At 66.4% G+C, this 111,283-nt stretch carries 109 protein-coding genes, 2 tRNA genes and 1 other RNA gene; 69 read left to right on the forward strand and 43 right to left on the reverse strand.

Translation table 11 applies throughout. The features are described from left to right. On the forward strand, window positions 1-1,011 hold a 1,011-nt coding region (locus BDO18943_RS15380), incomplete at its 5' end, for a gamma-glutamyl-gamma-aminobutyrate hydrolase family protein (RefSeq protein WP_175023098.1). Window positions 1,012-1,126: 115 nt separating this feature from the next. After that, the gene (locus tag BDO18943_RS15385; protein WP_175023100.1) at window positions 1,127-1,819 is read left to right on the forward strand and encodes a DUF2968 domain-containing protein; all 693 of its coding nucleotides are present in this window, start codon (window positions 1,127-1,129) and stop codon (window positions 1,817-1,819) included. A gap of 78 nt (window positions 1,820-1,897) precedes the next feature. Here the strand turns inward: BDO18943_RS15385 and BDO18943_RS15390 are convergent, their stop codons facing one another. Beyond that, window positions 1,898-2,842 carry a hypothetical protein gene (locus tag BDO18943_RS15390; RefSeq protein WP_175023102.1) on the reverse strand — a complete coding sequence of 315 codons (945 nt, stop codon included), beginning with the start codon at window positions 2,840-2,842 and terminating at the stop codon, window positions 1,898-1,900. 350 nt (window positions 2,843-3,192) lie between these two features. Here BDO18943_RS15390 and tcuC point away from each other — a divergent pair, with 350 nt between their 5' ends. Beyond that, a complete protein-coding gene (gene tcuC, locus BDO18943_RS15395) occupies window positions 3,193-4,488 on the forward strand; it encodes an MFS transporter (protein WP_175023104.1) in 1,296 nt (431 codons plus the stop codon). Between the two features lie 84 nt (window positions 4,489-4,572). Here tcuC and BDO18943_RS15400 read toward each other — a convergent pair whose 3' ends face one another. Continuing rightward, entirely contained in the window at window positions 4,573-6,411 is a 1,839-nt protein-coding gene (locus tag BDO18943_RS15400; RefSeq protein ID WP_407649826.1) for a tetratricopeptide repeat protein, read from the reverse strand. Window positions 6,412-6,541: 130 nt separating this feature from the next. Here BDO18943_RS15400 and BDO18943_RS15405 point away from each other — a divergent pair, with 130 nt between their 5' ends. Beyond that, window positions 6,542-8,185, forward strand: coding sequence for an FAD-dependent monooxygenase (locus BDO18943_RS15405; RefSeq protein WP_175023108.1), 1,644 nt, complete (start codon window positions 6,542-6,544; stop codon window positions 8,183-8,185). An 8-nt stretch (window positions 8,186-8,193) separates the two neighbouring features. Here BDO18943_RS15405 and BDO18943_RS15410 read toward each other — a convergent pair whose 3' ends face one another. Genes BDO18943_RS15410 through BDO18943_RS15425 form a run of 4 tightly spaced genes read right to left on the reverse strand, consistent with a single transcriptional unit; the run spans window position 8,194 to window position 13,499 of the window. Continuing rightward, the gene (locus tag BDO18943_RS15410; protein ID WP_175023110.1) at window positions 8,194-8,445 is read right to left on the reverse strand and encodes a formate dehydrogenase subunit delta; all 252 of its coding nucleotides are present in this window, start codon (window positions 8,443-8,445) and stop codon (window positions 8,194-8,196) included. A gap of 7 nt (window positions 8,446-8,452) precedes the next feature. Continuing rightward, window positions 8,453-11,404: a formate dehydrogenase subunit alpha gene (gene fdhF, locus BDO18943_RS15415; RefSeq protein ID WP_175023112.1), complete on the reverse strand. Its 2,952-nt coding sequence runs from the start codon at window positions 11,402-11,404 to the stop codon at window positions 8,453-8,455. A 17-nt stretch (window positions 11,405-11,421) separates the two neighbouring features. Beyond that, the gene (locus BDO18943_RS15420) at window positions 11,422-13,002 is read right to left on the reverse strand and encodes a formate dehydrogenase beta subunit (protein ID WP_175023114.1); all 1,581 of its coding nucleotides are present in this window, start codon (window positions 13,000-13,002) and stop codon (window positions 11,422-11,424) included. Beyond that, window positions 12,999-13,499: an NAD(P)H-dependent oxidoreductase subunit E gene (locus BDO18943_RS15425; RefSeq protein WP_043181841.1), complete on the reverse strand. Its 501-nt coding sequence runs from the start codon at window positions 13,497-13,499 to the stop codon at window positions 12,999-13,001. Before BDO18943_RS15425 ends, BDO18943_RS15420 begins: the two co-directional genes overlap by 4 nt. A gap of 131 nt (window positions 13,500-13,630) precedes the next feature. Here BDO18943_RS15425 and BDO18943_RS15430 point away from each other — a divergent pair, with 131 nt between their 5' ends. The 3 genes from BDO18943_RS15430 (at window position 13,631) to BDO18943_RS15440 (ending at window position 15,839) form a co-directional block, all read left to right on the forward strand. After that, window positions 13,631-14,737: a substrate-binding domain-containing protein gene (locus BDO18943_RS15430; protein WP_175023116.1), complete on the forward strand. Its 1,107-nt coding sequence runs from the start codon at window positions 13,631-13,633 to the stop codon at window positions 14,735-14,737. A gap of 101 nt (window positions 14,738-14,838) precedes the next feature. Continuing rightward, on the forward strand, window positions 14,839-15,108 hold the full coding sequence (locus BDO18943_RS15435) for a hypothetical protein (RefSeq protein ID WP_043181843.1): 270 nt from the start codon (window positions 14,839-14,841) through the stop codon (window positions 15,106-15,108). 377 nt (window positions 15,109-15,485) lie between these two features. Continuing rightward, complete coding sequence (locus BDO18943_RS15440; RefSeq protein ID WP_043181844.1) at window positions 15,486-15,839, forward strand: DUF4148 domain-containing protein; 354 nt, start codon at window positions 15,486-15,488, stop codon at window positions 15,837-15,839. A gap of 275 nt (window positions 15,840-16,114) precedes the next feature. Here the strand turns inward: BDO18943_RS15440 and ssrA are convergent. From ssrA to ompA, 4 genes are all read right to left on the reverse strand, one after another. After that, window positions 16,115-16,484: a transfer-messenger RNA gene (gene ssrA / locus BDO18943_RS15445) on the reverse strand. Between the two features lie 17 nt (window positions 16,485-16,501). Then, entirely contained in the window at window positions 16,502-17,218 is a 717-nt protein-coding gene (gene gph / locus BDO18943_RS15450) for a phosphoglycolate phosphatase (protein WP_043181845.1), read from the reverse strand. A 13-nt stretch (window positions 17,219-17,231) separates the two neighbouring features. Then, window positions 17,232-17,930 (reverse strand): bifunctional 2-polyprenyl-6-hydroxyphenol methylase/3-demethylubiquinol 3-O-methyltransferase UbiG, encoded by a 699-nt coding sequence (gene ubiG / locus BDO18943_RS15455; RefSeq protein WP_175023118.1) that lies wholly within the window; start codon window positions 17,928-17,930, stop codon window positions 17,232-17,234. A 154-nt stretch (window positions 17,931-18,084) separates the two neighbouring features. After that, window positions 18,085-18,753, reverse strand: a complete 669-nt coding sequence (gene ompA / locus BDO18943_RS15460; RefSeq protein WP_006476579.1) for an outer membrane protein OmpA — start codon at window positions 18,751-18,753, stop codon at window positions 18,085-18,087. A 542-nt stretch (window positions 18,754-19,295) separates the two neighbouring features. Here ompA and gyrA point away from each other — a divergent pair. The 16 genes from gyrA to cysM all read left to right on the forward strand — a co-directional run bounded on the left by gyrA (window position 19,296) and on the right by cysM (window position 37,040). Then, on the forward strand, window positions 19,296-21,899 hold the full coding sequence (gene gyrA, locus BDO18943_RS15465; protein WP_089450129.1) for a DNA gyrase subunit A: 2,604 nt from the start codon (window positions 19,296-19,298) through the stop codon (window positions 21,897-21,899). A gap of 83 nt (window positions 21,900-21,982) precedes the next feature. Then, on the forward strand, window positions 21,983-22,582 hold the full coding sequence (locus BDO18943_RS15470) for a DUF2059 domain-containing protein (protein WP_011351329.1): 600 nt from the start codon (window positions 21,983-21,985) through the stop codon (window positions 22,580-22,582). A gap of 155 nt (window positions 22,583-22,737) precedes the next feature. Continuing rightward, a complete protein-coding gene (gene serC, locus BDO18943_RS15475) occupies window positions 22,738-23,820 on the forward strand; it encodes a 3-phosphoserine/phosphohydroxythreonine transaminase (protein ID WP_043181853.1) in 1,083 nt (360 codons plus the stop codon). 33 nt (window positions 23,821-23,853) lie between these two features. Beyond that, window positions 23,854-24,936, forward strand: a complete 1,083-nt coding sequence (pheA, locus tag BDO18943_RS15480; RefSeq protein ID WP_043181854.1) for a prephenate dehydratase — start codon at window positions 23,854-23,856, stop codon at window positions 24,934-24,936. Between the two features lie 186 nt (window positions 24,937-25,122). Then, window positions 25,123-26,049 carry a prephenate dehydrogenase gene (locus tag BDO18943_RS15485; protein ID WP_175023120.1) on the forward strand — a complete coding sequence of 309 codons (927 nt, stop codon included), beginning with the start codon at window positions 25,123-25,125 and terminating at the stop codon, window positions 26,047-26,049. A 13-nt stretch (window positions 26,050-26,062) separates the two neighbouring features. After that, a complete protein-coding gene (aroA, locus tag BDO18943_RS15490) occupies window positions 26,063-27,367 on the forward strand; it encodes a 3-phosphoshikimate 1-carboxyvinyltransferase (protein ID WP_043181857.1) in 1,305 nt (434 codons plus the stop codon). A gap of 13 nt (window positions 27,368-27,380) precedes the next feature. Then, window positions 27,381-28,067, forward strand: coding sequence for a (d)CMP kinase (gene cmk / locus BDO18943_RS15495; protein ID WP_043181860.1), 687 nt, complete (start codon window positions 27,381-27,383; stop codon window positions 28,065-28,067). A gap of 141 nt (window positions 28,068-28,208) precedes the next feature. Beyond that, a complete protein-coding gene (rpsA, locus tag BDO18943_RS15500) occupies window positions 28,209-29,921 on the forward strand; it encodes a 30S ribosomal protein S1 (protein WP_175023122.1) in 1,713 nt (570 codons plus the stop codon). Window positions 29,922-29,943: 22 nt separating this feature from the next. After that, window positions 29,944-30,267: an integration host factor subunit beta gene (locus BDO18943_RS15505; protein WP_006486894.1), complete on the forward strand. Its 324-nt coding sequence runs from the start codon at window positions 29,944-29,946 to the stop codon at window positions 30,265-30,267. 210 nt (window positions 30,268-30,477) lie between these two features. Next, complete coding sequence (locus tag BDO18943_RS15510; protein ID WP_175023124.1) at window positions 30,478-30,771, forward strand: LapA family protein; 294 nt, start codon at window positions 30,478-30,480, stop codon at window positions 30,769-30,771. A 53-nt stretch (window positions 30,772-30,824) separates the two neighbouring features. After that, the gene (gene lapB / locus BDO18943_RS15515) at window positions 30,825-31,997 is read left to right on the forward strand and encodes a lipopolysaccharide assembly protein LapB (protein WP_089450132.1); all 1,173 of its coding nucleotides are present in this window, start codon (window positions 30,825-30,827) and stop codon (window positions 31,995-31,997) included. 90 nt (window positions 31,998-32,087) lie between these two features. Continuing rightward, window positions 32,088-33,488 carry a UDP-glucose dehydrogenase family protein gene (locus tag BDO18943_RS15520; protein WP_175023126.1) on the forward strand — a complete coding sequence of 467 codons (1,401 nt, stop codon included), beginning with the start codon at window positions 32,088-32,090 and terminating at the stop codon, window positions 33,486-33,488. Window positions 33,489-33,495: 7 nt separating this feature from the next. Beyond that, window positions 33,496-34,446, forward strand: coding sequence for a D-glycero-beta-D-manno-heptose-7-phosphate kinase (gene rfaE1 / locus BDO18943_RS15525; RefSeq protein WP_175023128.1), 951 nt, complete (start codon window positions 33,496-33,498; stop codon window positions 34,444-34,446). A gap of 63 nt (window positions 34,447-34,509) precedes the next feature. After that, window positions 34,510-35,502 carry an ADP-glyceromanno-heptose 6-epimerase gene (gene rfaD, locus BDO18943_RS15530; RefSeq protein ID WP_043181867.1) on the forward strand — a complete coding sequence of 331 codons (993 nt, stop codon included), beginning with the start codon at window positions 34,510-34,512 and terminating at the stop codon, window positions 35,500-35,502. Between the two features lie 73 nt (window positions 35,503-35,575). After that, window positions 35,576-35,920: a ComEA family DNA-binding protein gene (locus BDO18943_RS15535; RefSeq protein WP_043181868.1), complete on the forward strand. Its 345-nt coding sequence runs from the start codon at window positions 35,576-35,578 to the stop codon at window positions 35,918-35,920. Between the two features lie 217 nt (window positions 35,921-36,137). Beyond that, window positions 36,138-37,040 carry a cysteine synthase CysM gene (cysM, locus tag BDO18943_RS15540; RefSeq protein WP_011351342.1) on the forward strand — a complete coding sequence of 301 codons (903 nt, stop codon included), beginning with the start codon at window positions 36,138-36,140 and terminating at the stop codon, window positions 37,038-37,040. A 78-nt stretch (window positions 37,041-37,118) separates the two neighbouring features. Here cysM and mltB read toward each other — a convergent pair whose 3' ends face one another. Further along, the gene (gene mltB, locus BDO18943_RS15545; protein WP_175023129.1) at window positions 37,119-38,450 is read right to left on the reverse strand and encodes a lytic murein transglycosylase B; all 1,332 of its coding nucleotides are present in this window, start codon (window positions 38,448-38,450) and stop codon (window positions 37,119-37,121) included. A gap of 43 nt (window positions 38,451-38,493) precedes the next feature. Here mltB and BDO18943_RS15550 point away from each other — a divergent pair, with 43 nt between their 5' ends. After that, window positions 38,494-39,417, forward strand: coding sequence for a histone deacetylase family protein (locus BDO18943_RS15550; RefSeq protein ID WP_043181873.1), 924 nt, complete (start codon window positions 38,494-38,496; stop codon window positions 39,415-39,417). 21 nt (window positions 39,418-39,438) lie between these two features. Here BDO18943_RS15550 and BDO18943_RS15555 read toward each other — a convergent pair whose 3' ends face one another. After that, complete coding sequence (locus BDO18943_RS15555) at window positions 39,439-40,359, reverse strand: alpha/beta hydrolase (protein ID WP_175023131.1); 921 nt, start codon at window positions 40,357-40,359, stop codon at window positions 39,439-39,441. Window positions 40,360-40,576: 217 nt separating this feature from the next. Here BDO18943_RS15555 and BDO18943_RS15560 point away from each other — a divergent pair, with 217 nt between their 5' ends. The 5 genes from BDO18943_RS15560 (at window position 40,577) to BDO18943_RS15580 (ending at window position 45,008) form a co-directional block, all read left to right on the forward strand. Further along, a complete protein-coding gene (locus BDO18943_RS15560) occupies window positions 40,577-41,611 on the forward strand; it encodes a methionine ABC transporter ATP-binding protein (RefSeq protein ID WP_089439505.1) in 1,035 nt (344 codons plus the stop codon). Continuing rightward, the gene (locus BDO18943_RS15565; RefSeq protein WP_043181878.1) at window positions 41,601-42,254 is read left to right on the forward strand and encodes a methionine ABC transporter permease; all 654 of its coding nucleotides are present in this window, start codon (window positions 41,601-41,603) and stop codon (window positions 42,252-42,254) included. Before BDO18943_RS15560 ends, BDO18943_RS15565 begins: the two co-directional genes overlap by 11 nt. Before the next feature lie 29 nt (window positions 42,255-42,283). Continuing rightward, entirely contained in the window at window positions 42,284-43,078 is a 795-nt protein-coding gene (locus tag BDO18943_RS15570) for a MetQ/NlpA family ABC transporter substrate-binding protein (RefSeq protein WP_175023133.1), read from the forward strand. Between the two features lie 228 nt (window positions 43,079-43,306). Further along, complete coding sequence (locus BDO18943_RS15575; RefSeq protein WP_175023135.1) at window positions 43,307-44,056, forward strand: electron transfer flavoprotein subunit beta/FixA family protein; 750 nt, start codon at window positions 43,307-43,309, stop codon at window positions 44,054-44,056. A 16-nt stretch (window positions 44,057-44,072) separates the two neighbouring features. After that, window positions 44,073-45,008: an electron transfer flavoprotein subunit alpha/FixB family protein gene (locus BDO18943_RS15580; protein WP_175023137.1), complete on the forward strand. Its 936-nt coding sequence runs from the start codon at window positions 44,073-44,075 to the stop codon at window positions 45,006-45,008. Between the two features lie 272 nt (window positions 45,009-45,280). On the opposite strand, the gene BDO18943_RS15585 is transcribed toward BDO18943_RS15580, so the two are convergent. Further along, a complete protein-coding gene (locus BDO18943_RS15585; protein ID WP_043181884.1) occupies window positions 45,281-46,567 on the reverse strand; it encodes a D-amino acid dehydrogenase in 1,287 nt (428 codons plus the stop codon). Between the two features lie 145 nt (window positions 46,568-46,712). Here BDO18943_RS15585 and BDO18943_RS15590 point away from each other — a divergent pair, with 145 nt between their 5' ends. Both BDO18943_RS15590 and BDO18943_RS15595 read left to right on the forward strand, forming a co-directional pair. After that, complete coding sequence (locus BDO18943_RS15590) at window positions 46,713-47,201, forward strand: Lrp/AsnC ligand binding domain-containing protein (RefSeq protein ID WP_011351353.1); 489 nt, start codon at window positions 46,713-46,715, stop codon at window positions 47,199-47,201. 90 nt (window positions 47,202-47,291) lie between these two features. Then, complete coding sequence (locus tag BDO18943_RS15595; protein WP_175023138.1) at window positions 47,292-48,479, forward strand: PA0069 family radical SAM protein; 1,188 nt, start codon at window positions 47,292-47,294, stop codon at window positions 48,477-48,479. A 29-nt stretch (window positions 48,480-48,508) separates the two neighbouring features. On the opposite strand, the gene BDO18943_RS15600 is transcribed toward BDO18943_RS15595, so the two are convergent. Both BDO18943_RS15600 and BDO18943_RS15605 read right to left on the reverse strand, forming a co-directional pair. Then, a complete protein-coding gene (locus tag BDO18943_RS15600) occupies window positions 48,509-48,976 on the reverse strand; it encodes an NINE protein (RefSeq protein ID WP_089450672.1) in 468 nt (155 codons plus the stop codon). Window positions 48,977-49,085: 109 nt separating this feature from the next. Further along, window positions 49,086-50,225, reverse strand: coding sequence for a PQQ-dependent sugar dehydrogenase (locus tag BDO18943_RS15605; RefSeq protein ID WP_175023140.1), 1,140 nt, complete (start codon window positions 50,223-50,225; stop codon window positions 49,086-49,088). Window positions 50,226-50,378: 153 nt separating this feature from the next. On the opposite strand from BDO18943_RS15605, the gene rpsP reads away from it, so the two are divergent. The 6 genes from rpsP (at window position 50,379) to BDO18943_RS15635 (ending at window position 54,507) form a co-directional block, all read left to right on the forward strand. Then, window positions 50,379-50,633, forward strand: coding sequence for a 30S ribosomal protein S16 (gene rpsP, locus BDO18943_RS15610; protein ID WP_006476550.1), 255 nt, complete (start codon window positions 50,379-50,381; stop codon window positions 50,631-50,633). Window positions 50,634-50,675: 42 nt separating this feature from the next. Next, window positions 50,676-51,353 carry a ribosome maturation factor RimM gene (gene rimM / locus BDO18943_RS15615; RefSeq protein WP_043181889.1) on the forward strand — a complete coding sequence of 226 codons (678 nt, stop codon included), beginning with the start codon at window positions 50,676-50,678 and terminating at the stop codon, window positions 51,351-51,353. Between the two features lies 1 nt (window position 51,354). Beyond that, the gene (gene trmD / locus BDO18943_RS15620; RefSeq protein ID WP_043181891.1) at window positions 51,355-52,149 is read left to right on the forward strand and encodes a tRNA (guanosine(37)-N1)-methyltransferase TrmD; all 795 of its coding nucleotides are present in this window, start codon (window positions 51,355-51,357) and stop codon (window positions 52,147-52,149) included. 133 nt (window positions 52,150-52,282) lie between these two features. Further along, window positions 52,283-52,675: a 50S ribosomal protein L19 gene (gene rplS, locus BDO18943_RS15625; protein ID WP_089450137.1), complete on the forward strand. Its 393-nt coding sequence runs from the start codon at window positions 52,283-52,285 to the stop codon at window positions 52,673-52,675. An 87-nt stretch (window positions 52,676-52,762) separates the two neighbouring features. Further along, complete coding sequence (locus BDO18943_RS15630) at window positions 52,763-53,449, forward strand: CoA pyrophosphatase (RefSeq protein WP_175023142.1); 687 nt, start codon at window positions 52,763-52,765, stop codon at window positions 53,447-53,449. Window positions 53,450-53,568: 119 nt separating this feature from the next. Then, window positions 53,569-54,507, forward strand: a complete 939-nt coding sequence (locus tag BDO18943_RS15635) for a CobD/CbiB family protein (protein ID WP_043181898.1) — start codon at window positions 53,569-53,571, stop codon at window positions 54,505-54,507. Between the two features lie 63 nt (window positions 54,508-54,570). On the opposite strand, the gene BDO18943_RS15640 is transcribed toward BDO18943_RS15635, so the two are convergent. From BDO18943_RS15640 to BDO18943_RS15650, 3 genes are all read right to left on the reverse strand, one after another. After that, window positions 54,571-54,888, reverse strand: a complete 318-nt coding sequence (locus BDO18943_RS15640; RefSeq protein ID WP_021159739.1) for a putative signal transducing protein — start codon at window positions 54,886-54,888, stop codon at window positions 54,571-54,573. 66 nt (window positions 54,889-54,954) lie between these two features. Continuing rightward, window positions 54,955-55,896: a ribosome small subunit-dependent GTPase A gene (gene rsgA / locus BDO18943_RS15645; protein WP_175023144.1), complete on the reverse strand. Its 942-nt coding sequence runs from the start codon at window positions 55,894-55,896 to the stop codon at window positions 54,955-54,957. After that, window positions 55,893-57,152 carry a M48 family metallopeptidase gene (locus tag BDO18943_RS15650; protein ID WP_175023146.1) on the reverse strand — a complete coding sequence of 420 codons (1,260 nt, stop codon included), beginning with the start codon at window positions 57,150-57,152 and terminating at the stop codon, window positions 55,893-55,895. Before BDO18943_RS15650 ends, rsgA begins: the two co-directional genes overlap by 4 nt. 117 nt (window positions 57,153-57,269) lie before the next feature. Here BDO18943_RS15650 and orn point away from each other — a divergent pair, with 117 nt between their 5' ends. Further along, window positions 57,270-57,890: an oligoribonuclease gene (gene orn / locus BDO18943_RS15655; protein WP_031399981.1), complete on the forward strand. Its 621-nt coding sequence runs from the start codon at window positions 57,270-57,272 to the stop codon at window positions 57,888-57,890. 16 nt (window positions 57,891-57,906) lie between these two features. Here the strand turns inward: orn and mog are convergent, their stop codons facing one another. Then, a complete protein-coding gene (gene mog / locus BDO18943_RS15660) occupies window positions 57,907-58,527 on the reverse strand; it encodes a molybdopterin adenylyltransferase (RefSeq protein ID WP_051889796.1) in 621 nt (206 codons plus the stop codon). After that, window positions 58,508-59,113: a ribosome biogenesis factor YjgA gene (gene yjgA / locus BDO18943_RS15665; protein ID WP_275891897.1), complete on the reverse strand. Its 606-nt coding sequence runs from the start codon at window positions 59,111-59,113 to the stop codon at window positions 58,508-58,510. The genes mog and yjgA overlap by 20 nt, the downstream gene beginning before the upstream one ends. 127 nt (window positions 59,114-59,240) lie before the next feature. On the opposite strand from yjgA, the gene pmbA reads away from it, so the two are divergent. Beyond that, entirely contained in the window at window positions 59,241-60,611 is a 1,371-nt protein-coding gene (gene pmbA / locus BDO18943_RS15670) for a metalloprotease PmbA (RefSeq protein WP_011351368.1), read from the forward strand. An 83-nt stretch (window positions 60,612-60,694) separates the two neighbouring features. On the opposite strand, the gene BDO18943_RS15675 is transcribed toward pmbA, so the two are convergent. Both BDO18943_RS15675 and BDO18943_RS15680 read right to left on the reverse strand, forming a co-directional pair. Continuing rightward, window positions 60,695-61,195, reverse strand: a complete 501-nt coding sequence (locus BDO18943_RS15675; protein ID WP_043181911.1) for a dihydrofolate reductase — start codon at window positions 61,193-61,195, stop codon at window positions 60,695-60,697. 272 nt (window positions 61,196-61,467) lie between these two features. After that, complete coding sequence (locus BDO18943_RS15680; protein WP_089450143.1) at window positions 61,468-61,794, reverse strand: hypothetical protein; 327 nt, start codon at window positions 61,792-61,794, stop codon at window positions 61,468-61,470. Window positions 61,795-62,298: 504 nt separating this feature from the next. Between BDO18943_RS15680 and BDO18943_RS15685 the strand changes: the two genes are divergently transcribed. Both BDO18943_RS15685 and BDO18943_RS15690 read left to right on the forward strand, forming a co-directional pair. Then, a complete protein-coding gene (locus BDO18943_RS15685) occupies window positions 62,299-63,696 on the forward strand; it encodes a sigma-54 dependent transcriptional regulator (RefSeq protein WP_175023150.1) in 1,398 nt (465 codons plus the stop codon). A gap of 41 nt (window positions 63,697-63,737) precedes the next feature. Continuing rightward, on the forward strand, window positions 63,738-64,709 hold the full coding sequence (locus BDO18943_RS15690; protein ID WP_175023152.1) for a thymidylate synthase: 972 nt from the start codon (window positions 63,738-63,740) through the stop codon (window positions 64,707-64,709). 102 nt (window positions 64,710-64,811) lie between these two features. Here the strand turns inward: BDO18943_RS15690 and BDO18943_RS15695 are convergent, their stop codons facing one another. Beyond that, window positions 64,812-67,400 (reverse strand): DUF6600 domain-containing protein, encoded by a 2,589-nt coding sequence (locus BDO18943_RS15695; protein ID WP_175023196.1) that lies wholly within the window; start codon window positions 67,398-67,400, stop codon window positions 64,812-64,814. 162 nt (window positions 67,401-67,562) lie between these two features. Further along, window positions 67,563-68,270: an ArsR/SmtB family transcription factor gene (locus tag BDO18943_RS15700; RefSeq protein ID WP_175023154.1), complete on the reverse strand. Its 708-nt coding sequence runs from the start codon at window positions 68,268-68,270 to the stop codon at window positions 67,563-67,565. A 195-nt stretch (window positions 68,271-68,465) separates the two neighbouring features. Here BDO18943_RS15700 and BDO18943_RS15705 point away from each other — a divergent pair, with 195 nt between their 5' ends. Beyond that, window positions 68,466-68,603 (forward strand): hypothetical protein, encoded by a 138-nt coding sequence (locus BDO18943_RS15705; protein WP_175023156.1) that lies wholly within the window; start codon window positions 68,466-68,468, stop codon window positions 68,601-68,603. Between the two features lie 130 nt (window positions 68,604-68,733). Next, a complete protein-coding gene (locus BDO18943_RS15710; RefSeq protein WP_039370920.1) occupies window positions 68,734-69,246 on the forward strand; it encodes an acyl-CoA thioesterase in 513 nt (170 codons plus the stop codon). Window positions 69,247-69,300: 54 nt separating this feature from the next. Here BDO18943_RS15710 and fumC read toward each other — a convergent pair whose 3' ends face one another. The 3 genes from fumC to BDO18943_RS15725 all read right to left on the reverse strand — a co-directional run bounded on the left by fumC (window position 69,301) and on the right by BDO18943_RS15725 (window position 72,585). Next, window positions 69,301-70,695: a class II fumarate hydratase gene (gene fumC / locus BDO18943_RS15715; RefSeq protein WP_043181919.1), complete on the reverse strand. Its 1,395-nt coding sequence runs from the start codon at window positions 70,693-70,695 to the stop codon at window positions 69,301-69,303. A 155-nt stretch (window positions 70,696-70,850) separates the two neighbouring features. Further along, a complete protein-coding gene (gene norM / locus BDO18943_RS15720) occupies window positions 70,851-72,239 on the reverse strand; it encodes a multidrug efflux MATE transporter NorM (protein ID WP_043181920.1) in 1,389 nt (462 codons plus the stop codon). Window positions 72,240-72,366: 127 nt separating this feature from the next. Beyond that, window positions 72,367-72,585 carry an RNA-binding S4 domain-containing protein gene (locus BDO18943_RS15725; RefSeq protein WP_006486208.1) on the reverse strand — a complete coding sequence of 73 codons (219 nt, stop codon included), beginning with the start codon at window positions 72,583-72,585 and terminating at the stop codon, window positions 72,367-72,369. Between the two features lie 270 nt (window positions 72,586-72,855). On the opposite strand from BDO18943_RS15725, the gene BDO18943_RS15730 reads away from it, so the two are divergent. Next, complete coding sequence (locus tag BDO18943_RS15730; RefSeq protein WP_043181923.1) at window positions 72,856-73,257, forward strand: hypothetical protein; 402 nt, start codon at window positions 72,856-72,858, stop codon at window positions 73,255-73,257. A 123-nt stretch (window positions 73,258-73,380) separates the two neighbouring features. On the opposite strand, the gene BDO18943_RS15735 is transcribed toward BDO18943_RS15730, so the two are convergent. The 8 genes from BDO18943_RS15735 to fdxA all read right to left on the reverse strand — a co-directional run bounded on the left by BDO18943_RS15735 (window position 73,381) and on the right by fdxA (window position 77,774). Further along, window positions 73,381-74,163, reverse strand: coding sequence for a DUF4088 family protein (locus BDO18943_RS15735; protein WP_175023158.1), 783 nt, complete (start codon window positions 74,161-74,163; stop codon window positions 73,381-73,383). A 161-nt stretch (window positions 74,164-74,324) separates the two neighbouring features. Then, window positions 74,325-74,663 (reverse strand): AzlD domain-containing protein, encoded by a 339-nt coding sequence (locus BDO18943_RS15740; RefSeq protein WP_043181927.1) that lies wholly within the window; start codon window positions 74,661-74,663, stop codon window positions 74,325-74,327. Beyond that, window positions 74,660-75,427, reverse strand: coding sequence for an AzlC family ABC transporter permease (locus BDO18943_RS15745; RefSeq protein ID WP_122944819.1), 768 nt, complete (start codon window positions 75,425-75,427; stop codon window positions 74,660-74,662). The genes BDO18943_RS15740 and BDO18943_RS15745 overlap by 4 nt, the downstream gene beginning before the upstream one ends. 126 nt (window positions 75,428-75,553) lie before the next feature. Beyond that, a complete protein-coding gene (locus BDO18943_RS15750) occupies window positions 75,554-76,453 on the reverse strand; it encodes an AraC family transcriptional regulator (RefSeq protein WP_175023160.1) in 900 nt (299 codons plus the stop codon). A 62-nt stretch (window positions 76,454-76,515) separates the two neighbouring features. Beyond that, window positions 76,516-77,001: a CreA family protein gene (locus BDO18943_RS15755; RefSeq protein WP_011351383.1), complete on the reverse strand. Its 486-nt coding sequence runs from the start codon at window positions 76,999-77,001 to the stop codon at window positions 76,516-76,518. A 119-nt stretch (window positions 77,002-77,120) separates the two neighbouring features. Next, a tRNA-Asn gene (locus BDO18943_RS15760) sits at window positions 77,121-77,196 on the reverse strand. Between the two features lie 75 nt (window positions 77,197-77,271). After that, window positions 77,272-77,347, reverse strand: a tRNA-Asn gene (locus BDO18943_RS15765). 103 nt (window positions 77,348-77,450) lie between these two features. Continuing rightward, a complete protein-coding gene (gene fdxA, locus BDO18943_RS15770; RefSeq protein WP_011351384.1) occupies window positions 77,451-77,774 on the reverse strand; it encodes a ferredoxin FdxA in 324 nt (107 codons plus the stop codon). Between the two features lie 313 nt (window positions 77,775-78,087). Here fdxA and pncB point away from each other — a divergent pair, with 313 nt between their 5' ends. From pncB to rmuC, 5 genes are all read left to right on the forward strand, one after another. Then, window positions 78,088-79,287, forward strand: coding sequence for a nicotinate phosphoribosyltransferase (gene pncB, locus BDO18943_RS15775; RefSeq protein ID WP_175023161.1), 1,200 nt, complete (start codon window positions 78,088-78,090; stop codon window positions 79,285-79,287). Between the two features lie 88 nt (window positions 79,288-79,375). Further along, window positions 79,376-80,038 (forward strand): LutC/YkgG family protein, encoded by a 663-nt coding sequence (locus tag BDO18943_RS15780; protein ID WP_175023163.1) that lies wholly within the window; start codon window positions 79,376-79,378, stop codon window positions 80,036-80,038. 43 nt (window positions 80,039-80,081) lie between these two features. Next, a complete protein-coding gene (locus BDO18943_RS15785; protein WP_175023165.1) occupies window positions 80,082-81,512 on the forward strand; it encodes a sodium:proton antiporter in 1,431 nt (476 codons plus the stop codon). Between the two features lie 81 nt (window positions 81,513-81,593). After that, window positions 81,594-82,583, forward strand: coding sequence for a 2-hydroxyacid dehydrogenase (locus tag BDO18943_RS15790; protein ID WP_175023167.1), 990 nt, complete (start codon window positions 81,594-81,596; stop codon window positions 82,581-82,583). Beyond that, window positions 82,580-84,058: a DNA recombination protein RmuC gene (gene rmuC / locus BDO18943_RS15795; protein ID WP_175023169.1), complete on the forward strand. Its 1,479-nt coding sequence runs from the start codon at window positions 82,580-82,582 to the stop codon at window positions 84,056-84,058. The genes BDO18943_RS15790 and rmuC overlap by 4 nt, the downstream gene beginning before the upstream one ends. Window positions 84,059-84,148: 90 nt before the next feature. Here rmuC and BDO18943_RS15800 read toward each other — a convergent pair whose 3' ends face one another. The 6 genes from BDO18943_RS15800 to BDO18943_RS15825 all read right to left on the reverse strand — a co-directional run bounded on the left by BDO18943_RS15800 (window position 84,149) and on the right by BDO18943_RS15825 (window position 91,392). Then, entirely contained in the window at window positions 84,149-84,634 is a 486-nt protein-coding gene (locus tag BDO18943_RS15800) for a GNAT family N-acetyltransferase (RefSeq protein ID WP_043181945.1), read from the reverse strand. Beyond that, a complete protein-coding gene (locus tag BDO18943_RS15805; RefSeq protein WP_006476519.1) occupies window positions 84,631-84,906 on the reverse strand; it encodes a hypothetical protein in 276 nt (91 codons plus the stop codon). The genes BDO18943_RS15800 and BDO18943_RS15805 overlap by 4 nt, the downstream gene beginning before the upstream one ends. 38 nt (window positions 84,907-84,944) lie before the next feature. Then, on the reverse strand, window positions 84,945-86,243 hold the full coding sequence (moeA, locus tag BDO18943_RS15810; protein WP_175023171.1) for a molybdopterin molybdotransferase MoeA: 1,299 nt from the start codon (window positions 86,241-86,243) through the stop codon (window positions 84,945-84,947). 112 nt (window positions 86,244-86,355) lie between these two features. Then, the gene (mobA, locus tag BDO18943_RS15815; protein ID WP_089450148.1) at window positions 86,356-86,973 is read right to left on the reverse strand and encodes a molybdenum cofactor guanylyltransferase MobA; all 618 of its coding nucleotides are present in this window, start codon (window positions 86,971-86,973) and stop codon (window positions 86,356-86,358) included. Window positions 86,974-87,001: 28 nt separating this feature from the next. Continuing rightward, window positions 87,002-88,114: a GTP 3',8-cyclase MoaA gene (gene moaA, locus BDO18943_RS15820; RefSeq protein ID WP_175023172.1), complete on the reverse strand. Its 1,113-nt coding sequence runs from the start codon at window positions 88,112-88,114 to the stop codon at window positions 87,002-87,004. 131 nt (window positions 88,115-88,245) lie between these two features. After that, window positions 88,246-91,392, reverse strand: a complete 3,147-nt coding sequence (locus BDO18943_RS15825) for an Rne/Rng family ribonuclease (protein WP_175023173.1) — start codon at window positions 91,390-91,392, stop codon at window positions 88,246-88,248. 721 nt (window positions 91,393-92,113) lie between these two features. On the opposite strand from BDO18943_RS15825, the gene BDO18943_RS15835 reads away from it, so the two are divergent. The 4 genes from BDO18943_RS15835 to BDO18943_RS15850 are packed head-to-tail and all read left to right on the forward strand — an operon-like array spanning window position 92,114 to window position 95,186. Continuing rightward, complete coding sequence (locus BDO18943_RS15835) at window positions 92,114-93,118, forward strand: RluA family pseudouridine synthase (protein WP_175023198.1); 1,005 nt, start codon at window positions 92,114-92,116, stop codon at window positions 93,116-93,118. Between the two features lie 5 nt (window positions 93,119-93,123). Then, the gene (locus BDO18943_RS15840) at window positions 93,124-93,783 is read left to right on the forward strand and encodes an HAD-IA family hydrolase (RefSeq protein ID WP_175023174.1); all 660 of its coding nucleotides are present in this window, start codon (window positions 93,124-93,126) and stop codon (window positions 93,781-93,783) included. Further along, window positions 93,780-94,181, forward strand: coding sequence for a Rieske (2Fe-2S) protein (locus tag BDO18943_RS15845; RefSeq protein ID WP_175023176.1), 402 nt, complete (start codon window positions 93,780-93,782; stop codon window positions 94,179-94,181). The genes BDO18943_RS15840 and BDO18943_RS15845 overlap by 4 nt, the downstream gene beginning before the upstream one ends. 12 nt (window positions 94,182-94,193) lie before the next feature. Beyond that, window positions 94,194-95,186 carry a S49 family peptidase gene (locus BDO18943_RS15850; RefSeq protein WP_043181957.1) on the forward strand — a complete coding sequence of 331 codons (993 nt, stop codon included), beginning with the start codon at window positions 94,194-94,196 and terminating at the stop codon, window positions 95,184-95,186. 59 nt (window positions 95,187-95,245) lie between these two features. Here BDO18943_RS15850 and BDO18943_RS15855 read toward each other — a convergent pair whose 3' ends face one another. Together BDO18943_RS15855 and BDO18943_RS15860 are read right to left on the reverse strand one after the other, a co-directional pair. Then, window positions 95,246-95,968, reverse strand: coding sequence for an SAM-dependent methyltransferase (locus tag BDO18943_RS15855; RefSeq protein WP_043181959.1), 723 nt, complete (start codon window positions 95,966-95,968; stop codon window positions 95,246-95,248). Continuing rightward, on the reverse strand, window positions 95,965-96,597 hold the full coding sequence (locus tag BDO18943_RS15860) for a Maf-like protein (protein ID WP_175023178.1): 633 nt from the start codon (window positions 96,595-96,597) through the stop codon (window positions 95,965-95,967). The genes BDO18943_RS15855 and BDO18943_RS15860 overlap by 4 nt, the downstream gene beginning before the upstream one ends. Window positions 96,598-96,827: 230 nt before the next feature. On the opposite strand from BDO18943_RS15860, the gene BDO18943_RS15865 reads away from it, so the two are divergent. The 16 genes from BDO18943_RS15865 (at window position 96,828) to lepB (ending at window position 111,147) form a co-directional block, all read left to right on the forward strand. Continuing rightward, window positions 96,828-97,463 carry a DUF177 domain-containing protein gene (locus BDO18943_RS15865; RefSeq protein WP_175023180.1) on the forward strand — a complete coding sequence of 212 codons (636 nt, stop codon included), beginning with the start codon at window positions 96,828-96,830 and terminating at the stop codon, window positions 97,461-97,463. A gap of 98 nt (window positions 97,464-97,561) precedes the next feature. Further along, a complete protein-coding gene (gene rpmF / locus BDO18943_RS15870; protein ID WP_006051932.1) occupies window positions 97,562-97,741 on the forward strand; it encodes a 50S ribosomal protein L32 in 180 nt (59 codons plus the stop codon). A gap of 129 nt (window positions 97,742-97,870) precedes the next feature. Next, window positions 97,871-98,977, forward strand: a complete 1,107-nt coding sequence (gene plsX, locus BDO18943_RS15875) for a phosphate acyltransferase PlsX (protein ID WP_175023182.1) — start codon at window positions 97,871-97,873, stop codon at window positions 98,975-98,977. Continuing rightward, window positions 98,978-99,967 (forward strand): beta-ketoacyl-ACP synthase III, encoded by a 990-nt coding sequence (locus BDO18943_RS15880; protein WP_043181967.1) that lies wholly within the window; start codon window positions 98,978-98,980, stop codon window positions 99,965-99,967. Between the two features lie 83 nt (window positions 99,968-100,050). Continuing rightward, window positions 100,051-100,983, forward strand: coding sequence for an ACP S-malonyltransferase (gene fabD, locus BDO18943_RS15885; RefSeq protein ID WP_175023184.1), 933 nt, complete (start codon window positions 100,051-100,053; stop codon window positions 100,981-100,983). 36 nt (window positions 100,984-101,019) lie between these two features. After that, window positions 101,020-101,769 (forward strand): 3-oxoacyl-ACP reductase FabG, encoded by a 750-nt coding sequence (gene fabG, locus BDO18943_RS15890; RefSeq protein ID WP_006476504.1) that lies wholly within the window; start codon window positions 101,020-101,022, stop codon window positions 101,767-101,769. 144 nt (window positions 101,770-101,913) lie between these two features. After that, complete coding sequence (acpP, locus tag BDO18943_RS15895) at window positions 101,914-102,153, forward strand: acyl carrier protein (RefSeq protein WP_004197638.1); 240 nt, start codon at window positions 101,914-101,916, stop codon at window positions 102,151-102,153. A gap of 167 nt (window positions 102,154-102,320) precedes the next feature. Further along, window positions 102,321-103,553, forward strand: coding sequence for a beta-ketoacyl-ACP synthase II (gene fabF / locus BDO18943_RS15900; protein ID WP_175023186.1), 1,233 nt, complete (start codon window positions 102,321-102,323; stop codon window positions 103,551-103,553). Window positions 103,554-103,565: 12 nt separating this feature from the next. After that, complete coding sequence (locus BDO18943_RS15905) at window positions 103,566-104,030, forward strand: protein YgfX (RefSeq protein ID WP_043181982.1); 465 nt, start codon at window positions 103,566-103,568, stop codon at window positions 104,028-104,030. Window positions 104,031-104,121: 91 nt separating this feature from the next. Next, window positions 104,122-104,721 (forward strand): RNA polymerase sigma factor RpoE, encoded by a 600-nt coding sequence (rpoE, locus tag BDO18943_RS15910; RefSeq protein ID WP_006490873.1) that lies wholly within the window; start codon window positions 104,122-104,124, stop codon window positions 104,719-104,721. An 86-nt stretch (window positions 104,722-104,807) separates the two neighbouring features. Further along, window positions 104,808-105,425 carry a sigma-E factor negative regulatory protein gene (locus BDO18943_RS15915; RefSeq protein ID WP_089450677.1) on the forward strand — a complete coding sequence of 206 codons (618 nt, stop codon included), beginning with the start codon at window positions 104,808-104,810 and terminating at the stop codon, window positions 105,423-105,425. Window positions 105,426-105,430: 5 nt separating this feature from the next. Continuing rightward, window positions 105,431-106,483, forward strand: a complete 1,053-nt coding sequence (locus BDO18943_RS15920; protein WP_089450154.1) for a MucB/RseB C-terminal domain-containing protein — start codon at window positions 105,431-105,433, stop codon at window positions 106,481-106,483. Window positions 106,484-106,499: 16 nt separating this feature from the next. Further along, entirely contained in the window at window positions 106,500-107,999 is a 1,500-nt protein-coding gene (locus tag BDO18943_RS15925; protein WP_043181986.1) for a DegQ family serine endoprotease, read from the forward strand. Between the two features lie 7 nt (window positions 108,000-108,006). After that, window positions 108,007-108,249, forward strand: coding sequence for a glutaredoxin family protein (locus BDO18943_RS15930; protein ID WP_175023188.1), 243 nt, complete (start codon window positions 108,007-108,009; stop codon window positions 108,247-108,249). A 194-nt stretch (window positions 108,250-108,443) separates the two neighbouring features. Further along, a complete protein-coding gene (lepA, locus tag BDO18943_RS15935) occupies window positions 108,444-110,237 on the forward strand; it encodes a translation elongation factor 4 (protein ID WP_043181988.1) in 1,794 nt (597 codons plus the stop codon). A gap of 16 nt (window positions 110,238-110,253) precedes the next feature. After that, entirely contained in the window at window positions 110,254-111,147 is an 894-nt protein-coding gene (gene lepB, locus BDO18943_RS15940; RefSeq protein WP_043181990.1) for a signal peptidase I, read from the forward strand. The last annotated feature ends 136 nt before the right edge of the window (window positions 111,148-111,283 follow it).

The raw sequence follows: 111,283 nt of genomic DNA on the forward strand, positions 1-111,283 counted from the left end.
GCCAGGGGCGCCGCCGTCGATGGCGCTGCCGCTGCCGCGCCGCCGAAGCATGGCGCGCCGCCGCCGGGTTTCGGCGCACAGCCTGACTTCGACACGCCGCGCCCGCCGCCCGCGAGCGCGCAGAATGCGCCACCGGCCTATCTGAAGCAGAGCGACACGCCGTGGTCGGTCTTCGGCCGGATCGTGGTCGCGCGTGCGCGCCGGCTGTTCGACCGTGCCGGCCAGCGCATCACGCAGCGCACGCTGCGCATCGGCGTGTCGGCGCGGATCTTCCATCCGGAACCAGGCGCGAAGGGGCTGCGCGGCAAGACGCTGCAGTATCTCGAGGAATCGATCGCCCACTGGGTGATGTCGCGCGACGTGCTCGTGTTCATGATTCCGACCGTCGGCCACCAGGGCATGATTCACCCGAGCAACATCCGCCTGCGCGATTACGCGAAGCATCTCGACGGCCTGCTGCTGCAGGGTGGCGCGGACGTATCCCCGCAAACCTACGCCGCATCCGACGCACGCCCTGAATGGCCGGGCGATCGCGTGCGCGACATGTACGAACTCGAGCTGCTGCACGAGTTCGTCGAATCCGGCAAACCTGTCCTCGGCGTGTGCCGCGGCTGCCAACTGATCAACGTCGCGTTCGGCGGCTCGCTGTATCAGGACATCGCCACCGATGTGCCGACCGCGAATGCGCACGTGAGCGAGCATTACGACCAGCATCGTCACGCGATCCGCTTCCCGGATTCGTCGACGCTCGCGAGCATGTTCCCCGGGCGCAGCGAAGCGATCGTCAACTCGATCCACCATCAGGCGATTCGCGATCTCGGCCGCGATCTGAACATCGAGGCCGTGTCGGCCGGCGACGGGATCATTGAAGGCATTCGCCATCGCCGTTCGCCGTTCGTCGTCGGCGTACAGTGGCACCCCGAGTTCCATCGGGCCGGCGGCTCGGAGCTGCTCGACTGCACGCCGCTGCTCGATGCGTTCCTGCGCGCGGCGCGTGAAACCCGCCTGTAGCAAGCGACATTCTCCGCGTCGCAAGAGGACCGGCCGCATCCCGATAAATTCGAGATGCGGCCGTTTCGTTTTGAACGATAATCGCGAGTTCCGATTCGTTCGCCGGAGTCTGACGTTGGCTTTCCGAAATTTTTCCCCTGCACGATGCGCAACGTGGATCGTTGCGCTGGCTGCCTGCGCGCAAGCGGGCATGGCCTGGTCCGCCGACGCGACTGCGCCTGCCGCCGGCACGCGTCCGGCGGTCACGAGCCTGCGCGGCGACCCGGCGGCAACCAGCGTGGCTGCGATGGATGCGTCCGCACAAGGCAATGTCGCCGAGCTGACGCAGATGCTGCACGATGGCCGGATCGTCGAGATGCGCACGACGTACAACGGTAGCTACGGCGCGAGCCTGATGTTCGACCCGCGCGAGATGACGTACTACGTCGCGCTGTTCCAGGACAAGCACCTGTGGCGTGTGATCCGGTCGCAGGAGAAGAGCCGTGCGGAGATGGTGTACGCGAACTTCGTTCAGCAGACCGTACAACTTGCCGACATCGAGATCCGTCGAACCGAGCTGGAGGCACAGAAGGCGTTTCTCGAGCGCGTGATCGCGCTGCAGGCGAATCGTGCGCAGCAGTTGCAGGCTGACCTGAGCGTTGCGCGCAGCCAGCAGGCCGAAGTTGCGCAGCGGCAGCGGTCGGCGCAGGAGCAGGCACAGGCGCTGCAGGTCGAGAAGCGGGCCGCGCAGCTGCAGCTGCGCGATCTGCAGGAGCAGGTGCGACAGCTCGAGAAGCAGACCGAGACGGGGCTGCCCGCGCACAAGTAACGATTCGTCAGAAGGTCGCAGAGAGACGAGCAAAACCCGGCGAAGCGAGCTTCGCCGGGTTTTTTTATGGTGCGGCTGTCAGCGTGCGAACGCGTCCGGTGTATCGGTCAAGCGGCGGTGGGACAGTTGCGTCGTCCAGTCGAAATTGACGAGAGGGGGCGTGCGTTGCGCGGGCTGGCTGCGTAGCGCGCTTGCCATCGCGATCAGCGTGAGCGGATCGTCGAGCGTGTCAGGTGAATTGGCGATTGCGCGCGGCGCGGTCGCGAGCCGATCGCGTGCCCGGGTGTCGACCGTGTTGCTTCGGATCGGTGGACGCGCAGTCAGTCGCGGCATGGTCGCGGGCCGGGCCGGTGCCGCCGTCTCGCGCTTGCCGTTCGAACGGGGCAGCGATGCAGTGGTCGTGTGCGGTACGCCGGACGTTGCCTTCGGACGAAGCGATGCCGGACGACGCGTGACGGGGTGCGAGGCCGGCGGCGATTCGGCCGTTGTCGCGACTGGCGCGGCCATCTTGCGCTGCGGTGGCGTGCCCGTCGACGGACGCGGCTGAACCGTGGCGATCTGCACGGTGCCGGACGACGACGTGGCGTGATCCGGTACGCCGCCCGCCGTTTGAATCGCGTAGGCAGGCCCGAACTCCACAGGCGGTTCATGTGCGGCAATCAGCCAGCAGATGATGCCGAGCGCGCCGATGCTCCAGCAGATCGCGTACCGCGCACGCCGGTCGCGAAAGCCGCCGGCGGTATGGCGGGAACGCCGTCCCGCAGCGGCAGACAGTACAACGGACGGCCCGATATGAGTCGGGGCCGACGCGGCTACGGGCAGCGGCTGCCAGTGGCACGCGCGGTGCGGCCGGCTGACGTCGATGCAGGACGTCGCCAGTGTCGCGACGCAGTGCTTGCCGGGCTGCGCACCGGGTGCGTCGCGAAAGATCCAGTCGCGGCCGAACGACGGCACGTGATCGAGCGGCGCGACGCGTGGGCGGGCGAGCGCGCCTGCAACGGGGACGAGGTGCGATGGGGTCATAGGGCGATGCGCCACGCGATACGGGCAACCGTGCCGGTGCGGCGCGGAACTGTCGTTGCAAATCTAGACATTGTGGTCAGCCGGCGAAGGCCGGTCGATCAGATCAATCTGATTTTTGCTTCCGTTTCGGGGTGACTCGTACGAGGAGAATGCCGCGACGGCAACCGCAGGGGCGACACAAGGCAAATGTCGGGTTGGCGTGGCATGATGCGCGAACCATGCCGGTGCGCGCGTCGCTGCGCGGCGCGCCGCCGGCGGGCAGCGATGCCCGCGGGCGGCGGCCCGGCGCCGCTTGCGTCGGCGGATCCATGCGGCGCGGATTCGCGCCATCCGAGCTGAGCGAGAAACACATGTCCACTGCGTCACACGCCATCGCGCAGGAATCGAAATTCCGCACCGTGTTCCGGGTCGTCAGCGGCAACTTCCTGGAAATGTACGACTTCATGGTCTACGGCTATTACGCGTCGGCCATCGCGAAAACCTACTTTCCGAGCGGTAATGCATTCGCGTCGCTGATGCTGTCGCTGTCGGTGTTCGGCGCGGGTTTCCTGATGCGGCCGGTCGGCGCCATCGTGCTCGGTGCGTACATCGACCACCATGGCCGCCGCAAGGGGCTGATCCTGACGCTCGGGCTGATGGCGCTCGGCACGCTCACGGTGGCCGTGATACCCGGCTATGCGACGATCGGCGTGCTCGCGCCGGCGCTCGTGCTGCTCGGCCGGCTGCTGCAGGGCTTTTCGGCGGGCGTCGAACTCGGCGGCGTGTCGGTCTATCTGTCGGAGATCGCGACGAAGGGCCACAAGGGGTTCTATACGTCGTGGCAGTCGGGCAGCCAGCAGGTGGCCGTCGTGTTCGCCGCGTTCGTCGGCGTGCTGCTGAACCGCCTGCTGCCGGCCGAGGAGATGACCGCGTGGGGCTGGCGCATTCCGTTCCTGATCGGCTGCCTGATCGTGCCGTTCCTGTTCCTGATTCGTCGTTCGCTGAAGGAGACCGACGAGTTCCTCGCGAAGCGTCATCGTCCGACGATGGGCGAGATCATGCGTTCGATGCTCGACAACTGGGGCGTCGTGGTTGCAGGCATGGGGATGGTGATCATGACGACGGTGTCGTTCTACATGATCACCGCCTATACGCCGACGTTCGGCAAGGAGGTGCTGCACCTGTCGTCGCTCGACGCGCTTGTCGTGACCGTCTGCGTGGGGATTTCCAATCTCGTGTGGCTGCCGCTGTCCGGCGCGTTGTCCGACCGTATCGGTCGCCGCCCGGTGCTGATCACGTTCACCGTGCTGACGCTGCTGACGGCTTACCCGGCCGTGCTGTGGCTCGTCGGCGATCCGTCGTTCCTGCGGCTGCTCGCGGTCGAGCTGTGGCTGTCGTTCCTGTACGCGTCGTATAACGGGGCGATGGTCGTCGCGCTGACCGAAGTGATGCCGGCCGACGTGCGCACGGCCGGTTTCTCGCTCGCATACAGCCTGGCGACGACGATCGGCGGCTTCACGCCCGCGATCTCGACGCTGCTGATTCATCAGACCGGGAACAAGGCGGCGCCGGGGCTGTGGTTGAGCGTCGCCGCGATTTGCGGGCTGATCGCGACGCTCGTGCTGTATCGCACGTCGGAGGCGCGCAACCAGTACAAGGCGGCCTGAGCGCCACCCGTCTATCGCGCGGCGCTGCCCGTACGCATCGCATTGAAAAAGGGAGCGCGCCGCGCTCCCTTTTTTCGTTTGCGTTCAGGCTTCGCGCAGCATGCCGGCAACTGCGGCCGCCACATCGAGCCATTGTCCAGGCGCGGGCTGGCGGGCGAGCCGGGCCTGCGGATACCACGGGCAGTCGTCGCCGGTGAACCAGCGCCAGTCCGGCGCGAACGGCAGCATGACCCACAGCGGCTTGCCGAGCGCGCCGGCGAGGTGCGCGACTGCCGTATCAATCGTGACGACACCGTCGAGCCGCTCAACCAGCGCAGCCGTGTCGGCAAAGTCGTTCAGCCGGCCGTCGAGCCGATGCACGCGCGGATGTGCGTCGACGCGCGCGCGTTCGTCGTCGTCGAGTGCGGGCTGCAGCACGATCCAGTCGATGTCCGGCAGCGCGAGCAGCGGTGCAAGCGCGTCGAACGGCATCGAGCGGTTTTCCTGCGCCTGCCGGCGCCCCGACCATGCGAGGCCGAACTTGCGTTTCGACTGCCCGCCGAGCGAGCCGCGAAAGCGCCTGCCGGCGCCGTCGGGGGTATCGAGGTAGCGCGAGCCCGCGACGATGTCCTCCGTCTGAAGCCCGAGCAGGAACGGCAGGCTCATCAGCGTGCATGCGATATCCGCGGCAGGTGCTTTCGCGCTGCCCTGTGCGACGAGCGTCACGCGCCAGCGCGACGCGGCCGGCGCCAGCAGCGTAACGAGTTCCGGCTGGATTTCGAGCACGACGCGCGCGCAGCGTGCGCGCGCGAGCGGCACGAAGCGGATGAACTGCAGCGTGTCGCCGAAGCCCTGTTCCGCGCGGATCAGCAGCGTGCGCGACGCAATCGGCTCGCCCTGCCAGCGCGGCAGCGTGCCGAGCGGCGTCGCGCCCGGCGTGTCATGGCGCGCTTCATAGGCAGGCAGCCCGCGCGTGAAGTCGCCGAGCGTGAGCAGCGTGACCGCGCGGTGCAGCCGGGCCAGCGTGAGATCGGGCGCGACGCGCAGCGCCTGGTCGAATGCGCGCAGCGCCATCTCGTGCGCACCGAGCGCGTGATGTGCGTTGCCGAGGTTCAGCCAGGCCAGGCTGAACGATGGATCGAGACCGACCGCACGCTCGTAGTAGGGCAGCGCGTCGCGGTGGCGGGCCTGCGCGCTCAGTGCGTTCGCGAGCCCGAACAGCGCGAGCGGAAACGGCGGATGCAGCGCGAGCGCGGCTTCGAACGCGGCGGCCGCCTCGGCATGCCGGCCGACCGCATCGAACGTGTTGCCGAGATTGAAGTGTGCGGCGACGAAGCGCGGCTGCGCGGCGATCGCGGCCTGGAAGTGCGCGATCGCGTCGTCGGCGCGGCCCATCGCGTTCAGCGCCATCGCGAGGTTGTTGTGCGCCCCCGCATGCCCGGGCCGCAGCTCGAGCGCGCGATGGAACGCGGCGAGCGCGTCGTCGTGGCGGCCGAGCGCGTTCAGCGCGTTGCCGAGATTGTTGTGGATCGACGCATCGTCGGGCGTGAGCCGGAGCGCGCGGCCGAACGCATCGATCGCATCGTCGTGGCGCTGCAGTGCCGCATACGCGTTGCCGAGGTTGTAGTGCGCAAGCGGAAATTCGGGCGCGAGCGTCAGCGCATTGCGAAAGCGGTCGACCGCTTCGTCGAGCCGGCCGAGCGCCTTCAGCGCGTTGCCGAGATTGAGCTGCAGCGCGGCATCGTTCGGACGCAGCGCGACGGCGCGGCCGACGAGATCGGCTGCCTCGGCGTGCTGGCCCTGCTGGTGCCGCAGCACGCCGAACAGATGCAGCGCGTCGGCGTCGGCGGGGTTGGAGGCGAGCGCGTTGCGATAGCCGTGCTCGGCCTCGGCGAGGCGGCCCGCGCGGTGTGCGGCATACGCCCGTTCGAATGCGGAATCCATGACGCGAAAACTGACGGAAAGCGCGTATTTTCCCACACCGCGCGGCGGTGCCGCTCGTTTGCCGATCGGCATATGGCCCCGTCACCGGGAGCGGCGTAGACTTGCAGGATCGCGTGTCATCGAGGTTCTCATGGCCGACACACTGCCCGATATCCGGCCCGTGCTGATCGTCGGCGCGGGGCCGACCGGCCTTGCCGCGGCGATGAGCCTCGCGCGAGCCCGCGTGCCGGTGCGCATCATCGATCGGCTCGCCGCGCCTGCGCCGCATTCGCGCGCGATCGGCATCCAGGCGCGCACGCTCGAACTGCTGGAGCAGCATCGCGCGGTCGAACCGTTTCTAGCGCTCGGCCATCGTGCGCATGCGGCCGCGCTCCATGCCGACGGCCGCGTGATCGCGCGGCTCGATTTCGATCCGCTGCAAACGCGTTATCCATACCTGCTGTTTCTCGACCAGGCCGTCACCGAGCGCCTGCTTGCCGAGCACCTGGCCCGGCTCGGCGTGACGGTCGAGCGCGGCGCGACGCTGACCGCGTGCGACGCGGGCGGCGCGTCGCTCGACGTGTCGATCCGCCGCGCCGACGGCCGCGACGAATCGTTCGCCCCGTCATACCTGATCGCGGCCGATGGCGCGCACAGCACGGTCAGGCATCTGCTCGGCCTGGGCTTCACCGGGCATGCGTTCGAACAGACTTTCCTGCTGGCCGATTTCGCGGCGATACCCGACTGGCCGGACGAGGAGATCCACCTGTTCACGACCCCCGAAGGCATCGCCGGCCTGTTTCCGATGGGCGGCGGCCGTTACCGGCTCGTGGCCGACCGGCCACCCGGCAGCGACGCGTCGCCCGATGCGCCGACCCCGTCGCTCGCGGAATGCGACGCGATCGTGCGTGCCCGTGCCGGTGCGTCGATTTCGCCGAGCGATCTCGCGTGGTCGTCCTATTTTCACCTGCACAGCCGGATGATCGACCGGCTGCGTCACGGCCGCGTGTTTTTCGCGGGCGACGCCGCGCACGTCCACAGCCCGGCTGGCGCGCAGGGCATGAACACCGGCATCCAGGAAGCCTTCAATCTCGGCTGGAAGCTCGCGCGCGTGCTCGGCGCGGGCACGCCCGAGCGGCTGCTCGACACGTATCACGCGGAACGTCATCCGATCGAGCGCGACGTGTTGCGGCAGACCGGTTTCGTCACGCAGATCGTCGAAGCCGAGCGCGGCGCGATGAAGCTGCTGCGTGATCACGTCGTGCCGGTGCTGGCTTCGTTCGGGCCGATGCGCGACGCGGTGCGGCGCACGGTCAGCGAGCTCGGCGTGCAATACCGGAAGAGTCCGCTCACGCTCGAGCGCGTGCTCGACGGCGGGCCGCGCGCAGGCGAGCGGGCACCCGACGCACGCGTGCGCGTGCTCGACGGGCCGCTCGGCCGGGCGCCCGGAACGGCGCGGCTATACGACCTGCACGATCCGGCGAGCTTCACGTTGTTGCTGCTGGAAGAGCCGGCGAACGCCGACGCCGGCACGGTGCCGCCGATACCGGCCGATGCGCAGGCGCTCGTGCAGGGGCTCGAACGGATCATGCCGGATGCGGTGCGATTCTGGCGCGTCACCGATGCCGAAGGCGGTGATGGCGCGCTGGTGCAGGAATACGGCCGCTCTCGGCCGTCGTTTTACCTGCTGCGGCCCGATGGTTATGTCGCCGCGCGCGGGCGTACGGCGACCGACGCGAACGCGCTGCTGCGCCACTGCGAAAGCTGGTTCGCGGGCATGTCGCGATCCGCGTAGCGGTGCGGTCAGGCGGTCGCAGCGGCAGGCACGAGCGACGCGCGATGCACGGCAATCGCCTCGCGCACGATCGGCGCCGCGCGTTGCGCGGCCTCGCCCGACGGATCGTCGAGCGCCGCCAGAAACGCGCGGCGCATCCGCGGTTCCCAGAAGCGCCGGATGTGGTCGGCGATGCCGGTCAGCGCTTCGTCGCGATCGGGCATCGATTCGAAGAATGCGCCGATCTGGTTCGCCATGTCGATCAGGTGTCGGTGGTCCATCGTGTCCTCACTTGCCTGTCGTCACGGTTGCGGTCGCGGCCGCGCGGCGCTCGAGCAGGTCGAGCTGTTCCGCGTTGAAGCGCGCGTACGCCTGCTGCCAGTCGGACGGTTGCGCGACAGGCAGCACCTGTACGGCCGTCACCTTGTACTCGGGGCAGTTTGTCGCCCAGTCCGAGCTGTCCGTCGTGATCACGTTCGCGCCCGATTCGGGGAAGTGGAACGTCGTGTACACGACACCCGGCTGCATGCGTTCGGTCACGAGCGCGCGCAGTACCGTCTGCCCCGCACGCGATTCGATACCGACCCAGTCGCCGCTGCGGATGCCGCGATCCTGCGCGTCGTGCGGATGGATCTCGAGGCGGTCCTCCTCGTGCCACTGCACGTTCTCGGTGCGGCGGGTCTGCGCGCCGACGTTGTACTGCGACAGGATGCGGCCCGTCGTCAGAATCAGCGGATAGCGCTGCGTGACCTTCTCCGGCGACGCAATGAACTGCGTGATCACGAACTTGCCCTTGCCGCGCACGAATGCGTCGATGTGCATCGTCGGCGTGCCTTCCGGTGCATGCTCGTTGCACGGCCACTGGATGCTGCCGAGCGCGTCGAGCTTCGCGTACGACACGCCCGAGAAGGTCGGCGTGAGCCGCGCGATTTCGTCCATGATGTCCGACGGATGCGCATAGTCCATCTCGTAGCCGAGCGCGCGCGACAGCATCAGCGTGACTTCCCAGTCCGCGTAGCCCGCGAGCGGCGGCATCACCTTGCGCACGCGCGAGATGCGGCGTTCCGCGTTCGTGAACGTGCCGTCCTTCTCGAGGAACGACGAGCCGGGCAGCAGCACATGCGCGTACTTCGCGGTCTCGTTCAGGAAGATGTCCTGCACGACGATGCATTCCATTGCCGACAGTGCGGCCGCGACGTGCTGCGTATTCGGGTCCGACTGGACGATGTCCTCGCCCTGGCAGTAAAGCCCCTTGAAGCTGCCGTCGAGCGCCGCGTCGAACATGTTCGGGATGCGCAGCCCCGGTTCCGGTTGCAGCTTTGCCGACCACGCTGCCTCGAACTGCGTGCGCACGATCTCGTCGCCGATGTGCCGGTAGCCGGGCAGCTCGTGCGGGAACGAGCCCATGTCGCACGAGCCCTGCACGTTGTTCTGGCCGCGCAGCGGATTGACGCCGACGCCTTCGCGGCCGATGTTGCCGGTCGCCATCGCGAGGTTCGCGATGCCCATCACCGTGGTCGAGCCCTGCGCGTGTTCGGTCACGCCCAGCCCGTAATAGATCGCGGCATTGCCGCCCGTCGCATAGAGGCGCGCGGCTTCGCGTACCCGCTCGGCCGGCACGCCGGTCACGTCGGCGGTCGCTTCGGGCGAGTTGTCGGCACGCGACACGAAGTCGCGCCACTGCTCGAATGCGCGCGGCTCGCAGCGCTCGGCGACGAACGCGTCGGCGACGAGCCCTTCGGTGACGATCACGTGCGCGAGCGCGTTGACGATCGCGACGTTGGTGCCGGGGCGCAACTGCAGGTGATGGGTGGCCTTCACGTGCGGGCCGTCGACGACGTCGATGCGGCGCGGGTCGATCACGATCAGCTTCGCGCCTTCACGCACGCGCCGCTTAAGCCGCGAGCCGAACACCGGGTGGCCGTCGGTCGGGTTCGCGCCCATCACGACGATCACGTCGGCCTGGCCGACCGACGCGAACGTCTGCGTGCCGGCCGATTCGCCGAGCGTCGTCTTGAGGCCATAGCCCGTCGGCGAATGGCACACGCGTGCGCAGGTGTCGACGTTGTTGTTGCCGAACGCGGCGCGCACCAGCTTCTGCACGAGGTAGGTTTCCTCGTTCGTGCAGCGCGACGACGTGATGCCGCCGATCGAGTCGCGGCCGTACTTCTGCTGCAGCTTGCGGAATTGCGTTGCCGCGTAGGTGAGCGCTTCATCCCAGCTGACTTCGCGCCACGGGTCGGTGATCTTCTCGCGGATCATCGGCTTCGTGATGCGGTCTTTGTGCGTCGCGTAGCCCCACGCGAAGCGTCCCTTCACGCACGCGTGGCCCTCGTTTGCGAGGCCGTTCTTGTGCGGCGTCATGCGCACGACCTGCGTGCCCTTCATCTCGGCCTTGAACGAGCAGCCGACGCCGCAGTACGCGCAGGTCGTGACGACCGAGTGTTCGGCCTGGCCGAGTTGCACGACGGATTTTTCCTGCAGCGTGGCGGTCGGGCACGCGGCGACGCACGCGCCGCACGACACGCACTCCGATGCCATGAACGATTCGCTTTCGCCCGCGGCGACGCGCGATTCGAAGCCGCGTGCGGCGATCGTCAGCGCGAACGTGCCCTGCGTTTCCTCGCAGGCGCGCACGCAGCGGTTGCAGACGATGCATTTCGACGGGTCGTACGTAAAGTACGGATTCGACTCGTCCTTTTTGTCGCGCAGATGATTCGCGCCGTCGAAGCCGTAACGCACCTCGCGCAGCCCGACGACGCCTGCCATGTCCTGCAGCTCGCAGTCGCCGTTGGCGGGGCAGGTGAGGCAATCGAGCGGATGGTCGGAGATGTACAGCTCCATCACGTTGCGACGCAGCGACTGCAGCCGGTCCGATTGCGTGCGCACCTTCATGCCCGCTTCGGCAGGCGTCGTGCACGACGCCGGATAACCGCGCCGGCCTTCGATCTCGACGAGGCACAGCCGGCACGAGCCGAACGGTTCGAGCGAATCGGTCGCACAGAGCTTCGGGACGTTGACGCCGGCTTCGATCGCCGCGCGCATCACCGACGTGCCGGCCGGCACCGTGACCGGCTGGCCGTCGATTTCGAGCGTGACGTCGGTATCGGCATGCCGTTGCGGCGTGCCGTAGTCGGTATCGTCGAACGGGTCGCTGGCACGCGCCTGTGCGGCGCTCTTGCACGCGCATTGGCCCGAGCCGCAGCCGCCTTGGCGGACGTTGTTCGTGTCGAGGGACATGCAGGGCTCCTTCTGGGTCAGGCCGCAGCCTTGACCGGACCCGCCGCGGCATCCTTGCCGGCGGCGAGCCCGAAATCTTCGGGGAAATGGTCGAGCGCGGACAGCACCGGATACGGCGTCATGCCGCCCATCGCGCACAGCGAACCGGCCAGCATCGTGTCGCACAGGTCGCGCAGCAGCGTGACCTGTCGTTCCGACGTGTCGCCGTGGCGGATGCGCGCGATCGTCTCGACGCCTCGCGTCGAACCGATCCGGCACGGCGTGCACTTGCCGCACGATTCGATCGCGCAGAACTTCATCGCGTATTCGGCGAGTTCGGCGAGGTTCGACGTGTCGTCGTGCAGCACGATGCCGCCGTGGCCGACGACCGCACCGATCGCCGTATACGCTTCGTAGTCGAGCGGCACGTCCCACTGGTGATCGGGCAGGTAGGTGCCGAGCGGCCCGCCGACCTGGGCAGCACGCGCGGGCCGGCCGCTTGCCGTGCCGCCGCCGAAGTCGAACAGCAGCTCGCGCAGCGTCACGCCGAACGCGAGCTCGACGAGGCCGCCGTGGCGGATGTTGCCCGCGAGCTGGAACGGCAGCGTGCCGCGCGAGCGGCCCATCCCGTAGTCGCGATAGAACGCCGCGCCGCGCGCGAAGATCACGGGCGCCGTCGCGAGCGTGATCACGTTGTTGATGACGGTCGGCTGGCCGTACAGGCCGGCGAGCGCGGGCAGCGGCGGTTTCGCACGCACGACGCCGCGCTTGCCTTCGAGCGATTCGAGCAGCGCCGTTTCCTCGCCGCACACGTATGAGCCCGCGCCTTTCGCGACGTGCAGCTCGAACGCATGCGCGGAGCCGAGCACGTGCGCGCCGAGCCAGCCGGCTTCGCGGGCGCGGACGATCGCCGCTTCGAGCGTGGCGATCGCGTGCGGGTATTCGCTGCGCACGTAGATGTAGCCGACCGTTGCGCCCGTCGCGATCCCCGCGATGATCATCCCTTCGATCAGGCAGTACGGATCGCATTCCATGATCAGGCGATCGGAGAAGGTGCCCGAGTCGCCTTCGTCCGCGTTGCAGACGATGTATTTCTGCCGGGCGCTCGCCTGCCGGACCGTGCGCCACTTGATGCCGGCCGGGAACGCTGCACCACCTCGGCCGCGCAGCCCTGATTCGATCAGCGTTTCGCACGCGGCATCGCCGTCGAGCGCGAGCGCGTTCTTCAGGCCGGTGAGGCCTTCGTATTGCAGGTAGTCGTCGATCGACAGCGGATCGGTCAGGCCGACGCGCGCGAACGTGAGGCGTTGCTGGCGCGCGAGATAGGGCAATGCGTCGACGAGGCCGACGCCGCTCGGATGCGCGCCGCCGTCGAGCCAGCCGGCATCGAACAGCGCCGGCACGTCGGCGGCCGACAGGTTTGCGTAGCCGACGCGGCCGGCGGCCGTGCCGACCTCGACGAGCGGTTCGAGCCACAGCAGCCCGCGCGAGCCGTTGCGGATCAGTTCGATCGCAACACCGCGCCGCTCGGCTTCCGCGACGATCGCGGCCGCGAGCGAGTCGGCGCCGAGCGCCAGCGCGGACGAATCGCGCGGGACGTAGATGCGGGTCGTCGTCATGCGGCCTCCGGAGCATGGGCGACCGCGTCGGCCAGCAGCGCGTCGAATTTCTCCGGCGTGACCTTCGCATGCAGCACGCCGTTGACCGTCAGCGACGGCGATTGCGCGCACAGCCCGAGGCAGTACACCGATTCGAGGGCGACTTCACCGGGCGCATGCGCATCCGCGGCGGCGTCGTGCGCCGCGTCGAACCGGCACCCCGTGCGCGCTTCCGCATGCGCGGCGAGCGATTCGCAGCCCATGCTGCGGCACGCTTCGGCGCGGCACATCTGGATCGTCACGCGCGCGGGCGGCGCGGTGCGGAAGTGGTGGTAGTAAGTCAGGACGCCGTGCACTTCCGCGCGCGACAGGTTAAGCGCCTTCGCGAGCGGGGCGACGCAGCCCGGCGGCACGTAGCCCGCGTCGTCCTGGATCGCGTGCAGGATCGCGACCAGCGACTGGCCGGCGCGCGCGTGGCGCTCGACGAGCGCGTCGGGCGCGTGGGAGTTCGGGGACATCGGTTATGCTCCTCCAAAGTCTCATATGCGCATGGACTTCATATAGTGCGCATTGCGGCTTCGTTCTGATTGATTTTGACCAACGATAAGCGGAAGCTTTTGCGGTCGCAATAGGAAATCGGAGTGCATAATTGATTCGAATCGAATGCGACGCGTATCTGACCGTACGCGACACGGAAGGCCGCACCGCCAGCCTGTCGGATGTCGCGCCGCTGCTGGAACTCGTGGCCGACACGGGCAGCATTGCGCAGGCCGCGCAAGCGAAAGGGCTGTCCTACCGGCACGCGTGGGGCATGCTGCGCGCGCTGGAGGCGTGCATCGGCGGGGAACTGATCGAAACCGCGCGCGGCAAGGGCTCGACGCTGTCGGCGCTCGGGCAGGCGGTCGTCGATGCGCAGCGCCTCGCGCGCAGCCGGCTCGACGGGAACCTGCGCACGCTGGCGGCCGAAGTGGCGAGCGACCTGAATCGTCGGCTCGCGCAGCGTGATGGCGCCGTGCGCATCCACGCGTCGCACGGCTACGCGGTCGCGACGCTCGTATCGGCGCTCGTCGATGCGCAGGCGGCTGTCGACATCAAGTACCGCGAGAGCGTCGAGGCCGTGCAGGCGCTTGCCCGCGGCGAGTGCGACCTGGCCGGCTTCCATCTGCCGCGTGGCGCGTTTCGCGCGCAGTGCGCACAGATCTACCGGCCGTGGCTCGACGATACGCGCCATGTGCTGATCCACCTGACACGGCGCCAGCAGGGGCTGTTCGTTCCGCGCGGCAACCCGAAGCAGGTTCGCGGGCTCGCGGATCTCGCGCGCAATGACATCCGCTTCGTCAACCGCCAGCCGGGGTCGGGCACGCGCATGCTGCTGGATCTCGCGCTGCGGGCGATCGGCATCGATCCCGAGCGCATCGACGGCTATGCGTCGGCCGAACTCACGCATTCGGCGATCGCGGCATTTGTCGCGAGCGGGATGGCCGATCTCGGCTTCGGCGTCGAGCCTGCCGCCCATCATTTCGGTCTCGATTTCATCCCGGTCGTCGACGAGGACTATTACTTCGCGTGCGAACGCGCGCAGCTCGACGCGCGGCCGCTTGCCGGCGTACTGGCACTGCTGCGCGACGTGCGTTTCATCGAGCGCGTCGCGCATCTCGACGGCTACGATCCGGCCGCATGCGGATCGCTGACGAGCATCGTGACGGGGCTGGCCGGCGGCGAGGGCGCGGGCTTGCCGGACGGCAATTCCCGGTAACGCGGGCGCGATCGAACCGCGATGCAGCAGTGGGGGATTTGCGCTACGCTTGCCGCTTGATCAACGTTCCAACAAGCACGCCGTTCAAGCGTCATCCCGCCATGAAATTTTCCGTTCCCCTCGCCGCGGCAGCGTTGACCGCGGGGCTGCTGGTCACTGTTTCGCCGTTTGCGCTCGCGCAGAATTCTCCTGGTGTGCCCGGCGGTATCCTGAGCGAACAGTTTCGCCTGAACGAACATCCGCAGATGCCGTTCGCGGCGTCGGCGCCGTCGCAGAAATACCAGAGCGGCAAGAAGTCGGCCTTGCGTCGCAAGGGCGACTTGGGCGATCCGAGCGGCTGCAACCTGAAGTGTCCGATGGATAGCCGGTAACACGGCGGACGGGTGCGCCCGCACGGCGGTCATGCTGTACCGGTTCGATGGCGCGCGTTGCGCCTGCGCACCGGACTGACCGGCTGACCGGCAACTGCAGGATCCCGTGCGATTTCGATTCTGTCCGAGCCCCGCGAAGCGTTGCCGCTTCGCGGGGCTTTTTGCTTTCCGGCGAATCTTCATGCGATTCGATGTCGGGCGATGTCTGCGTGTGCGCATCGCTGGCCTGGCGGGGGTTTAGGGTTAACCCGTAAATCAGGAAGGATGTCTTCCTGAAACCTGCCTTATTCTTAAGCATCCGCCTACATAAACTTCGGGTTGTCAGCGATGAACAAGGTGTTCACCGCGAACACAGACAAATCTGGAGGTAGGTCATCATGAAGTCGCTCGTTCAAGCTGTTGTCGTTGCTGCCGCTCTCGTTGCCCCGGTCGTGTCGTTCGCCCAGTCGGGTTCGACGATCACCCGCGCACAGGTTCGCGCTGAACTGGTCCAGCTGCAGCAGGCAGGTTACAACACCGCTCGCGGCGAAGATCCGCATTACCCGGAAGCGATCCAGGCTGCAACGGCGCGTGTTGCAGAGCAGCAGCGCGCTGCGCTGGCGCAAGCGCAAGGCGCCGACGCCAGCGGTTACGGTGCACAGGCGCAGGGCGCGTCGGCATCGGGTTCGCGTGCAATGGGCGTGCGCCCGGCCACCGCTGAAGAAATGAAGTCGCTGTATCGCGGCAGCTAAGCCGCGTATCGCCCGGTGTGCGTGAATGCCGGGTGCGACGACACGTCGCGCCCGGCGCCGCAGCACCCGGGCTGGCCGCTGCCGGGCGCAATCGATGATTGCGCGGGCGCGGCAGGACATCCGTCACCTCCTGTCGCCGGAAGCCCGGCGGCATTCCGCCCGGCCCATCCGTGGCTGGGCGCTTTTTCGGCAGGAGAGGGACGCATGCGTTTCGCCGGCAACAAAAAACCCCGCAGACTTGCGTCATGCGGGGTTCGTGCGGCGAACGCGGAATTTGGTGGAGGCGGCGGGAATCGAACCCGCGTCCAGAAGCGCTCCACGACTAGTTCTACATGTTTAGTTCAGTCATTTGATTTAACCGCAGCGACGCGGACGAACACGCTGCACTACGGCGATTCGCTAGGTTTTCGACCCTGGCGTCGCGACGCCGACAGGGCTTAACTGACGTAAATGACCTCTGGCGGTATTGCTACCGGTCTTGCGACACTAGCCCGTCAGTGAACTAGGCAGAGGACGGCGGCCCTTAGGCTGCCAGTGCGAACGTATCGTCGTTTGCAGTTACGATTTTCCCATTGATTAACGAGGTGACGGGTCCTCGACATGCCCTAGCCGCTTCACAACCCCTGTCGAAACCAGGTCGCCCCCGCGGATAAGATCAAACATTATAGCCCAACATCGCGCAGCAGTTCGCGTAGTTGCTGCGTTGTGTCGACGAGATGCTGCGCTTGCCAGTCGGATGGCGCGGCGCCGTCGCCGCAGTAGCCGTACGCGGCCGCGACCGTCGCCATGCCGGCGGCGCTGCCGGCCTGAATGTCGCGCAGGTCGTCGCCGACGTAGACGATGCGCGCAGGCGCGAGCGTCAACTGGTCGGCCGCATGCAGCAGCGGGGCCGGGTGCGGCTTCGGGTGCGGCGTTGTGTCGCCCCCGACGACGCAGGCGGCGCGCGGCGCGAGACCGAGCAGGTCGACGAGCGGCGCCGTGAGCCGCATCGCCTTGTTCGTGACGATGCCCCAGCGCACGCCACGCGCGTCGAGCTCGTCGAGCACGTCGCCGATGCCCGGGAACAGCGTCGTATGCACGCACAGATCCGTCGCGTAGTTGGCCAGGAACTCGTCGCGCATCGCTTCGTAGCCGGGCGTGTGCGGATCAATGCCGAACGCGCCGCCGAGCAGGCCGCGTGCGCCGGCTGAGGCCAGCGGCCGCAGCACGTCGAGCGGTGTTTCGGGCAGGTCGCGCACGCGTTGCATCTTGTTGACGGCAGCCGCGAGATCGGGCGCCGTGTCGGCGAGCGTGCCGTCCAGGTCGAACAGCACGGCATCACAGTGCAGCAGGCGCGGTTCGTCGAGTGCAGCCCGCGCGGTCGAGAGAGGAGTTGTCATGCCGGTTGGAAGGTCACGCGCCGCGGCGGCACGCGACGAGGTAGTTGATGTCGGCGTCGTTCGACAGCGCGAAGCGCTTGCCGATCGGGTGATACGTGATGCCCTTGATCTCCACGATGTGCAGATCCGTCGCGCGTATGAAGCCGGCCAGTTCCGACGGGCGGATGAAGCGCGCGTAGTCGTGCGTGCCCTTGGGCAGCATTTGCGCGACGTACTCCGCGCCAATCACGGCGAACAGGTAGGCCTTCAAGTTGCGGTTCAGCGTCGAGAAAAACACCCAGCCACCCGGTTTCACGAGCGTCGCGCACGCGGCGACGATATCGCCGGGCGAAGGTACGTGCTCGAGCATCTCCATGCACGTGACGACATCGTAGGAGCCCGGTTCGCGCGCGGCGATCGCTTCGGCGGCGATGGCCTCGTAATCGACCGTGATGCCGCTTTCGAGGCTGTGCAGGTCGGCGACGCCAAGCGCTTCAGTCGACAAGTCGATGCCTTTCACTTGTGCGCCGAGTCCGGCCATCGATTCGGACAGGATGCCGCCGCCGCAACCGATGTCGAGTGCGCGCTTGCCGGCGAGGTGCGCATGCGCATCGATCCATCCGAGCCGGACCGGGTTCAGGTCGTGCAGCGGCTTGAATTCGGCATTCGGATCCCACCACCGATGGGCGAGGTCGCTGAATTTCTGGAGTTCGTGCGGATCGGCGTTGGTCATGTCGGCAAACGGGCTACGGGAGGAGGGCGGTGCTGCGGTTCGTCAGCCCCGAGTATATAAGAAGCGGACGAGCGGCGAAGCGACGAGCGCCTGGGCGGGCGTCAAAGAAAAAGCCCCGCCGGGGCGGGGCTTTGAAGCAGTCGAAAACCGCGGCTTAGTTTGCCGGAACGGTCGTCTTCTGCACTTGCTGCGTACCAACCACTTCGACTTCCACGCGGCGATCCGGTGCGAGGCAGGCGATGAGTTGCTTGCGGTTCTTCTGGTTGCAGCCAGTCGTAACCGGGTTGCGCTTGCCCTTGCCTTCCGTGTAGATCTTGTTGGCCGGCACACCCTTGCTGACCAGGTACGACTTCACGGCTTGCGCACGGCGCAGCGACAGACGGTCGTTGTACTTGTCCGAACCGATGCGGTCCGTGTAGCCCGTTGCGACGACCACTTCCGTGTTCATGCCTTCGATCTTCGAAGCCAGTTCGTCCAGCTTTTGCTTGCCCAGCGGCTTGAGCGTTGCCTTGTCGAAGTCGAACAGTGCGTCAGCTTGATACGTGATCTTCTGGCTCGTGATTGCCGGAGCGACCGGAGCGACCGGCGGCTGCGGTGCCTGGGCGACCAGTGCGCCATCGCACTTCGCGTTGGCGGTGGCCGGCGTCCAGAACGCATCGCGCCAGCAGAGCTCGTTCGTGCCGTTCATCCACACCCATTCGCCCGTGCCGTTGACCCAGTTGTCATTGACGGCTTGACGCGACGCCGGCACCGACTGTGCCGAAGCGGATGCAGCCATAACTGCGGTAGCTGCAATGAACGCGAGCTTTGAAAGTTTATTCATATTTCTCCTCTCGAAATTGAGATTACCGCAGGTTTACTGCGAGCCTGTTGACGGTGACAAGTCATACATTGCTCGAAGTATAACATTGGTGCGGCACAAAAAACGCGGCGCCGCCTCTGTGTAGACTTCGAGCAGCGTCTAACTTTCAGTGCGTTGGCATTTTGCCATATCGTTCCCTTCCTACGAAAAAAAATCCTCCCCACCCCAAGATCGCTTCAACTTTGTGGTGCATGCGCAACACTGGCCTGCCGTAACTTTTAGAGATTGTCAAGAGTGTGGCGGCGAAATTGCGCCGGTGAATGCAGTTGTTTACTCGTGCGCGAAAAACAAGCGATGTTGCAATCGTCTGTGATGTCGAGTCGGGCGTGATTGCGGTGTGCAATTCCGGCCGATTCGCTGGTGCTGCGATTTTTGCTATTTATATATAGAGGGGGCGGCGAATTGGCGGCTGATGGGCGCATGTTAGAATCTCGCGTTGCGTTGCGCATGCAGCGCCCACGCGAAAGGCGTTCGCCGTCTTCGCTCCGAAACGATACGGATACATGGATCAATTCGCCAAAGAGACCCTGCCCACCTCCCTAGAGGAGGAAATGCGCCGTTCGTATCTCGATTACGCGATGAGCGTGATCGTCGGACGTGCCCTCCCGGATGTCCGCGATGGCCTGAAGCCCGTGCACCGGCGCGTGTTGTTCGCGATGCACGAACTGAACAACGACTGGAACCGCGCGTACAAGAAGTCGGCGCGTATCGTCGGTGACGTGATCGGTAAGTACCACCCTCACGGCGACACCGCGGTCTACGACACGATCGTGCGGATGGCGCAGGACTTCTCGCTGCGCTACATGCTGATCGACGGGCAGGGCAACTTCGGCTCGATCGACGGCGACAATGCCGCGGCGATGCGTTACACCGAAATTCGCATGGCGAAGATCGGTCACGAGCTGCTCGCCGACATCGACAAGGAAACGGTCGATTTCGAGCCGAACTACGACGGCAACGAAATGCAGCCGTCGGTCCTGCCGTCGCGCATCCCGAACCTGCTGATCAACGGCTCGTCGGGTATCGCGGTCGGTATGGCGACCAACATTCCGCCGCACAACCTGAACGAAGTCGTCGACGCGTGCCAGCACCTGCTGGGCAACCCGGAAGCGACGATCGACGAACTGATCGAGATCATCCCGGCGCCGGATTTCCCGACGGCCGGCATCATCTACGGCGTCGCCGGCGTGCGCGATGGCTACCGCACCGGGCGAGGTCGCGTCGTGATGCGCGCGGCCACGCACTTCGAGGAGATCGACCGCGGCCAGCGGATGGCGATCATCGTCGACGAGCTGCCGTACCAGGTGAACAAGCGGTCGCTGCTCGAGCGGATCGCCGAGCTCGTCAACGAGAAGAAGCTCGAAGGCATCTCCGACATCCGGGACGAGTCCGACAAGAGCGGCATGCGTGTCGTGATCGAGCTCAAGCGCGGCGAAGTGCCGGAAGTGGTGCTGAACAACCTGTATAAGGCGACCCAGCTCCAGGACACGTTCGGCATGAACATGGTCGCGCTCGTCGACGGCCAGCCGAAGCTGCTGAACCTGAAGGAAATCCTGCAGTGCTTCCTGTCGCATCGACGCGAAGTGCTGACTCGCCGCACGATCTACGAACTGCGCAAGGCCCGTGAACGCGGCCACGTGCTCGAAGGTCTCGCGGTCGCGCTCGCGAACATCGACGAGTTCATCGCGATCATCAAGGCCGCGCCGACGCCGCCGATCGCGAAGGCGGAGTTGATGGCGAAGCCGTGGGATTCGTCGCTCGTGCGCGAGATGCTCACGCGCGCCGAGAGCGAGAACGCGGCGGCCGGCGGCCGTTCCGCGTACCGTCCGGAAGGCCTGAACCCGGCGTTCGGCATGCAGGTCGACGGGCTGTACCGCCTGTCCGACACGCAGGCCCAGGAAATCCTGCAGATGCGTCTGCAGCGCCTGACCGGCCTCGAGCAGGACAAGATCATCGGCGAGTACCGCGAAGTGATGGCGCAGATCGCCGACCTGCTGGACATCCTCGCGCGCCCCGAGCGGATCACGACGATGATCGGCGAGGAGCTGACCTCGGTGAAGGCCGAGTTCGGCGACGCGCGCCGCTCGAAGATCGAGCTGAACGCGACCGAGCTGAACACCGAAGATCTGATCACGCCGCAGGACATGGTCGTCACGATGTCGCATGCGGGCTACGTGAAGTCGCAGCCGCTGTCCGAGTACCGTGCGCAGAAGCGCGGCGGTCGCGGCAAGCAGGCGACGCAGATGAAGGAAGACGACTGGATCGAGACGCTGTTCATCGCGAACACGCACGACTACATCCTGTGCTTCTCGAACCGCGGCCGCGTGTACTGGGTCAAGGTCTATGAAGTGCCGCAGGGCTCGCGCAACTCGCGCGGCCGCCCGATCGTCAACATGTTCCCGCTGCAGGAAGGCGAGAAGATCAACGTCGTGCTGCCGGTCAAGGAATTCTCGGCCGACAAGTTCATCTTCATGGCGACGTCGCTCGGCACCGTGAAGAAGACGCCGCTCGAGGCGTTCAGCCGTCCGATGAAGAAGGGCATCATCGCGGTCGGCCTCGACGAAGGCGACTACCTGATCGGTGCGTCGATCACCGACGGCGCGCACGACGTGATGCTGTTCTCGGACTCCGGCAAGGCCGTGCGCTTCGACGAGAACGACGTGCGTCCGATGGGCCGCGAGGCGCGCGGCGTGCGCGGCATGCAGCTTGAGGACGGGCAGCAGGTTATCGCGCTGCTGGTCGCCGGCAGCGAAGAGCAGACGGTGCTCACCGCGACCGAGAACGGCTACGGCAAGCGCACGCCGATCACCGAGTACACGCGTCACGGCCGCGGCACGAAGGGTATGATCGCGATCCAGACGTCCGAGCGCAACGGCAAGGTCGTGGCCGCAACGCTCGTCGATGCCGAAGATCAGATCATGCTGATCACGACGGCCGGTGTGTTGATTCGCACCCGTGTCTCGGAGATTCGCGAGATGGGGCGTGCCACGCAAGGTGTTACACTCATCAGTCTCGATGAGGGTACCAAGCTCTCTGGCCTGCAGCAGATCGCGGAGGCCGAGGAGGGTGACGGCGAGGCCGACGAGGCGTCGGACGGCGAAGCCTGAAGAACGGATGAGACTCTAGCCGCCGCGGGCGCGAAGCGCCGCGGCCGGCGAGCAACCATTCATATTTCCAAAAGGGAGTGATGATGCAAAAGCAATTCAAGCAACTGGTTCTGCTGGCTGCACTGGTGCCGACGTTCGCGATGGCGCAAGCGCTGTCGAATTCCGCACCGGCAGCTCCGGCAGCAGCTGCGCCGATCGACGCCGACAAGAAGGCAGCGATCAAGGATCTGCTCGACGCGATCGACGCGCCGAAGCTCGTGTCGGCAATCGGCAACAGCGCCGAAATGCAGGCCAAGCAACTCGTCCCGGCGATCCTGTCGGACGCGCTGTCGGAAAACAAGACGCTGAACGACAAGCAGAAGCAGGCTGCCGTTCCGACGCTGCAAAAGAACGCGGTGCCGAAGCTGGTTGACGGCGCAGGCAAGGTGTTCGGCACGCAACAGTTCCAGAACGACGCAATGTCGGCTCAGTACGACGCCTACGCGAAGTACTACAGCACGTCGGAGATCAAGGATCTGACGACGTTCTACAAGAGCCCGACGGGCCGCAAGTTCATCCAGGTTCAGGATCAGGTCGGTCGCGACGTGGTCAACGGCCTGATGCAGAAGTACATGCCGCAAGCTATCCAGGCAACGCGCACGCAGGCTGACAAGGAAGTCGCAGCAGTCAAGCCGGGCAAGTAAAGCCGTCCGGGCACGCCCCCGGCCGTTCGGCCGGGTTTGGCGGGAGCCTGACGACAGTGCGATAATGGCCGTTTGCGCGTGAGCGCAAGCGGCCATTTCTTTTCTGGCGCGTTCTGCCGGCAGCGAGCCGGTCGCGTCCCTCCGAGGTCTTCACGATGCGCGTCTTTAATTTCTCTGCCGGCCCCGCGGCGATGCCCGAGGAAGTGCTGCGGCAAGCTGCCGACGAAATGCTCGACTGGCACGGCAGCGGCATGAGCGTGATGGAGATGAGCCATCGCGGCAAGGAATTCATGTCGATCCACGAGGCCGCGCTGACCGACCTGCGCGACCTGCTCGGCGTGCCGGCCAGCCACCGGATCCTGTTCCTGCAGGGCGGCGGTATCGCGGAAAACGCGATCGTGCCGATGAACCTGCTCGGGTCGCGCAAGACGGCCGACTTCGTCGTCACGGGTTCGTGGTCGCAGAAGTCGTTCAGCGAAGCGAAGAAATACGGTACGCCACATCTCGCCGCGACCGGCAAGACGGAAGACGGCTTCACGCGTGCGCCCGCGCGCGCCGAATGGCAGCTGTCGGACGATCCGGCCTACGTGCATCTGTGCACCAACGAGACGATCGACGGCGTCGAGACGTTCGAGATTCCCGATCTCGGCGACGTGCCGCTGGTCGCGGATGTCTCGTCGCACATCCTGTCGCGTCCGATGGACGTCGCGAAGTACGGCGTGCTGTTCGGCGGCGCGCAGAAGAACATCGGGATGGCCGGCGTGACGCTCGTGATCGTGCGCGAGGATCTGCTCGACCGCGCGCTGTCGATCTGTCCGTCCGCGTTCGAATGGAAGACCATCGCCGCGAACAACTCGCTGTACAACACGCCGCCCACCTACGCGATCTACATCGCGGGCCTGGTATTCCAGTGGCTGAAGCGGCAGGGCGGTCTCGAAGCGATCGAGGCCCGCAATATCGAGAAGGCGAAGCTGCTCTACGACACGATCGATTCGAGCAGTTTCTATCTGAACAAGGTCGAGCCGGCAGCACGTTCGCGGATGAACGTGCCGTTTTTCCTGGCCGACGAAACGCGCAATGAAGACTTCCTCGCCGGCGCAAAGGCGCGCGGGCTGCTGCAGCTGAAGGGCCACAAGTCCGTCGGCGGCATGCGGGCGTCGATCTACAACGCGGTGCCGCTCGAGGGCGTGAAAGCGCTCGTCGAGTACATGAAGGACTTCGAGCAGCGCGGCGCCTGACGGCGGCGCTGTTCAAACAGCACGGCAAAACGCATGGACGACGAACTGAATTCCCGCCTGAAACCGCTGCGCGATCGCATCGACGCGATCGATGCGCAGCTGATCTCGCTCCTGAACCAGCGCGCTGCGGTGGCGCTGGAGGTGGGCGAGGTCAAGAAGCATTTCAACGCACCGGTGTTCCGGCCGGAGCGCGAGCTGCAGGTGATCGCGCGGCTGCAGGACATGAGCGCGGGGCCGCTCGCGAGCGAGCACATCAGCGCCATCTGGCGCGAGATCATGGCTGCGAGCCGAGCGCTCGAGCAGACGATCCACGTCGCGTTCCTCGGGCCGGTCGGCACGTACAGCGAGCAGGCGATGCTCGAGTATTTCGGCCAGTCGATCGAAGGGCTGCCGTGCCCGTCGATCGACGAGGTGTTCCGTTCGGTCGAGGCCGGCGCGTCTGCGTTCGGCATCGCGCCGGTTGAGAATTCGACCGAAGGCGCCGTGTCACGCACGCTCGACCTGCTGCTGCAGACGCAACTGCTGATCAGCGGCGAGCTCGCGCTGCCGATCCACCACAACCTGCTGACGCAGAGCGGCACGCTCGACGGTGTGAAGCGCGTCTGCGCGCATGCGCAGGCGCTCGCGCAATGCCAGCAGTGGCTCGCGGCGAATGCGCCGCAGCTCGAGCGGCAGGCGGTGGCGAGCAACGCGGAGGCCGCGCGTCTCGCGGCGGCCGATCCGACCGTCGCGGCGATCGCGGGCGACCGCGCGGCCGCACACTACGGCTTGCAGATCGCGTTCTCGCTGATCCAGGACGATCCGCACAACCGCACGCGCTTCGTCATCATCGGCAAGCAGCCGGCCGGCCAAAGCGGTCACGACCAGACGTCGCTGATCGTGTCGGTGAAGAACGAGCCGGGCGCCGTGTTCAAGCTGCTCGAGCCGCTCGCGCGGCACGGCGTGTCGATGACGCGCTTCGAGTCGCGCCCGGCGCGCGTCGGCACGTGGGAGTACTACTTCTACATCGACATCGAAGGGCACCGGGACGATGCGGCGGTGGCGGCCGCGCTCGCGGAACTCGGCCAGAAGGCTGCGTTCCTGAAGGTACTCGGTTCGTATCCGCGCGCACGCTGATGCGCGGCGGCCCGTCGCCTGTTCGAGCAGGCGTTGCGGCCAGGCGGGCAGGGCAGGCCGGTCGGTGCTGCCGAAGGCGGGTTCGGGCGGTGTCCGGCGCAGCTTGCGCCGGATGCGAGCCCGTTGCCCGGAATCTGGAATTCCGCGTGTGGGGTGTCGCCCTGCGCGCGTAACTTGGCTCTTGTCGTGTCAGGCTTTGCATTCAACAAACTGGTCATCTTCGGCGTCGGCCTGATCGGCGGATCGCTGGCCCGCGCGCTGCGCGAGCGCGCGCCGGGCAGCGCGGGCGAGGTCGTCGGCGTGGGCCGTTCGCGTACGTCGGTCGAGCGCGCGCTCGCGCTCGGCGTGATCGACCGCGCGGCAGCGCTCGACGACGACGCGCAATTGCGCGACGCGCTGGCAGGCGCCGATCTCGTGCTGCTGGCGGCACCCGTCGCACAGACGGGCCCGTTGCTCGCGCGCATCGCGCCGTGGCTTGAGGCGGCGACGATCGTCACCGATGCGGGTAGCACCAAGTCCGATGTCGTCGCGGCCGCGCGCGAAGCGCTCGGCGCGCGCATCGCGCAGTTCGTACCGGGGCATCCGATTGCCGGTCGCGAGTCGAGCGGCGTCGAGGCCGCGTTGCCGGATCTGTATGTCGGCCGCAACGTCGTGCTGTGCCCGCTGCCGGAGAACCTGCCCGAATCCGTCGCCCGGATCGACGCGATGTGGCGCGAAACCGGCGCCGACGTGCGCACGATGAGCACCGAGCAGCACGATCGCGTGTTTGCGTCGATCAGCCATCTGCCGCACGTGCTGTCGTTCGCGCTCGTCGAGCAGATCCTCGGTGAGGCCGACGCGGAACTGAAATTCTCGTACGCGGCGGGCGGCTTCCGCGATTTCACGCGCATCGCTGCGTCGAGCCCGGAGATGTGGCGCGACGTGTGTGTCGCGAACCGCGCGGCGCTGCTCGACGAACTCGATGGCTACACGCGCGTGCTCACACGGCTGCGCGCGGCGATCGACGCCGGCGACGGCGCGGCGCTCGAAGCCGTGTTCACGCGCTCGCGTGCCGCGCGCAAGGCATGGCAGGAGCGCGGCGGTACGCCCGCTGCCGAACCGATCAAGAAATAACAGGACGATTCCCATGGACTATCTCGATCTCGGCCCATACTCCAGCGCATCGGGCACCGTGCGCCTGCCCGGCTCGAAGAGCATTTCGAACCGCGTGCTGTTGCTCGCGGCGCTTGCCGAAGGCGAAACGACGATCACCAATCTGCTCGACTCCGACGACACGCGCGTGATGCTCGACGCACTCGGCAAGCTCGGCGTGAAGCTCGCGCGCGATGGCGACACCTGTGTCGTCACGGGCACGCGCGGCGCATTCACCGCGAAGACGGCCGACCTGTTCCTCGGCAACGCGGGCACGGCCGTGCGGCCGCTGACCGCCGCGCTCGCGGTGAACGGCGGCGACTATCGCGTGCATGGCGTGCCGCGCATGCACGAGCGGCCGATCGGCGATCTCGTCGACGGCTTGCGGCAGATCGGCGCGCAGATCGACTACGAGCTGAACGAAGGCTACCCGCCGCTGCGGATCAAGCCCGCGACGGTTTCCGTCGACGCACCGATCCGCGTGCGCGGTGACGTGTCGAGCCAGTTCCTCACGGCGTTGCTGATGACGCTGCCGCTCGTGAAGGCGAAGGACGGCAAGACCGTCGTCGAGGTCGACGGCGAACTGATCTCGAAGCCGTACATCGACATCACGATCCGGTTGATGGAGCGCTTCGGCGTGACCGTCGAGCGCGACGGCTGGCAGCGCTTCGTCGTGCCGGCCGGCGTCCGCTATCGCTCGCCGGGCCGGATCATGGTCGAGGGCGACGCGTCGTCCGCGTCGTACTTCCTCGCGGCCGGCGCGCTTGGCGGCGGCCCGCTGCGCGTCGAAGGCGTGGGGCGTGCGAGCATCCAGGGCGATGTCGGCTTCGCGAATGCGCTGATGCAGATGGGCGCGAACGTGACGATGGGCGACGACTGGATCGACGTGCGCGGCATCGGCCACGACCACGGCAAGCTCGAGCCGATCGACATGGACTTCAACCTGATCCCCGATGCGGCGATGACCATCGCGGTCGCGGCGCTGTTCGCGAACGGCACGAGCACGCTGCGCAACATCGCCAGCTGGCGCGTGAAGGAAACCGACCGCATCGCCGCGATGGCGACCGAGCTGCGCAAGGTCGGTGCGATCGTCGAGGAAGGCCCCGACTATCTCGTCGTCACGCCGCCGGAAAAGCTCACGCCGAACGCGGCGATCGACACGTACGACGACCACCGGATGGCGATGTGCTTCTCGCTCGTCAGCCTGGGCGGCGTGCCCGTGCGGATCAACGACCCGAAGTGCGTCGGCAAGACGTTCCCCGACTATTTCGACCGCTTCGCCGCGCTCGCCAAAGCCTGACCTGATTGTTCCGATGAAATCGACCCGACCCTTTCACCCGACCCCTGTCATCACGATCGACGGCCCGACTGCTTCCGGCAAGGGCACCGTCGCCGCGCTCGTCGCCGCGCATCTCGGCTTCCACCTGCTCGACAGCGGCGCGCTGTACCGTCTCGCGGCGCTGGCGAGCGTGCGCTACGACATCGCGGCCGACGACATCGATGCACTCGTGAAGCTGATCGACGATCTCCACATCACGTTCCGCGAAGGCTGCGCGCAGCTCGACGGCGTCGATGTGTCGAACGACATCCGCGCCGAAGCGGTCGGCAACCGCGCATCGGCGATCGCCGTGCACGGGCCGGTGCGCACCGCGCTCGTCGCGCGCCAGCGCGCGTTCCGCAAGACGCCGGGCCTCGTTGCAGACGGGCGCGACATGGGCACCGTGATCTTCCCGGACGCCGTGCTGAAGGTGTTCCTGACGGCCAGCGCCGAGGCGCGCGCGACCAGACGGCATAAGCAATTGATGCAAAAAGGTTTTTCTGCTAATATAGATGACTTGCTCCGGGATCTTCGTGAACGTGACGCGCGCGACAGCAATCGCGCGGCCGCGCCGCTGAAGCCCGCGGCAGATGCCAAGCTGCTCGATACGTCGGCACTTTCGGTCGATGAAGCCGTCGATCAGGTGCTGCAGTGGTACCGGGCGCTCGGCCAGCCCGCCTGAGAAGGCGGGTAGCGGTAGGTGCTCCGCGCATAAGTGCGGAGCGTGTTTCGAACCCTTAACCCCGTGTGGACCTCGATCTGGCCCTTTCAGCCTGCCATTCCGGCCGGCGTGGCACAGCGATCCATGCACAATCAGATTTTTATGTCCGACCTGCAAACCTCTACCCCGAATACTGAATCTTTCGCGGCTCTGTTCGAAGAGTCGCTGACCCGCCAAGACATGCGCGCCGGCGAAGTGATTTCCGCCGAAGTCGTGCGCGTCGACCACAACTTCGTGGTCGTCAATGCAGGCCTGAAGTCCGAGGCTTACATTCCGATCGAGGAATTCCTGAACGATCAGGGCGAGGTTGAGGTGCAGTCGGGCGATTTCGTGTCCGTCGCGATCGACGCACTCGAAAACGGCTACGGCGACACGATCCTGTCGCGCGACAAGGCGAAGCGCCTTGCATCGTGGCTGTCGCTGGAAAAGGCTCTCGACAACAACGAACTCGTCACCGGCACGATCACCGGCAAGGTGAAGGGCGGCATGACCGTGATGGTCAACGGCATCCGCGCGTTCCTGCCGGGTTCGCTGGTCGACACGCGTCCGGTCAAGGACACGACCCCGTACGAAGGCAAGACGCTCGAGTTCCGCGTGATCAAGCTCGATCGCAAGCGTAACAACGTCGTGCTGTCGCGTCGTGCAGTGATCGAAGCAACCCAAGGCGAAGAGCGCGCGAAGCTGCTCGAGACGCTGAAGGAAGGCGCGATCGTCAACGGCGTGGTCAAGAACATCACCGACTACGGCGCGTTCGTCGACCTCGGCGGCATCGACGGCCTGCTGCACATCACCGACATCGCATGGCGTCGTGTGCGTCACCCGAGCGAAGTCCTGTCGGTTGGCCAGGAAGTCACCGCGAAGATCCTCAAGTTCGACCAAGAGAAGAACCGCGTCTCGCTGGGCATCAAGCAACTGGGCGACGATCCGTGGGAAGGCATCTCGCGCCGTTACCCGTCGGGCACGCGCCTGTTCGGCAAGGTCACGAACATCACCGACTACGGCGCATTCGTCGAAGTGGAATCGGGGATCGAAGGCCTCGTCCACGTGTCGGAAATGGACTGGACCAACAAGAACGTTGCTCCGTCGAAGGTTGTCCAGCTGGGCGACGAAGTCGAAGTCATGGTCCTCGAGATCGACGAAGACCGTCGTCGTATCAGCCTCGGCATGAAGCAGTGCAAGCCGAATCCGTGGGATGACTTCAGCCGCAACTTCAAGAAGGGCGACAAGATCACGGGCGCAATCAAGTCGATCACCGACTTCGGCGTGTTCATCGGTCTGCCGGGCGGCATCGACGGCCTGGTCCACCTGTCGGACCTGTCGTGGAGCGAAACCGGCGAAGAAGCCGTTCGCAAGTACAAGAAGGGCGACGAAGTCGAAGCAATCGTGCTCGGTATCGACGTCGAGAAGGAGCGTATTTCGCTCGGCATCAAGCAGCTCGAAGGCGACCCGTTCAGCAACTACGTTGCAATGAACGACAAGGGCTCGATCGTCGACGGCGTCGTGAAGACGGTCGATGCGAAGGGTGCGGTCATCACGCTGACGGGCGACATCGAAGGCTACCTGCGCGCGTCGGAAATCTCGCAGGATCGCGTCGAAGATGCACGCAACGTGCTGAAGGAAGGCGACAAGGTCAACGCGATGGTGATCAACATCGATCGCAAGTCGCGCGGCATCAACCTGTCGATCAAGGCGAAGGATTCGGCTGAGCAACAGGAAGCGATCCGCGGCCTGCAGTCGGACTCCAGCTCGGCTGCGACCGGTACGACCAACCTCGGCGCGCTGCTGAAGGCGAAGCTCGACGGCCAGAACCAGTAAGCCTCACGAGGTCTGCTGAAGTATGACCAAATCCGAGTTGGTCGCGCAGCTGGCATCGCGATTTCCGCAACTTGTCCTCAAGGATGCGGATTTCGCGGTGAAAACGATGCTCGATGCGATGTCTGACGCCCTGGCGAAAGGGCATCGTATCGAAATTCGGGGTTTCGGCAGCTTTGGCCTCAACCGTCGCCCGGCGCGCGTCGGACGCAACCCGAAGTCGGGGGAGAAAGTGCAGGTGCCCGAGAAGTTCGTGCCGCACTTCAAGCCTGGCAAGGAATTGCGTGAACGCGTCGACGGCCGCGCCGGTGAACCGCTGAAGGCTGACGATCCGGACGACGAGCGTTGAGCGTCATCCGGTTTGCCCGGAACCCATCCGGCGAAGGCTGAAAAGAAAAGCGCCCCTTGCGGGCGCTTTTTTCATTTCCAGCACGGGCGGCGTAACGGGTGAGCGCAGGATGTGCGCAGCCGCGGAAACGCTTCCTTTACAATACGGGTCGATTCGGTGCGACGAAGGGGAGTCGCGCGCCGCGGCAAACCTCAACAAAGAGAGGGCTTCATGAAGTTTATCGTCTGGCTGATCCGGGTATTGGTGTTCGTACTGCTGCTGGTGCTTGCGCTGGCCAATACGCAAACCGCGACGCTGAATTTCGTTGCCGGCTTTTCATGGCAAGCGCCGCTGATCCTGCTCGGCCTGGCGTTCTTCGCCGTGGGGCTGCTGGCCGGCTTGCTGTCCGTGCTGCCTTCGATCTTCCGCCTGCGCCTCGAGAACGGGCGCCTGAAGCGCGATCTGCGCGCGGCGCGCGAAACGCCGGCCGTCATCGACCAGCCGCCGATGCCGCCCGTCATTTAACACGGACGCCGCGCGATCATCGCGCGGTTTTCGTCTCTGCTTCGATATTTCGCATGGATCTGGATTTCTGGTGGTTGCTCGCGATTCCGGTCGCGTTCGCGCTCGGTTGGGCGGCGTCACGCTATGACCTGAAGAATCTCCTGTCGGAGAGTGCCAACCTGCCGCGATCGTATTTTCGCGGCCTGAATTTTCTGTTGAACGAACAACCTGACAAGGCGATCGACGCGTTCATCGAGGTCGCCAAGCTCGACCCCGAGACGGTCGAGCTGCACTTCGCGCTCGGCAACCTGTTTCGCCGCCGCGGTGAAACCGACCGCGCGATCCGGGTGCATCAGAACCTGCTGAGCCGCACGGACCTGCCGGTCAACGAGCGCGACCACGCGTTGTACGAGCTTGGCCAGGATTTCCTGAAAGCCGGCCTGCTCGATCGTGCCGAGGAGGCGTTCCACAAGCTCGCCGACGGCGATTACGCGCTCGGCGCGCAGCGGGCGCTGCTGACGATCTACGAGATCGAGAAGGACTGGAACAAGTCGATCGATACGGCGAAGCGCATCGAGTCGATGAGCGACAAGCCGCTTGGCGTCGAAATCGCTCAGTTCCACTGCGAACTCGCGCAGGACGCGCTGCAACGCAAGAACGCGGCAGCGGCCGCCGAACAGCTGCGCCTGGCGCTGGCCGTGAACCCGCAGAACGTTCGCGCGACGGTCCTGTCCGGCGACGCGGCGGAAGCGGAGGGCAATCACGCGGCTGCGATCGAGCACTGGAAGCGCGTCGAAGCGCAGAATCCGGCGTATCTGCCGCTCGTCGCCGACAAGCTGATGAAGGCGTACGTCGCGCTCGGCAAGAACGCCGAAGGCGCCGAGCTGCTGATGGGGTATATCGATCGCTATCCGTCGAACGACCTGCTCGACATCGCGTACCAGCACATCGCGGGGTTGCGTGGCCAGGACGCGGCGCACACGCTCGCGCGCACGCAGATGGAGAAGTCGCCGAACCTGTCAGGGATGCTGCATCTGCTCGATGCGCAAATCGCGGCGGCCGACGAACCGCGTCGCAAGGAACTTGAAATGATGCGTGCGCTGATCAAGCAGCGCACGAAGAATCTGCCACGGTATACGTGCCAGAATTGTGGCTTCCGGGCACGGCTTTTCTATTGGCAGTGTCCCGGATGCAGCGGCTGGGAAACCTATGCGCCGCGCCGCGTCGAACCAGCGATGCCGGGCTGATCCCGGCACGCCGAGCCAACGCGCTGCGGTTGTCGCCGGGCTCGTCCCGGCGGCCAAGTTAGTCAATCACCGGGAAGTACCGGAACATCTATGAAAATCACCATCATCGGCACCGGCTACGTCGGTCTCGTCACGGGCGCCTGCCTGGCGGAGATCGGTCACGACGTCTTCTGTCTCGACGTCGATCCGCGCAAGATCGACATCCTGAACAACGGCGGGATGCCGATTCACGAACCGGGGCTGCTGGACATCATCGCGCGCAACCGCGCGGCCGGGCGCCTGCGCTTCTCGACCGACATCGAGGCGAGCGTCGCGCACGGCGAGATCCAGTTCATCGCGGTCGGCACGCCGCCCGACGAGGACGGTTCGGCCGACCTGCAGTACGTGCTCGAAGCCGCGCGCAACATCGGCCGCCATATGACGGGCTTCAAGGTGATCGTCGACAAGTCGACGGTGCCGGTCGGCACCGCGCAGCGCGTGCGCGGCGTGGTCGACGAGGCGCTTGCCGCCCGCGGGCTGGCGGGTAGCGTCGCGCACCGCTTCTCGGTCGTGTCGAACCCGGAGTTCCTGAAAGAGGGCGCCGCGGTCGAAGACTTCATGCGTCCGGACCGGATCATCATCGGCGTCGACGACGACGAGACGGGCACGATCGCGCGCGAGAAGATGAAGAAGCTCTATGCGCCGTTCAACCGCAACCACGAGCGCACGATCTACATGGACGTGCGTTCGGCCGAATTCGCAAAATACGCGGCGAACGCGATGCTTGCGACGCGTATCTCGTTCATGAACGAGATGTCGAATCTCGCCGACAAGGTCGGCGCCGACATCGAGGCCGTGCGCCGCGGGATCGGCTCCGATCCGCGCATCGGCTATCACTTCCTGTACGCCGGCGTCGGCTACGGCGGCTCGTGCTTCCCGAAGGACGTCCAGGCGCTGATTCGCACGGCCGGCGAGAACGGCCAGCCGCTGCGTATCCTGGAGGCCGTCGAGGCGGCCAACCATGCGCAGAAGGACGTGCTGATCGGCAAGATCGAGCAGCGCTTCGGTGCCGACCTGACCGGCCGCGAGTTCGCAGTGTGGGGCCTGGCGTTCAAGCCGAACACCGATGACATGCGCGAGGCGCCGAGCCGCCGCCTGATCGCCGCGCTGCTCGCACGCGGTGCGACCGTGCGTGCCTACGATCCGGTCGCGATCGAGGAAGCGCGGCGCGTGTTCGCGCTGGATTTCGGCAATGACGCGAGCGCGCTGGCGCGGCTGCATCTCGTCGACACGCAGGACGTCGCCGTGAAGGGCGCGGATGCGCTCGTGATCGTGACCGAGTGGAAGGAATTCCGGAGCCCCGATTTCACGCGCCTGAAGGCTGAACTGAAGGTGCCGGTGATCTTCGACGGGCGCAACCTGTACGAGCCGGACGCGATGGCCGAGCTGGGCATCGACTACTACGCGATCGGCCGGCCGTATGTCGATCCCCAGTCGTCTTCCCGTGGCTGACCGCACGATGAATACTCTCCGCGAAGTCGTTCCGGTGCCGCGTGCGCAGATCGCGCGCTCGCGCGTGCTTGTCGTCGGCGACGTGATGCTCGACCGTTACTGGTTCGGCAACGTCGATCGCATTTCGCCTGAAGCGCCGGTGCCGGTCGTGCATGTGCAGCGTCAGGAAGAGCGGCTCGGCGGTGCGGCCAACGTCGCGCGCAACGCCGTGACGCTCGGCGGCCAGGCCGGCTTGCTGTGCGTCGTCGGTTGCGACGAGCCCGGTGAGCGGATCGTCGAGCTGCTCGCCAGCAGCGGCGTGACGCCGCATCTCGAGCGCGACCCGGCGTTGCCGACCACGATCAAGCTGCGCGTGCTCGCGCGCCAGCAGCAACTGCTGCGCGTCGACTTCGAGGCGATGCCGACGCACGAGGTGCTGCTCGCAGGTCTCGCGCGCTTCGATTCGCTGCTGCCGCAGCACGACGTCGTGCTGATGTCGGATTACGCGAAAGGCGGCCTGACGCACGTCACGACGATGATCGAGAAGGCACGTGCGGCCGGCAAGTCCGTCCTCGTCGATCCGAAGGGCGACGACTGGGCACGCTATCGCGGCGCGTCGCTGATCACGCCGAATCGCGCGGAATTGCGCGAAGTGGTCGGGCAGTGGAAATCGGAAGACGATCTGCGCGCGCGCGTCGCGAAGCTGCGCGCGGAACTCGACATCGACGCGCTGCTGCTCACGCGTTCGGAAGAGGGCATGACGCTCTTTTCCACCACCGGCGAACTGCACGCCCCGGCGCTCGCGCGCGAGGTGTTCGACGTGTCGGGCGCGGGCGATACCGTGATCGCGACGGTCGCGACGATGCTCGGCGCAGGCGTGCCGCTCGTCGACGCTGTCGTGCTCGCGAATCGCGCGGCAGGCATCGTGGTCGGCAAGCTCGGCACGGCCACGGTGGACTACGACGAACTGTTTCACTGAGCGCATGCGGTGGCGCGACAAGCGCGCCCCACGCATCGCTCGCACTTTTCAGGCAGGACGATCATGACCCTCATCGTCACCGGCGCAGCCGGTTTTATCGGCGCGAACATCGTCAACGCGCTCAACGCGCGCGGCGAGACGCGCATCATCGCCGTCGACAACCTGACGCGCGCGGACAAGTTCCGGAATCTCGTCGATTGCGAGATCGACGACTATCTGGACAAGACGGAATTCGTCGAACGTTTCGCTCGCGGCGATTTCGGCAAGGTACGCGCGGTGTTCCACGAAGGCGCCTGTTCGGACACGATGGAAACCGACGGCCGCTACATGATGGACAACAACTTCCGCTACAGCCGCGCGGTGCTCGACACCTGCCTCGCACAGGGCACGCAGTTCCTGTATGCGTCGTCGGCGGCGATCTACGGCGGCTCGACGCGTTTCGTCGAGGAGCGTGACGTCGAGGCGCCGCTGAACGTCTACGGCTATTCGAAGTTCCTGTTCGACCAGGTGATCCGTCGCGTGCTGCCGAGCGCGAAGAGCCAGATCGCCGGTTTCCGCTATTTCAACGTGTACGGCCCGCGCGAGACGCACAAGGGGCGCATGGCGTCGGTTGCGTTCCACAACTTCAACCAGTTCCGCGCGGAAGGCAAGGTGAAGCTGTTCGGCGAGTACAACGGTTATGCGCCGGGCGAGCAGACGCGCGACTTCGTGTCGGTCGAGGACGTGACGAAGGTGAACCTGTTCTTCTTCGATCATCCGGAGAAGTCGGGCATCTTCAACCTCGGCACCGGCCGCGCGCAGCCGTTCAACGATATCGCGTCGTCGGTCGTGAATACGTTGCGCGCGCTCGACAACCTGCCGCCGCTGACGCTCGCGCAGCAGGTCGAGCAGGGGCTGATCGAATACGTGCCGTTCCCCGATGCGTTGCGCGGCAAGTACCAGTGCTTCACGCAGGCCGACCAGACGAAGCTGCGCACGGCCGGTTACGACGCGCCGTTCCTGACCGTGCAGGAAGGTGTCGACCGCTACGTGCGTTGGCTATCCGGCCAGGTTTAAGCGGAAGCGTAGCATCGATAGACTGGGTCTCACGGTCGGCAGCCGCCGGCCGTATTCATCGGAGATCCAGCACATGATCAGGAAATGGTTGGTCGCAGCGGCAATGCTCGGCACGATCGCGTCGGCCTGGGCGGCCGTCGATGTCAACACCGCGAACGAGGATGCGCTCGTCGGCATCAAGGGCATCGGCCCGGCACGGGCAAAGGCGATTCTCGATGAACGCGGCGCACGCGGTCCGTTCAGGAATGCGGACGATCTCGCATCACGCGTGAAAGGCATGGGCGGCCATACCGTCGAGCGGCTTCAGCAGGAAGGCCTGACGATAGGGGCGGCCGGCACCGGTGCCGCGCTGCCGGCCGCGGGCAAGCCGGCGGCCGGCAAGCCCGCGGCTGCGCCCGCCCGCACCGCGCAGAAGTAACACGTCGCGCGAAGTCGACAACGAGCTCCTTCAGTCGCCGTCGTTGCGACGGCTTCCCGCGGCATGCCGCGGGTTTTTTGCGTGGGCACGGTGTACGCGGCGGCCACGCGTCGCGCGGCAGGCGTATTCCATCGTCGCAATGGGGTTGCCGGCGCGGGCAGCGGCGCTGGTGGTTTACAATCGATTGATTGATCGGCCTCGTACTCACGGTATATCCATGGCTTACAAAACTATCGAAGACACGATCGGCAATACGCCGCTCGTCCAACTGGTCCGCTTGCCGGACGACGAGATTCGCGCGCGCAACAACGTGGTGCTCGCGAAGCTCGAAGGCAACAATCCGGCCGGCTCCGTGAAGGATCGTCCGGCACTGTCGATGATCAGCAAGGCCGAGGCGCGCGGGCGCATCAAGCCGGGCGATACGCTGATCGAGGCGACGAGCGGCAACACGGGTATCGCACTCGCGATGGCCGCGGCGATCCGTGGCTACAAGATGGTGCTGATCATGCCGGAGGACCTGTCGGTCGAGCGCCGCCAGAGCATGGCCGCCTACGGTGCCGAAATCATCCTGACGCCGGTGAAGGGCGGGATGGAGCTGGCACGTGATCTCGCGGACCAGATGCAGCGCGAAGGCAAGGGCGTGATCCTCGACCAGTTCGCGAACCCCGACAATCCGATCGCGCACTACGAAGCGACGGGCCCGGAAATCTGGCGCGATACCGAAGGGCGCATCACGCACTTCGTGTCGGCCATGGGCACGACGGGCACGATCATGGGCACGTCGCACTATCTGAAGGAACAGAATCCGGCGATCGAGATCGTCGGGGCGCAGCCGGAAGACGGTTCGCGCATTCCGGGCATCCGCAAGTGGCCGGAAGCGTACATGCCGACCATTTTCGATCGCAGCCGCGTCGACCGCGTCGAGAACGTGAGCCAGGCCGCGGCGGAAACGATGGCGCGCCGGCTCGCGTCGGTCGAAGGCATCTTCGCGGGCATTTCGTCCGGTGGCGCATGCGAAGTCGCGATGCGCATCGCGCGTCAGGTCGAGAATGCGACGATCGTGTTCATCGTCTGCGATCGCGGCGACCGCTACCTGTCCACGGGCGTGTTTCCCGCCTGAACGCGGGCAAGCGTGCGCAGGGCACGTGCAATAAAAAAGCGCCGCTTGTGCGGCGCTTTTTCTTTGGGCAGGCGGTGCTTACTGCGACTGCGTTTCGGTGGCGCTCGGCTGAAGTGCGCCGCTCGCTTCCATCTGTGCCTTCACGGCCTCGCCAAGCTGGTACACGGTGAGCGCGTAGAAGAAGCTGCGGTTGTAGCGCGTCAGCACGTAGAAGTTCTTGAGCCCGAGCATGTACTCGGTCGCACGGCCCGGCGACGGCAGGTCGACGACCGTCACGGGCGTACCGGCTTCGGTCGTGATGTTGACCGTCGGCTCGTTCAGCGTCATGCCCGCGCGCAGCAGTTGCGACAGCGCCCAGTGCGGTTCGGGCTGGCCGTCGGCGGCGGCCTGTGCGATCCCCAGGCTGCCCGTATCGGGCGTGATCTGCCAGACCACCGGGCGGTCGGTTTCCCAGCCGTGCTGCTTCAGGTAGTTCGCGACGCTGCCGATCGCATCGACAGGACTGCTGCGCAGGTCGACATGGCCCGTGCCGTCGAAGTCGACCGCATATTCGCGGATGCTGCTCGGCAGGAACTGTGGAATACCGATCGCGCCCGTATACGAGCCGAGCACGGTGGTCGGGTCGAGCTGGTTGTCGCGCGTCCAGACCAGGAAATCCTCGAGGTTCTTGCGGAACGTCGCCTGGCGGCTGTCGCGGTTCGGCGTGTCCGGATAGTCGAACGTGAGCGTCGTCAGCGCGTCGAGCACACGGAAATTGCCCATGTAGCGGCCGTAGATCGTCTCGACGCCGATGATGCCGACGATCACCTCGGGCGGCACGCCGAATTGCTCGGACGCGCGCTGCAGCGTTGCCTGGTTCGCCTTCCAGAATTTCACGCCCGCATTGATGCGGATCGGCTCGATGAAGCGCGAGCGATAGACGCGCCAGTTCTTGACCGTCGGCGACGGGGCCGGCCTCACGAGCTTGACGGCCGTCGCCGAATAGCTGATGCGCGAGAACAGCGCGTGCAGGCTGGTGGAGTCGAAGCCGTTGCGGCTCACCATCTCGTCGATGAACGCGTCGACCTTCGCGTTGTTCGCGTAACGCTGCGGAACGATTTCCTCTTCGAAGGTCTGGCCTTGCTGCGGCTGGGCCTGTGCGACGAGCTTGCCCGCGGACTTCGCGGGTTGCGTCTGCGCGCCGGCGGGCGCGGCGCCGAGGGCCGCGACCACGGCGGCCGCAACGAGCGGGACGCGAACACGGAACAGCGCGGAGAGAAGGGCGGCAGGCTTGCTGGAATTCATGTCGAAGCGGGCGGACAGGGCGATTGGGTTCGGCGCAGTATACCCGACGGATCCGGCGCGCCGGGGCGTGGCGGGCCCCCATTGTGGTAAGTTAGCGGCGAATTCGCGGCAGACGATGGACATCATTGATGGAGACCTGCGGCGCATCGTGCGCCGCGGATGACAGCTTATGGCAACCGCTTTCTATACGCACCCCGACTGCATGCTGCACGAGATGGGGGAATGGCATCCGGAATGTCCGGCCCGCCTGTCGGCGATCCAGGATCAACTGATCGCGAGCCGCATCGACGACCTGATCGTGCACGAAACCGCACCGTTCGCGAGCGAGGTGGCGCTGGGCCGGGTGCACACGCAGGCGCACATCGACTACATCCGGAGCATGACGCCGGTCGATGGCTACGTCGAGGTCGATCCCGATACGCTGATGAACCGCGATACGTGGCGCGCTGCGCTGCGCGCGGCTGGCGCGGCGATTGCGGCGACCGACGCGGTGATCGAAGGCCGCTATGCCAATGCGTTCTGCGGCGTGCGTCCGCCCGGCCACCATGCGGAGCCTGCGCGTGCGATGGGTTTCTGCTTCTTCAACAACGTCGCGATTGCCGCGCGGCATGCGCTCGACGTACACGGTCTCGAGCGTGTTGCGATCATCGATTTCGACGTGCATCACGGCAACGGTACCGAGGCCGCATTCGCGAATGACGAGCGGGTGCTGATGTGCAGCTTCTTCCAGCATCCGCTGTACCCATTCTCGGGCGTCGATCACCAGGCGCCGAACATGGTCAACCTGCCGATGCCCGCGCGCAGCAACGGGATGGCGATCCGCGAGGCCGTCGACATGTTCTGGCTGCCGCGCCTCGATGCGTTCAAGCCGCAGATGCTGTTCGTGTCGGCGGGTTTCGATGCGCATCGCGAGGATGACATCGGCAACCTCGGCCTCGTCGAAGCCGACTTCGAATGGCTGACCGCGCAGATCGTCGACGTGGCGCGCCGGCATGCACAGGGCCGCATCGTGAGTTGCCTCGAAGGCGGCTACAACCTGTCCGCGCTCGGGCGCAGCGTCGTCGCTCACCTGCGCGTGCTGGCCGGCATCTGATGATCGACCGGCCGGGCGCGCTCAGCGCGCCGGCACGCGCGCGTGAATCCACGCGATCAGCGCGTCGATCACGCGGTCGCGTTCGAGATCATTCATCGTTTCGTGAAAGCCGCCTTCGTATAGCGTCAACGTCCGATCGGGCGAGCCGACGCGCGCACCGAACGCGCGGCTGCCGTCGGGCTCGGTCAGCTTGTCCTCGGTGCCGTGATAGACGAGCACCGGAACGCGCAGCCCACCGCGGCCGCTTTCGATGCGCGCCATCGCGTCGAGAATTTCCGCGCCGGTGCGCGCGGGTACCGCGCCGTGATGCACGAGCGGATCGGCGCGGTTGGCCGCGACGATGGCCGGGTCGCGCGACAGCAGCGCTGCATCGATCTTGATCGCGGGGAAGGTCGGCCAGACGCGGCTGATGACGCGGCTCACCGCGAGCATCCAGCGTGGCACGTCGCGCCCCGGCGCGAGCGCCGGGCTCGACAGCACGAGGCCCGTCAGTGCTTGACCGCGTGCCGGCGCGCGTTCGATCGCGTACAGCGCCGCGACCGCGCCGCCCATGCTGTGCCCCATCAGGAACAGCGGCGAATTGCCGCGCGCGGCTTCAGCGACCAGCGCATCCGCGTCGTTCAGGTAGCCGTCGAAGCGCTCGACCCACGCGCGCTTGCCGGGCGACTGGCCGTGCCCGCGCAGATCGATCGCGAGCACGTCGATGCCGGCCGCGTTCAACCGACTGGCGAGCGCGGCATAGCGGCCCGCGTGTTCGGCAAGGCCGTGCACGAGCGCGATCGTCGCGCGGGGCGGCGTGGTGCCGTCGCCGGCCGGCCAGCGGTACGACGCCAGTTCGAGCCCGTCCGCGGTACGCAGCCGGCCCATGGTCGGCGCGGGCGACGCCGAAGGCGCCGGTCCGGCGGTGGCGGGTGCGGCGGCCGGCGTGGTGGTGGCGGTCATCTGGCGTGTCCCCTGTTCGTTGGCATGTGTTCCGGGATCATAGTCGCGGCATTCCTGCGGCGGCCCAGCGGCGCTCCTCTAATTTCGTGTAGTTATGAAAAGATCGAAATCGATTATTAAGGGGAATGAGGGGTTTGCGGTAAAATCGACGGTTATTCCAGATGCATCGGCGGCCGACTGGCGGGCCAACTCGCCGGCCGGCCGCCGTTTTGTTTACATGATCGAATTACGCAATCTTTCGCAGCGATTTCCCGGGCCGGGCGGCTGGGTCGAGGCGCTGCGCAACATCAACCTGACGATTCCGCAGGGCGAGGTGTTCGGCATCATTGGCCGAAGCGGCGCAGGCAAGAGCACGCTCGTGCGCACCATCAACCTGCTCACGCGGCCGACCGAAGGCAATGTCGTTGTCGGCGGGCGCGATCTCACGCTGCTGCCGGCTGGCGCGCTGCGCGAGGCGCGCCGCGAGATCGGCATGATTTTCCAGCACTTCAACCTGCTGTCATCGCGCACGGTGTTCGACAACGTCGCACTGCCGCTCGAGCTGGCCGGCGCAAGCCGTGCCGAGATCGAGGCCGCCGTGCTGCCGCTGCTCGACCTCGTCGGGCTGTCCGCGCAGAAGGATCGCTATCCGTCGCAGATCAGCGGCGGGCAGAAGCAGCGCGTCGGTATCGCACGCGCGCTCGCGAGCCAGCCGAAGGTGCTGCTGTCGGACGAAGCGACGTCCGCGCTCGATCCCGAGACTACGCGCTCGATCCTCGACCTGCTGAAGCGCATCAACCGTGAGCTTGGCCTGACGATCGTGCTGATCACGCACCAGATGGAAGTGATCAAGCAGGTGTGCGATCGCGTCGCGGTGCTCGATGCGGGGCGCGTGGTCGAGGAAGGCCGTGTGATCGACGTGTTCCTGCAGCCGCATCACGAAGTGACGCGCGCGCTGATTGGCGACGTGATCGCACAGGAGCTGCCGCCCGCGCTGAAGGCGCGTGTGGCCGAGCGGCTGAAGACGGGCAGCGGGCATCTGCTGCGGCTCGCGTTCACGGGCTCGGGGGTCGACCAGCCGATCCTGTCGGAGACGATCCGCCGGTACGAGCTCGATTTCAACATCCTGCACGGCCAGATCGACGAGATCCAGGGGCAGGCATTCGGTTCGCTCGCGGTGCTCGCGGGCGGCGAGCCGGGCAAGGTCGGGCAGGCGCTCGCGTTCCTGCGCGAGCAAGGGGTGGTGGTAGAGGAGCTTTCGTATGTTGAGTGAGATGTTCGATATGTTCGTGCAGTCGTTCTGGGAGACGCTGATCATGGTCGGCATCTCCGGAGTGGTTGGCGCGCTCGTCGGCCTGCCGCTCGGCGTGCTGCTCTACCTGACCGATCGCCAGGGCGTGCTGCAAAATCTCGCGGTGAATCGCGTGCTCGGCGGCATCGTGAATGCGGTCCGCTCGACGCCGTTCATCATCCTGCTGGTTGCGGTGATTCCGTTTACGCGGCTCATCACGGGTTCGTCGATCGGGACGGCCGCGGCGGTCGTGCCGCTGACGCTCGCGGCCGCGCCGTTCATTGCGCGTCTCGTCGAGACGGCGTTGCGCGAAGTCGACCGCGGGCTGATCGAGGCTGCGCAATCGATGGGCGCGACCACGTCGCAGATCGTCTTCAAGGTGCTGCTGCCCGAATCGCTGCCGGGCGTCGTCGCGGGCCTGACGATCACGTTCGTGTCGCTGGTCGGCTATTCGGCGATGGCGGGCGCGATCGGTGGCGGCGGCCTCGGCGATCTCGGGATCCGCTACGGCTACCAGCGCTATCTGCCCGAAGTGATGTGGACGGTGGTCGCGATCCTGATCGTGTTCGTGCAGATCGTGCAGTCGTTCGGCGACTGGCTCGTCCGCCGGCTGAGCCACAAGTAAAACAAGACCGATTGGTCAGGAGACACTCGATGCAACGACGCTTCATGCTGAAATTCGCGGTGGCACTGGGCGCGGCCGCGCTGTTCGCGGGCGCGCACGCACAGGCCGAAACCATCAAGGTGGGTGTGACGGGCGGGCCGCACGCGCAGATCATGGAAGCGGTGAAGAAGGTCGCCGCGAAGAGCGGCCTCGAGATTCGCATCGTCGAATTCTCCGATTACGTGCAGCCGAACGCCGCGCTTGCGTCGGGCGACCTCGATGCGAACAGCTACCAGCACGATCCGTATCTGCAGGCGCAGGTGAAGGACCGCGGCTACAAGCTGATCAAGGTCGCGGATACCGTCACGTTCCCGATGGGCATCTATTCGAAGCGTGTGAAATCGCTGGCCGAACTGAAGCCGGGCGCGCGTATCGCGGTCCCGAACGATCCGACCAACGGCGGCCGTGCGCTGCTGTTGCTGCAAAAGCAGGGCCTGCTGAAGCTGCGCGCAGACGCGGGGCTGAAGGCGATGCCGCTCGATATCGTCGACAATCCGCGCAAGCTGAAGATCGTCGAACTCGATGCGGCGCAGATTCCGCGCTCGCTCGGCGACGTCGACGCGGCCGCGATCAACACCAACTACGCGATGGAAGCGGGGTTGAAACCGAAACAGGACGCGATCGCGATCGAAGGGCCGAACGGCCCGTACGCGAACATCCTGGCGATCCGCGAGGCGGACCGGAACAAGCCGTGGGTCGCGAAACTGGTCGCGGCCTATCATTCGGCCGATGTGAAGCAGTTCATCGAAGGCAAGTTCGGCGGAGCGGTCATTGCCGCCTGGTAACGGGCGAAGCAACGGGCGCCCGGCGAGATTAGAGTCGATGATCGAAAACCCGGGCTTTGCGTCCGGGTTTTTTCTCTTTTAAAATAGAACGACCGTTCGCTATCATTGGCGCGTCGCCAAGAAGCGGTATCCTCGACAACCACGAAGGTTGGGTCCGCTTGGCCGCGCAGTCATGAGGCCTCGCTATAGAATGGCCTCTGGTCGTATTCGTAACTTTGGAGCGTGTGCATGAAAATCCTGGTGCCAGTGAAAAGAGTGGTCGATTACAACGTGAAGGTCCGCGTGAAGTCGGATAACACGGGTGTCGACATTGCGAACGTGAAGATGTCGATGAACCCGTTCGACGAAATCGCGGTTGAAGAAGCGGTGCGCCTGAAGGAAGCGGGCGTGGCGACCGAAGTGATCGCCGTGTCGGTGGGTGTCGCGCAAGCGCAGGAAACGCTGCGTACGGCGCTGGCGATCGGCGCGGATCGCGCGATCCTGGTCGAGTCGACCGACAGCGTCGAGCCGCTGGCCGTCGCGAAGATCCTGAAGGCGCTGGTCGACAAGGAGCAGCCGCAACTGGTGATCCTGGGCAAGCAGGCCATCGACGACGATTCGAACCAGACGGGCCAGATGCTGGCTGCGCTGGCAGGCCTGCCGCAAGCGACGTTCGCGTCGAAGGTCACGGTGGCCGACGGTAAGGCAACGGTCGCACGCGAAGTCGACGGCGGCGCGGAAACGCTGTCGCTGACGCTGCCGGCAGTGATCACCACCGACCTGCGCCTGAACGAGCCGCGCTACGTGACGCTGCCGAATATCATGAAGGCGAAGAAGAAGCCGCTGGAAACCGTGAAGCCGGAAGACCTGGGCGTGGACGTCGCGCCGCGTCTGAAGACGCTGAAGGTGGTCGAGCCGCCGAAGCGCGCAGCCGGCGTGAAGGTGCCGGACGTGAAGACGCTGGTTGAGAAGCTGAAGACCGAAGCCAAGGTGCTGTAAGAGGGAGCGGAAAGAAATGACGATTCTGGTGATTGCAGAACACGACAACGCGTCGATCAAGGCCGCGACGCTGAACACGGTGGCGGCGGCAGCGAAGATCGGTGGCGACATCCACGTGCTGGTCGCGGGCCACAATGCGCAAGGCGCAGCCGACGCAGCGGCGAAGATCGCAGGGGTGTCGAAGGTACTCCTGGCCGACGCGCCGCAACTCGAAGCGGGCCTCGCGGAAAACGTCGAAGCGACCGCGCTGAACATCGCGAAGGACTACTCGCACATCCTCGCGCCGGCGACGGCCTACGGCAAGAACATCGCGCCGCGTATCGCCGCGAAGCTGGACGTCGCGCAGATCTCCGACATCACGGCGGTCGATTCGGCCGACACGTTCGAGCGCCCGATCTACGCGGGTAACGCGATCGCGACGGTGCAGTCGAGCGACCCGATCAAGGTGATCACGGTGCGCGCGACGGGTTTCGATCCGGTGGCAGCGGAAGGCGGCAGCGCGACGGTCGAGAAGATCGAAGCGGCAGCCGACGCTGGCAAGTCGCAATTCGTGAGCCGTGAAGTGACGAAGCTGGACCGTCCGGAACTGACGAGCGCGAAGATCATCGTCTCGGGCGGCCGCGGTCTGGGCAGCGGCGAGAACTACACGAAGGTGCTGGAGCCGCTGGCAGACAAGCTGTCGGCAGCCCTGGGCGCATCGCGCGCGGCAGTCGACGCGGGCTACGTGCCGAACGACTACCAGGTCGGCCAGACCGGCAAGATCGTCGCGCCGCAGCTGTACATCGCGGTCGGCATCTCGGGTGCGATCCAGCATCTGGCGGGCATGAAGGATTCGAAGGTGATCGTCGCGATCAACAAGGATCCGGAAGCACCGATCTTCAGCGTGGCCGACTACGGCCTCGTCGGCGATCTGTTCGCGCTCGTGCCGGAACTCGTGGCCGAGCTCGGCTGACGCAGTGTGATGCTTCGGTAAGCACACGAGAAGAGGGGCGCGACGAGCGCCCCTTTTTTTCGCCATCGACAGAAGAGAGAGGCGACGCACCATGAGCTATCACGCCCCCGTCAAGGACATGCTGTTGTCGGCGCGAAGGGCAGCGAGGGCGTGCTCGTGTTGACGGAAGATCAGTTCTGATCGGCTGACGGTTCGATGAAATGAAAAAGGCGCTCCCAGGGGCGCCTTTTTTTCGATGCCGGCTAGCCCGCATGGCTGCGGGCGGCGTCGGCTTAGGCGTATGCCGGGCGCGTCTGGCCGGCCACGTCCTTCAGGTAGCGATGCACCGACAGGTCGTCGGCCTGGATCGCGGGCATCTTGCCCGAGATCAGGTCTGCGAGCAGCTGGCCCGAGCCGCACGACATCGTCCAGCCGAGCGTGCCGTGGCCGGTGTTCAGGAACAGGTTCGACACCGGCGTGCGGCCGACGATCGGCGTGCCGTCCGGCGTCATCGGGCGCAGGCCCGTCCAGAACGTTGCCTTCGACGTGTCGCCGCCGCCCGGGAACAGGTCGTTCACGCACATCTCGAGCGTTTCGCGGCGCGCGGCGCGCAGATTTTTGTCGAAGCCGACGATTTCCGCCATGCCGCCGACGCGGATGCGCTGGTCGAAACGCGTGATCGCGATTTTGTAGGTCTCGTCGAGCACGGTCGACACGGGCGCGGCTGCTGCGTTGACGATCGGCGCGGTGATCGAATAGCCCTTCAGCGGATAGACGGGGATCTTCATCAGGTTCGAGATGAAGCTGGTCGAGTACGAACCGAGCGCGACGACGTACGCGTCCGCGCGCACCGTCTCGCTGCCGCACTGCACGCCGGCGATCTTGCCGCCCGCGATCGCGAGCGCATCGATCGGCGTGTTGTAGCGGAACTTCACGCCGAGCGATTCCGCGAGCGCTGCGAGGCGCGTCGTGAACAGCTGGCAGTCGCCCGTTTCGTCACCCGGCAGGCGCAGGCCGCCCGTCAGCTTGTGCGAGACGGCGGCGAGTGCCGGTTCGGCTTGCTTCAGATCGGCCGGCGACAACAGTTCGAACGGCACGTTCGCTTCCTGCAGGACGGCGATGTCCTTCGCCGCGCCGTCGAGTTGCTGCTGCGTGCGGAACAGCTGCAGCGTGCCGCCCGTGCGGCCTTCGTACTGGATGCCGGTATCGGCGCGCAGCGCCTGCAGGCAGTCGCGGCTGTATTCGGCGAGGCGGACCATGCGGCCCTTGTTGACTGCATAGCGCTCGGCCGTGCAGTTGCGCAGCATCTGGTACATCCATTGGAGCTGGAAGCGCGTGCCGTCGAGGCGGATTGCGAGCGGCGCGTGCTTTTCGAACATCCACTTGACGGCCTTCAGCGGCACGCCGGGCGCGGCCCACGGCGCGGCATAGCCAGGGGAGATCTGGCCTGCGTTCGCGAAGCTCGTCTCGAGTGCCGGGCCGGCCTCCCGGTCGATCACCGTGACTTCATGACCGGCGCGCGCGAGGTAATACGCGCTTGCCACGCCCACCACACCGCTGCCCAGAATGACGACTCGCATAGCTGCTCCAGATGGAAGGGACCAGATCGAGGCCGGGCGCACCTGCGTCTCCGTGTAACCTCTAGCTGATCTAGTTTTTTGCGCTATGGTATTGTCGAATGTGTAGGTTTTGTTATCGTATTTTTCAGGTTTTCAGCATAAACAAATGAGAACGCAACGTCAGCCAGTACGCTCGCTCGACAAGCTCGACCGGCGCATCCTGAAACTGCTCCAGGACGACGGCCGGATGGCGATGAAAGACCTCGCGGAACAGGTCGGACTGACCGTCACGCCGTGCATCGAGCGTGTGCGGCGCATGGAGCGCGACGGCGTGATCACCGGCTATCACGCCCGTGTCGATCCGCACCAGCTCGATGCCGCGCTGCTGGTGTTCGTCGAGATCACGCTCGGCCACAAGGGCGGCAACATGTTCGAACAATTCCGCCGGGAAGTGATGAAGATCGACGAGGTGCTGGAATGCCATCTCGTGTCCGGCGACTTCGACTACCTGATCAAGGCACGGATCGGCGAGATGGCCGACTACCGGAAGTTGCTCGGCGACATCCTGCTGCAGTTGCCCGGCGCCGTGCAGTCGAAGAGCTATGTCGTGATGGAAGAAATCAAGGAGACGCTGACGATCGCGGTGGGCGACTGACGCGCCTGCCGCGGGCCGTCGAGCCCTTTATCCCACCCTTGGCATGCTGCGCCCAATACTGTATAAATGTACAGTATTGGGCGCAGGTAAATGGGTGGGCACATGGACGATCGATCCGACAACGAATTTCCGGTAGCGCCGCCCGTGCCCCGCAAGGGGCGCGGCGCGGTCGACAACCTGCAGGGGCGATACGAGATCGCGCAGCGCGAAGCGGTCGACGACGGCTGGACGCACGAGTCGGACGATACCGATTTTCCCGCGCCGTTGCGCACGCAGGTATTCGAGGAGCGCGCGAAGAGCATCCTGACGCACAACCAGTCGCCCGACATCCCCTTCAGCGTATCGCTCAATCCGTATCGCGGCTGCGAGCACGGCTGCATCTACTGCTTCGCGCGGCCGACGCACAGTTATCTCGGCCTGTCGCCGGGGCTCGATTTCGAAAGCCGTATCTATGCGAAGGTCAATGCGGCCGAACTGCTCGAGCGCGAGATTTCGCGCAAGCGCTACGTGCCGGAGCCGATCGCGCTCGGCGTCAACACCGACGCCTATCAGCCGGTCGAGCGCGATCTGCGCATCACGCGCAGCGTGATCCAGGTGATGCACGATCGCGGGTTGCCGTTCGCCGCGATCACGAAGTCGTCGCTGATCGAGCGCGATCTCGACCTGCTCGCGCCGATGGCTGAGCGCGGGCAGGTGATGGCGGCGGTCACGATCACGACGCTCGATGCCGATCTCGCGCGCACGCTCGAGCCGCGCGCCGCGACGCCGGCGCGACGGTTACGTACGATCCGTGCGCTGAGCGAGGCGGGCGTGCCGGTCGGCGTGAGCATTGCCCCGATGATTCCGTTCGTCACCGAGCCCGACATGGAGCGCGTGCTCGAGGCGTGCGCGGAAGCCGGCGCAACGTATGCGAGCTACATCATCCTGAGGCTGCCGTGGGAAGTCGCGCCGCTGTTCAAGAACTGGCTTGCCGCGCATTTTCCCGACCGTGCGGAGCGTGTGATGAACCGCGTGCGCGACATGCGCGGCGGGAAAGACTACGACTCGGATTTCTCGAAACGGATGAAGGGCGAGGGGATCTGGGCCGACCTGCTGCGGCAGCGCTTCCGCCAGGCCGTCAAGCGGCTCGGGCTGAACGAGCGCACGAACGGCATTCTCGATCTGTCGCAGTTTCGCGGTGCGCCGGTTGCCGCGGCGCCGGTGCCGCACGTTGCGGTTCGTTCGGCCGGCACGCGGTCGAACCAGTCGCGCGACGACATGCAATTGAACCTGTTCTGACCGGTGCCGGTGGAGCGCGTTCGTTGCGCTTACTGCGAAATCTGCTTGGCCGCTTCGACCTGCGACTCGAAATACGTCTGGAACGACAGCGCGAGGGCGGTCATCAGCAGGAACGCGCCAATCAGCAGCGAGAAGATCACCACGAAGATCACGGTCCATCCCGACTTGCTGTGCTTGCCCGTCTCCGCGTTGAATTGCGCGTCCCATTTTTCGTCGGGGCGCAGCCCATAGACGAGCGCGGCGAGGAACGCCGCCAGCAGCGAGATTGCGCCGGGTACCGCGAGCCACCAGCCGAGGCTGGCGCTGCGCTGGGTCGCGGCGAGCAAGAGGAAGCCCGGAATGCCGACGATCGTCGCGAGCAGGTGCGCCCAGCCGTATACGTCGCGAAAGCCATATAGATAGAAGCGGTGCGCGCCGAGCGAGCCGAACAGGAACGCGAGGGCGGCGGTGAGCGTCTTGGAGCGAAAGCGGCGGGACGATGCGGTGCTGCTGGACATGGATGGCGGCGTATTGTCGTTGGCATGGGCGGCCGGCGGGCCGGCGCGGGCGCGCGGCCCGGCACGCATTCTACGATGCCCGGTCGGGCCCGGTCACCCCTGTCCTGCGTCAAGGTGCCGCATAGGTCACGCGGTAGATTGCGCCCGCATAGTCGTCGCTGACGAGCAGCGAGCCGTCCGGCAGCGGCAGCACGTCGGCCGGGCGTCCCCATACCGTGCCGTCGGACCGCAGCCAGCCCGTGACGAACGGGGTCTGGCGCGCCTGGCTGCCGTCCGCCGAGACGACGACGCGCATCACGCGGTAGCCGACCTTCGTGCTGCGATTCCACGAGCCGTGTTCGGCGATGAACACGTTATTGCGATACGACGCCGGAAACATCGGCCCCGTATAGAAGCGCATACCGAGTGCCGCGACGTGCGCGCCGAGTTTCAATACGGGCGGCACATAGCGGCGGCATACGTCGGCGCTGCCGAATTCGGGGTCGGGCGTGTCGCCGCCATGACAGTATGGGAAGCCGAAGTCGAGGCCGGCCCGCGGGGCGCGGTTCAGCTTGTCGTCGGGCACGTCGTCGCCCATCATGTCGCGCCCGTTGTCGGTAAACCACAGCTCGCCCGAGTCGGGGTGCCACGCAAAGCCGACCGTATTGCGTACGCCGCGGGCGACGACCTCGCTCCCGCTGCCGTCCGTCTTCATGCGTGCGATGATCGCGTAGCGGCTGCGATCGGCGAGACAGACGTTGCACGGTGCGCCGGTTGGCACGTACAGCTTGCCGTCGGGCCCGAACGCGATGAATTTCCAGCCGTGATGGTGCTCGGACGGCAGCGCGTCGGTGACGACGGTGGGGGCGGGTGGTGCGGCGAGCCGGTCGTCGATATGATCGAGACGCAGGATGCGCGATACGGCGGATATATAGAGTGCGCCGTCACGGTAGGCGACACCGACGGGCATGTCGAGCCCGGACGCGATCACGTAGCGGGCGCTGATCCGGCCCTCGTGCATCACGAACGCATGCACGCGGCCTTCCCGCGTGCCGACATACAGGATGCCGCGCGGCGACCATGCCATTTCGCGGGCGGTCGGTACCGCGTCGGTCAGCACTTCGATGTGGAAGCCGGGCGGCACGACGAGTTGGTCCACCGGCAACGGCGCGGCAAACGCCAGTGCGGACGCGAGGCAGGCAAGGCCGGCAAGCAGCGCCGCGAAACGGTGCTGCGCGCGGCGCGTCGAGGCGGCGCGAAGGGGCGGCATGACGGTGTGGAACGTCCCGGACACGACGATTGTATGCCCGGCGGACAGGCCTCCCACGGATTTTTTACGCGTAAGTGTTTGTTGTACCTCTGATTTCCGGCTATAATCGCGTGTTTCAGTAGTTTCGAACCCGGTTTTCCCGAAGGACATCATATGGTTATCATCCGTCTGGCTCGTGGCGGCTCGAAGAAGCGCCCGTTCTACAACATCGTTGCTACCGATTCGCGTAACCGTCGTGACGGCCGCTTCATCGAGCGCGTCGGCTTCTACAACCCGGTCGCTACGAAGGGCGAATCGCTGCGTATCGCTCAGGATCGCCTGACGTACTGGCAAGGCGTTGGCGCACAACTGTCGCCGACCGTTCAGCGTCTCGTGAAGGAAGCGCAAAAGGCGCAACCGGCTGCCTAACGTGGCACGGTGTGCCGGTCGTGCCGGCTGTAAGGAGCATTGATGGCGGGTCACGATTCCGGTAATGCAAGGCGCGGGCGTGCGTCGTTTGGCGCATTCGTCCGCAAGCCGGTCGAGCGCGACGCTGTCGCGAACGCCGGTCAGGCTGCCGAGCAGGGCAGTCTCGAAGTGGCGCAAGCCTGGCCCGACGATGCCGTCGAGGTCGGGGCGGTGGTCGACGCCTATGGCCTGAAGGGTTGGGTCAAGGTGGCGACGCATGCCGACGCCGGTCGCGGCGGCGATGCGCTGCTCAACGCGCGCCGCTGGTGGCTGGAACGCGGTGCGGAGCGGCTTTCCGTCCGCATCATGCAGTCGAAGACGCACAGCGACACCGTCGTTGCGCAACCCGCGGGCGTCAGCGACCGCGATGCCGCGCTGGCTATGCGTGGCTTTCGCGTGTTCGTGCGCCGGGAAGATTTCCCGGCATTGGCCGCGGACGAATTTTATTGGGTCGACCTGATCGGTCTCGACGTCGTCAACGAGCAATCGGTGGCACTCGGGAAGGTGAGCGGGATGATCGACAATGGCGTGCATTCGATCATGCGTGTCGAATATCCGGCGACCGGCAAAGACGGTCAGCCGACCACCGATGAGCGGTTGATTCCGTTCGTCGGCGTATACGTCAAAACGGTGGATCAGGCGGCGCGTCGCATCGTCGTCGACTGGGAAGCCGATTACTGAAATGAACCAGGTTACCGAGAGCGCGGTGCAGTTCGACGTCGTCACGCTCTTCCCCGAGATGTTTCGTGCACTGACCGACTGGGGGATCACCAGCCGGGCCGTCAAGCAAGGGCGCTTCGGGCTGCGCACCTGGAACCCGCGTGATTTCACGACGGACAACTACCGCACGGTCGACGATCGTCCGTACGGCGGTGGTCCGGGCATGGTGATGCTGGCCAGGCCGCTCGAAGCTGCGATCGATGCCGCGAAAGCGGCGCAGGCAGAACAGGGCATCGCGAGCACGCGTGTCGTGATGATGTCGCCGCAAGGTGCACCGCTCACGCACGATCGCGCGGTGCGGATGGCGCAGGAACCCGGTGTCGTCGTGCTGTGCGGCCGCTATGAGGCGATCGACCAGCGCCTGCTCGATCGTTGCGTCGACGAGGAAATCAGCCTCGGCGATTTCGTGCTGTCCGGCGGGGAATTGCCGGCGATGGCGATGATGGATGCCGTCGTGCGGTTGCTGCCCGGCGTGCTGAACGATTCACTGTCGGCCGTGCAGGACAGTTTTGCCGATGGCCTGCTCGATTGTCCGCATTACACGCGCCCCGAGGAATACGACGGCGTGCGTGTACCGGACGTGCTGCTCGGCGGGCATCATGCCGAGATCGAGCGGTGGCGGCGTCAGGAAGCATTGAGGAATACGCTGCGGAAGCGGCCGGACCTGATCGTCCGGGCGCGCCGCGAAAAGTTGTTGAGCCGGGCCGACGAGGCATGGCTTGCGAACCTCGCACGCGAAGCGAAAAACGCCTCCTGAGGCGGCTGCGCGAGCGGGAATTGGCGGTGCCGCGCATGCGTGTGCGGCGCCTGATGTGAATCCATCCTCTATCGGGGCCAGGCCTGGAAGCAGGCGGGTGCCAACGCCGACACGATGGCATAAGGAGTCAGTAATGAATCTGATCGCAAAACTTGAGCAGGAAGAAATCGAGCGCGCGCTCGCCGGCAAGACGATCCCCGACTTCGCCCCGGGCGATACGGTGATCGTGAACGTGAACGTGGTTGAAGGTAACCGCAAGCGCGTTCAGGCTTACGAAGGCGTCGTGATCGCGATTCGCAGCCGTGGTCTGAACTCGAACTTCATCGTCCGCAAGATCTCGTCGGGCGAAGGCGTCGAGCGTACGTTCCAGACGTACTCGCCGCTGCTGGCAAGCATCGTCGTGAAGCGTCGCGGTGATGTGCGTCGTGCGAAGCTGTACTACCTGCGCGAGCGTTCGGGCAAGTCGGCTCGTATCAAGGAAAAGCTGGTGTCGAAGGATCGCGCCGCAGCAGCTTCCCAAGAGTAAGAGCTGTAAGGAAAAAGCACCCACCCGGGTGCTTTTTTCATTCTGGCGCGACAATATGCTCGATACGACACGACCCCGAGAGCCCCATTGAATCGCCGCCCCATCATCGATCCCGAAGTCCTGCCGGTCGAAGGCACCGGTGCCGGCCTGCCGGCCATTGATTCCCGTCTGATGACGCCATCCGGCCTGCGTGACCGTTTCGCGCGCACGCTCGAATGGAGCGTCGAGCCCGACGAGGCGAGGCTGCAGGAGGGCGTCGATCCACGCAGCGCGGCCGTTCTCGTGCCGCTCGTCGTCCGCGAGTCCGGCCTCACCATGCTGCTGACCCAGCGCGCCGACCACCTGAACGACCACGCCGGACAGATCAGCTTCCCCGGCGGTCGTCGCGAACCGTTCGATCGCGATGCAACTGCCACCGCGTTGCGCGAGGCGAAGGAAGAGATCGGGCTGGCAGACGAGCGTGTCGAGATCCTCGGCGCGCTGCCCGACTACCTGACCGGCACGGGCTTCTGCGTGGCGCCGGTGGTCGGCCTCGTGCATCCACCGTTCACCGTGCAGGCCGACACGTTCGAAGTGGCCGAGATTTTCGAGGTGCCGCTCGCGTTCCTGATGAATCCCGCGAACCATCAGGTCCGTGTGTTCCGCTGGGAAGGCGGCGAGCGTCGTTTTTTTGCGATGCCCTATCCAAATGGCGAACCCGGCGGGCATTACTTCATCTGGGGCGCAACTGCCGGCATGTTGCGCAATCTGTACCGCTTCTTGGCCGCCGGCTGATGCCGGGCGCCGGCTGGCGCGCGCGGCCCGCAGCCGGGCGACCGCGCCGGCAATCATGCCAGGCCGACGCTGTGCTATCGTTATGCAAAAAATGACATAACTCCGAAGACGGCACACGCATGACTTTCTTCTCGGTTCTCCTCGCTCTCATCATCGAACAGGTCCGCGCGTTGTCGCCGAACAATCCGGTGTTCGCGCTGTTCCAGTTTCACGCGGAAACCGTCGCGCATGGTCTCGACGCAGGCAAGCAGAAGCATGGCATCCTCGCATGGCTCGCGGTCGTGCTGCCGTGGGTGCTGATCGTCGCGCTGATCTATTTCCTGCTGTACAAGGTGAGCTTCGTGCTCGCATTCATCTGGAACGTCGTCGTCGTGTACTTCACGCTCGGCTTCCGCCAGTTCAGCCACTACTTCACCGATATCCACCTCGCGCTCAACAACGACGACGTGCCGCGTGCGCGCGAAATCCTGCACGAGTGGACCGGCATCGACACGGTCGACATGCCGGTCGGCGAAATCGTCCGCCATACGCTGATTCATGCGGTCGTCGCGTCCCATCGCCACGTGTTCGGCGTGTTCTTCTGGTATGTGCTGCCGATCGGCCCGGCCGGTGCCGTGCTGTACCGGATCTCCGAATACCTCGCGCGCAGCTGGTCGACGCCGGGCGACGACCGCACGGCGGCCTTCTCGACGTTCGCGCAACGCGCGTTCTTCGTGATCGACTGGATTCCCGCGCGATTGACCGCGCTCGGCTTCGCGATCGTCGGCAATTTCGAGGACGCGATCTACGCGTGGCGCAACCACACGCGCCAGTGGCCCGATCCGAACGACGGCGTCCTGCTGGCCGCCGGCAGCGGAGCGCTCGGCGCACGCCTCGCGGGCCCGCTCGCGGAACCGTCGAGCCTCGATGCGCTGGCGGTCGGCGACAGCGGCCCGTTGACGGTCGGTGACGATTGCACGCCGCGTACGCTGCAATCCGCGGTTGGCCTTGTCTGGCGCGCGGTGATCCTGTGGATGATTCTGCTGCTGATGCTGACACTCGCCGTCTGGGTGTCGTGACGGGGCAGGGCGGTACCCGATGAAAGGCAAAAGGCCGGCTGATGCCGGCCTTTTTGCTGTGGGTCAGTCGTCGCGCGGGTCGCGTACGGCGCCGCATTGCCAGCATGCGGTGAACTGGGCTTCGAGCGCCTCGCCGCACTGCCGGCAGCGCCATGGCGCGGCACCGGCCGACGGACCGTGCGACGCGGCATCGAGGAGCCGGCGCGCGAGCGCGTCGTCGCGTTCGTCGTCGAGCCACAGCTCGGGCGTGCATGCGTCGGCGGGCAGGCCGCCGAGCGCGCCGGTCGCGTAGCAGTTATGCAGCTCGCAACCGATGCCGGCCACCTGAAGCACGTTGGCCCAATGCTGCGCCGTCGCGAGATCGGGTGCCTTGAAACGCATCGCGGCTCCTGTCGATGAAAGCCGGCCCGCATGGCACCGGCTGGCCGCCGCGCGCGTGCCGCGCGATCAGCGGACGATCTGGCTCGCCTCGTGCACGAGCTGCGCATAGAGCGCATGCCGCGACGGTGCGATGCGGCCGTCGGCGACGGCTTCAAGAATCGCGCAGCCGGGTTCGTGCAGGTGATGACAATTATAGAAACGGCAGTCGGCGAGCAGTGGCCGGAACTCCGGAAAGGCGCGCTCGAGACGGCCTTCCGTCAGATGGTAGAGACCGAATTCCTGGAAGCCCGGCGAATCGATCAGCGCGCCGCCGCCCTCCAATGGGTAGAGGCGCGTGAACGTCGTCGTGTGACGGCCGCTGTTGAGCGCGGCCGAAATCTCGCGCGTGGCGGCTTCGGCATCGGGAACGAGCAGGTTCACGAGCGTCGACTTGCCCATCCCGGACTGGCCGAGCAGGATCGTCGAATGCCCGGCGAGGTGCGGCATCAGCTGCGCGCGCGCGTCGTCGGGCGCGCCTTTCACCGACAGCTCGAGCACGTCGTAGCCGAGCGCGCGGTAGGGTGCGAGGCGCTCGCGCGCGACCGGCAGCGCGGCTTCGACGTCGATCTTGTTCAGCACGACGAGCGGCTTCAGCTGGTTCGCGTCGGCCGCGATCAGCGCGCGGCCGAGCAGGTCCTCGCTGAAATAGGGCTCGGTCGCGAGCACGATCAGCAACTGGTCGAGGTTGGCCGCGAACAGCTTCGACTTGAACTGGTCGGAGCGGTACAGCAGGTTGCGCCGTTCGCCGATTTCGACGATCACGCCCTGGTCGGCCGATGCGAGTTCGTACACGACGCGGTCGCCGACCGCGATATCGCTCTTCTTGCCGCGCGGGAAGCACTGCAGCATCGGGCCGCCGTCGTCGGGCGCGACGATGTAGTGGCGCCCGTGCGCCGCGATCACGCGGCCTTCGACCCGTTGCGCGTTCGACGCGCGCGGGGTCGGCTTGCGGGAAGTCGGGCGGCTCATGCGTGTTGCAGCAGGCGGTCGATCCGCTGCGACGCAGGCGGATGCGAGTAGTAGAAGGCCGTGTAGACGGGGTCGGGCGTCAACGTCGACGCGTTGTCCTCATAGAGCTTCACGAGTGCGCTGACGAGGTCCTGCGCGTCGGTCTGGCTGGCCGCGAAGGCATCGGCCTCGAATTCGTGCTTGCGCGACGTGAGGCTGCCGAACGGCGTCGCGAAGAACAGGAACACGGGAATCGCGAGGAAGAACAGCACGAGCGCGGCGCCCGCGTTGCTCGTGTCGAGCGACGGCGTGACGCCGAGCCCCGTGTAGAACCACGTGCGTTGCGCGAGCCAGCCGAGCAGCGCGAGCAGCACGAGGCTCAGTACGAACGACACGAGCATCCGCTTCATCACGTGGCGGCGCTTGAAATGGCCGAGTTCGTGTGCGAGCACGGCCTCGATTTCCTGGCCGGACAGGCGCGCGAGCAGCGTGTCGAAGAACACGATCCGCTTCGACGCGCCGAAGCCCGTGAAGTACGCGTTGCCGTGCGCGGAGCGGCGGCTGCCGTCCATCACGAACAGCCCCTTGGCCGCAAAGCCGCAGCGCTTCATCAGCGACTCGATGCGTGCGCGGAGCGCGTCGTCCTTCAGCGGCTCGAACTTGTTGAAGATCGGTGCGATGAAGGTCGGGTAGATCAGCAGCACGAGCATCTGGAACGCGACCCAGACGATCCAGGTCCACAGCCACCACAGGCTGCCGGCCTGGTTCATCAGCCACAGCACGACGAACAGCAGCGGCAGGCCGAGCGCGGCGCCGAGCAGCGAGTTTTTCAGCATGTCGGTGAAGAACAGCCGCTTCGTCATCCGGTTGAAGCCGAAGCGCTGTTCGATCCCGAACTGGCGGTAATACTCGAACGGGACGTCGATGACGCCCGTGATCGCGAGCACCGCAGCGACGAGCGCGACCTGCTGCCCGTAGCCGCGGCCGAGCCAGCCGGTGAGCAGCGTGTCGAGCGCGCCGACGCCGCCGAGCAGCGTGAGACCGATCAGCACGGCCGCGCTGACGACGATCTCGAGCATCGTCAGCCGGGTGCGCTCGACCGTGTAATCGGCCGCGCGCTGGTGGGCGGTCAGCGGGATGGTTGCGCTGAACTGCGCGGGCACGCCATTGCGGTGCGCCGCGACGAAGCGGATCTGCCGCGACGCGAGCCACAGCTTGGTGACGACCATCGCGAGCACGGCGAGCGCGAACAGCAGGGTGAACGAAAAGGGTGACATCGAAGGGGCCAAAGGGTTCTATGCGAGAATTATATGTTCTTGCGGACCGGGCCCGCTGTTGCGATGCCGGCCGCTCGGGCGGCGCCGCGCGCCGTCCGCCATTTTCCAGGATGACTCATGACCGATACCGCCGCTTCCACCAGCCAGCCCGCGCTCGTGCGCAACGAGTTGAATCTCGTCTGGCTCGACATGGAGATGACGGGCCTCGACCCGGATAACGACCGCATCATCGAGATCGCGGTCGTCGTGACCAATTCCACGCTCGACATCGCCGTCGAAGGCCCCGTGTTCGCGATCCACCAGAGCGACGAAACGCTGGCGAAGATGGACGACTGGAACAAGTCGACGCACGGCCGCTCGGGCCTGATCGATCGCGTGCGCGCGTCGACCGTGACCGAGGCGGAAGCCGCTGCGCAGTTGCAGGCATTCCTCGCGCAGTATGTATCGCCCGGCAAGTCGCCGATGTGCGGCAACTCGATCTGCCAGGACCGCCGCTTCATGGCGCGCTGGATGCCCGAATTCGAGCGGTTCTTCCACTACCGCAACCTCGACGTCAGCACGCTCAAGGAGCTGTGCCGTCGCTGGCAGCCCGCGATCTACAAGGGCTTCCAGAAGCGTGCGATGCACACGGCGCTCGCGGACATCCACGAGTCGATCGACGAGCTGAAGTACTACCGCGAGCATTTCCTGATTCCGGCCGCGTCGGCTTCGGCAGGCGAGTCCGCGCCGGCTGCCTGAGCAGGCCGGCACGCGCTCAGCGCGGTGCGCGTTGAGCGCTTTTCGGCCGGAACGCCGCGACCACCGCGGTGTCGGTCTCGATGTACGGGCCGCCGATCAGGTCGATGCAGTAGGGCACCGCGGCGAAGATGCCGGGCACGGTCGACTTGCCGTCGGCATCGCGCAGCCCTTCGAGCGTTTCCCGGATCGATTTCGGCTGGCCGGGCAGGTTGATGATCAGCGCCGCATGGTCGGCCGTCTCGCGGATCACCGCGACCTGCCGCGACAGGATCGCGGTCGGCACGAAATTCAGGCTGATCTGCCGCATCTGTTCGCCGAATCCCGGCATTTCCTTCGTCGCCACCGCCAGCGTGGCCTCGGGCGTCACGTCGCGGCGCGCGGGGCCCGTGCCGCCCGTCGTCAGCACGAGGTCGCACCCGGCGACGTCGACGAGCTCGGCGAGCGTGGCGGAGATCGTGGGCGCATCGTCCTGGATCAGGCGCGTTTCGGCGCGCCACGGCGACACCAGCGCGCCGGCGAGCCACTCCTGCAGTGCGGGAATGCCTTTGTCCTCGTAGACACCCGTGCTCGCGCGGTCGCTGATCGACACGAGGCCGACGACGAGCTCGTCCGGGTGGTTACGCTTCGTCGTCGTCATGGTCGTCTCCGGCGTCGTCCGCCGCTTCGTCGTCCGCATTGGACGTGCCGCCAGCGGTCTTGATCCACTGGAACAGCTCGCGGAAATAGCGCGGCGGCTTGCCTTGCTGCGCTTCCTTGCGTGCGTTGCGGATCAGCGTGCGGCCTTCCTGGATATCGGCTTCCGGGTGCTGGCGCAGGAATTCGGTCAGCGCGTCGTCGCTCGCGAGCAACTGTTCGCGCGTGCGTTCGATCCAGTGCAGGCGGGCCGTCGCGGCCTTGTTCACGCCGCGTTGCGCGTCGAGCGCGGTGCGCAGCGCGGCCGTCTCGTCTTCGGTCAGCGAGCGCATCACGCGGCCGACGTACTGGAGCTGGCGGCGCTTGCCTTCGTGATCGGTGATCCGGCGGGCCTCACGAACGGCGTCCGCGAGACTTTCGGGCATCGGCATGCGTTTCAGCGCGTCTTTCGGCAGATCGACAAGGGCCTGGCCGAGCACCTGCAGCTCGTGCATCTCGCGCTTCAACTGGGATTTGCTGGGGCGATCGTAGCCATTGTCGTCGTCTTCGACGGCATGCTCGATCGGCTGGATTCGGGTTTTGCGTGTCATGGACGGCATTGTATCGCGCCGCGGACACCCCAAGCTTGTCGGTGTCCGGCCCCGGACCTTGCTATGATCGCGGGATACGCAACATTTTGAACATGCGGGCGCCCGCCCGCCACCGGATATCACGACGATGGCAGCCAATCTCGACGTACAAGCGCGCTATTTCCCGCACACGCAGGACCAGCTCAAAGAAATCGCCTCGGACATCCTTCGCCATGCGAAGGCGCTCGGCGCGACGGACGCCGCGACCGAAATCTCCGAGGGCGACGGCCTGTCGGTGTCGGTGCGCCGCGGCGAAGTCGAAACGATCGAGCACAACCGCGACAAGATGGTCGGCGTGACCGTGTTCATCGGCAAGAAGCGCGGCAATGCGAGCACGTCGGATTTTTCGCCGGGCGCGATCAAGGATACCGTCGCCGCCGCCTACAACATCGCGCGCTTCACGGCCGAAGACGAGGCGGCCGGTCTCGCCGAGGCCGAGCTGCTCGAAACCGACCCGCGCGACCTCGATCTGTACCACCCGTGGGCGCTGACGGCCGACGAGGCCGTCGAGCTCGCCCGCCGCGCGGAAGACGCCGCATTCGCGGTCAGCCCGCAGATCCGCAATTCGGAAGGCGCGAGCGTGTCGGCCCAGCATTCGCAGTTCGTGCTCGCGACGTCGCGCGGCTTCCTGTCCGGCTACCCGTATTCGCGCCACTACATCGCCTGCGCGCCGATCGCGGGCAGCGGCCGTCACATGCAGCGCGACGACTGGTATTCGTCGAAGCGCAGCGCGATCGATCTCGCGGCGCCCGAAGCGGTGGGCCGTTACGCGGCCGAGCGTGCGCTTGCGCGAATGGGCGCGCGCCGTCTCGACACCCGCAAGGTGCCCGTGCTGTTCGAAGCACCGCTCGCGGCCGGCCTGCTCGGCGCGTTCGTGCAGGCGGTGAGCGGCGGCGCGCTGTACCGCAAGACGTCGTTCCTCGTCGACAGCCTCGGCAAGCCGGTGTTCGCACCGCACATCCAGGTCGTCGAGGATCCGCACGTGCCGCGCGCGATGGGCAGCGCACCGTTCGACGAGGAAGGCGTGCGCACGCGTGCGCGCAGCGTCGTCAAGGACGGTGTCGTCGAAGGCTACTTCCTGTCGACCTATTCGGCGCGCAAGCTCGGTACGCAGACCACCGGTAATGCAGGCGGCTCGCACAACCTCGCGCTGCGCAGCTCGAACACGCAGGCGGGCGACGATTTCGACGCAATGCTGAAGAAGCTCGGCACCGGCCTGTTGCTGACCGAGCTGATGGGGCAGGGCGTGAACTACGTGACGGGCGACTATTCGCGCGGCGCGGCGGGCTTCTGGGTCGAGAACGGCGTGATCCAGTATCCGGTCGAGGAAATCACGGTCGCGAGCACGCTGCAGGAAATGTTCCGCCATATCGTCGCGATCGGCGCCGATTCGATCGTGCGCGGCACGAAGGAAACGGGCTCGGTGCTGATCGAGCAGATGACGATCGCCGGGCAGTAAGCGGCGCGCGGCATCGGCCGCCATCAAACGAAAAAGCCCGACCGGCGTGAGCCGGTCGGGCTTTTTTCATTGTGCGCGACGCGTCAGCCGCGCTTGCGCGCGTAGACGACGAACGCATAGCCGAACGTGTTCGGCGCGGCCGCCTGGTGCGCATCGCGCGACACTTCCTGCCAGTGCGCGGCGTCCGGCGCCGGGAACGACGCGTCACCGTCGAAGTCGGCATCGATCTCGGTGACGACCAGCTTGTCGGCGAGGGCGAGGCCTTCCGTGTAGAGTTGCGCGCCGCCGATCAGGAACGCTTCGGGCACCCCGTCGCGTGCGGCGAGCGCGAGCGCGTCGGCGAGCGACGTGACCGTGTCGCAGCCGTCGAAGCGGCGCGTCGCGTCGCGCGTGACGACGATATTGCGGCGGCCCGGCAGCGGCCGGCCGATCGACTCGTGGGTCTTGCGGCCCATCACGATCGGTGCGCCCATCGTCGTGCGCTTGAAGAAGGCGAGATCCTCGGGAAGTTTCCAGGGCAACTGGTTGTCGCGGCCGATGATGCCGTTGCGGGCACGCGCGACGATCAGGGTCAACGTCGTCATGAAGGTCGGGGAGAGGAAAACCGGAATGGCGCCGATTCTACCGGAACGGCGGCGGGTGCCGGTTCCGGACGCGCGCATCCGTCTTTCTGCGCTGCGCGCCGCGACGCTCGAAGCAATGCGTCGCGGCGATGGAATGAATAAAAAGAGTGCCCGCCGGGGGACGGAGCACAAAACCGTTTCGTGTTGCGAGATCGATGATGCGGGCTCTGACCGATGCGGTCAGGTCTGCTCAAATCAATATGTCATCCTTATCAAATGGGTCGGCCGATGCATCACTGACGCGTCGTGCCTTGCGTGGTGCCTTCCATCGCGTGCTGCACGTCGCCCGGCTGCGGTACCGGGAGCGGCATCGGTAACAGGGGCGGCGGCGGGATCTCGTCCCACAGCGTCACGAAAGTCCTGCCGGCCGGCAGCGGTTGCGGTGACGACACGGTCACGATGCCGAACCCGTTGACGTGCTGCATGTCCGGCGCGTTTGCCGCAAGCAGCATGGCGCGATCCGGATTCGTGCTTTCGTCTGCGCGGACGGGCGTGGGCGGGCCGGCGGCCGCGACCGCAATGGCCATCGGCACGAAAGAAAGTAACAGATGTTTTCGCATGGTCGCTGTCTCCGACGGTTTTCATATTCAGCGAAATGCATGCCATCGCGCCGGGACCATTGTCGAGACTGCGATTCGTGCGCAAGCGTTGCGAATTGTGTCGAAAAACGGCTGAAAATGTTTCAGGCCTGAAACGAGGGGGCTCGGGAATACTGCGGATTCAATCGATACGCTTCAAGGACGAAAATCGCCGCATGTGTTGATGGCAGAGCGTATCGCTGCGCGGGGGCTATGTGCAGACGATTGACATGCATCGACCTCCTGAGCGATTCGGCCGCATCGCCCACCGCGCTGAAATCGGATTGTCGTATTCAGTGCCTATAACCAAGCTGTCTGGATCACAAAATAACTGGACGCGAGATAAGCGCCATCATGCGAGGCTTTGTCGTCGCCGCGCATCGGCATGGCGAATCGAGCCACCTTTGGCTGACCCGATTCGATCCTTTTCGCACGTGACGTGGCGTGCACGGCAATCGTTAGACGGTTGATGAACGGGGTGAGCATATGGGAGCCGATCAGCGGCACGTGATCTACTATTCGCGCGAACCGAACGACGCGTTGCGCGGCCATTTCGACGAATGCGGTTGGCGTGTCGATCTCGCGGAGACCGTGCGAGATGTACGGCGCGTCGTGCAGCATGGTGTCGCAACGGCCGGGCTGCTCGATTTTTCGCCGGGCTTCAAACCCTCGGACCTGCGCGAACTCGAATCCTGTCTGAGCATTCAGCACATCGGCTGGATCGCGGCGACGCGCCGCGGCCAGTTGCAGGACGCTACGCTGCGTCATCTCATTCGCGATTACTGTTTCGACTACGTGACGATGCCGTACGAGACGTCGCGGATCGTCGAGACCGTCGGTCATGCGCACGGCATGGTCGCGCTGACCGAACCCGTCGCGCCGCCCGTCGGCACCGGACGCAGCGAAGGCGAAATGGTGGGGACCTGCGATGCGATGCTCGGGCTCTTCAGGACGATTCGCCGCGTCGCGGCCACCGACGCGCCGGTGTTCATCTCGGGCGAATCGGGTACGGGCAAGGAGCTGACGGCGGTCGCGATTCACGAGCGTTCGTCGCGCGCGCAGGCGTCGTTCATCGCGATCAATTGCGGTGCGATTCCGTCGACGCTGCTGCAGGCCGAGTTGTTCGGCTATGAGCGCGGCGCATTCACCGGCGCGAACCAGCGCAAGATCGGCCGCGTCGAGGCCGCCAACGGCGGCACGCTGTTTCTCGACGAGATCGGCGACCTGCCGCTCGAAAGCCAGGCCAGCCTGCTGCGCTTCCTGCAGGAAGGCAAGATCGAGCGGTTGGGGGCCCACGTGTCGGTGCCCGTCGATGTGCGCGTGATCTGCGCGACGCACGTGGACATGGAAGCGGCACTGCGCGAAGGGCGGTTCCGCGAGGATCTGTACCATCGCCTGTGCGTGCTGAAGATCGAAGAGCCACCATTGCGTGCGCGCGGCAAGGACATCGAGGTGCTCGCGCGGCACATGCTCGAGCGTTTCAAGGGCGACGCGCATCGTCGCCTGCGCGGCTTTTCCCCTGACGCGGTCGCGTCGCTGTACGGCTATTCATGGCCGGGCAACGTGCGCGAGCTGATCAATCGCGTGCGCCGCGCGATCGTCATGTCGGAGGGCCGGATGATCACCGCGGCCGATCTCGAGCTGAACGACTTCGCGACGCTCGCGCCCGTGTCGCTGCTGGAGGCGCGTGAGGCGGCCGAGCGGCAGGCGATCGAGCAGGCGCTGTTGCGTCATCGGGGCCGTTTCGCGGATGCGGCGCGCGAACTCGGCGTGTCGCGCGTCACGCTCTACCGGCTGATGTGCGCGCACGGCATGCGCGATCGCGGCGACACGCTGGCAGGGTTTTCGGCGCCGTTGCCGGAGCTTCCTCACCACGCTTGCTAAAATTGGCGGGTACGGCCGCCCTCGCGGCCGAAGGAACCCGCATGAAACAGTACCTCGATCTCGTTCGTACCATTCTCGATACCGGCACCTGGCAGGAGAACCGCACGGGGATCCGCACCATCAGCATGCCGGGCGCGATGCTGCGTTTCGACCTGCAGCAAGGCTTCCCGGCCGTGACGACCAAGAAGCTGGCGTTCAAGTCCGCGATCGGCGAGCTGGTCGGCTTCCTGCGCGCGTCGCGCAGCGCGGCCGATTTCCGCGCGCTTGGCTGCAAGGTGTGGGACGCGAACGCGAACGAGAACGCGCAGTGGCTCGCGAACCCGTATCGCCAGGGCGTCGACGATCTTGGCGACGTGTACGGCGTGCAATGGCGCCAGTGGCCGGGCTACAAGGTGCTCGACGCGGGCGCCGACGCGCAGATCGCCGATGCGACGCGCCGCGGCTTCCGGATCGTCACGCGTTTCGAAGAAGACGGCGCGCCGAAGGTGCTGCTGTACAAGGCGATCGACCAGCTGCGCCAGTGCCTGGACACGATCATGGAGAACCCGTCCGACCGGCGCATCCTGTTTCACGCGTGGAATCCGGCCGTGCTCGACGAGATCGCGCTGCCCGCGTGCCATCTGCTGTACCAGTTCCTGCCGAATGCGACGACGCGTGAGATCTCGCTCTGCCTGTACATCCGCAGCAACGACGTCGGCCTCGGTACGCCGTTCAACCTGACGGAAGGGGCCGCGCTGCTGTCGCTCGTCGGCCGGCTGACGGGCTACACGCCGCGCTGGTTCACGTACTTCATCGGCGACGCGCACATTTACGAGAACCAGCTCGACATGCTGCAGCGCCAGCTCGCGCGCGAGCCTTACGACAGCCCGCGGCTCGAGATCGCCGAGCGTGTGCCGGAATACGCGAAGACGGGCGTCTACGCGCCCGAGTGGCTGGAGCAGATCGAGCCGTCCGATTTCTCGCTCGTCGGCTATCGACACCATGAGCCGCTGACCGCGCCGATGGCGGTCTGATCGCGCGACCCGGGCCGTGCGGATGCATCGATCCGCGCCCGACAGAAACAAGGCCCGACCGGCTGATGCCGGTCGGGCCATTTTGTTTCACGTTTGCGGCACTTACTGGCGATGCCGCTCTTCGTGACCGCCTTGCGGCGGCGGGTTGCTCGGGCGCGGCGCCTCGACGTGCGGGGCCGGTTGCGGCCGCGGTTCCATGCGCGGTGCGGGCATCGACGGACGCGGTTCCATGCGTGGTGCCGGTTGCGGCCGCGGCTCCATACGCGGCGCGGGTTGCGGCCGTGGATCCATGCGTGGCGCCTGCGGTTGCGGGCGCGGCATGTCATGCACGGCGGGGGCCGGCGGCCGGTACTCGTTCACGCGTGGCGGGGCGACTTCGCGGTGCGGTGCCGGTTGCGCGAATTCGGGGCGCGGTTGCGGCGCAGGTGCCGCCCGTTCCAGTTGCGGTTGCCCATGCTGGGCCGGCGTCTGGAAATCGGGGCGAGGACGCGGCTGCGGAATCTGCGCCGTATTGTCGAGCCGTGGTTGCGGCAGTGCGCGCGGCGCTTCGTTGCGGCCGCCGGGCTGCGCGTCCTGCGGCCTCAGCACGCCCTCCGGACGCGGGACCGCAGCGCTGCGCACGGGCGGCAGCGCATTCTGTCCCGCCGCATGCAGCGCGGTGGGCGGAGTGGGGCGCTGACGCTCCATCGGCGTGTGCGGCTGCATCCACGCGGGCGATGGCGCGTCGGCTGCGTGCGCATTGCCGATGCCCGACGGACCGTTGTTCGCCACCGGTGGATGCGGGACGCCGTTGCCCGGCTCGAAGGCCTGATGCGGCATCGGGTTGCCGGGTGCCTGCGGCATGCCGCCGTTGGCGAAACGCGGTGCGTTGGGCGTTTCGCCGTTCGCCGGCCGCGCGGCATTCGGCATGCCCGGCATCGGTGCTCCCTGCATCGGAGCCCCCGGCCGCCCGGCCTGCGCGGCGGCCGGCTGGCCTTCGCGAGACGCGTGAGCCGGCTGCACGACGGGGCCGTGCGGATTCACGAGCTGCACGTTGTGCATCGCCCATGCGCCGTCGCCCGGCTTGCCCGGTACGCGGACCGGACGCGCCGTATAGTCGGCCGGCACGTTCGTCTTCACGACAGGCGCACCGGCGCCTGGCACGCGCCCGCCTTGCTGCGCGAGGTGGGCCGCGGCCTGGTCGCGATACGCGGCCGGCACGGCAGGATTGCGCGTCGCGACGTACGGGTGCTGCGCGATCGCCGCCGGCGGACGGTAGCTCGCATTGCGCAGCCCGCCGGTGAAGCTCTGGCGTACCGGTGCAATGCCGGGCGTACCCGGCGTGACGTGCGCATTGCGCCATTGCTGCGGATCGACGTGCTGCGAGAAGTGCGCGACCGGCTGGCCGTGCACGAACGCAGACGCCGGTACGGCCGTGATTGCGTGTGGCGCGCGGAAGTTCACGTACGTCTTGTTGATGTTGGTGATATTCGTGATGTTCGTCACGTTCACAGTCTTGTTCACGTTGACGTTGTTCACCACGATGTTGCGGTTCACGCGGTCGTAGTAGTGCGGGCTCCAGCCGCCCCAGCCCGGATGCCACGGTTCGCCCGGGCCGAGCGCGAACCACGCGCAGCCGGCTGCGGCGACGCCGCCCACCGTGAGCGCGACGCTCCAGTCGGGGCCGCCGCCACCGCCCACGAACGCGACGAGTGCCGGCGCATAGACCGGCGGCTGGCTGACGACCAGCGGACCCGGTACCCAGGCCCAGCTATCGTCCACGTATGCCCAGCGGCCGTAGTGATACGGCGCGAAGCCCCACGGCGCGTCGTCGACCCAGGTCCAGCCCCACGGTGCTTGCCAGATCCAGTGGCCGTCGTGATACGGCGCCCAGTCGGCCGGCGTGTCGTTCGGCACCCATACCTGGCCGTAGTTCGGGGTTTCGCGCCACGTGCCGTTCGCGTCGAGATCCTGGTAGCCGGGAATGTCGCGGGATACATAGCGGGCCGACACCGAGCGCTCCTCGGCCGCATCGCGGCTGGCGGCCCACTGGTCGAGCGGGTCGGGACCCGGGGCAGCGGATTGCTGCGCGACCTGCAGGTCGGTGCCCGTGAACACGACCTGCTGCCCCGGTGACAGCGGGTACTGGCCGTTGCTGCCGTAGGCGGTCGCACTGCCGCTGTGCAACGTGACCGTCGTGCTCGCGCCGTTCGGTGCGACGTCGACGCGATAGTCGCCGGGGCCCGTGATGCCGAGCGCGAGGTTCGGCGTGTCGATTTCGTACGATCCACCGGCCGGCAGATCGCGCACGTGCGTCGATACGGTGCCGAGTCCCACTTTCAGCTGGGTCGTCGAGTCGTCAAGGTTCAGCACTGACAGGCTCGTCGACTCGCCGAGCCGCACTGCGGTCGAGCCGATGTGCAGTTCCGAGCGCGCACCGGCATCGTTCCAAAGCTGGTCGCCGGTCGTCAGCGGCCGGTTCACGGCGGCATACGACCATGTATCGGTGCCGGCCGGTTCGGTCGTCACGGCGCCCGACAGGTAATTGAGCCGCGCGACACGGCTGGGCGGATCGCCGCCCGGTTGCCGTGCCGCAGCCGAATAGGGCGGGGCGTCGGCCGATTGCGCGAATGCGGGGGGCAGTGCCGCAAGCGCAACGAACGCGAGCAGCGTGCAGCGGGCGGTTCGCTTGAGCGTGAACAGGGTGGCCATGGTGAGCGTCTTCGTCATTGTCGCGGCGCGTCGATTCGTGCCGTTGAGTTCACAATATCCGCTTGGCCTGTTTCAATGCTCGGTGTTTTGTAAGTTGAATGGCACGCGATGTAACAAAACCTGTCGACCGCGCGCCGTTGTCGTGCAGACGCAATGCAGGCGTCAAGCGGACGTAAGCCACCCGTCGAAAACCTGCTGTCCGGGCACGGTGACGCGCAGCACGCGCGGTCGTGCGGCGCGCTCGATCCAGCCGTGCGCGCAGAAGCTCTCGAGCAGCGCTGCACCGAGTGCACCGCCGAGATGCGAGCGACGCTCGCTCCAGTCGAGGCAGCCGCACGCGAAGCGGCGCCGGCGCGTGCGCTGCTGCGCGACGTCGATGCCCCATTGTGCAAGCGCCTGGGTGCCGAGTTCGGTGGCCTCGATCGCGTCGCCGTCGGCAAGCAGCCAGCCGCGCGCAGTGAGCCCGTCGAAGATGCGCACCGCGAGTTCGCCTGCCATGTGGTCGTAGCAGGTGCGCGCATAGCGCAGTTCGGCCGGGACCGTGCGGGACGGCGACGGAACCGGGCGATGCGGCGCGGCCGCGCGGGCAACGTTCGCAAGCGCCTCGAGCGAGGCCGCGATATCGGCCGATGCGATCCGGTAGTAGCGGTGCCGGCCGCGCACGTCGAGCGCGAGCAGGCCGCCTTCGGTCAAGCGTGCGAGGTGGGCGCTTGCGGCGGACGGCGACAGCCCCGCGATCATCGTCAATTCGCCCGCCGGTCGTGCGCTGCCGTCCATCAGCACCCACAACATCGCGGCGCGCCCGGGGTCGGCGATCAGTGAGCCGATGCGGCTCAGGCCCGGAAAGTGGTGGTCGTCTTGGTCGGTCATCGTCGTGTCTCGTCAGGCGGGATGATCTTCAGTGTAGTGGGCGCGCGCATTCGATGTTTCGCTGTTGGCTGAAATGTCGGATGCGGCGGCGCCGGCGTCGTCGATGCGGCGAACCGGGCTGCGGCCGCTTGCGGCGCGCGCGTAGAATGGCCGAAAGCGGCGGCAGCGGGCTGCCGCATGTGACACGACGCAACGATGAAGACGATTTTCTGTTTGCTGGCGGCCGCGCTCGTCTGTGCGGCCTGTGCGCAGGGCGGTGGCGCGACCGGCGAGCGCGGCGGCAGCATCGAAATGTACGGCACGATCGATCAGGGCATCACGGTGCGCCGCTGACCGGTGCTGGTGCCGTGTGCGCCGGGCACCGCCCCGGCGGCCGCGCCACGCGGGGCGCTCCGCGACGCGTTGCCGCAGCGCAACGTATAATGGCCCGATTACAGCGCCCCTGCCGCCTGGAGCCAACAAGATGTCCCAACCGTCCCCCGTACCGGCCGCCCTCGACCGCACCGAAACCGTCTTCCGCTTCCTCGCCGAGCCGTCGTCCGTGAACTTCGGCGGCAAGGTGCATGGCGGCGCGCTGATGAAGTGGATCGACGAGGTCGCGTATGCGTGCGCGGCCGTCTGGTCGAGCCGCTATTGCGTGACGGTCAGCGTCGGCAACATCCGTTTCCAGCGTCCGATCATGGTCGGCAATCTGGTCGAGCTGAAGGCGCGCGTCGTTGCGACGGGCCGTACCAGCATGCATATCCATGTGTCCGTGCATGCCGGCGATCCGAAGGGTGGCATGCTGCGCCAGACGACCGATTGCCTGGTCGTGTTCGTCGCGGTCGACGAGAACGGCAACCCGGTGCCGGTGCCGCCGTTCGTGCCCGAGACCGACGAGCAGAAGGTGCTCGCGAAATATGCGGCCGACGTGCGGGCCGCGCTCGACAAGATCGTCGAGATGAAGCCGGAAGAAGTCGCGAAGGGCGCGGTCTGACCGCTGCGGGCGCCGCGCATCGCGCCGCGCCCGTCGTCCTGCCTCTTCCTGCCGTTACTGCGACCCGATCATCTGCTCGGGACGTACCCACGCATCGAATTCCGCCTCGGTCAGGTAGCCGAGCGCGAGCGCGGCCGCCTTCAGCGTCGTGCCTTCCTTGTGCGCCTTCTTGGCGATCTGCGCGGACTTGTCGTAGCCGATGTGCGGATTGAGCGCCGTCACGAGCATCAGCGATTCGTTCAGCAGCAGGTCGATCCGCGAGCGGTTCGGCTCGATGCCCACCGCGCAGTGGTCGTTGAAGCTCTGCGCGCCGTCGGCGAGCAGCCGCACCGACTGCAGCACGTTGTGCGCGATCATCGGCCGGAATACGTTCAGCTCGAAGTTGCCGCTCGCGCCGCCGACGTTCACCGCGACGTCGTTGCCGAACACCTGGCAGCACAGCATCGTCACGGCTTCCGACTGCGTCGGGTTCACCTTGCCCGGCATGATCGAGCTGCCCGGCTCGTTCTCCGGAATCGACAGCTCGCCGAGCCCGCAGCGCGGCCCGCTCGCGAGCCAGCGGACGTCGTTCGCGATCTTCATCAGGCCGGCTGCCACCGTCTTCAGCGCGCCGTGCGCGAACACCAGCGCGTCGGCGGCCGCCATCACCTCGAATTTGCTCGGTGCGGTCACGAACGGCAGTTTCGCGAGCCGGCCGATTTCATCGGCGACGCGCACCGCGAACTCCGGATGCGCGTTCAGCCCCGTGCCGACCGCGGTGCCGCCGAGCGCGAGTTCGTACAGGTGCGGCAACGCCGATTCGACGTGACGGATGCCCTGGTCGAGCTGCGCGACGTAGCCGGAAAACTCTTGGCCGAGCGTGAGTGGCGTCGCGTCCTGCAGGTGCGTGCGGCCGATCTTCACGATGTCGGCGAACGCCTTCGACTTCGCGTCGAGCGTCGTGCGCAGCGTGCGCAGCGCCGGCAGCAGGTGGTTGACGATCGCATACGCGGCCGCGACGTGCATCGCGGTCGGGAACACGTCGTTCGACGACTGGCCGCGGTTCACGTCATCGTTCGGATGAACCTTGCGCGCTTCGCCGCGCTCGCCGCCCAGCAGTTCGCTCGCGCGATTCGCGATCACCTCGTTGAGGTTCATGTTGGTCTGCGTGCCGGAGCCCGTCTGCCACACGGCGAGCGGGAATTCGCGCGGATGCTTGCCGGCGATGATCTCGTCGGCCGCGTCGATGATCGCGCGCGCCTTGTCGTCGGCCAGCACGCCGAGCGACTGGTTCACGGCCGCCGCGGCGCGCTTGACGATCGCGAGCGCGTGGATCAGCTCGGGCGACTGCTTCTCGGTCGAGATCCGGAAATTCTGCAGCGAGCGCTCGGTCTGTGCGCCCCAGAGCCGGTCGGCCGGCACGGCGATCTCGCCGAACGTATCGCGTTCCATCCGAACTGCTTCGTTCATGATCCACTCCTCCAGGAAAGGGGAAAGGCCGCGCGCGGTCGCGCGGCATCAGACGTAATCAGACGTATCGTGAGGCAGTCGCGCCACTCGCGCGGCGTCTTGAGATCTTCAACCGACAAGCATAGCGCCGGCTCGGATTTCGCGTCGTGTCGCGCTCAGTGCGGCGACGTAACCAGCGACGCGCTCTTCAGATGAAAGCGCCACGCCATCAGCACGGCCACGCTGGCGAGGCCGGCCGCGAGGCCCCACCAGAGGCCACGGGCACCGAGGCCCACGTGGAACGCGAACCAGTAGCCGGTCGGAAAACCGATGCCCCAATAGCCGAGGGTCGCCGCGAGCATCGGGATGCGCGTGTCCTTCAGGCCGCGCAGCGCACCCGATGCGACGGTTTGCGCGCCGTCGACGATCTGGAATACCGCTGCGATGCCGAGCAGCGACGCGGCGAGCGACACCGTGGCCGCGTTGGCCGGATCGCCGAGGTTCAGGTACAGGCCGACGATCGCGTGCGGTGCGACGATCAGCACGATGCCCGACAGCGTCATGAACGCGACACCGAGGCCGAGCGCGACGAAGCCCGCATGGCGCGCGGCGACGGGTGCCCCTGCGCCGACCCAGTAACCGACCCGCACGTTGGCGGCCTGGCCGATCGCGAGCGGCACCATGAACGCCACCGACGCGACGTTCAGCGCGATCTGGTGTGCGGCAAGCGCCGTCGCGCCGAGTACGCCGATCGTCAGGCCGGTGGCGAGGAACAGTGTCGATTCGACCCCGTACGTGATCGCGACCGGCCAGCCGATGCCGATCAGTTCGCCCATCATCGGCAGCTTCGGGCGCGCGGCGGTCACGAAGTGACGGAAGCGCTGCCGGCCGTGCAGCAGCCAGATCAGTGCGAGCGCGGTGAGCCAGATCGTGATGGTCGTCGCAACGGCCGAGCCGAGGAAGCCGAGCCGCGGCAGCCCGAACGCGCCGTGGATCAGCCCGTAGTTGAGCACGCCGTTGACGCCGACCCCGCCGATCGACACCCACAGCAGCCGGCGTGCGGCGCCGATCGCGGGCAGGAAGGCGCGCATCAGCCCGACGCCGATCAGGCTGCCGAGCGCGGCGAAGCGCAGGATGCCCGTGTATTCGCCGACGTGATGCGCGAGCAAGGGTGGCTCGTGGAACATCAGCAGGATCGGTTCGGACAGCGACAGCGCGATGATGGCCGGGATCGCGAGCAACACGGACAGCGCGAAGCCGGTCCAGTAGATGTGCGGGACGCGTTCGTCGGCCTTGGCGCCGCGCGCATGCGCGACGCTGACGCTGACCGACGACAGCACGCCTTGCAGGACGGTCACGATGACGAAGAAGAAGTTCGCGCCGAGCCCGCCCGCTGCGAGCGAATCGGGGCCGAGCGAGCCGAGCAGTACCGTGTCGGTGACGCTCATCGCCATCTGCGAGAGCTGCGCGATCGCGAGCGGCGCGGCGAGGCGCGCGGTATCGGCGGCATGACTGGACAGGGACGGCGGCGCGGCGGCCGTCCGTGTAAGACCGGAATGCGACATGGAATGGGCGCTCGCGCGGGTGCGGGCCCGCGCTATATGTATTTATTTTGAGAGACAGCTAGCTTACGGCTTAATTCGAACTGTGTCGAACGCGCGCACCGATGGCCATGTCGCAGGCAGGGGAACGCTAGGCTTCGCGCACGGCAATGCGCGTGTCGCCGAGCAGGACGACCTGGCCCGCGCGGATCTTGCAGGTCTTGCGCAGCTCGACCGCGCCGTCGACTTTCACCGCGCCGGACGCGACGATCAGTTTCGCGGTGCCGCCGCTGTCTGCGAGGCCGGTGATCTTGAGAAGGTTGTGCAGCTCGACGTATTCGCCGGTCAGCGTGAAATCCAGATTGGGCATGACGAAGAAGGTGCGCAATGCGCGGGAGGAATCGCCCCGCATCATACGGCACCGCCGGCCGGCGCGCGAGCGCGGTCGGCTGCCGCATGCAGTTGTTAGGGAATGTGAGCCATTCGTCAGCAAATGAAACGGTGGGTAACAGTCTGAGAGATTCGAGAACCGGCCATGCGCGCCGCGGGTCTTTTGTCGTACCTGCTGCGTGTTGCGGCGGGGGACGCCACGGACCGCATCGCTGCGGTTCGGGCTCACAACTTCCTGAGGAGAATTGCCATGTCCAAGATTCGTACGATGCTGATCGGTGCCGCGCTGACGGCGTTCGCCACTTCGGCCGCATTTGCCCAGACGGGCACGGCGGCGCAGGGCGCAGCCGGTGCCGGCATGCAGGCGCAGACGCCGGCAGCGGGTGTCGGAGCAGGCGTGCAGGGTGGTGCGGGCGCGAACGCGTCGGGCAATGCGGTCGGCGGTGCAACCGATGCGGTCGGCGCGGCAGCCGACGGCGCGAAGGATACGGCGTCGTCGGCCGTCCATTCGGCCAAGAAGCACGCGAAGCATGCCGCGAAATCGGCCAAGGGCCATGCCGGCTCGGCCAAAGCGAAGACCGGTGAAGCGGCCGAAGGTGGCGCAGCGGTCGGCGCGGAGGGCGGTGCATCGGCCCAGGGCACTACGCAGTAAGCGGTGCCCGATGCCGCGTGACGCTCGTCCCGGACGGCGCGTCGCGACGGCGGCCGTCCGGCGGCCCGGTGCGCGTTGCGCGAACCGGGCCGTTTTCATGTGTTGATGTGATGGGGCGCGCCGCTACGGCCGGCGTTGGCTTTGCCCTTGTCCCTGTCCTTGCGCCGGCCGCACGGCCGCCGGGGTGAATACGCTGCGCAGCCACGCGGCGAGCCGTGCGAACACGTCGTACGGTTCCTCGATGAAGATCTCCGGCTTCAGCAGCCGCAGGTATTCCATGATCTGCTGCGCTTCCTGCTTCTGGAACGAGCCATGCGAGAGCCCGAGCCGCAGCAGCCCGCGCAGTTCGCCGAGCTTGTCGCGCGCGGTGCTGCCGACGCTCATCTCGCACGCGAGCTTGGCCTCGTAGACCCGTTGTCGCAGCGATTCCGCGAGCCGCCATGCAGGCGTCTGCATCAGTTCCTCGAGCGTCTGGATATCTTGCGCCGCCCCCTTGATCTGCGAGGCGAGCGGGTCGACCAGCGACGGGTCGCCCTGCGCTTCGGCGACGATCGCTTTCGCCCAGTCGCGGCACGCCTTCGCGAGTTCGTCGGGGGTCCATTCGGAGCGGAATGCGAAGCCGAAGCCGAATTCGCCGGCCTGCTGCATCAGGATTGCGACGACGTCCGGAAATTCCTTGTCGAGCGTGCGTTTTGCCCACGCGTACTGGCCGCCCTGCAGCATCCGCTGCACCGCGTGCTCGGTCAGCGGCACCATGTTGTCGAGCAGTTTGGCGCGCAGGAAATCCTCGAACGACGGCGTCGCGAACTGCGGGTCGAGTTTCAGCGACACGCGGACGAACGCGTCGTAGTCCTTGCGCAGGGACTCGAGTGTGTCGTCCTTGAGGGAAAGGGTGATCTGGCCCATGAATCGTCTCGATGGCGGCCCGCGCAAGCCGGCGGCCGGCACGGCGCACCGGAGCGGGCGCAGCGTCGACTGACCGGTGCGCGCCGAGGCCGGTGGCGGGTCTTCATTCCCTATATCGGCGTGCCGGACGAAAACTTGAGCGTGCTTGACCGAGCGTGTACTCAGGCGGGCAGCCAGTGGGGCAGCACGACTCCTTGCCAGAGAAAGAACACCGCGAGCCCCGCCGCGATCGTCACGAGCGGGCGGCGGGTGGCTGCCGACACGAGCACGGCGGCCAGCGCGCCGACGAGCTGCGGATTGCGCCAGGTCAGCTCGGCCGTACCGCCGTGCGGCGAGACGGTCATCGGAACGATGATCGCGGTCAGCACGGTGACGGGGACGAAGCCGAGCGCGGTCCGCACGAGCGGCGGGAAGGTCAGCCGTTCGCCGAACAGGAACAGCGTCGAGCGGATTGCGTACGTGATGACCGCCATCCCGAGAATCAGCAGCGCGTAGCTCACGATGCGGCCTCCGTGCGTGAGCCGGCGCGCGTGCGTTCGTGCAGCAGCGTGAGCGCGACGCCGATCGCGACGCCGGCGGCAACCGCGCCGAGCAGCCCGAGCTTGTACGGCCAGCCCTGCCAGAAGTACGCCAGCGTGCCGGCCGTCACGGCCGCCGCGAAATAGCGCAGCGTGCCGAGCTGCGGGACGACGATCGCGATGAAGGTCGCTGCCATCGCGAAATCGAGGCCGAGCGACTGCAGGCCCGGGAACGCGGCGCCGAAGCCGATGCCCGCGAGCGTCCAGACCTGCCAGTTCAGGTACATCGCGAGCCCCGAGCCGAAGAAGTAGTGGGGGCCGATTGCACCAGGAGGGAAGTGCCGGTAGTGCGCATAGGCGACCGCAAACACCTCGTCGGTCATCAGTGCGCCGAGCGTCGCGCGCCAGCGCAGCGGCAGGTGCGCGACATAGGGCGCGAGCGTCGCGCTGTACAGCAGGTGACGCAGGTTCACGATCAGCGTGGTCGCGAGCACGACGACGAAGCTCGCGCTGCCCGCGATCAGGCCGAGCGCGATGAACTGCGCGGAGCCCGCGAACACGGCGAGCGACATCAGCGCGCCATGCCACGGGGCGAGCGGGCCGCCGCCAACGAGCGTGCCGAAAATCACGCCGAACGGGGCGGCGCCAATCATCATCGGGATCGTGTCGCGTGCGCCGTCGAGCCATTCGTTGAGCGGGCGGCGGGCAGGCGATGCGGGTGTCGGGTTCAAAGGGTGCTCCTCCATGAATTGGAGGATAGCGGGCAGGCGACCGGCCGGCTTGTATGTTCTTGCGCTCGCGGGATCGGGCCGGTGCCTGCCCGCTTGCCGGCGCCGCCCGCATCGCGGTGGCGGGCCGTGCGCCGCCGTGTGTCAGCTCGCCTGCCAGCGCCCGGGCGGCACGCCGAACATGCGTTTGAAATGTCGGGTGAAGTGGCTTTGGTCGACGAAACCGCTGGCTGCCGCGACATCGGCGACGGGTACGCCCGCGCGCAGCGGCGCCAGCGCGCGCTGCAAGCGCAACTGGTTGCGCCAGGCATGCGGCGGCATGCCGGTCGTGCGGGTGAACAGGCGCGCCGCGTGGAACGGTGACAGGCCGGCCGCGTGCGCGACTTCGTCGAGCGTCACCGTGCACATGAGATCGGCGGCGAGCCGCTCGCGCATCGCGTCGACGCGCGGCTCGTCCGCCGCGAGCGGCGCCGGTCGCGGCAGGGCATCGGCATGGCGCACGATCAGCGTCGACAACGCATCGAGCATCGCCGTCTCGGCAGCGAGCGGATCGTAGATGCGCGGTGCGCCGGTCGCCGGATCATGAGCCGGCTGCCCATGCACCTGCAAGGGCAGGGCGCGCTCGCTGCCGGCCTCCATCATCCGGTGCGCCAGCGTGAGCCGGGCCGCAAGATCGGCGTCGCGAATCACGTCCGGCGCAAACCACGGCGCGTCCTGCGGGCGGCCGGCAATTGCACTGGTGAGTTCGCGGATGAATTCGACCGGCATGTAGCTGACGCGATAGCACCAACCCTCGTCGGCCGCGCGCGAACCCGTATGCACCTCGCCGGGATTGATCACGGGCACGGAGCCGGTTTCGGCGACATAGCCGCTGCCGCGATAGGTGAAGCGTTCCGCGCCTTCGAGAATCACGGGGATCGTGTACGCGTCGTGCCAGTGCGGTGCGAACGTGTGGTCGCGATAGGTGGCCGTGACGAGATCCGCATCCGGCAGCAGCGGCGTGCGCCAGTAGCGTGCTGAGTCGGGAAGGCGGGTGGCGGACATGATCGGGCGCGGAAGCGGTCGAATCGACAGTGTATCGCTCGCGCGCCCGGCAGGCGTGCGCTTTACTTGACCGGAATCGTCGTGCCGGCCGGCATCGGCACCGCGGTGACGGCGTTCTTCGGGCTGCCGCTGACGATGCGGTCGCTGTAGGTCAGGTAGACGATCGTGTTGCGCTTGGCATCGACCACGCGCACGACATGCAGGGTCTTGAAGATGAACGACATGCGCTCGCTGAACACGTCGGTCTGCTGCTTGAGCGGCTCCTTGAAGCTGATCGGGCCGACCTGCCGGCATGCGATCGACGCTTCGCTCGGATCCTCGGCGACGCCGAGCGTGCCCTTGATCCCGCCGGTGCGGGCGCGCGACACGTAGCAGGTCACGCCGTTCACGACCGGATCGTCATACGCCTCGACGACCACGCGATCGGAGCCGGTGACGCGGAAATGGGTGTTGACGCTGCCGACTTCCTCCGCGTGCGCGAGCGGTGCCGCGGCGAACGCGGAAAGCAGGAGGGCGAAGGGGGCTGAGCGGAGGAGGCGATGCTTCATCGACGGAACCGGATGCGAATGCGGGACAGAGACTCTAGCATGCGCACGACCGGGCGATGAAAGGCGAAAGGCGGGCCGGAAAAACAAAAGGCCCGTCGAATGACGGGCCTTTCGCTATTTGGCTCCCCGACCTGGGCTCGAACCAGGGACCTACGGATTAACAGTCCGGCGCTCTACCGACTGAGCTATCGGGGAATAAATCGGTACATCTGCATGCGTGTTTGTCTACCAGCAAAAAGCCCGTCCACTTTCAACGGGCCTTTGCGTTTTTGGCTCCCCGACCTGGGCTCGAACCAGGGACCTACGGATTAACAGTCCGGCGCTCTACCGACTGAGCTATCGGGGAACAAACAACAACAGCAGAGAAACGAGATTGTATGGAGTGGTGGCTAACCTGTCAATACTTTTGAGCGATGAGGCACAAAGTTTTTTGCAGGATCGCCGTGCGATCAGCGCTCGAGCAGGTGCAGCTTGTCCTGCACGTCCTTCCACTCGTCCGCGTCGGCCGGTGCCGGCTTGGTCTTCGTGATCGACGGCCAGTCCTTCGCCAGCTCGGCGTTCAGCGCGGTGAACTGCTGCTGGTCGCCCGGAACGTCTTCTTCGGCATAGATCGCATTGGTCGGGCACTCGGCGACGCACACGGCGCAGTCGATGCACTCGTCCGGATCGATGGCGAGAAAGTTGGGACCTTCACGGAAGCAATCCACCGGGCACACATCCACGCAGTCCGTGTATTTGCACTTGATGCAGCCTTCGGTCACAACGTGAGTCATTAAAACGCTCCTGCTTGGCGGTATATATGGGGTGGCGTTTGCGCCAAAACCGGCATTGTAACTGAAGCGCAAAACCCGCATGGCGTGGTCGGCTATCCGGCTTATATCGTTTCGTGATTAGTTTATGGGGGCCGCCCAGGGGCTCGCCGAAGGGACGCCCCCACCGGGCCGCATGTACCGCACGCCGGTGCGGCCGGAGCAGGGCGGCAGGCGGTTTCACGATGGTCGGGCCCGCATTCGGGTAACATGGCCGACAGACCGGGCGGCGCGCGGTGCGCCGGGGCCCTGTCACGATATTGGCGGTGCCGTAATCATGATCATCACTTCGCTGCTCGACACGGATCTCTACAAGTTCACGATGATGCAGGTCGTCCTGCATCACTTCCCCGCTGCAAGCGTCGAATACCGTTTCCGGTGCCGCACGCCCGGCGTCGATCTCGTGCCGTACATCGACGAGATTCGCGACGAGGTGCGCGGCCTGTGCGCGCTGCGTTTTTCCGACGTCGAACTCGACTACCTGCGGCGGATGCGCTTCATCAAGAGCGATTTCGTCGATTTCCTCGCGCTGTTCCACCTGAACGAGAAGTACATCTCGATCACGCCGTCGCCTAAGGGCAACGGCGAGATCGACATCGCGATCACGGGGCCGTGGCTGCACACGATCCTGTTCGAGATCCCGGTGCTCGCGATCGTCAACGAAGTGTATTTCCGCAACACGCAGCGCGAGCCCGACTATCGCGAAGGCCGCGAGCGGCTGTGCGAGAAAATCAAGCTGCTCGGTGCGGAGCCGGAATTCGCCGACTGCAAGATCGCCGACTACGGTACGCGCCGGCGCTTCTCGAAGGTCTGGCACGAGGAAGTCGCGCTCACGCTGCGCGACGGCCTGGGCCCACAGTTCGCGGGCACGAGCAACGTGCTTTACGCGATGAAGCACGGCATCACGCCGCTCGGCACGATGGCGCACGAGTACCTGCAGGCATGCCAGGCGCTCGGCCCGCGGCTGCGCGATTCGCAGATCTACGGCTTCGAGATGTGGGCGAAGGAATACCGCGGCGACCTCGGGATCGCGCTGTCGGACGTCTACGGGATGGATGCGTTCCTGAACGACTTCGACATGTACTTCTGCAAGCTGTTCGACGGCGCGCGCCACGATTCGGGCGATCCGTTCGAATGGGGCGAGCGGATGCTGCGCCATTACGAGTCGAACCGTTGCGACCCGCGTACCAAGGTGCTCGTGTTCTCTGACGCGCTCGATATCCCGAAGGTCATGCAGTTGTACGAACGGTTCCGCGGCCGCTGCAAGCTCGCGTTCGGCGTCGGCACGAACCTCACCAACGATCTCGGCTACGTGCCGCTGCAGATCGTGATCAAGATGGTCCGCTGCAACGGCCAGCCGGTCGCGAAGCTGTCGGATTCGCCGGGCAAGAGCATGTGCGACGACAAGGCGTATCTCGCGTACCTGCGCCAGGTGTTCGGCATCGCGCAGCCGGTCGAGGAAGACGCGTCGAAGTAAGCGTCGGCCGAACGGCTAAAACTGCGTTGGGGCGAGGTCGGCCGGTATAATCCGACGGTATCGCCCGCCAACGTCACGAGGACCGTTCATGGACACTTCCGCTGCCCGTCGCCAGATCCTCGCGCGCATTCGCGCGGCGCAGGGGCGTGCGGCCGAACCCGATGCGGCCGAGCGCGACGGCGTTGCCGACTATCTCGCCCGTCATCCGGAGGGCCCGCGCCCGCCGGCGCCGGCCGATCTCGTCGCTGCATTCGTCGACGAAGCGGCCCGTCTGTCGACAACGGTCGACGAAGTCGCGACGCTTGTCGATGTCCCTGCCGCCGCGGCACGTTACCTTTCCGCTCACGGCCTGCCGATGCAGGCCGTCGCGTGGCGCACGCTGGCCGATTTCGACTGGGCGGGCGCAGGCCTGTCGGTCGAATGCCGCAAGCCGCGCGACGGCGATCTGGTTGGCCTCACCGGCTGCTTTTGCGCGACCGCCGAAACCGGCTCGCTGGTGCTGTTGTCCGGCCCCGATACCTATGCGTCGGCCGGCCTGCTGCCGGAAACTCACATCGCGATCGTTCCCGCGTCGCGGATCGTCGCCGGTCACGAAGACGCGTTTGCGCTGATCCGCTCGGAGCGCGGCGAATTGCCGCGCGCGGTCAATTTCGTGTCGGGCCCGTCGCGCACGGGCGATATCGAGCAGACCATCGTACTGGGCGCGCACGGCCCGTACCGCGTTCACGTGATCGTCGTACGGGGCGCATGACGCGCCCGCCGCATCCACTACCACTCGAACAAGGAAGTTCTGCATGAAACGACATGCCGCCTGGGCGGGCATGGCGTCGGGGATCGCGCTTGGCGCCGTTCCCGCGCTTGCATCGGCCGCAACGCTCGACGGTGCCACGCTGTCTGCTCTCTGGGGCATCCCGTTCGCCGGGATCCTGCTCTCCATCGCACTGTTCCCGCTCGTCGCCCCGGTGTTCTGGCATCACCACTTCGGCAAGATTGCGGCCGGGTGGGCGGTCGTGTTCCTGATCCCGTTCGCGTTCGCATTCGGCGCGGGCACCGCGTTCGGCACGCTCGTGCACGCGCTGCTCGAGGAATACATTCCGTTCATCGTGTTGCTCACCGCGCTCTATACGGTCGCGGGCGGCATCTGCGTGAACGGCAACCTGCACGGCACGCCGAAACTGAACACCGCGATCCTCGCGCTCGGCACGCTGCTCGCGAGCGTCATGGGCACGACCGGCGCCGCGATGCTGCTGATCCGGCCACTGCTGCGCGCCAACGACAACCGCAAGCATGTCGTGCATGTCGTGATCTTCTTCATCTTCCTCGTCGCGAACGCGGGCGGCTCGCTGTCGCCGCTCGGCGATCCGCCACTGTTCCTCGGTTTCCTGAATGGTGTGAGCTTCTTCTGGACGACCACGCACCTCGCGCTGCCGATGCTGTTCATCTGCGCGGTGCTGCTGACGCTGTTCTTCGCGCTCGATACGTACTTCTACCGGAAGGGCGGCGAGGAACGGCCGGCCGTGCTCGACCCAACACCCGACAGCGACAGGCTGTCGATCGACGGCAAGATCAATTTCGTGCTGCTCGCGGCCGTGATCGGCCTGGTGCTGATGAGCGGCATCTGGAAGCCGGGCATCATGTTCGACGTATGGGGCACGCACGTCGCGCTGCAGAACCTCGTGCGCGACGTCGCGCTCGTGGGCGTGACGCTCGCGTCGCTCGCGCTGACGCCGCGCTCCGCGCGCGAGGGCAACGCGTTCAACTGGGCGCCGATCGAGGAAGTCGCGAAGCTGTTCGCGGGGATCTTCGTGACGATCGCGCCGGTGATCGTGATCCTGCGCGCCGGTGCCGACGGCGCGTTCGCACAGATCGTCCATCTCGTAACGGGGCCGGACGGCAAGCCGATCGACGCGATGTACTTCTGGGCGACGGGCATCCTGTCGTCGTTCCTCGACAACGCACCGACCTATCTCGTGTTCTTCAACCTCGCGGGCGGCGATGCCCAGTCGCTGATGACGACCGGCGCGTCGACGCTCGCCGCGATTTCCGCGGGCGCGGTGTTCATGGGCGCGAACAGCTATATCGGCAACGCACCCAACTTCATGGTGAAGGCGATCGCCGAATCGCGCGGCGTGAAGATGCCGAGCTTCTTCGCGTATCTCGGCTGGGCGCTGGTCGTGCTGATACCGGTATTCCTGCTGACGTCGTGGCTCTTCTTCACGGCGTAAGCTGACGATTTTCAACCTAGAGCGGGCGGTCCCGGCGGCGCATGGCGCGCAGCGATCCGTCCGCAGCATGCGGAGATGGCGATGCAGAAGATCCTGGTCGCGCGTCCGATCTTTCCGGACGTGATCGAGCGGCTCAAACAGTATTTCGACGTCGACTGGAACAACGGCGACGCACTCGCTCCCGACGCGCTCGCCGCGCGTCTGGCCGACAAGGACGGCGCGCTGACGGCCGGTGACCCGATCGGCGCGGCCGAGCTCGCGGCGGCGTCGCGCCTGCGCGTCGTGGCGAACATGGCGGTCGGCTACAACAATTTCGACATGGCCGCGTTCAACGCGGCCAACGTGCTCGGCACGAACACGCCCGACGTGCTGAACGAGTCGACCGCCGATTTCGGCTGGGCGCTGATGATGGCCGCGGCACGCCGGATCGCCGAATCCGAGCACTGGCTGCGGGCCGGCCACTGGCAGAAGTGGGCGTACGACGGTTTCCTCGGCAGCGACATCTACGGCTCGACGCTCGGCGTCATCGGGATGGGGCGCATCGGCCAGGCGCTCGCGCGCCGCGCGCGCGGCTTCGGGATGCAGGTGATCTATCACAACCGGTCGCGGGTCGCGCCCGAGATCGAGGCCGAGCTGAATGCCGAATACGTGTCGAAGGATGCGCTGCTCGCCCGCGCCGATCACGTCGTACTCGTGCTGCCGTACACGAAGGAGAACCATCATACGATCGGCGCGGCCGAGCTCGCGAAGATGAAGCCCTCCGCGACGCTGACCAACATCGCGCGCGGCGGGGTCGTCGACGACGCGGCGCTGGCCGTCGCGCTGCGCGACGGGACGATCGCCGCGGCCGGCCTCGACGTGTACGAAGGCGAGCCGACGGTCCATCCGGCACTGCTCGAGGTGCCGAACGTCGTGCTGACGCCGCATATCGCGAGCGCGACCGAGAAAACGCGCCGCGCGATGGCGAACCTCGCCGCCGACAACCTGATCGCCGCGCTGGGCGAGGGGCCCCGCGCGGGGCAGCCGCCGAATCCGATCAACCCTGACGTGATCGGGAAGCCGCGCGCATGACGATGACGTTGTTGCTTGCGGCGGTCGTCGTGCTGGCCGTCGCGCTTGCCGTGGCGATTGTCGCGCTCGTGCGTGGCGGTGGCCACCACGACGATGCGGCGGTACTGGGCGATCAGATCGAGGACGCCGCGCATGCGCAGGCGCGCGCGGTCGAGCGGCTCGAACGCGAATTGCGCGGCGAGATCGTCGAGAACGCGCGCGGCTCGCGCACCGAGCTGGCCGGCAGCTTCGCGCAGCTTCAGCAGACGCTCGCCGCGCAACTGACGAGCGTGGCGACCGTGCAGAACAACCAGATTGAGGGTTTCGCGCAGCAGCTCGGCAAGCTGGTCGCCGGCAATGCGCAGCAGTTCGACGCAATGCGCGAGAGCGTGCAGCGCCAGGCGCAGCAGGCGCGCGAGGAGCAGACGGGGGCGCTCAGGCTGTTCGGCGACACGTTGAACCGGCAGCTCACGCAACTGACCGAGGCGAACGACCGCCGGATCGGCGAGGTGCGCGCGACGCTCGAACAACGGCTGAAGGAAATCGAGACGAACAACGCGGCAAAGCTCGAGGAGATGCGCCGCACCGTCGACGAGAAGCTGCACGCGACGCTCGAGCAGCGGCTCGGCGAATCGTTCAAGCTCGTGTCGGACCGGCTCGAGCAGGTGCATCGCGGGCTGGGCGAGATGCAGACGCTCGCGGCGGGCGTCGGCGATTTGAAGAAAGTGCTGACCAACGTGAAGACGCGCGGCACCTGGGGCGAAGTGCAGCTCGAGGCGCTGCTCGAACAGATGCTGACGCCCGAGCAGTACGCGAAGAACGTCGCGACGGTGCCGAAGAGCAGCGAGCGCGTCGAGTTCGCGATCCGGCTGCCGGGGCGCGATGCCGGCACGCGCGACGCGCCGCCCGTGTGGCTGCCGATCGACGCGAAATTCCCGCGCGAAGACTACGAGCGGTTGATCGATGCGCAGGAGCGCGCCGATGCGGTGGCGGTCGAGGAAGCGGCCCGCGCGCTCGAAGCGCGCGTGCGGCAGGAGGCGCGCACGATCGCCGAGAAGTACGTCGCGCCGCCGCACACGACCGATTTCGCGTTGCTGTTCCTGCCGACTGAAGGGCTCTATGCGGAGATCCTGCGCCGCCCGGGGCTGACCGACCTGCTGCAGCGCGACTATCGCGTGACGGTCGCCGGCCCGACGACGCTCACCGCCTTGCTGAACAGCCTGCAGATGGGCTTCCGTACGCTCGCGATCGAGCAACGGTCGAGCGAGGTGTGGCAGGTGCTCGGCGCGGTGAAGACGGAGTTCGGCAAGTTCGGCGACGTGCTCGCGCGCACGAAGTCGCAGCTCGAAACGGTCACGCGCTCGATCGAGGCCGCCGAGCAGCGCACGCGCGTGATGAACCGGAAGCTGAAGCAGGTCGAGGCGCTGCCGGGCGACACGGCGGCCGGGTTGCTTGGCGCGGAAGGTGTCGACGGCGCCGATGCGGACGACGCGTGACGCACACGGCCGACATCGGCCTGAAAGCAAAAACGGGCGCCGCGGCGCCCGTTTTCTTTTGCAGCGCTTGCCGGCATGGCCGGCGAGCGGTCAATGCCCGGCGAGCGTATCCAGCGCGTCGCCCGTGACGCGCACGATGCGCCAGTCGGGCAGCACGGTTGCGCCCATCTTTTCGTAGAAATCGATCGCAGGCTGGTTCCAGTCGAGAACCGACCATTCGAAGCGCGCACACCGGCGTTCGACGGCCAATGCCGCGAGGTGACGCAGCATCGCGGTGCCTAGGCCCGTGCCGCGTTGCGATGGCTGCACGTACAGATCCTCGAGATAGAGGCCGCGACGGCCGAGGAACGTCGAATAATTGTGGAAGAACAGCGCATACGCGACGATCGCGCCGTCGCGTTCGGCCACGCGTGCCTCGGCAGCAGGGTGCGCGCCGAACAGCGCGTCGGCGAGATCGGCCTCGGTCGCGACGAACAGGTGCGTGAGCTTCTCGAACTCGGCCAGTTCGCGCATCAGCGCGAGGATCGCGCCGACGTCGCGCGCTTGGGCCGCGCGGATCAGCGGTGTGCCGCTCACGCTTCCTCCGGCGGATCGGACAGCACGATCTCGATGCCGCCGAAGCGCGATGCGACCCAGTTGTACGCGTGGCACGCGATCCACAGCAGCACGAAGCCGAGGATGGCGTTCAGCAGCAGCGCGCTCAGGATCGTGCTCAGTTCGACCATCCCGTAGCGGATGTATGCGACGAGAATGCCGAGCAGCACGATCGGCACGCTGAACGTCAGGTACACGAGGATCAGCGCCTTTGCGGTCTGCCCCGCGGCGATCGACGAAATTTGTTTCTTCATGTGCGGATTGCCCCGTAGAGAGTTACCGATAGTGGAATTCAGATCAGGCCGTCGAGCGGCAGGATGTCGACCGGGGTGCCCGCGTCGACTGCCGCGGTATCGTGGCCCAGGACGATGAAACAGTTGGCGGCCGAGAGGCCGCTCAGCGACGCGGAACTCTGCGAGCCCGCCGGTGCGACGTGCCAGCGGCCGTCGGCGGTGCGTGTCGCGATGCCGCGCAGGTAGTCGGTGCGGCCCGCGCGCGACTTCAGCGCATGCGTGCTGAGTGCCGTATGCATTGCCGGCGGCTGGGCCTGCGCGCCGGCCAGCGTCAGCAGCGCGGGGCGTACGATCGCGTAGAACGTCACGGCTGACGCGACCGGATTGCCGGGCAGCCCGAAAAACAGCGCGCGACCGGCGCCATCGGCCGCGCGTGCGAGCGTGCCGCACGCGAGCGGCCGGCCGGGACGCAGCGCGAGGCTGGCGAACGTCACGTCGCCGAGCCGTGCCATGACGTCGCGCGTGAAGTCGGCTTCGCCGACCGATACGCCGCCCGACGTGATGACCGCGTCGGCCTGCGCGGCGACGGCGTCGCGCAATGCGGCGTCGAGCGCGACCGGGTCGTCGCGGACGATCCCGAGATCGACCGCGTCGACATGCAGCCTTTCGAGCATCGCGATCAGCATCCCGCGATTGCTGTCGTACAGTGCGCCGGGGCCGAGCGGCTCGCCGGGCTCGCGCAGTTCGTCACCGGTGGAGAACACGGCGACGCGCACGCGCCGGCGCACCGTGACTTGGGTGATACCGAACGACGCGAGCAGGCCGAGATCGGACGGCCGCAGGATGCGGCCCGCGGCGAGCGCGCAGGCGCCGCGCGCGAGATCCTCGCCGGCCTTGCGGCAGTTCGCGCCGCGCGCGATGTCGTACGCGGCGAAGTGGATCGTGTCGCCGTCGACGCGCACGCGTTCCTGCGGAACCACCGTGTCGCAGCCGGCCGGCATCGGCGCGCCCGTCATGATGCGCACGCAGGATCCGGCCGCCACGGCGCCGTCGAACGGATGGCCGGCGAGCGCGGTGCCGGCGACCGTCAACGCGACGTCCGCTTGCGGTGACGCGTGCGGGCCGGCGCTACCGTCGAACGCATAGCCGTCCATCGCCGAGTTGTCGTACGCGGGAATGTCGAACGGCGCGTTCACGTCGGCCGCGAGCACGCGGTCGAGCGCATCGCGCAGCGTGACCGTGTCGCACGCGTCGACGGGCACCGCGAAGCGGCACGCGAGCGCCTGCGCGTCGGCGAGCGACAGCGGGGCATCGGAATCGGGTGCGGTTCGGGAGATGGGCGAGGATTGCGTGATCATCAGTCGGACTGCGCCGCAAGGCGTATCGGGTTCGTGGCCGGTGGCGCGAGGAGGGCGCCTGGACGCGGGTTTCGCGTGCGGCGGGCGCCGGGCGGGAATCGCATGGGTGCCGTCAGCGGCGGGCCAGCGCGGCGAGTTCCTGCCAGGAGTTGGCATTGTAAAACGCACGCTCGTCGTGAAACTCGACTTCGACCGTCTTGTGGCGTGCGTACCACGCACGTACCTTGCGATCGCCGGCCGCGAGCCGGGCGGCGAGATCGTCGGCCAGCGATGTGCGCAGCAGCGCGAACGTCGGCTGCGGCGAGCGTGCCTGTTGCGCGTCGACGGTTACCGCCATGGCGATGTCGGCCTGCTGCGCATCGAGCGCCGCCTGCAGCCGTGCGACGAGGTCGGCGGGCAGATAGGGCGTATCGCATGGTGAGCACGCGACGAGCGGCGCGCGTGCCGCCCGCATGCCGGCGAGCAGGCCCGCGAGCGGGCCGGGGAAGTCGGGCGTTGCGTCCGCGACGATGCGCGCGTCGAACGGCGCACCGAGCTCGGCATAGCGATCGGCATGACGATTCGCGCTGATCAGCGTCTCGTCGACCTGCGGTGAGAGCCGGCGCAGCACGTGCAGCGCGAGCGGCGTGCCGTCGAGCAGCTGCAGGCCCTTGTCGACGCCGTCCATGCGCGTGGCGCGCCCGCCTGCGAGCAGCAGGCCGGCGATCGTGGGAGAGGCGGAAGCGGGCATCGTGAGAAGGCGGGAAGGGCAGCGCGCGTCAGCCGCCGATATACGACATTTCGACCCGCTTGCCCGCGCCGTCGGGCAACGCGTCGGCAGACGCGCTGCCGCGCAGTTGCGAATAGCGGTCGGTGCGGGCCTGCCAGATCCGGGCGATCGCGGTCGCGATCTCGGCGTCGCTCGCGCCGCCGCGCACGAGCGCGCGCAGGTCATGGCCCGTCGACGCGAACAGGCACAGGTACAGCTTGCCTTCGGTCGACAGCCGCGCGCGTGTGCAGTCACCGCAGAAGGCCTGCGTGACGCTCGAAATCACGCCGATCTCGCCGCTGCCGTCCGCATAGCCCCAGCGCTGGGCGGTTTCTGCCGCCGTATGCGGCTCGAGCGGCACGAGCGGGACGTGTTCGGCGATCCGTGCGATGACGTCCGCCGATGGCAGCACTTCGGTCATGTTCCAGCCGTTCGACGTGCCCACGTCCATGTATTCGATGAAGCGCAGGATCACGCCGGTGCCGCGGAAACGCTCGGCCATCGGCAGGATCTCGCTGTCGTTGGTGCCGCGCTTCACGACCATGTTGACCTTGACCGGCGCGAGGCCTGCGGCCTGGGCGGCGAAGATGCCGTCGAGCACGTCGGCGCTCGCGAACTCGGCATCGTTCATGCGCTTGAACAACGTATCGTCGAGCGCGTCGAGGCTGACCGTCACGCGCGTGAGCCCGGCGTCCTTCAGCGCGCGCGCCTTGCGCGCGAGCAGCGAACCGTTGGTCGTGAGCGTCAGGTCGAGCGGGCGGCCGTCATGCGTGGTCAGGCGTGCGAGGCGCTCGATCAGGAATTCGAGATTCTTGCGCAGCAGCGGCTCGCCACCCGTGATGCGGATTTTTTCGACGCCGTGTGCGACAAAGAGTCGCGCCACGCGCTCGATTTCCTCGTGCGTGAGCAGCGCGCTGTGCGGCAGGAACGGGTAGTCCTTGTCGAAGACCGCGCGCGGCATGCAGTACACGCAGCGGAAGTTGCAGCGATCCGTCACCGAAATGCGCAGATCGCGCAGCGGCCTGGCGAACGTGTCGGCCAGCGTGCCGTCCGGGGCGTGCGGGATGCCGGAGACGTCCGGCATCCCGCTGACGTCGGCGAGAGGAATGATGCGTCGGGACATGTTGAAAGAAGTGCGAACCAGACCTCTATTTTAGCCGCAAGCGGCGGGTCGGTCCGGTGGGCGGAAACCCGCAGCGCGGACGTGAAAAAGCCCGCCGGAGGCGGGCTTTTTCTGGTCGGACGATACGTCGATCAGTGATGCGTCGTTTCGACCTGCTGCATCGGGGCCGTATCGGCCGGCGGCAGCGCCTTGCGTTCGCGCGGCACGCGTGCCGGACGCGGGAGTTGCGACGCGGCTTCCTGCGCGGCGGCGAACTTGCCGGCGTCCGTGTTCACCCAGACGAGACCGGCCTGCTCCAGCACGGCATCCAGGCTCGCCGAAGCGGGCGCGGCTGCCGGTTGTGCAGGCGCCGGTGCCGGTGCGGCGACGGCCTCGACCGGCGCTGCTTCGACATGGGCCGGCTCGACAGCCACCGGAGCGGCTTCGGTCGTTACGGCCGGTGCGGCCTGCTCGACGGGTGCCGGCTGCGGCGCCTCGACAGCGACAGGCGCTGCCGGCACTTCGAACGCGTCGGTCGGCGAAACCGCGACCGGAGCCGGACCGGCTTCCGTATCGACGGCCGGTGCAACCGGTGCCGGTTCTGCAGCGTGGGCGACAACCGCTGCTTCGACCGGTGCAGCTTCGACGTGTACCGGTGCCGGCTGCGGCTCGACACCGGCCGGTGCTACCGGTTCGGCATGGTGCTCGACCACGGCTTCGACGACAACGGCGCTTGCCGCGGCGGCTGCCACGACGACTGCCGGTGCGGCCGTGTGGGCCGGTTCGGCAGCAGCCGGGGCTTCCTGCGTCTCGGCTTGCACGGTGGTTTCGCCCTCTGCGCCTTGCTCGGCGTGGTCGACGACTGCGCCGTCTTCCTCGCGTTCGCGACGACCGCCGCGGCGGCCGCGACGGCGACGACGGCGTTCCTCGCCATCACGTGCGCCGGCTTCCGCATCGGCTGCCAGATCGGCGCCGGGCAGTGCTTCTGCGACGGCCTGGTCGGTTTCCGGTTCCGGATGGGTTTCGCCACGGTTGACGGTTTCGAGCGTAGCCGCATGCTGGGTCGGCTTGCGACGCTCGCCGCGCTCGCGACGTTCCTGGCGCTCGCCACGACCGGCTGCTTCGGCGCCTTCCGGCTGCTCGGCACGCTCACGCGGTTCGCGGTTTTCACGCGGTTCGCGCGGCTCACGGCTTTCGCGCGGCTCGCGGCCTTCGCGCGGGCCACGGCCCTCGCGACCTTCGCGACCCTCACGGCCTTCGCGGTTCTCGCGACCTTCACGCGGTTCACGACCCTCGCGCGGTTCGCGGTTCTCGCGCGGCTCGCGCGCTTCACGCGGTTCGCGTGCTTCCTTGCCTTCGCGTTCCTGGCGTTGCGGCTGGCCACGGCCCGCTGCAGCCTGGTCTCGGCCGCCTTGCGCCTGCTGGGCACCGCCGCGACGGTTGCGGTTGCGATCGCCACCGCGTTCGCCGCGTTGCTCGGACTTCTGTTCGCCGCGAGCCGGACGGGCTGCCTGCTCCTTGACCGGTGCCGGAGCAACCGGTGCGGGCGCGGGCGCCGGCGACACGCCGAACAGGCCCTTCAGCCAGCCGATGAAGCCGGTGCTTGCCGGCGCGACAGGCGCGGGCGCGGGTGCGGCAACGGGTTCGACCGGGCGCTGCGGGGCCGGGCTCGGGGCCGGACGCTCGGGCGTGATGCCCTTGACCGCGGCTTCCTGCTTCGGCTTCACTTCCGCCGTGCGCTTGCTGTAGCCGGTTTCCGACTCGAGTTCGCGGGCGGCTTCCTCGGCCATCTTCCAGGACGCGCGCGGATCGTCGAGACGTGCGTCGTCGTGGCGCAGGCGTTCGAGCTTGTAGTGCGGCGTATCGAGGTGCTTGTTCGGGATCAGCACGATGCCGACCTTGAAGCGCGACTCGATCTTGTTGATTTCCTGACGCTTTTCGTTGAGCAGGAAGGCGGTCACCTCGACCGGCACCTGGCAGTGGATCGCCGCGGTGTTTTCCTTCATCGCTTCTTCCTGAATGATCCGCAGGACCTGCAGCGCGGACGATTCGGTATCGCGGATGTGACCGGTGCCGTTACAACGCGGGCAGGTCACGTGGCTGCCTTCCGACAGGGCCGGACGCAGGCGCTGGCGCGACAGTTCCATCAGGCCGAAACGGGAGATCTTGCCCATCTGGACGCGCGCGCGGTCATGCTTGAGCGCGTCTTTCAGGCGTTGCTCGACTTCGCGCTGGCTCTTCGCCGATTCCATGTCGATGAAATCGATCACGATCAGGCCGCCGAGATCGCGCAGGCGGAGCTGGCGGGCGACTTCGTCGGCCGCTTCGAGGTTCGTGCGGGTGGCCGTTTCCTCGATGTCCGCGCCCTTGGTCGCGCGCGCCGAGTTCACGTCGATCGCGACGAGCGCTTCGGTGTGGTCGATCACGATCGCGCCGCCCGACGGCAGCGGCACCGTGCGCGAGTACGCGGTCTCGATCTGGTGCTCGATCTGGAAGCGGGAGAAGAGGGGCACGTCGTCGTGGTAGCGCTTCACCTTCGCGACGTTGTCCGGCATCACGATGTCCATGAATGCGCGGGCCTGATCGTGGATCTCGTTCGTATCGATCAGGATTTCGCCGATATCCGGCTGGAAATAGTCCCGGATCGCGCGGATCACGAGGCTCGATTCCAGATAGATCAGCATCGGCTGGCCGGGGTTGCCGCTTTGCGACGCCGCTTCGATCGCGCGCCACAGTTGCAGCAGGTAGTTCAGATCCCACTGCAGTTCCTCGGCGCTGCGGCCGATGCCCGCGGTACGGGCGATCATGCTCATGCCGTCCGGGATCTGCAGTTGCGCCATCGTCTCGCGCAGTTCCTGACGCTCGTCGCCTTCGATCCGGCGCGACACGCCGCCGCCGCGCGGGTTGTTCGGCATCAGCACCAGGTAGCGGCCGGCGAGCGAGATGAACGTGGTGAGGGCTGCGCCCTTGTTGCCGCGCTCTTCCTTCTCGACCTGGACGATCAGCTCCTGGCCTTCGCGCAGGGCATCCTGAATGCGCGCGGAGCGCATGTCGATGCCTTCCTTGAAGTACTGGCGGGCGACTTCCTTGAACGGCAGGAAGCCGTGGCGGTCTTCGCCGTAGTTGACGAAGCACGCTTCGAGCGACGGCTCGATACGGGTGATGACACCTTTGTAGATATTGCCTTTGCGCTGTTCGCGCCCGGCTGTCTCGATGTCGATGTCGATGAGCTTCTGCCCATCGACGATGGCGACGCGCAGCTCCTCCTGCTGCGTCGCATTGAACAGCATGCGTTTCATGAACGACTCCAGGCGGCTCTGCTGGCGGTGCCTCGCGGTTGTCAGTCGCGAGGGCGGGAACGACGGCAGGCCGCGCCTTGTTGTGTTGTCACAAGCACGCTGGAGCGGGAACGATGGCGGGGAGAATTGCCTGAAGAGGCGCTTGGGCCCGAAAGACGGGGCCGGCGGCCGTAGGGCACCTGCGAATACGGCTTCAAAGCACGGCGTTCACACACCGCACGCTGCAAAAGCGCGCTAAGCCTGAGTCCGGGCATTGCCACGGGCGCGCGCAATGGGTCGCGCGCGCCGACGGGCGGCAGATGCTGCGGCTTGGGCCGCAGCGGGGAGTATCGAATCCAGCCCGACTTTCCCGCTTGGGGTGTACTTCCCTGGTTTGACGTCGCCAAGTCCCGCACGCTTCGCGGAACCAAATCGGGCGCAACGCCGTAATTTTCGCAACCGGCAGCTTGCGGACGCACTTCGCGCCGTCTGGCTGCCGATCGAATTCTTTTCAACCAACTTTCCGTTACCGCGGCGCCTTGCCGACCGAATCCGCCTGTGGGCGCGATCCTTGCCGGCGAGCGGTGCCGTGCGTGCAACTTGCTGCATCTCTTTGATTAGGGGCGAGCAGCAGACCCCCGGCGCAAGTAAAATAACGGTTTGCGCTTGCGCCTTGCCCGCTCAGTCCAGGCCGGCCGGTGAGGCCGCCCGCAACGTCAGGCTGGGCAAAATTATATTCAGTATGAACGAGTTAGGCAAAATATCCCAGAATTCGGTCGCAAGCGGCCAGGTATCGATGCTCGAGATCGACGAAAGCTCGGCCGGTCAGCGTATCGACAACTTCCTGTTGCGCGTCTGTAAAGGCGTGCCGAAAAGCCATATTTACCGGATCCTGCGCAGCGGCGAAGTGCGGGTGAATAAGGGTCGGGTCGATGCGCAGTACCGGCTCGCGTTCGGCGACATCGTCCGCGTACCGCCGGTGCGGGTGGCCGCGGCCGACCTTGCGCGCGCCGAGGCGACCATCGTGCCGCCCGCGCACTTCGAGGTGCTGTTCGAGGACGACGCGATGCTCGTCATCAACAAGCCGGCCGGGGTCGCGGTACACGGCGGTAGCGGTGTCGCGTTCGGCGTGATCGAGCAGATGCGCCAGGCACGCCCGCGCGCAAAATTCCTCGAACTGGTGCACCGGCTCGACCGCGAAACGTCCGGCGTCCTGATGCTTGCGAAGAAGCGCACGGCGCTGGTGGGCCTGCACGAGCAGATTCGCGAGAACAGGATGGACAAGCGCTACTTCGCGTGCGTCCACGGTGAATGGCAGTCGGACTGGGGCCGCCGCCGCGCGGTGAAGGCACCGCTGTTCAAGTATTCGACCCCGGAAGGGGAGCGCCGCGTGCGCGTGCAGGACGACGGACTGCCATCGCACACGGTGTTCAACCTCGTCGACCTTTGGCCCGAGTACGCGCTGCTCGAAGCGGAACTCAAAACGGGTCGGACCCATCAGATCCGTGTGCACCTCGCGCATCTCGGCCTGCCGATCGCCGGCGACGCCAAGTATGGCGATTTCGCACTGAACAAGGCGCTGGCGCGCGCGAATGCGCAGCCGTCGTTGAAACGGATGTTCCTGCATGCGTACCGGCTGCGGCTCGCTCACCCGCTGACCGGCGAGGCGCTGCAGTTCGACGCGCCGCTGCCGGACGAATGCCGGCGCTTCCTCGACCAACTCAGCGCACTGCGCGATAACGCCTGAACCGCATGGCTCGACAGCAATTTGATCTGATCGTCTTCGACTGGGACGGCACGCTGATGGATTCGACTGCGCATATCGCGCACAGCATCCGGGCGGCATGCCGCGATCTCGGCCTGCCCACGCCGTCCGACGAGGCGTCGCGCTACGTGATCGGCCTCGGCCTGCGCGATGCGCTGCAGATTACGGCTCCGACCCTCGATCCGTCCGACTATTCGCGGCTCGCTGAGCGCTACCGCTATCACTATCTGCTCGACGACCAGCGCATCGAGCTGTTCGCCGGCGTGCGTGAGTTGCTCGCCGAGTTGCGCGACACGGGCTATCTGCTCGCCGTTGCAACCGGCAAGGGTCGGGTCGGGTTGAACCGCGTGCTCGATCAGTCGAAGCTGACGAGCCTGTTCGACGCGACGCGCTGCGCGGACGAGACCTTCTCGAAACCCCATCCGGCGATGCTGCATGAGCTGTCCCGGGAATTGGGGCAGGACCTGTCGCGCACCGTGATGATCGGCGACACGACGCACGACCTGCAGATGGCCGCGAGTGCCGGGGCGGCCGGCGTCGGCGTCGCGTACGGCGCGCATACGGCCGATGCGCTGGCTGCGCTCGCGCCGCGCTTCGTCGCACCGGACGTCGGCGCGCTGGCCGCGTGGCTGCGGGAGCACGCATGAGCGCGGCGCAGGATGCCGTGCGCGTGTGCGCTTCCGATGCCCTGGCTGACGGTGGCGCGGGCGTGCGCGTCGACGCGACGCTGCGCGGCGAGCAGGCCGTCGTGTTCTTCGTGCGTTACGAGGGGCAGGCATACGGTTACCTGAATCGCTGCGCGCATGTGCCGATGGAGCTCGACTGGGCCGAAGGGCAGTTCTTCGAATCGTCGGGTCTCTACCTGATGTGCGCGACGCATGGCGCGATCTATGAGCCGAACACCGGCAAGTGCGTCGGCGGCCCGTGCCGCGGCGGCCGCCTGCGGCCGGTCGAGGTCGACGAGCGCGACACGTCCGACGGGCGTGCGGTATTCTGGGTGCCCGACGCCGACCTGCGTCCCGCCGTTTCCGCCACGACCGACTAACGACAATACTGCATGGCCGACCAACCGAATTCCCCGGATTCCTCCTCCCGTCCCGACAGTCGTGAACCGAACTGGGAGCGTGCGGCGCTCGAGCGGATCGCGCTCGCGGCGGTCAAGGAGCAGCGCGCGGCGCGGCGCTGGAAGATCTTCTTCCGCTTCGCGTTCCTCGCCGTGTTCGTGCTGTTCGCGTTCGCGTTGATCGATTTCTCGAGCGATTCGAAGTTTTCTTCGAGCGGGCGGCATACGGCGCTCGTGACGATCGACGGCGAGATCGCGGCCGGGGTCAACGCGAACGCCGACGACATCAATACGGCGCTCGACGCCGCGTTCGACGACGACGGCACCGCCGGTGTCGTGCTGCGGATCAACAGCCCGGGCGGCAGCCCGGTGCAGGCCGGGATGGTCTACGACGAGATTCGCCGGCTGCGCGCGAAGTATCCGGACAAGCCGCTGTACGTCGTCGTGACCGACATGTGCGCATCGGGCGGCTATTACATCGCGTCGGCGGCCGACAAGATCTTCGTCGACAAGGCGAGCATCGTCGGGTCGATCGGCGTGCTGATGGACGGGTTCGGCTTTACTGGCCTGATGGGCAAGCTCGGCGTCGAGCGACGCCTGCATACGTCGGGCGAAAACAAGGGCTTCTACGACCCGTTCTCGCCGGAGACGCCGAAGATGGACGCGCATGCGCAGGCATTGCTCGACCAGGTGCACGCGCAGTTCATCAAGGCTGTGAAGGATGGCCGCGGCAAGCGGCTGCATGAGACGCCCGACATGTTCTCGGGCCTGTTCTGGACCGGCGAGAAGAGTGTCGAGCTCGGGCTGGCCGACGGCTACGGCACGACCGACACGGTCGCGCGCGACGTGCTGAAGGCGCCCGATCTCGTCGACTATACGGTGAAGGAAAGCCTGACGAACCGTGTCGCGCGCAAGTTCGGCGCGGCCGTTGGCGGCGCCGCGATGAAGGCGCTGACGGCGGGTGGTGCGTCGGTCAGCTTGCGCTGACTGAAAGCGCGCGGGCCACAAGGGCCCGCCAGTCGCTTGGCGGTTCGTCTGCTAAGGCTTCAGTTCGCCAGCAGCAGGAAGATCGCAGGGCGCTTGTGCAGATTCGGCGCAGGCGCCTTTTTCCAGTCCGCTACGGTGCGGCTCGCGATCGTCTCGGTCGCGAGGGTCAGGTCGGCCGCGACGCAGATCTGCGTCGACGGCGCGCAGGTCGCGACGAGCGTGTCGAGCATCGCGTGATTCCGGTACGGCGTTTCGATGAAGATCTGCGTCTGGCGCGCCTTGCGTGACAGTTGCTCGAGTTCGCGCAGGCGTTTCGCGCGCGCGGCCGCGTCGACCGGCAGGTAGCCGTTGAACGCGAAGCTCTGGCCGTTCAGGCCCGATGCCATCAGCGCGAGCAGAATCGAACTCGGCCCGACGAGCGGCACGACCTTCACGCCGCGCTCATGCGCGCGGCGCACCAGCAGCGCACCGGGGTCGGCGACGGCCGGGCAGCCGGCCTCCGACACGAGGCCGGCGTCCGCACCGGCCAGAATGGGCGCGAGCAGCCGGTCGATGGCGCCGGCCGGTGTATTGACGTTGAGTTCGCTGATCTCGATTTCCTGGATCGGGCGCGTCGTGCCGATCTTCTTCAGAAACGCACGCGTCGTTTTCGCGTTCTCGCCGATGTAATAGCCGAGCGTGCCGGCGCGCGCCTGGACGGCTGCGGGCAGCACGGCGGCGAGCATCGATTCGTCGCCTTCGCCGAGCGTGTTCGGGACGAGGTAAAGCGTGCCGGCGGTCATGCGCGGTCTCCACGGATGGTTGCAAACAACGGGTATTCGGCGGCGCGCAGCATGCGCGTGAGCGCGATCAGCGGCAGGCCGACGAGCGCGGTCGGGTCGTTCGAGTCGATCGCGTCGAGCAGCGCGATGCCGAGCCCTTCGGACTTCGCGCTGCCGGCGACGTCGTACGGCGTTTCCGCGCGCAGGTACGCGTCGAGTTCGGCCTCGGGCAGCGTGCGGAAGCGCACGCGCGTGACGATGTCCTCGACCTGCGCTTCGCCCGTCCGGCTGTCGTACAGGCAGAGCGCGCTGTGGAATTCGACTTCGCGGCCCTGCATCGACACGAGTTGCGCGAGCGCGCGCTCATGCGTGCCGGGCTTGCCGATCTGGAGCCCGTCGAAGGTCGCGACCTGGTCCGACCCGATCACGAGCACGCCGTCCGGCGCGTCGATCGTCGCAGCGACGGCGCGTGCTTTCGCGCCGGCGAGGCGCAGGGCGGTCGCGGCCGGCGTTTCGCCGTCGTGCGGGGTTTCGTCGAGGTCGGGCGACACGACGTCGAAGGGGATGCCGAGGCGCTCGAGGAGCGCGCGGCGGTAGCGTGAACTGGAGGCAAGAATCAGCCGCGGCGGGCGGCAAACGGTATCCGGCATGGTCGGTTGGATCGGTGAGTCGTCGGGTGTTGCGCAGCGTTGCGCGGACGCAAGCTTAAGTGATTGACCGCAAAAGGTAAAACAGGTATGCTTTCCCGCTTTTCGTCGGCAGGCTTCCGTTGTGGTGGCGCCTGCCGGGTCTTCGGAAGTAAAGTACGTCATCTGCGGATGAGCCGTACGCGAGCGGTACCAAGCCGGATCCGCAAGTCAGCCTGTAGGCAGGAGCGCACATGAACACTTCTTCTGGCAAACCTGCTGCGGCGCTTGATCCGCACGCGATCGACCTGTTCGAATTCGCCCGCAGCGGGCGGCAGGCAGCGGGCGCGGTACGCCTCTCGCAACTGCCGCGCATGTTAAACGAAGTGCCCGCGGACGCGCCAGATCGCGATACGGTCTTCACATGGCAGGCGGAAGGGTTCACCCAGAAGGAGTTGCAGGACGACGGCGCCGATGGGCAGCAGCCGTATCTGCGCCTTGCGGTGCACGGCCATGCGTGGCTCACGTGCCAGCGCTGCATGACCCCGTACGACCAGACGTTCGGCGTCGACATGACGTACCGGGTCGTCGCGACCGAAGAAGAAGCTGAAGAATTTCCGCTCGACGACGATGAAGCCGATGTGATCGTGGGCTCACGCCAGTTCGATCTCGTCGACTTGATCGAAGAGGAATTGCTGCTTTCGTTGCCGCTCGTGCCCAAGCACGAGGTTTGCCCGGCAGTTCACGAAAGCCTCGTGTCGGGTGCGAGCGGTCCTGCGGAAGAGGCGGACGAAGAGTCCGACGAAGCCGGGGACGAAGGCAAACGGCCGAATCCGTTCGCAGCGCTGGAAGCGCTGAAGAAGGGCGGTGACGGCACCAAGAAACACTAAGCAGTTGTGGCGCGGGAAGGCGTAAAGGCTTTGGGCCAGGGTAGTTAAGCGCCGGATCGGGCTGTGTTAGAATCCGGAAAATTATTTAGGAGTTAGTCATGGCAGTCCAGCAAAACAAGAAGTCGCCGTCGAAGCGCGGCATGCATCGTTCGCACGATTTCCTGACGGCAGCGCCGCTGGCAGTCGAGCCGAGCACGGGTGAAGTGCATCTGCGTCACCACGTCAGCCCGAACGGCTACTATCGCGGCAAGAAAGTCGTCAAGACGAAGAACGACTAAGCGTCAAGTCACGCGTTGCGCGCTACGCTTGCCGTTCGCGTGACAACTGGTTCGCTTGACACTTTCCTGGCTCGACAAAAAGGCGGCATTCATCTGCCGCTTTTTTGTGCCTGAAATTCGTCGCATTCCATGACCGTAAAGCTCACAATCGATTGCATGGGAGGCGACCACGGCCCGTCCGTGACCGTTCCCGCGGCAGTCAAGTTCGTCCGCGCGCATCCCGATGCGCACCTGATGCTCGTCGGCATCGAAAGCGCGATCCGCGCTCAGCTGAAGAAGCTGAAAGCCCTCGACGATCCCGCGCTGACCATCGTTCCCGCCACCGAAGTCGTGGCGATGGACGACCCTGTCGAAGTGGCGCTGCGCAAGAAGAAGGATTCTTCGATGCGCGTCGCGCTCAACCGCGTCAAGGAAGGCGAGGCGCAGGCCTGTATCTCCGCCGGCAATACCGGCGCGCTGATGGCCGTTTCCCGTTACGTGCTCAAGACGCTGCCCGGCATCGAGCGGCCCGCGATCGCGTCCGCACTGCCGAACCCGACCGGCTACACGATGATGCTGGACCTCGGCGCGAACGTCGACTGCGAGCCGCAGCACCTGCTGCAGTTCGCGGAGATGGGGCACGCGCTCGTGGCCGCGCTCGAGGGCAAGGAACGCCCGACGATCGGCCTGCTGAACATCGGCGAAGAGGTGATCAAGGGCAACGAGACGATCAAGCGCGCAGGTGAACTGCTGCGCGCCAGCACGCTCAATTTCCGCGGCAACGTCGAAGGCAACGACATCTACAAGGGCACGGTAGACGTGATCGTGTGCGACGGCTTCGTCGGCAACGTCGCGCTGAAGACGTCCGAGGGGCTCGCGCAGATGCTGGCAGACATCATCCGCGAGGAGTTCGGCCGTTCGCTGATGTCGAAGCTGATGGCGCTGCTTGCCGCGCCTGTCCTGCTACGTTTCAAGAAGCGCGTCGACCACCGCCAGTACAACGGCGCGGCGCTGCTGGGGCTGAAGAGCCTCGTGATCAAGAGCCACGGTTCGGCCGACGCCTACGCGTTTGAGTGGGCGCTCAAACGCGGGTATGATGCCGTCAAAAATGGCGTGCTGGAGCGCCTCGCGCGCGCGATGGCGGATAATTCAGTGTCGCTCGGCGAAGGCGAACACGACGCGGGCGGCGCGGGCCATGCAAGCCCCGCCGCAGGCCATCACGCCGAACCTTCCGCTGCGCAATCCTCTAAAGCATAAATGGCCCAATCGACTCTCTATTCCCGCGTGCTCGGCACGGGCAGCTACCTGCCGCCTGACCGCGTCACGAACCAGCAGTTGACCGATCGTCTCGCGAAGGAAGGCATCGAGACGAGCGATGAATGGATCGTTGCGCGCACGGGCATCCATGCGCGCCATTTCGCCGCACCGGACGTGACGACCAGCGACCTCGCGTTCGAGGCGTCGCGTCGCGCGATCGAAGCCGCCGGCATCGATCCGCAGTCGATCGACCTGATCATCGTTGCGACTTCGACCCCCGATTTCGTGTTCCCGAGCACCGCGTGCCTGCTGCAGAACAAGCTCGGCATCAAGAACGGCGGCGCGGCATTCGACGTGCAGGCCGTGTGTTCGGGCTTCGCATACGCGATGGCGACGGCCGACAGCTTCATCCGCAGCGGCCAGCACCGCACCGCGCTCGTGATCGGCGCGGAGACGTTCTCGCGCATTCTCGACTTCAAGGATCGCACGACCTGCGTGCTGTTCGGCGACGGCGCGGGCGCGGTGATCCTGTCCGCGTCGGAAGAGCCGGGCGTGCTCGGCAGCGCACTGCACGCGGACGGCAGCTATTCGCACATCCTCTGCACGCCGGGCAACGTCAACCGTGGCGTGATCGAAGGCAGCGCGTTCCTGTACATGGACGGGCAGGCCGTGTTCAAGCTCGCGGTCAACGTGCTCGAGAAGGTCGCGATCGAGGCGCTCGCGAAGGCGAATCTCGCGCCCGAGCAGATCGACTGGCTGATTCCGCACCAGGCCAACATTCGCATCATGACCAGCACCTGCCGCAAGCTCGGCTTGCCGCAGGAGCGCATGGTCGTGACGGTCGACCAGCACGGCAACACGTCGGCCGCGTCGATCCCGCTGGCGCTCGACACCGCGGTGCGCGACGGTCGCATCCAGCGTGGCCAGCACGTGCTGATCGAAGGCGTCGGCGGTGGCTTCACTTGGGGCGCGTCGGTCTTCCGCTACTGATCCGCAGCGCGCGACTGCTGCGCGCGGATCCCATCGGCGCGCCATTCGTGCGCGCCGTCCGAATCGACTCAATTGGGGACGATATGAAATTTGCATTCGTATTTCCGGGGCAGGGCTCGCAGGCGGTCGGCATGCTCAACGCATTCGCCGATCTGGCCGTCGTGCGCGAGACGCTCCAGGAAGCGTCCGATGCACTCAATCAGGATCTCGGCAAGCTGATCGCCGAAGGCCCGGCCGAAGAGCTGAATCTCACCGCCAACACGCAGCCCGTGATGCTGACCGCAGCCTATGCGTGCTATCGCGCGTGGCAACAGGCAGGCGGCCCGGCGCCGTCGATCGTCGCCGGCCACAGCCTCGGTGAATACACGGCGCTCGTCGCAGCCGGCGCGCTCGCGTTCAAGGACGCGGTGCCGCTCGTGCGTTTCCGCGCGCAGGCCATGCAGACGGCCGTGCCGGTGGGCCAGGGCGGCATGGCCGCGATCCTGGGTCTCGATGACGACACGGTGCGCGCGGTCTGCGCCGAAGCAGCGGAAGCTGGCGTTGTCGAAGCGGTGAACTTCAATGCGCCCGCGCAGGTCGTTATCGCAGGCAACAAGGCCGCGGTCGAAAAGGCCTGCGAGATCGCGAAGGCGAAGGGCGCGAAGCGCGCACTGCCGCTGCCGGTATCGGCGCCGTTCCATTCGTCGCTGCTCAAGCCGGCGTCGGACCAGCTGCGCGACTATCTTGCGAACGTCGACGTCAAGGCGCCGCTGATTCCGGTCGTCAACAACATCGACGTCGCCGTGGTCAGCGATCCGGCTGCGATCAAGGACGCGCTGGTGCGCCAGGCCGCGGGCCCGGTGCGCTGGGTCGAGTGCGTGCAGCACATCGCCGGCACCGGCGTCACGCACGTGATCGAATGCGGTCCGGGCAAGGTACTCGCCGGCCTGACGAAGCGCATCGACGGCAACCTGACGGGTGCGTCGGTGTTCGATCCGGCGTCGCTCGACGAAGCGCTCAAGCTGGTGACCGCCTGACGCGGCGCCTTTTCTCAAGAGACGGATATTCGATTCATGGACAAGACTCTCGATAAACAGGTTGCGATCGTCACCGGCGCGTCGCGCGGCATCGGCCGTTCGATCGCGCTCGAACTCGCGCGCCTGGGCGCGACGGTGATCGGCACGGCGACGAGCGAATCGGGCGCTGCTGCGATCACCGCGGCGTTCGCGGAAGCGGGCGTCACGGGGCGCGGCGCGGTGCTGAACGTCAACGACGCGGCAGCCGCCGAGGCGCTGATCGACGCGACCGTGAAGGAATTCGGCGCGCTGAACGTGCTCGTCAACAACGCGGGCATCACGCAGGACCAGCTCGCGATGCGCATGAAGGACGAGGACTGGGACGCGGTGATCGACACCAACCTGAAGTCGGTCTTCCGTCTGTCGCGTGCAGTGCTGCGCCCGATGATGAAGGCGCGTGGCGGCCGCATCATCAACATCACGTCGGTGGTCGGCTCGGCCGGTAACCCGGGTCAGGTCAACTACGCGGCTGCAAAGGCCGGTGTCGCGGGCATGACGCGTGCGCTCGCGCGCGAAATCGGCAGCCGCGGCATCACCGTGAACTGCGTGGCGCCGGGCTTCATCGATACCGACATGACGAAGACGCTGCCGGAAGAACAGCAGGCCGCGCTCAAGACCCAGATTCCGCTCGGCCGCCTCGGCAGCCCGGAAGACATCGCCCATGCCGTCGCGTTCCTCGCATCGCCGCAGGCCGGTTACATCACCGGTACGACGCTGCACGTGAACGGCGGCATGTACATGTCGTAACGGTTTTCGTTTACCATCCGCGCCGTATCCCGTTTTTCAGGCGGATCGGCGCTTGATCGACCATCAAGCCAACGCGCGTTTTGGCGTCAGCAAACCTGATAAAATGCGCGCACTTGTAAATCTGAACTTTCCCTCGGAGGGGTAATGGATAACATCGAACAACGTGTCAAGAAGATCGTCGCTGAACAACTGGGCGTCGCGGAAGCCGAGATCAAGAACGAAGCTTCGTTCGTGAACGACCTGGGCGCCGACTCGCTCGACACGGTCGAACTGGTGATGGCTCTGGAAGACGAGTTCGGCATGGAAATCCCGGACGAAGAAGCAGAGAAGATCACGACCGTTCAGCAAGCGATCGACTACGCTCGCGCAAACGTCAAGGCGTAATAGGCGCCTTTCGCGCTTGTCCGCCTCGTCGCCGCGATCTTCGCGATTGACGCGCCATCCTGCCGGCTTCGCGCCGGACGGACTAACAGCCACAGGGCTCGCAGGGCTGATTCCTGTGGCCACTGTGGCTTTTGTTTTTGTCATCCAATAATGGAAAAGAGGTTACCGTGAGCCGCCGTCGTGTTGTTGTTACAGGCCTGGGGCTGATTTCGCCTGTTGGCAATAATGTTGCCGACGGCTGGGCCAATCTCGTCGCCGGCAAGTCCGGTATTGCCACCGTCACGAAGTTCGATCCGTCGAACCTCGCCGTCCATTTCGCGGGCGAAGTGAAGGGTTTCAACGCCGAGGAGTACATCCCGGCGAAGGAAGCCCGCAGCATGGATACGTTCATTCATTACGGCATCGCAGCCGGCGTCCAGGCGTTTCGGGACAGCGGCCTCGAAGTGAACGAAGCCAATGCGGAACGCATCGGCGTGCTGGTCGGTTCCGGCATCGGCGGCCTGCCGATGATCGAAGACACGCACCAGACCTACGTCGATCGAGGCCCGCGCCGGATTTCGCCGTTCTTCGTGCCGGGTTCGATCATCAACATGATCTCGGGCCACCTGAGCATCATGTTCGGCCTGAAGGGCCCGAACCTCGCGGCTGTGACGGCCTGCACGACCGGCCTGCACAGCATCGGCCTCGCCGCGCGCCTGATCCAGGCCGGCGACGCCGACGTGATGGTCGCGGGCGGCGCCGAATCGACGGTGTCGCCGCTGGGCATCGGCGGCTTCGCTGCCGCGCGTGCGCTGTCGACCCGCAACGACGATCCCGCTACTGCGTCCCGTCCGTGGGACAAGGACCGCGACGGCTTCGTGCTGGGCGAGGGTGCCGGCGTGATGGTGCTCGAAGAGTACGAAGCGGCGAAGGCACGCGGGGCGAAGATCTACGCGGAAGTCTCGGGCTTCGGCATGACGGGCGACGCGTACCACATGACCGCGCCGAACATGGACGGCCCGCGCCGCTGCATGGTCGCGGCACTGCGCGACGCCGGCCTGAACGCGGATGAGGTCCAGTACCTGAACGCGCACGGCACGTCGACGCCGCTGGGCGACAAGAACGAGTCCGACGCGGTGAAGGCGGCCTTCGGCGAGCATGCGTACAAGCTCGTCGTGAACTCGACGAAGTCGATGACGGGCCACCTGCTGGGCGGCGCGGGCGGCCTCGAATCGGTGTTCACGGTGCTGGCGCTGCACAACAACGTGTCGCCGCCGACCATCAACATCTTCAACCAGGACCCGGAGTGCGATCTCGATTACTGCGCGAACACCGCGCGTGACATGAAGATCGACGTCGCCGTGAAGAACAACTTCGGCTTCGGCGGTACCAACGGCACGCTGGTGTTCAAGCGCGTCTGACGCTGCAATCGCTTGACGAGTCCATTCGATGCTCCGGCCGGGCGCCCGCAACGCTTTGCGTTGCGGGCCTCGGCCGTGTCGTATCTCGTGCTGGCCGCGTTCGTCGCGTCGGCGGCCGCGTCGGTCTACCTGTTCTGGGCACCGCGCGCGGGCGCTGCCGCCGGCGCATGCGTGTCGGCCGCGACGGCAGCGCTGCTGGCCGTGTGCGCCGCGCGGGCCTGTGCCCGCCGGCTGCCGGCCGAGCTGAGGATCGACGCATTCGGGGAAATTGCGGCGTTTGGCCGCACCGGGCGCCTGCTGGCCCGCGGCCGCGTGACGGGCCATGCGCACTGGAGCAGCCTGTTGCTGGTGCTGTCGGTCGGGCAGGGTGCCCGGCGGGCCCGGCCGCTGCTGATTCCAGCCGATGCGCTCGACGCCGCATCGTTCAGCGCGCTTTCCGTGCTGGCGAGAACGGCGGGCGCGGCGGGGCGGGCGTGACGGCGGCGCGGTTACGGACCGTAACCAGCGGCCGGCGCGGGAACGCTACAATATTGCTCCGCGTTGCATCCCTAGTTAACGGATTTGTCAGGTGAGTGAAAAAGAAATCGATCAGGCTCTGGTCGAGCGCGTACAGAAGGGCGACAAGGCAGCGTTCGAACTCCTGGTCTCCAAATACCACCGCAAGATCATTCGGCTGATCTCGCGCCTCGTGCGGGATCCCGCCGAGGTCGAGGATGTGGCCCAGGACGCGTTCATCAAGGCGTATCGTGCGCTGCCGCAATTTCGCGGCGAATCGGCGTTCTATACGTGGTTGTACCGAATTGCCGTCAACACGGCGAAGAACTACCTTGCGACGCAAGGCCGCCGGGCACCGACCTCGACCGAGGCCGATGCGGAGGAAGCGGAAACTTTCTCCGACGCAGACCAACTAAGGGATATCAACACGCCTGAGTCGATGTTGATGAGCAAGCAGATTGCCGAGACGGTCAACGCTGCCATGGCTCTGCTGCCCGAAGAACTGCGCCAGGCAATTACGCTGCGCGAGATTGAGGGCCTGAGCTACGAAGAGATCGCGGAAATGATGGGCTGTCCGATCGGGACGGTCCGGTCGCGGATCTTCCGTGCACGCGAGGCAATCGCTGCCAAATTGCGTCCGCTGCTCGATACGCCCGAAGGCAAGCGCTGGTAAGCGCGACAGGCGGAGCGACGCGGGTCGGGGTCTAGTTACGGATAGAGTCGTGAAGTCACGACGGGGTGTGCAAGATGGGGAGCATCATGGGGTCGGTCAATACGCAGTCGCAAGCGTCCTCGCGCGGCGAGCGCCTTTCCGCGCTGGTCGACGGCGAAATGTTCGATGGCCCGGACAACGGGCAGTTTCTGGCTGAGCTCAACCGCGCGGATCGCGCTGCGTGGGCCCATTACCACCTGATCGGCGATGCGCTGCGCTCGGACGAACTGGCGCTGTCGCCCGCGCTGAGCGTTGCGTTCACCGCGCGCATGTCGGCTGCGCTGGAAAGCGAGCCGCACCTGCTCGCACCGGCGGCCGCGCCCGTCGCGCGCAAGCTGCTGTCGCTGCGCCGGCGCGTCGTGCCCGCGTTCGCGGTCGCCGCTGCCGCGGCCACGCTGACGTGGATCGTCGTCCCGCAAATGCAGACGGCCGGTGCCCCGGGCGCCGTCCAGGTCGCATCGGCCGGTGCGCCGCAAGGCGGCAACCTGCAGCGCGTGACGGTTGCGCAGGCATCGGCCCAGCCGGGGCTGCAGGACGTCAACATCATTCGCGACGCCAGCCTCGACCAATACCTTGAAGCGCATCAGCAATTCGCGCAGCAGCCCGTCGTCACGGGTTCGATGCCGCTGATCCGCGCTGCCGTGACCACCACGCCAGGCCAATAAACCCGATGCGGACATTGCAGTTGAATCACGCCATCTCCGGATGGAAGCGGCTGCCGGCCCTCCTGCTTTGCGCAGCCGCCCTGTTGTCCGTTCAATCCCTTCCTGCCAGCGCCCAGCAACCGGACGATCCCGTCGCGACCCGCAAGGGTGCCGCGGACTGGCTCGACCGCGTCCAGCAGGCGGCGCAGCAGCAGAGCTACGAAGGCACGTTCGTCTACCAGCGCGGCGGGTATGTGCAGTCGTCGCGCATCGCGCACGTCTCGTCCCGCGACGGCGAGTTCGAGCGCATCGAGACGCTCGACGGCAAGCCGCGCAAGCTGCTGCGCCATAACGACGAGCTGTACACGTTCGTGCCCGAGCGCAAGCTGTGCGTGGTCGAGCGCCGTCAGACGCGCGACTCGTTCCCCGCGCTGCTCGGCGCGAGCGGCGAGCACGTGATGTCCGTCTACGACGCGAAGTCGCTCGGCAAGGATCGCGTGGCGGGGATCGACGCGCAGGTCGTCGAGCTCGTGCCGAAGGATGCGTACCGCTTCACGTACAAGCTGTGGGCCGATGCGCGCACCGGGCTGCTGCTGCGTTCGCAGACGCTCGATGCGAACGATCACGTGCTCGAGCAGATCGCGTTCTCGCAATTGCAGGCGGGCGGCGCAAGCGGCGACAAGGCCGCGATCGCGGCCGGCATGCGCAATCTGAACGGCTGGACGGTCGTGCGTCCGCCGGTCGCGACAGTCGACATGGAAGCGCAGGGCTGGCAGCTCGCACCGAGCGTGGCCGGTTTCCAGAAGATTCGTGAAGTGCGCCGGCCGATGGCTGCGCGCGACGCGGGCGAGCCGCCGATCCCGGTCGATCAGGCCGTCTTCACCGACGGTCTCGCAACGATCTCGGTCTTCATCGAGCCGGCCGAAAAGAATACACGCAAGGAAGGCGCGGGCAGCACCGGTGCAACGAACGTTCTCGTGAAGCGCCGCGGCGACTACTGGATCACCGTGCTCGGCGAAGTGCCGCCGGCTACGTTGCAGCAGTTCGCGTCTGCCATAGAATACAAGGCTTCCAAGTAACGCTACGGCTTCCGACATGATGAAACCCACGCTGCGCAAATGGCTCGCGGCCGCGGCGCTGTCTGCCTGCCTGCCGCTCGTGCCGCATACCGCGTTCGCGGTGACGGCTCCCGCTGCCAGCCTGCCCGACTTCGCCGACCTGGTCGAAAAGGTCGGGCCGGCCGTCGTGAACATCCGGACCACAGCCAACGTGCCGACGAGCGGCCCGCGCGGGATGCTCCCGCCGGGCTTCGACAACGGCGACATGTCGGAATTCTTCCGGCGCTTCTTCGGCATTCCGCTGCCGCAGGCGCCCGGCAACGGTAGCGGCAATGGCGGCGGCAACCCGAAGAACGCGCCGGCGCCGGACAACCCGCCCGACACCGAGCAGAATCGTGGCGTCGGCTCGGGCTTCATCGTGTCGGCCGACGGTTACGTGATGACCAATGCGCACGTCGTCGACGATGCGGACACCATCTACGTGACGCTGACCGACAAGCGCGAGTTCAAGGCGAAGCTGATCGGCGTCGACGATCGTACGGACGTCGCGGTCGTCAAGATCCAGGCGTCGAACCTGCCGGTCGTCGCGATCGGCGATTCGAACAAGGTGCGTGTCGGCGAGTGGGTCGTCGCGATCGGTTCGCCGTTCGGTCTCGACAACACCGTCACGGCCGGCATCGTCAGCTCGAAGAGCCGCAATACGGGCGACTACCTGCCGTTCATCCAGACCGACGTCGCCGTGAACCCCGGCAACTCGGGCGGCCCGCTGATCAACATGCAGGGCGAGGTGATCGGCATCAACTCGCAGATCTACAGCCGTACCGGCGGCTTCATGGGCATCTCGTTCGCGATTCCGATCGACGAGGCGATGCGCGTGGCCGACCAGCTTAAGGCGACGGGCAAGGTCACGCGCGGCCGGATCGCGGTCGCGATCGGCGAAGTGACGAAGGACGTGGCCGATTCGATCGGGCTGCCGAAGGCTGAAGGTGCGCTCGTCAGCAGCGTCGAGCCGGGCGGTCCGGCCGACAAGGCGGGCATCCAGCCGGGCGACATCATCCTGAAGTTCAATGGTCGTTCGGTCGACACGGCGTCGGATCTGCCGCGCATGGTCGGCGACACGAAACCCGGCACGAAGGCGACGGTCAGCGTATGGCGCAAGGGTCAGGCACGCGATCTGCCGATCACGATCGCGGAGACGCCGGCCGAATCGACGGCGAAGGCCGAGCAGCGCAAGAACGCGCCGCAGAAGCCGCGCCAGACCAATTCGCTCGGCCTGACGGTCAGTGACCTGACGGCGGAGCAGCTGAAGACGCTGAAGCTGAAGAGCGGCGTGCAGATCGACGGCGTCGACGGCCCGGCCGCCCGCGCGGGCCTGCAGCGCGGCGACATCGTGCTGCGTGTCGGCGACACCGACATCACGAACGCGAAGCAGTTCGCCGACGTGACCGCGCAGCTCGATCCGCAGAAGGCGGTCGCGGTGCTCGTGCGGCGCGGCGACAACACGCAGTTCGTGCCGGTTCGGCCGCGCCAGAAGTAACGCGCCGATGTTCACGCTCTACGGCCGCGGCTGGTGCCACCTGTGCGACGACATGCGCGACGCACTGGCGCCGGTGGCGGCCGAATTCGGCGTCGCGGTCGATTACATCGACATCGACGCCGATGCGGCGCTCGTCGCCCGCTACGACGAGGACGTGCCGGTGCTGCTGCTGGATGGGGCAGAAGTGTGTCGTCACCGGTTCGACGCCGCGAAGGTGCGCGACGCGCTTGCGGCCCGGCGCCGAGCCTGACCTGCCGCCAGCGGGCGTCGTTTCGCACGGGGCTTGACCCGACGGGCACCCCCCTCGGCGGGCCACCGCGCGGCGCGGCGTCCGAAATCCCGCCCGGCGAAGGCCTTTTCGGCTAAAATAAGCCGTTTTTTCACCGACTTACAAGGCGTGCTCCGCGGTCGTCGAGCGCGCCTTTTTCGCTTGATCGGCACTGAATGGATCATATTCGCAATTTCTCGATCATCGCGCACATCGACCATGGCAAGTCGACGCTCGCGGATCGCATCATCCAGGTATGCGGCGGCCTCGCCGACCGTGAAATGGAAGCGCAGGTGCTCGACTCGATGGATATCGAGCGCGAGCGCGGCATCACGATCAAGGCACAGACAGCCGCGTTGTCCTATCGCGCGCGCGACGGCAAGGTCTACAACCTGAACCTGATCGACACGCCGGGGCACGTCGACTTCTCGTACGAAGTCAGCCGTTCGCTGTCCGCGTGCGAAGGCGCGCTGCTGGTCGTCGATGCGAGCCAGGGCGTCGAGGCGCAGACGGTCGCGAACTGCTATACGGCGATCGAGCTCGGCGTCGAGGTCGTCCCGGTGCTGAACAAGATCGACTTGCCGGCCGCGAACCCCGAGAACGCGATCGAGGAGATCGAGGACGTGATCGGCATCGACGCGACCGACGCGACGCGCTGCAGCGCGAAGACGGGTCTCGGCGTCGAGGACGTGCTCGAGTCGCTGATCGCGAAGGTGCCGCCGCCGAAGGGCGATCCGGCCGCGCCGCTGCAGGCGCTCATCATCGATTCGTGGTTCGACAACTACGTCGGCGTCGTGATGCTCGTGCGTATCGTCAACGGCACGCTGCGTCCGAAGGACAAGATCAAGATGATGGCGACCGGCGCGCAGTATCCGGTCGAGCACGTCGGCGTGTTCACGCCGAAGTCGCGCAATCTCGAATCGCTGTCGGCAGGGCAGGTGGGCTTCATCATCGCCGGCATCAAGGAGCTGACGGCCGCGAAGGTCGGCGACACCGTCACGCATGTGGCCAAGGCCGCTACCGAGCCGCTGCCGGGCTTCAAGGAAGTGAAGCCGCAGGTGTTCGCGGGGCTGTATCCGGTCGAGGCGAACCAGTACGACGCGCTGCGCGAGTCGCTCGAGAAGCTGAAGCTGAACGACGCATCGCTGCAGTACGAGCCGGAAGTGTCGCAGGCACTCGGGTTCGGTTTCCGCTGCGGCTTCCTCGGGTTGCTGCACATGGAAATCGTGCAGGAGCGGCTCGAGCGCGAGTTCGACATGGATCTCATCACGACTGCACCGACGGTCGTCTACGAGGTCGTGCAGAGCGACGGCTCGACGATCAAGGTCGAGAACCCGGCGAAGATGCCGGAGCCCGGTCGTATCGTGGAAGTCCGCGAGCCGATCGTCACCGTGAACCTGTACATGCCGCAGGATTACGTGGGCTCGGTGATCACGCTGTGCGAGCAGAAGCGCGGCTCGCAGATCAACATGCAGTATCACGGCCGCCAGGTGCAGCTCACGTACGAGATCCCGATGGCCGAGATCGTGCTCGACTTCTTCGATCGCCTGAAGTCGGTGTCGCGCGGCTATGCGTCGATGGACTACGAGTTCAAGGAATACCGTTCGTCGGACGTCGTGAAGGTCGACATGCTGATCAACGGCGACAAGGTCGATGCGCTGTCGGTCATCGTGCACCGTTCGCAGTCGCAGTACCGCGGTCGTGAAGTCGCCGCGAAGATGCGCGAGATCATCCCGCGCCAGATGTACGACGTGGCGATCCAGGCCGCGATCGGCGCGCACATCGTCGCGCGCGAGAACATCAAGGCGCTGCGCAAGAACGTGCTCGCGAAGTGCTACGGCGGCGACATCACGCGAAAGAAGAAGCTGCTCGAAAAGCAGAAGGAAGGCAAGAAGCGGATGAAGCAGGTGGGTTCGGTCGAGATCCCGCAGGAAGCGTTCCTTGCAATCTTGCGCGTCGAAGACAAATAACAGGACTGATCCTTTTATGAATTTTGCGCTGATTCTTTTTGTGCTCGTCGTCTTGACGGGCGTAGCGTGGGTGCTGGACAAACTGGTGTTCCTGCCGCGGCGACGCAAGGCAGCCGACTCGGCGATCGAGGAGTTCGATCGCCAGCAGTCGCGCATCGACAAGCGTTTCGCGGATGAAAATGCCGTGCAGACGCGTTCGAAGCTGCGCGACGAGAAGCTGCGTCAGCCGTGGTGGCTGGAGTACACGGCGAGCTTCTTCCCGGTGATCCTGGCGGTGTTCGTCGTGCGTTCGTTCGTCGTCGAGCCGTTCAAGATTCCGTCGGGCTCGATGGTGCCGACGCTGCTCGTCGGCGATTTCATCCTCGTCAACAAGTTCGAATACGGGCTGCGCCTGCCGGTCACGAACACGAAGATCACGCAGGGCAGCCCGCTGTCGCGCGGCGACGTCGTCGTGTTCCGTTATCCGAAGGACGAGTCGGTCGACTACATCAAGCGCGTGATCGGCCTGCCGGGCGATACCGTCGCGTATCAGGACAAGCAGCTCACGATCAATGGCCAGCCGGTGCCCGAAGCGCCGCTGCCCGATTTCTTCGACGACGAGCGCCAGAATTACGCGAAGCAGTTCGAGGAAACGATCGGCAACAAGAAGAACGCGATCCTCAACAACCCGGCCGTGCCGCCGTTCGTGATGGGCGCATACGATTATCCGTTTCGCGACAACTGCACGTACAACAGCCGCGGTGTGATCTGCAAGGTGCCGCCCGGTCACTACTTCATGATGGGCGACAACCGCGACAACAGTGCGGACAGCCGCTACTGGGGTTTCGTGCCGGACCAGAACATCGTCGGCCGCGCGTTCTTCATCTGGATGAACTTCAGCGACCTGAAGCGCATCGGTTCCTTCAACTGATCGCATTCGACTCACTCGCACTACGCGATGCACGGGCCGCGTCGCGTAGTGCCGAACTACTTTAAGAACCGGCGGTAACACCGCCTCGTCACGCCTTTTCGTGTCCGGCCGTGCCGTTTCGGCCCGACCGGCGCCC

This window comes from Burkholderia aenigmatica, assembly GCF_902499175.1.
Lineage (GTDB): Bacteria > Pseudomonadota > Gammaproteobacteria > Burkholderiales > Burkholderiaceae > Burkholderia > Burkholderia aenigmatica.

What these genes read in the sequence shown, in the direction of transcription:
- BDO18943_RS15390 (WP_175023102.1), bottom strand. Translation starts at nt 2,842, where the DNA reads ATGACCCCATCGCACCTCGTCCCCGTTGCAGGCGCGCTCGCCCGCCCA.
- tcuC (WP_175023104.1), top strand. Translation starts at nt 3,193, where the DNA reads ATGTCCACTGCGTCACACGCCATCGCGCAGGAATCGAAATTCCGCACC.
- BDO18943_RS15400 (WP_407649826.1), bottom strand. Translation starts at nt 6,411, where the DNA reads ATGGATTCCGCATTCGAACGGGCGTATGCCGCACACCGCGCGGGCCGC.
- BDO18943_RS15405 (WP_175023108.1), top strand. Translation starts at nt 6,542, where the DNA reads ATGGCCGACACACTGCCCGATATCCGGCCCGTGCTGATCGTCGGCGCG.
- BDO18943_RS15410 (WP_175023110.1), bottom strand. Translation starts at nt 8,445, where the DNA reads ATGGACCACCGACACCTGATCGACATGGCGAACCAGATCGGCGCATTC.
- fdhF (WP_175023112.1), bottom strand. Translation starts at nt 11,404, where the DNA reads ATGTCCCTCGACACGAACAACGTCCGCCAAGGCGGCTGCGGCTCGGGC.
- BDO18943_RS15420 (WP_175023114.1), bottom strand. Translation starts at nt 13,002, where the DNA reads ATGACGACGACCCGCATCTACGTCCCGCGCGATTCGTCCGCGCTGGCG.
- BDO18943_RS15425 (WP_043181841.1), bottom strand. Translation starts at nt 13,499, where the DNA reads ATGTCCCCGAACTCCCACGCGCCCGACGCGCTCGTCGAGCGCCACGCG.
- BDO18943_RS15435 (WP_043181843.1), top strand. Translation starts at nt 14,839, where the DNA reads ATGAAATTTTCCGTTCCCCTCGCCGCGGCAGCGTTGACCGCGGGGCTG.
- BDO18943_RS15440 (WP_043181844.1), top strand. Translation starts at nt 15,486, where the DNA reads ATGAAGTCGCTCGTTCAAGCTGTTGTCGTTGCTGCCGCTCTCGTTGCC.
- gph (WP_043181845.1), bottom strand. Translation starts at nt 17,218, where the DNA reads ATGACAACTCCTCTCTCGACCGCGCGGGCTGCACTCGACGAACCGCGC.
- ubiG (WP_175023118.1), bottom strand. Translation starts at nt 17,930, where the DNA reads ATGACCAACGCCGATCCGCACGAACTCCAGAAATTCAGCGACCTCGCC.
- ompA (WP_006476579.1), bottom strand. Translation starts at nt 18,753, where the DNA reads ATGAATAAACTTTCAAAGCTCGCGTTCATTGCAGCTACCGCAGTTATG.
- gyrA (WP_089450129.1), top strand. Translation starts at nt 19,296, where the DNA reads ATGGATCAATTCGCCAAAGAGACCCTGCCCACCTCCCTAGAGGAGGAA.
- BDO18943_RS15470 (WP_011351329.1), top strand. Translation starts at nt 21,983, where the DNA reads ATGCAAAAGCAATTCAAGCAACTGGTTCTGCTGGCTGCACTGGTGCCG.
- serC (WP_043181853.1), top strand. Translation starts at nt 22,738, where the DNA reads ATGCGCGTCTTTAATTTCTCTGCCGGCCCCGCGGCGATGCCCGAGGAA.
- pheA (WP_043181854.1), top strand. Translation starts at nt 23,854, where the DNA reads ATGGACGACGAACTGAATTCCCGCCTGAAACCGCTGCGCGATCGCATC.
- aroA (WP_043181857.1), top strand. Translation starts at nt 26,063, where the DNA reads ATGGACTATCTCGATCTCGGCCCATACTCCAGCGCATCGGGCACCGTG.
- cmk (WP_043181860.1), top strand. Translation starts at nt 27,381, where the DNA reads ATGAAATCGACCCGACCCTTTCACCCGACCCCTGTCATCACGATCGAC.
- rpsA (WP_175023122.1), top strand. Translation starts at nt 28,209, where the DNA reads ATGTCCGACCTGCAAACCTCTACCCCGAATACTGAATCTTTCGCGGCT.
- BDO18943_RS15505 (WP_006486894.1), top strand. Translation starts at nt 29,944, where the DNA reads ATGACCAAATCCGAGTTGGTCGCGCAGCTGGCATCGCGATTTCCGCAA.
- BDO18943_RS15510 (WP_175023124.1), top strand. Translation starts at nt 30,478, where the DNA reads ATGAAGTTTATCGTCTGGCTGATCCGGGTATTGGTGTTCGTACTGCTG.
- lapB (WP_089450132.1), top strand. Translation starts at nt 30,825, where the DNA reads ATGGATCTGGATTTCTGGTGGTTGCTCGCGATTCCGGTCGCGTTCGCG.
- BDO18943_RS15520 (WP_175023126.1), top strand. Translation starts at nt 32,088, where the DNA reads ATGAAAATCACCATCATCGGCACCGGCTACGTCGGTCTCGTCACGGGC.
- rfaE1 (WP_175023128.1), top strand. Translation starts at nt 33,496, where the DNA reads ATGAATACTCTCCGCGAAGTCGTTCCGGTGCCGCGTGCGCAGATCGCG.
- rfaD (WP_043181867.1), top strand. Translation starts at nt 34,510, where the DNA reads ATGACCCTCATCGTCACCGGCGCAGCCGGTTTTATCGGCGCGAACATC.
- BDO18943_RS15535 (WP_043181868.1), top strand. Translation starts at nt 35,576, where the DNA reads ATGATCAGGAAATGGTTGGTCGCAGCGGCAATGCTCGGCACGATCGCG.
- cysM (WP_011351342.1), top strand. Translation starts at nt 36,138, where the DNA reads ATGGCTTACAAAACTATCGAAGACACGATCGGCAATACGCCGCTCGTC.
- mltB (WP_175023129.1), bottom strand. Translation starts at nt 38,450, where the DNA reads ATGATGTCCATCGTCTGCCGCGAATTCGCCGCTAACTTACCACAATGG.
- BDO18943_RS15550 (WP_043181873.1), top strand. Translation starts at nt 38,494, where the DNA reads ATGGCAACCGCTTTCTATACGCACCCCGACTGCATGCTGCACGAGATG.
- BDO18943_RS15555 (WP_175023131.1), bottom strand. Translation starts at nt 40,359, where the DNA reads ATGACCGCCACCACCACGCCGGCCGCCGCACCCGCCACCGCCGGACCG.
- BDO18943_RS15560 (WP_089439505.1), top strand. Translation starts at nt 40,577, where the DNA reads ATGATCGAATTACGCAATCTTTCGCAGCGATTTCCCGGGCCGGGCGGC.
- BDO18943_RS15565 (WP_043181878.1), top strand. Translation starts at nt 41,601, where the DNA reads ATGTTGAGTGAGATGTTCGATATGTTCGTGCAGTCGTTCTGGGAGACG.
- BDO18943_RS15570 (WP_175023133.1), top strand. Translation starts at nt 42,284, where the DNA reads ATGCAACGACGCTTCATGCTGAAATTCGCGGTGGCACTGGGCGCGGCC.
- BDO18943_RS15575 (WP_175023135.1), top strand. Translation starts at nt 43,307, where the DNA reads ATGAAAATCCTGGTGCCAGTGAAAAGAGTGGTCGATTACAACGTGAAG.
- BDO18943_RS15580 (WP_175023137.1), top strand. Translation starts at nt 44,073, where the DNA reads ATGACGATTCTGGTGATTGCAGAACACGACAACGCGTCGATCAAGGCC.
- BDO18943_RS15585 (WP_043181884.1), bottom strand. Translation starts at nt 46,567, where the DNA reads ATGCGAGTCGTCATTCTGGGCAGCGGTGTGGTGGGCGTGGCAAGCGCG.
- BDO18943_RS15590 (WP_011351353.1), top strand. Translation starts at nt 46,713, where the DNA reads ATGAGAACGCAACGTCAGCCAGTACGCTCGCTCGACAAGCTCGACCGG.
- BDO18943_RS15595 (WP_175023138.1), top strand. Translation starts at nt 47,292, where the DNA reads ATGGGTGGGCACATGGACGATCGATCCGACAACGAATTTCCGGTAGCG.
- BDO18943_RS15600 (WP_089450672.1), bottom strand. Translation starts at nt 48,976, where the DNA reads ATGTCCAGCAGCACCGCATCGTCCCGCCGCTTTCGCTCCAAGACGCTC.
- BDO18943_RS15605 (WP_175023140.1), bottom strand. Translation starts at nt 50,225, where the DNA reads ATGCCGCCCCTTCGCGCCGCCTCGACGCGCCGCGCGCAGCACCGTTTC.
- rpsP (WP_006476550.1), top strand. Translation starts at nt 50,379, where the DNA reads ATGGTTATCATCCGTCTGGCTCGTGGCGGCTCGAAGAAGCGCCCGTTC.
- rimM (WP_043181889.1), top strand. Translation starts at nt 50,676, where the DNA reads ATGGCGGGTCACGATTCCGGTAATGCAAGGCGCGGGCGTGCGTCGTTT.
- trmD (WP_043181891.1), top strand. Translation starts at nt 51,355, where the DNA reads ATGAACCAGGTTACCGAGAGCGCGGTGCAGTTCGACGTCGTCACGCTC.
- rplS (WP_089450137.1), top strand. Translation starts at nt 52,283, where the DNA reads ATGAATCTGATCGCAAAACTTGAGCAGGAAGAAATCGAGCGCGCGCTC.
- BDO18943_RS15635 (WP_043181898.1), top strand. Translation starts at nt 53,569, where the DNA reads ATGACTTTCTTCTCGGTTCTCCTCGCTCTCATCATCGAACAGGTCCGC.
- BDO18943_RS15640 (WP_021159739.1), bottom strand. Translation starts at nt 54,888, where the DNA reads ATGCGTTTCAAGGCACCCGATCTCGCGACGGCGCAGCATTGGGCCAAC.
- rsgA (WP_175023144.1), bottom strand. Translation starts at nt 55,896, where the DNA reads ATGAGCCGCCCGACTTCCCGCAAGCCGACCCCGCGCGCGTCGAACGCG.
- BDO18943_RS15650 (WP_175023146.1), bottom strand. Translation starts at nt 57,152, where the DNA reads ATGTCACCCTTTTCGTTCACCCTGCTGTTCGCGCTCGCCGTGCTCGCG.
- orn (WP_031399981.1), top strand. Translation starts at nt 57,270, where the DNA reads ATGACCGATACCGCCGCTTCCACCAGCCAGCCCGCGCTCGTGCGCAAC.
- mog (WP_051889796.1), bottom strand. Translation starts at nt 58,527, where the DNA reads ATGACGACGACGAAGCGTAACCACCCGGACGAGCTCGTCGTCGGCCTC.
- yjgA (WP_275891897.1), bottom strand. Translation starts at nt 59,113, where the DNA reads ATGACACGCAAAACCCGAATCCAGCCGATCGAGCATGCCGTCGAAGAC.
- pmbA (WP_011351368.1), top strand. Translation starts at nt 59,241, where the DNA reads ATGGCAGCCAATCTCGACGTACAAGCGCGCTATTTCCCGCACACGCAG.
- BDO18943_RS15675 (WP_043181911.1), bottom strand. Translation starts at nt 61,195, where the DNA reads ATGACGACGTTGACCCTGATCGTCGCGCGTGCCCGCAACGGCATCATC.
- BDO18943_RS15680 (WP_089450143.1), bottom strand. Translation starts at nt 61,794, where the DNA reads ATGCGAAAACATCTGTTACTTTCTTTCGTGCCGATGGCCATTGCGGTC.
- BDO18943_RS15685 (WP_175023150.1), top strand. Translation starts at nt 62,299, where the DNA reads ATGGGAGCCGATCAGCGGCACGTGATCTACTATTCGCGCGAACCGAAC.
- BDO18943_RS15690 (WP_175023152.1), top strand. Translation starts at nt 63,738, where the DNA reads ATGAAACAGTACCTCGATCTCGTTCGTACCATTCTCGATACCGGCACC.
- BDO18943_RS15695 (WP_175023196.1), bottom strand. Translation starts at nt 67,400, where the DNA reads ATGGCCACCCTGTTCACGCTCAAGCGAACCGCCCGCTGCACGCTGCTC.
- BDO18943_RS15700 (WP_175023154.1), bottom strand. Translation starts at nt 68,270, where the DNA reads ATGACCGACCAAGACGACCACCACTTTCCGGGCCTGAGCCGCATCGGC.
- BDO18943_RS15705 (WP_175023156.1), top strand. Translation starts at nt 68,466, where the DNA reads ATGAAGACGATTTTCTGTTTGCTGGCGGCCGCGCTCGTCTGTGCGGCC.
- BDO18943_RS15710 (WP_039370920.1), top strand. Translation starts at nt 68,734, where the DNA reads ATGTCCCAACCGTCCCCCGTACCGGCCGCCCTCGACCGCACCGAAACC.
- fumC (WP_043181919.1), bottom strand. Translation starts at nt 70,695, where the DNA reads ATGAACGAAGCAGTTCGGATGGAACGCGATACGTTCGGCGAGATCGCC.
- norM (WP_043181920.1), bottom strand. Translation starts at nt 72,239, where the DNA reads ATGTCGCATTCCGGTCTTACACGGACGGCCGCCGCGCCGCCGTCCCTG.
- BDO18943_RS15725 (WP_006486208.1), bottom strand. Translation starts at nt 72,585, where the DNA reads ATGCCCAATCTGGATTTCACGCTGACCGGCGAATACGTCGAGCTGCAC.
- BDO18943_RS15730 (WP_043181923.1), top strand. Translation starts at nt 72,856, where the DNA reads ATGTCCAAGATTCGTACGATGCTGATCGGTGCCGCGCTGACGGCGTTC.
- BDO18943_RS15735 (WP_175023158.1), bottom strand. Translation starts at nt 74,163, where the DNA reads ATGGGCCAGATCACCCTTTCCCTCAAGGACGACACACTCGAGTCCCTG.
- BDO18943_RS15745 (WP_122944819.1), bottom strand. Translation starts at nt 75,427, where the DNA reads ATGGAGGAGCACCCTTTGAACCCGACACCCGCATCGCCTGCCCGCCGC.
- BDO18943_RS15750 (WP_175023160.1), bottom strand. Translation starts at nt 76,453, where the DNA reads ATGTCCGCCACCCGCCTTCCCGACTCAGCACGCTACTGGCGCACGCCG.
- BDO18943_RS15755 (WP_011351383.1), bottom strand. Translation starts at nt 77,001, where the DNA reads ATGAAGCATCGCCTCCTCCGCTCAGCCCCCTTCGCCCTCCTGCTTTCC.
- fdxA (WP_011351384.1), bottom strand. Translation starts at nt 77,774, where the DNA reads ATGACTCACGTTGTGACCGAAGGCTGCATCAAGTGCAAATACACGGAC.
- pncB (WP_175023161.1), top strand. Translation starts at nt 78,088, where the DNA reads ATGATCATCACTTCGCTGCTCGACACGGATCTCTACAAGTTCACGATG.
- BDO18943_RS15780 (WP_175023163.1), top strand. Translation starts at nt 79,376, where the DNA reads ATGGACACTTCCGCTGCCCGTCGCCAGATCCTCGCGCGCATTCGCGCG.
- BDO18943_RS15785 (WP_175023165.1), top strand. Translation starts at nt 80,082, where the DNA reads ATGAAACGACATGCCGCCTGGGCGGGCATGGCGTCGGGGATCGCGCTT.
- BDO18943_RS15790 (WP_175023167.1), top strand. Translation starts at nt 81,594, where the DNA reads ATGCAGAAGATCCTGGTCGCGCGTCCGATCTTTCCGGACGTGATCGAG.
- rmuC (WP_175023169.1), top strand. Translation starts at nt 82,580, where the DNA reads ATGACGATGACGTTGTTGCTTGCGGCGGTCGTCGTGCTGGCCGTCGCG.
- BDO18943_RS15805 (WP_006476519.1), bottom strand. Translation starts at nt 84,906, where the DNA reads ATGAAGAAACAAATTTCGTCGATCGCCGCGGGGCAGACCGCAAAGGCG.
- moeA (WP_175023171.1), bottom strand. Translation starts at nt 86,243, where the DNA reads ATGATCACGCAATCCTCGCCCATCTCCCGAACCGCACCCGATTCCGAT.
- mobA (WP_089450148.1), bottom strand. Translation starts at nt 86,973, where the DNA reads ATGCCCGCTTCCGCCTCTCCCACGATCGCCGGCCTGCTGCTCGCAGGC.
- moaA (WP_175023172.1), bottom strand. Translation starts at nt 88,114, where the DNA reads ATGTCCCGACGCATCATTCCTCTCGCCGACGTCAGCGGGATGCCGGAC.
- BDO18943_RS15825 (WP_175023173.1), bottom strand. Translation starts at nt 91,392, where the DNA reads ATGAAACGCATGCTGTTCAATGCGACGCAGCAGGAGGAGCTGCGCGTC.
- BDO18943_RS15835 (WP_175023198.1), top strand. Translation starts at nt 92,114, where the DNA reads ATGAACGAGTTAGGCAAAATATCCCAGAATTCGGTCGCAAGCGGCCAG.
- BDO18943_RS15840 (WP_175023174.1), top strand. Translation starts at nt 93,124, where the DNA reads ATGGCTCGACAGCAATTTGATCTGATCGTCTTCGACTGGGACGGCACG.
- BDO18943_RS15845 (WP_175023176.1), top strand. Translation starts at nt 93,780, where the DNA reads ATGAGCGCGGCGCAGGATGCCGTGCGCGTGTGCGCTTCCGATGCCCTG.
- BDO18943_RS15850 (WP_043181957.1), top strand. Translation starts at nt 94,194, where the DNA reads ATGGCCGACCAACCGAATTCCCCGGATTCCTCCTCCCGTCCCGACAGT.
- BDO18943_RS15855 (WP_043181959.1), bottom strand. Translation starts at nt 95,968, where the DNA reads ATGACCGCCGGCACGCTTTACCTCGTCCCGAACACGCTCGGCGAAGGC.
- BDO18943_RS15860 (WP_175023178.1), bottom strand. Translation starts at nt 96,597, where the DNA reads ATGCCGGATACCGTTTGCCGCCCGCCGCGGCTGATTCTTGCCTCCAGT.
- BDO18943_RS15865 (WP_175023180.1), top strand. Translation starts at nt 96,828, where the DNA reads ATGAACACTTCTTCTGGCAAACCTGCTGCGGCGCTTGATCCGCACGCG.
- rpmF (WP_006051932.1), top strand. Translation starts at nt 97,562, where the DNA reads ATGGCAGTCCAGCAAAACAAGAAGTCGCCGTCGAAGCGCGGCATGCAT.
- plsX (WP_175023182.1), top strand. Translation starts at nt 97,871, where the DNA reads ATGACCGTAAAGCTCACAATCGATTGCATGGGAGGCGACCACGGCCCG.
- BDO18943_RS15880 (WP_043181967.1), top strand. Translation starts at nt 98,978, where the DNA reads ATGGCCCAATCGACTCTCTATTCCCGCGTGCTCGGCACGGGCAGCTAC.
- fabD (WP_175023184.1), top strand. Translation starts at nt 100,051, where the DNA reads ATGAAATTTGCATTCGTATTTCCGGGGCAGGGCTCGCAGGCGGTCGGC.
- fabG (WP_006476504.1), top strand. Translation starts at nt 101,020, where the DNA reads ATGGACAAGACTCTCGATAAACAGGTTGCGATCGTCACCGGCGCGTCG.
- acpP (WP_004197638.1), top strand. Translation starts at nt 101,914, where the DNA reads ATGGATAACATCGAACAACGTGTCAAGAAGATCGTCGCTGAACAACTG.
- BDO18943_RS15915 (WP_089450677.1), top strand. Translation starts at nt 104,808, where the DNA reads ATGGGGTCGGTCAATACGCAGTCGCAAGCGTCCTCGCGCGGCGAGCGC.
- BDO18943_RS15920 (WP_089450154.1), top strand. Translation starts at nt 105,431, where the DNA reads ATGCGGACATTGCAGTTGAATCACGCCATCTCCGGATGGAAGCGGCTG.
- BDO18943_RS15925 (WP_043181986.1), top strand. Translation starts at nt 106,500, where the DNA reads ATGATGAAACCCACGCTGCGCAAATGGCTCGCGGCCGCGGCGCTGTCT.
- BDO18943_RS15930 (WP_175023188.1), top strand. Translation starts at nt 108,007, where the DNA reads ATGTTCACGCTCTACGGCCGCGGCTGGTGCCACCTGTGCGACGACATG.
- lepA (WP_043181988.1), top strand. Translation starts at nt 108,444, where the DNA reads ATGGATCATATTCGCAATTTCTCGATCATCGCGCACATCGACCATGGC.
- lepB (WP_043181990.1), top strand. Translation starts at nt 110,254, where the DNA reads ATGAATTTTGCGCTGATTCTTTTTGTGCTCGTCGTCTTGACGGGCGTA.